Below are 91,419 nucleotides of genomic sequence, written 5' to 3' on the forward strand. Positions count from 1 at the left end.
TTGTCAACGACAACAAAAGTAGTAATAACAGCCGGGTCTTCCCTCACCGGGCAGGCTTTAAAAGTGCCTGAGCCGTGTGCCGGGAAACTGGCACGCACGGTTCTTAGGGGGCGTAAGCTACCCGGTTAGGCAACCCAACAAAAACACATAACCCAAACAGATTTATAAGACAAAAAAATAGCATAATACACAAATCAGAAAAAACGGACTATAAAACGGTATGATTGAAAAAAGCCAACGGGCAAATTCAACAAACAGATAAAATGTACTGATTTCAAAACAAATACCGACCTAAAGGTCAATTTTAAAGGTGTATCTTAATGATTACCTTTGCATAAAAAATGCAGACTATTCAAAACACCTCTTTATCAAAGCACCTTGCTTATGAATACACAAGCTTCGATAGAGTAGTTTTGCGAGGATACATCCAGGGGTTGTTTGTTGAGGGATCTGTCATAAACCTGTTACGCAATCTTGGATTTAAAGAGCATAGTAATGGTATAATGCGTATACTTACCGATAAATTCAACTCTCATATTATATTACGAATCCAATATTTCTCGGATTAAACATTGATATTCATCGCCAGAGAATGGTGATACAGATAGATGATTATATTGGCTTTGGATGAGTAAAAAACACAATGGATTTTCCAGATAATTCAGAATGGTCTAAGAATAAGGCAGCACTACATTTTATGTTAGGAGGTAATTTGGGCTATACTTTGATTAACTACAAGTCTTTCAAATTTGTTCCTATAGGAGGTGTTGGATTTGACTTGTTATCATCAAAGTTCATGGGCTCTTCAGAAAACAAAAAGAATGAGCCTTTTATACCATAAGGCTGATATTTTTTTGTTTTAGCTGAATTCTTGGGGTAAATTAACGGTATTTTTGGATTTTTTTTTAAATTTGAATTAATTAAAATGTGTGTTATGACAAAAAAAACGACGCTACTAACGCTACTTTCTTTATGCACATTTCTTTTAACATTTGCCCAGCAAATGCCTATAGATTTCCAGGATTCTTCACAATCCTTTACAACTTTTAATGGAAGTTCATTTTCGACAGTGGCTAACCCAGAAGATAATTTAGATCAGGTTGGTGAAATTACAAATGATGGTAATAATCCTTGGCAGGGTATTTTGTTAAACCTGCAAAGATCAATAGATCTAAGTGAAAATAAACAAATCGTGCTAGACTTTTATAGTCTTGATGCGAATGCACATACCCTAATGATAAAACTTGAAGATGGAACAAATTCCGATGTAGAAGTTTGGATTGATGTGAATGCTGGCTCTGGAGATCAGTGGATTAATGATTTGACTTTTGATTTTTCAAACGCATTGATCAGTGGCACTGGAAATACTATTAATGCTTCAGGAACATACAATCGAATCGTTGTTTTTGTAGATGGTGGAGCGAATGTATCGGGTACTTACTTAGTAGATGATATTGATGATGGTTCAGAACCCATAGATTTTCATCCTTTAGATGTTGAATATACAGAATTGGTATGGTCAGATGAATTTGATGAAGCTACTTTAAATACTGATAAATGGTATCATGAAATTAAGTCACCTAGTGAAGGTATGTGGAATGGCTTGGAAGAACAACATTATACGGACAGTCCTTCAAATTCTTATGTAGAAGATGGGTATTTACATATCGTAGCAAAAAAAGAAACGATTACTCAATATGGGCTTACTTTAGAATACTCTTCGGCTCGATTGAATTCCAAATATGCTTTTACCTATGGGCGTGTTGATATTCGAGCCAAACTACCTGAAGGGGAAGGTACTTTTCCAGCATTATGGATGTTAGGCGATCATAGAATCAACACGATTGATGGTGTGAATTGGGAAAATCAAGGTTATGGGAGTGTTGGTACAATTCCTTGGCCTAACTGTGGTGAAATAGATATTATGGAGCATGGTTTACGTGACTTAGACGAAGTAACAAGTGCACTACATTCTAGATCTAGTTATGGTAATACTGTAAATTTAGAATCAAAGCATTTGTCAGATGTATCTGAGAATTTTCATATCTATTCAGTAAACTGGTCTCCAGATCAAATTACTTTTTTAATTGATGGTGAAGGCTATTATACTTATAGGAAACCAGATACTGCACTGGATGAAAATAATGACGGTATAGATGATGCTTGGCCATTCGATGAAGATCAGTACTTGTTATTAAATGTAGCCATGGGAGGGTATGCAGGTACTGTAGATCCAAACTTTACCGAAAGTGCAATGGTCATTGATTATGTTCGTGTTTTTCAAACGGCGAGTTTAAGTACAGAGGATTTATTTTCATCAAAATTTAGTGTTTATCCAGTTCCAACTAAAGGTATTCTTTACATACAAACCTATCAAGAAATAGAAAAGATACAATTATTATCTACCGTTGGTCAATTGGTTAAAGAACAAATGAATCAGAAAAAATCTATTGATGTGAAAGATTTGGCATCAGGCATTTATTTATTAAGAATATATGCCAATAATAAAATGACTACAAAGAAAGTGATCATTCAAAAATAATCTAATAATGAATGTGAAATTTTAAAACCCACTGCCCTGTCACGGCTATTGGAAAAAAACTAACACATTTAAAACAGCAAACTACATAGATAAAAGCCTACATGATAAGTATGATTTTTATTCTGATAAGGCTTTGAAGCAAAAAGATTATATAGGACCTACTTAATTTAGCCCCCTAATAGTTCGGAGTGATATTTTAAATGAGTTATTTTCAAAAACAAAGAAGGTGCATAAGTAATGATCATTTAGCATAAAATTTAACGAATAGAAACAGTTCGCCAAACACCTCCCCAAATTTAGTTTAAAGAATACCGACCTAAAGGTCAATTTTAAAGGTGTATCGCAATGATTACCTTTGCATAAAAATGCAGACTACTCAAAACACCTCTTTATCAAAGCACCTTGCTTATGAATACACAAGCTTCGATAGAGTAGTTTTGCGAGGATACATCCAGGGGTTGTTTGTTGAGGGATCTGTCATAAACCTGTTACGCAATCTTGGATTTAAAGAGCATAGTAATGGTGTAATGCGTATACTTACCGATAAATTCAACTCTCATATTAAAAAGACCTCTGAAAAACTGGAAATTCCTATCCATTGGTGGGGCGAGAAAGAAAAGAAAACATATCATTCAAAAATTGACTTCATTCAAGCGCAATATCGAACCAGCCTTTTGAAGCTAAATAAGAAAAGCAAAGTTATTGCCATTATTAGAGCCACTGAAAACGTAAGAACCTTTGCCAATAAAGAGATTAAAACGAAAGAAGGTAAACCTTTTACCAAAATGTATTCAGTCAATAAGTTTGTAAGTCAATATTACATTTACATTGATGATGAAAAACTTGGTCTTTGTTATTTAAAACTCTCCTCTTACCTGCCTTTTGTGAGTGAATTCTATTTCAATGGCCATAATTATCTGAAAAAGCAGTTTGATTTAATGGGCTTAGAATACACTATGAAGGAAAATTCATTTACCAAAATATCCGACATCAACGAATTAAACTCCTTGGTATCAGACTTTAAACCAAGCATTGCCATTGATAGGATCAATCATTGGATGGATATCTTTTTCAGGTTTAACCAGGGAAGAAAGTCCACACGTTCCAAATTACTTCATCATAAGTGGTTTAGTTATCAAACCGAGATTTGTACAAATCTTATTTTGAAATCCCCTAAATTTGCCAATGCTTATTTTGAAAAGATTCTTGCTAAACACCAAACTATCGGATTGCCCGATAAGTTGACAGAAATATTTAGTCTTTCCCGACAAAAGGCCAACAGCAAGAGCACTCAGAATAAGTTTAAAACAAAAGCAGTCATTAAACATTGGCTTGAAGGCAACTCAATCAAATGTCACAATAAAAGCGGCTGTTTACTAAGGGTTGAAACCATTATTAATAAACCGGACTTGCCCGGTTTGAAGCTCAAGAAGCCAGCCATTAATCTGATGGCATATTTATGGTACGGACTCGGATGTAACAGCCGCTATATTGAAACCATTCAGGATATAGACCTGAGTGTATTGAATAAAGAGGCCTACTTAAAATATCAAGTACCTGTTTTAAATAAGAATGGAGTTAAAATAGCAGCTCCTGATTTAAGAAAAGAGCATCAAGTTGAATTTCTGGAGGTATTATTGTCATCCAGTCATCGATCGTTAGGCTTTAGAAACAAGGATTTAAGGCAAGTTTTAGGAAAAAACTGGAAAACTGCAAAAATAGCCTTTGAATTGAGAAAATTAAGAGAGCGTGGAGCCGTAAAAAAACTTCAATCATCTCATTATTATAAACTTACAAAAGAAAGCTATATTTGGATTTTTTACTCATTTTTCCAAACGAAGCATTTGTCAAAACCCTTATTATCTGCTAGTTATCGCAAGGTTGATTTTATAAACTCAAACAAAGCATCCATTATTAAAGGGGCCTATTCCGATATAAATCGGGCTGTAGCTTTGATTAAATCTGAGTTTAAGCTAGTTTCGTAGAAGAAAAAAACGTGAATTTTATTTACGTTTTTGAAGAGTCAAAACGATAAAACAATATGGAGATCACATTTACACAAATAGAGACAGAAGACAAACAGACTGTCCTAAAACTATTCAAAGAAGCGGCTGAAAGAATTTCAAAAAAGGGAATCGACCATTGGCAATACTGGAGAAATCCCCCTTTAGAAAAAGTAAAATGGGTCCAGGATGGCATTCGGAACAATGAGTTCTTTTATGTTAAAGATGGCAAGGATGGGCTTATTGGAATGGTCAGAATTCTTGAAGAAGACTTATTATATTGGGGCAAAAAGAATGATTAAGCCAGATATATTCACTCCTTGGTAGTGGTGGAGGAATACTCAGGAAAAGGAATCGGCCAGAAAATACTTAGAACCATTGAACAAGACGCACTAAAAAAAGGCTATCAGTACGTGCGTCTGGATTCAGATTCCAAGAACCCAAAACTTTGCCATTATTACGAAAAGTAAGGTTTTGAAAAAGTGGGAACAAAGGCCTTACCGCTTTCCACTTATAACCTTTATCAGAAGGAATTAGTAGATAGATCTTCTTAAGAACCCGAAAGCCTCCGGATAACAAAAACCGGAGGCTTTGCAAGGTTCTTCAGCATTTAAAAACTCATTTGTATTTTGATGACCTCTTTTTGACTTCCTCCACCATCCGGGCAATTGATTTTCCTCGTTTTCTTTTTTCCTGAACTGAGGCCGTAAAATGCCATACTTCTTTCCGTAGCTTAAGATAACTCTCGTAAACTCCCGGATCAATTTCGCCCCGTTCCAAAGCCTCAATAATTGCGCAACCATCTTCATGGATGTGCTGACAATCTTTAAATCGGCACTTCCCTTCAAATTGGGAAAAATCCATTACGTCATTCAAGGAATCGGCGTCGTTATTAGTAACTCCAAAAACTTTTATGCCGGGTGTATCAATAAGGATTCCACCCCCTTCCATAATAACAAGTTCACGACGAGTTGAGGTATGCCTCCCCTTTCCTGTTGAAGTACTTATATTGGCAGTTTTGAAAACATCTTTCCTGCATAAAGCATTAATCAGAGTACTTTTCCCAACTCCGCTGGAACCAGTAAAAACAACCGTTTCTCCGGATTGAATAAACTCACGTAAGGCTACAATACTGTCGGAATCATGAATACTGGTGTAATACACAGGAATTTCTCCTGTAATATGTCTCAAAGCAGTTTCTACCTCAGTCCGGTTAAATTCCAAATCTGATTTGGTTAAAACCACGACAGGTAGAATCTCCTCTTCTCTCAGCTGGAGTATGAACCGCTCAAGTCGTCTGGCGTTAAAATTATCATCCAGACTCTGGACAATGAAAGCTTTATCAACATGAGCGGCAATAACCTGTCGTTCTGAAATGGTTCCGCTTTTTAACCGAAAAAGCGTCTTTTGTCGTGGCAAAACATCCATAATCAATCCCTCTTCTGTATCAATAGGCTGGAATATCACCCAATCACCTGTAGACGGGTATTCAGACGGATCTCTGCCATAAAGCATATTTCCGGTTAACTCGCATGAGAAATATCCCTCTTCTGCCACCACCTCATAACGAGTTTTGTGGGTAACAGAAATTCGTCCGTGCGGTAAGTCTTTGAAAATGGACTTTGCCTTTTGTCTGAGCAAAGTTTCAGTCCATCCATAATATGATAGATTATTCATGATGCTTAAATCTAAAATTCCACCCTCTGCATAGTTAAAACCAGGAAGGAAAATTTGGTTTGTAAAAGTATAGACATGAAAATAACTCCGACAATGAAATGCCTGAGTATTACGACGGGATAACCTTGAGCATAACGCTAAAGGTTATTTACTTTACCAAAGCCTTATCAGATTCAAACATAAAAAGTTTTTAGACTATACAAATATACAGAAATCATTACAAAAAAACAGCACATCAGGCATTGCAATTTAAATATTGCAGCACCTGTAGACCAATCCGATTCCGAAAACTGAGAACTGCATTATTCAACCAAAATAAGTCCGGGATTATTACCTGTTATGCATCGGCCACCGTCCGGAGTTACCACAAAGGTATTTTCTGTCCCCACCATTCCAACACCTTCTATACCTTTCTTGGGTTCTACCGCAAACACCATATTTTCTTCCAGAGGGTCGGTGAACTTTTGTGCCAATACCGGCAGCTCATCAACAGTAAGACCTATTCCATGTCCCAGAAATTTCACCTGGCGATCGCCATAACCCATAAAGTTCTTTTGAAACTCAGGACTTAATCCGTCCATTATTGTTTCATAAATATTTTCCGGGATATTGCCGGGCTTCAGCATCTCTGCCACCTGATCCTGGATATCTACACACTGTTTATGAATATTCTGAACCCCCTGGGGCAGTGGCTCTCCGAACATATAAGTCATGGTTTTATCGGAATGATAACCATTCACTCCCATTCCCATATCCACAAATACCAGATCTCCTTTTCTAAGTTTACGGTCGCGGTTGCCCAGACTGGGAACTGCAGCATTCAAACCCCGGTTACCTCCCGGTCCGTCGAAATTGGTTGGATATAAAGAGCTCTCGCCAAACCCCAGCTGAGCAACAGCAATTTCAGTATCAAACATTCCAAAACGGGCGACCCCCTGATGCCCTTCTTCTACCATAACCTGAAAAAGTTCGCCGGCAAAATCAGCCTCTGTCATCCCTTCGCGTAACATTCCCGGCACACGTTCCTCCAATACCCGCTGATGGATGGCACCTGCCTGTTCCATAAAACTTATTTCAAGAGGACTCTTTACCGCACGTGTTATGGCAACTTTAAAATCTACAGACTTATATGATTTAAATGGAAAATGTTTCTGAAAGCGCTTAAACATCGCCAACGGAACAAATTCGGTTTCCAGATATACCTCAGAGGGAAGCTGATTAAAAGAGGCAGCAGCATCCCGGTAACTTCCCATCGGTTTAATAACAGGAAATTCCGATTCCTCCTTTGTACGTTCATAACTGCGTCTTACCCATAAGGAAGCCTCACTGTTTCTTTCAATAATCAGCATCCCGTCGGGCATAGAGCCTGTAAAGTACAATAGATTAAGTTTACTGAATATCACAGCCATCTCCCATTCCTGATTGTGAGCATCCATTATACGGCGGAAACGTGTCATTCGGCGATCCAGTTCTGAAGCTGGTATTTGATTTTTCATATTTATCTGTTTTGAACCCCAAAATTAAGATTTTGAAGTGAAACCAGGATAAGAATAAAGGGGATAGTTAAAGCAAACAGTTGTGTTCGGACCTTAAACACCTTTTATGAAGAATTGGCACTTAACCCATTCAAAACTTAGCAGAGTTTTTAAGAATACTCCTCCCTTTCATATACCAAAAAGCATTATTTTAGTTAATTTTGAGACACAAACCCCACAAAAGCAAAGCCATGCCATTAAAAATACATTGTTTCCAGCAAGCACCCTTTGAAGATCCGGGATATATTAAAGACTGGATTGACAAAAAAGGTCATTCACTTTCCTACACACGCTTTTATAAAGATTTCGAATTGCCATCCATTTATGATTATGACTGTCTGGTGATAATGGGAGGTCCCATGGGCGTAAGCGATGAAGATAAATATCCATGGCTGGCCGATGAGAAAAAAGCCATAAAAGAAGCCATCGAAAACAATAAAAAAGTATTGGGTATCTGTTTAGGTTCACAACTCATTGCCTCTGTCTTGGGAGCTCGCGTATACAAAAACCCGGAAACCGAAATAGGTTGGTTTGATGTTTCCCTCACAGAAGAAGGTCACAAGGAGGATCTCCTCGACTCGTTTCCCTCCACATTCAAAGTTTTTCAATGGCATGGAGATACCTTTGAATTACCTGAAGGTGCAAGACATCTTGCCTCATCAGAAGTATGCAAAAACCAGGCATTCATTTATAAAGAAAATGTGGTAGGTCTCCAGTTTCATTTTGAAGTCACCCATGACAGCCTTGAACAAATGTTGGACGGAGCCGATGACGAACTGAGGGACGCCCCGTTTATCCAAAGCAAAGATGACATTCAGAAAAATTCTCATTATATTAATGAAACCAATCAGAAAATGCATCTGATATTGGATCGAATAATCAAATAAAAAACAGAGAATTATGAAAACCTCTATTCATGGAATAAATATTGAATGTTACCGGGGAGATATTGCCTCTCAGCACGATATGACTGCCATTGTGAACGCAGCAAATGCCCAGCTACGCATTGGAGGGGGCGTTGCCGGCGCTATTCACAGGGCTGCAGGATACGGTTTGGAAAAAGAATGCCGCCCAATGGCGCCCATTAACCCCGGAGAGGCAGTTATTTCAGGTGGACACAATCTCCCCAATAAATATGTGATCCACTGTCTGGGCCCTGTGTACGGAAAAGATAAACCTGAAGATAAGCTTCTGGCCAACTGTTACCGCAATGCTCTGCTTCTGGCTGAAGAAAACAATATCGATTCAATTGCTTTTCCTGCTATCTCAACCGGAGCCTTTGGTTATCCCATAAAAGAGGCCACGGATGTGGCTGTAAAAACAATTAAAGAGGTGGTGCCCAAACTTAAAAATATCAAAACCATCCGCTTTGTACTTTTCAGCCAGGAAGATTATGATATTTGGAGCAATGCGCTCAGCTAATGAGTCATTATCGAAGAAAAGCCCCCGGCAAGTTCTCAGGTTTTGAAGAAGGGGGCTCTTTTTATTGTAATATGGTTATTTCGGAAGCCAATGAAATTCTTCAGGAAAAGATAATTCCTGTTTCAGTGATGAATGTTTCCCGGGAAGGCAAACATATCCTTTTTCTTTTTGGAGGAATGATTGATAACTGCTACGGAATTGCCTTTGCTCCTGACGGGAAAAAATCTTCAGAAAACGACTGTGGGCAATTTACCACCTGGCAGAAAAAGGAAGAAAACTGGTACATTTGGACCACTCAATAAGCGAATATTTAAATGAATTACAGAGATGAAGTTTTTCTTCAGGTAGCCGAGCTACTGAACATTTCCAAAGCTGCTGAGCGACTATTCATTAGTCAGCCCGCCGTGACCAAACATATACAGGAAATGGAGAACAAACTTGACATGCCGCTTTTTGAACGCAAAGGCAACCGGATATATCTCACCCGGGCCGGAAAAATTACTTTCAACCATCTTAAATCAATAAAACAGCAATATCAGGAACTGGAGTTTGAACTCAACCAAATAAACAATACGTACAAAGGGAATTTGAGAATAGGCGCCAGTTCTACCATCACACAATACGTTATCCCTCCGGTAATAGCAGCTTTTCATGCCCGTTATCCTGATATCAAGCTCAGTTTGCTCAACGGTAATTCGGAGGATATGACCCACAAACTCCTCAACAACGAGATAGATTTAGTACTGGTTGAAAACCAAGGCACCCACCAAAACATTCATTACATTGATTTTATGGATGATGAAATCTTTGCCGTCACAAATCCTGAAAGCCTTTACGCCCGGCGACGGCAGGTTACCAATGAAGAACTGCCCCAAACCCCAATGGTATTGCGTGAAACAGGATCGGGGACACTTGAAGTGATCAAAAAAGCTTTTTCGACCAATAATATGCGGTTTGATGAAATGAATATCATTCTTCAATTAGGAAGTACCGAAGCTATCAAAAACTTCCTGTCTGATTTCGAAGGCATCTCTTTTATTTCAGAAAAAGCTGTAAAAAAGGAGATTAACCGCAAAGAACTTGTAAAAATCAAAACACCTTCACTTTCTATCACTCGCCGGTTCAGGATAGGCCTTCGCCAGGGACCGGAAATGAAACTTACCAGACTGTTTACCGATTACCTCATAAACTATAACTTCTAGTTATCGCCAATAATATTTTAGTATTTGATATAACTATGCTTCAAACTTACTTTTGTTCTGTAATAAAAACAGACAAAATGGTTTTAACACAAAGAAAGAAACGGCTAATCCTCATAATTCCTCTGATAATGTGCCTGACACATTTATTTCCTCCAAGCCTGGCGTTGTTGTCAGGCATTGCACTTTCAATGGCAGGCATTACCGATAAATCCCTTACCCAGCACACCAATCTCATTTTAAAAATTGCCATTATTCTGATGGGCTTTGGCATGAATGCAAAACAGATTCTGGAAGCATCCGGGCAGGGATTTTTGAACACAGCCCTCTCTGTGATATTTGTAATTATTACAGGCTTGATTCTCGGCAAAATATTAAAACTGGAAAAGAACACCACAATTCTTATAGCCAGTGGCACTGCCATATGCGGAGGAAGTGCCATCGCAGCTGTTTCACCCGTAATAAAAGCTAAAAGCCACCAAACATCTTTCGCTCTGGCGGTCGTTTTTATTCTCAATGCCATAGCTCTATTTCTCTTTCCCTTTCTTGGTCATTATCTGGGAATGAGCCAGGAAACTTTCGGTTACTGGGCAGCCATTGCCATCCATGATACAAGCTCGGTGGTGGGCGCTGGAGCAGTTTATGGCTCTAAAGCACTGGAAATTGCCACCACAGTAAAGCTGATCAGAGCCCTCTGGATCATCCCTCTTTCTATAGCTATTGCCCTGTTCCAAAAAGGGGACAAAAAAGGAAAGATCCAATGGCCCTGGTTTATTATGCTGTTTGCTGCGGCCATCATGATGAGCCATTTCCTTCCGGGCTGGTCAGAGACCTTCGATCATCTCACCTGGTTTGGACGTAAAGGCATGGTCATTGCTTTATTCCTGATAGGTTCCGGCATTTCGTTCAAAGAGGCGAAAGAAGCCGGATGGAAAAGTTTTGTGGTGGGTATTTCACTTTGGGTACTTACAGGCGGCCTGTCACTCTTTTTACTGATGAATTTGTGATTAAGAGATGAGCGCCTTCATGCTGATATGCAAAGAATCACAGATGGAGGCTTCAACACCATCCGCACCTGGGCAGCCTTTTCCAGAGAAGAACTGGAGGTGATTGCGCAATACGATATTAAAATAATCATGGGCATCTGGATTGATCCTGAGGGGGACTTCTCAGATCCTTTTTTCATAACATCCGCCTCTGATATTGTAAACAATGTGCTTAGCTACTCCAAAGATTTCGACAATATTATCGGGTACCTCATCATGAACGAGCCTCTGCCTCACACCATTTTTTCAGCAGGCTTTGATGAAACGATTGATTTTTGGGCCACCATTAAAGACCTTATCCAAAACCAGCATCCCGGTCGCCCTGTGAGAAATCCGCTCTTCCCGGGGCATTTTCTAAATCTGAAATTTTTCAGACTCGTTTCAAGCCGCTAATTGGGAATCTGAAATTTTTCAGACACTTTTTGAGAGTCTGAAATTTTTTAGATTCGTTTCAGGCCAAAAAAAAGCGACTTAAAAAATTTCAGATCAATTTTTGATAAAAAAAATCACCAAACACTGTGACATTTTTGTTTTACTTACGAATATTGGGGTAAACAAAACCATTTAAGTCTTGAATAAAGCAAAAGAACAGGAAAAAGAATTCTTAGCGTTTCTTGAGAATTATAAGAAACTCATCACAAAGGTGTCAGGCATTTATTGTCACGTCCCGGAGGAACGCAAAGATTTGATTCAGGAGATCATCATCCAGCTCTGGAAATCATTCCCCAAGTACGACCACAAGTACCCTCTTTCCACCTGGACGTACCGAATAGCCATCAATGTAAGCATCTCATTCCTTAGAAAAAACACCACCCAAAAGAGAGCAAAGGAAGGTTACCGTGCAGAGACCCAGTGGATGGAGTTTGATCCGCCCCCCCGGGATGAACGATTGGATATGCTGTACCGGTTTATTGACCTGTTAAAGCCTATCGACAAAGCCATCATAATGCTATATCTGGAAGAGCATTCAAATAAAGAAATAGCGGAGATCATGGGGCTGAGTGTAAGTAATGTCTCAACCCGAAAACTTAGAATTAAGGATACTTTAAAACATCATTTTGAAATCAATAAAAAAGGGTGACATGGAATTCAAAGAATTAACCGAAATATGGAAGCAGTCAGAAATGCACCAGGATGAAGCGATCAAAGTCAATCATCAACTCATCAAAGAAGTTGGATTGAATAAAATCAAAACCAATCTAAGAGCAATACAATGGTCATCCATATTTGAGATCGTCTTAGAAATCCTCTTTTCCGGTTTTCTGATCAACTTCATGGAAAACCAACGGGGACAACCGGCCTTTTCCATCCCGGCAGCTTTAATCTTGGGCCTAATAGCCTTTAATGTGCTATTCGAAGTTTACAGATTAGCTCTGTTTTACAGTATAAAAACTGATTGCCCGGTGTTGAAAGCTCAGAAGAAGTTGTCCCGGTTAAAAAAACTGGAAATTTTTGACACTTATAGTTTACTGGTAATCATCCCTGTTTTCGCATTGCCATTTCTGATTGTATTAGCAAAAGCTTTGTTAAACTGGGATCTCTATGAGCTCGGAACCGGATGGATGATCCAGACCATCATTGGGAGCTTTGTTGTTGCTGCCATTCTGGTGGTCATAATAAGAAAGCATCCCAACAAGAAGTTAAGAAAAGCCATTCAGTTTATTGAGGAACTCGATGAAGAGTAGTTTCGACAAAAAACAGCCCGCAACATTAAGCAGTGGGCTGTTTTTTCCTTTTTTTCAAGAGAGAATGGTTACTCAAAGAATGATTCAATCTCTTTCTGAACCTTTTTAAATTCCTCTTCTATTTTTTGTCTGGCTTTTTTCCATTCCTCTTCCGATTTATCATCCAACTCCTTAAGCTGCTTCTCAAGCTTATCAGCTTCCTGCTCAAGATCGTGAAGTCTCGCCTTCAGGTTTTCATTATCTTTCACACCGGAAATTCTTTGCTTAATTTCTTCAGTTTTACGGTCGATGTCATCAATTACCTCATCGGCTTTTGATTGAAAATTAGCTTTTTCTGATTCAAACAAATCAGAAATGGCTGTACCTACCTCATTGAGTTCTTCTTTCAGCTCCTGGTAGTTTTCTTTAACAGCCTCTGTAGTTTCTTCTTCTTTGCTTTGCTTTTTCTGCGAAGAGTTGCAGGCGATGAACCCAAGGCTCAAAGCAGCCACTACTGCAATCAATAACAAATTACGATTCATAATCATTGGTTTTTATTGTTTTTAAAATGTTAATTATCAACAAAATCAATCCGGGCCAGATAAATTCTCTAAAGAATAAGAACAAATCCCACTGTTTGTTCAAAAAATTGAAATATTTAATTTCTTTTAAAATTACTCCTCAAACGAGAACTGTAGTTTAAAACCTTATTAAATTTGGGTTGTTTTAATCTGAAAACTGATATTTACCCTCATGAGATATACTGCATTAACTCTTATAACTGCCTGGTTTGTTCTGATGTCGTCAGAAGCACAGACCAACGTAACCCAACTAAGTATAATAAACCCTACTGCCCGTAACATTGAAAAATTGGTATTCTTTAAAGAAAACGGATTTTTCAATTTTGACAGTCTGCTTGTTACAGGTATTTTTCATGCCGGTAATACTGATGAAATTGAAAAATCAAAACAATACCTGGCTGATCAGCAAATTAATTTTGTCAAAATTAATACCATTAAAGGAGAGATGCCAACAGACAGTTTGTTTTCGATCAATAAGTGGAGTCCTCAGTTTAAGGATCTCTTTAAAGCCTCTGATGGTTTAATATTTTTTGGAGGGAATGATGTGCCACCGGCCATTTACGGAGAGAAAACCTTCATCACTACCGACATCATTGACCGCACCCGCAACTGGGAACTTTCCCTTATGTTTCACTTGATCGGAGGCGATCAAAACCCTGATGTAAAGCCCTTGCTTGAAGAGAACCCTGACTTCACCATAATGGGAATTTGCCTGGGGATGCAAATAATGAATGTAGCTGCCGGAGGATCATTGTATCAGGATATCCCCGCACAAGTTTACGGGCTGGATTATTGTGAAGACGTGGCTCAACTGCCGGTTCACCAACAGCACAAAAACTATTTATACGGGATTAATAATACCGATGACAAAACTTCTTACATCTCTTTTCATCCTATATCCATAAAGCCCAACAGTTTTTTGAGTCAGATTGGAACTTCTGCCGGTATGTGTGTGCCCAGTGTGCATCATCAGGCCGTAAAAAAGGTTGGTCAGAATTTGATACCCGCAGCCACTTCAAAAGACGGGAAAGTCATAGAAGCTCTTGAGCACAAAAGATACAATAATGTTTACGGCATTCAGTTTCATATTGATTTCCCGGAACTCTATAGAGAAGATGCCGTCTTTAAAATTTCCTCTGAGAAGGATTTCAGGCCTTCAAAGGCAGAAAAGAACTTCTATAAGCTTTTATGGAAGGGCTTTTCCGAACGAATAAAAAACAACCACATGAATTAAGAAGAAACCGTTGCCTCCTCCGAAGTAAACGTATCGGTAAAAGTGAAATTATGATCCTCCTCAAGCTGTCGGGCAATATCGGGCATGGAAGACGGATCAATATAACCATTCATCAGTGCATGACGGGCAGCTTCTTCAGTATTCTCAATCAGCAACATCGGAACATCAAGCTTTTCCATCTCTGATGCAACCTCAAGAGTTTGCCTGTTTTTATGTGCTTTTCCGATGCACCGAATATAGACCGCTTTTACCCTATGCGGATATTCGCGAGCGGCCTGTAAATAAATCTCGGGGTCTCGCTGTCCGCTATCTCCTATCAGCACAAACTCAAGGTGTGGAAAAAAGGAAAAAAGGAATCGGATTTTCTCAAGTTTATGCTCATGATTGCCACCGCCCGATTTCCAGAACTGGAAAATACTGTGTTCCAATTCCTGCAAAAGCAAAGGTCCTGCAGGTATTTCGCGGTATTCAAAGAAGTCGACCAGCAAATCGTAAAGATTCCACTCACTACTCGAAACAAAAAACACAGGATTGGGCCCTTTTTGCCCCAGGTTTCCTTTGCGGAGAGCCCTGTAAAATGCAGCCACACCTTCAAATGGAACCCTCGTACGGGCATTTTTAAACAACATCAGTTTCAACTTCTTCAATGTATTGGTGGAATGCGAAACCATAACAGTATCATCAATATCTGAAACAACCCCTAAAGGAGCTTCGCCTGAGACCACCAGGATATCTCCTTCAACCTTTATTTCCCCCTGGTTTTCAACAACCTCATCCAACAACTCGTAATAAGCCGTTTCGAAGTGAGGTTCTGAGGGCAAATCCGAATCAAACTCAAAAAAACAGTGAAATATTCCCAGCTCATCAGTCTCCACAACTTCCGACTGATCGTGGAAACTCACTCTTACCCTCACTCCGCTTATTTCATCACTTACATAACGTTTGAACATAGCCAGCATATTGGTCCGAAGCCTCTGACCGGGCTTCGGTTTGTCCAGTCCCTTATCTTCCATGACATTACCGGTAATATATACATCGCGCCCGTTACTAAATCCCATGTATGGTTCGATGGTAGGAACTCCAAGCCAGCCAAGTCTCTTCTTGAGCCAGAGGCGGGCACGCCTAAAGGGACTTTTAGCTTTGCGCAGAATGTAACGGAAAGTTTTGTTAATTATGGCCATGTCCAGATTACTTTTTTTTATCTTTAAAGAATTGAAAAAGACAATTGTTTAGTCAAAATTAACGATTCTTCAAGAGATCAGAAATATGGCCGATTCGGAAAAGCGGAAAGTATTATTCATTGTCAACCCGATTTCGGGTAGTAACCAAAAATATCGCCTTACCGATGAAATAACCCGTATCTGTGAAAAACATCACCTTATTGCGGAATTCTTTAAAACCACCGGAGAAAACGATAAACAAAAGATATCGAAAGCCATTGAAAAACATGCTCCGGATGTAGTGACAGCAGTGGGGGGCGATGGCACGGTAAACATGGTGGCCGGCCTGCTTAAAAACACCGGAATCAAACTGGCCATTCTTCCCACTGGATCAGCTAACGGCATGGCTTATGAATTGAACATCCCAACTAACATGGATAGCGCTATAGGCATCATAGCACGAAACGTTTCCAAAAGAATTGATTTGCTGATGATCAACAACCAACATCTGGCAGTGCATCTGAGTGACCTGGGAATGAACGCCAGAATCATCAAGCGTTTTGACAGGGAAAAAATCAGGGGTATTTACGGGTATTCGAGACAGTTTTTTAAAGAACTAAAATCGCCGTCTAAATTCAAATGCATTGTACAGTATAAAGACAGGCACCCCCGTAAATACAAAGCCGTGATGGTGGTGATGCTGAACACACACTATTTTGGCACCGGGGCTATGGTCAATCCTGTCGGAAAGATTGATGATGGTAAATTTGAAATTGTTGTCATCAAACCTTACCCCTGGTATTACATTTTCCGCATGTTCCTTGCCTTTTTCTCCGGCCGCATTCACCGGCTCCGACATATCCGTATTATTTCATGCAGCTATGCAAAAATAACTGTTACTCCGCCACAGGATCTGCAAATTGATGGAGAACCAACCGGAGAAATCAGAAATATTGAGATAGAGAATATTCCTAAAGCTGTGGATGTTATCTATAATGACCGGCAGGAACACCTGTTATTTAAACCATCCAGAATACTAAAATAACAGCTGCCATTCAGGTTTTATACCCTTGAAATTTTGCACAACTCTTTTTTTCTGATTATCCTAAACCAAAACCGTAGATTGTTGCCAATGGAATTAAATTCAGCCATTATATTTTTCATAATTGCCACTGTCACCATAGGCATAGCAGGTACAATGCTGGCCCGGGAAGCCGACAGACTGGCCGACATTACCGGGATCGGAGAAGCGCTTTTCGGGGCTTTGTTTCTGGGCGGTGTAACGTCACTCCCGGGCATCATAACCTCTGTGGTGTCCGCTTACAATAACCACCCCGAACTGGCCATCAGCAATGCCATCGGGGGCATAGCCGCCCAAACATTGTTTTTGTCTATTGCCGACCTCTCTTATCCAAGGGCCAATCTGGAACATGCTGCCGCCTCTTTCGCCAATCTAATGCAGGGTGTTTTGCTAATTGGTTTGATGGCTTTTATTTTGCTGGGTATGTCGGGCCCCGAAACTACCGTTTTTACTTTCCACCCGGCATCTGTATTGCTGATCGTCATTTATCTCCTGGGCAACAAACTGATAAGCAAAGCCAAAGATCAACCCATGTGGGTTCCCCGAATGACTCGTCAGACAGTGAAAGATGTACCTGACACCAAAAACCTGCAATCCCGCTATCCCAGACTAGTATATATAAAGTTTATTCTTTTGGCTGCCATTGTGGCTGTTGCAGGATACACAGTGGCCCGCAGCGGCATGGTCATTGCTGACAAAACCGTATTATCGGAAGGCGTTGTAGGCATGCTCTTCACTGCAGTTGCTACTTCATTACCCGAACTGGTGGTATCCATAGCTGCAGTGCGGCAAAAAGCACTAACACTTGCCGTCAGCAATATCATTGGGGGTAATAGCTTTGACATCCTTTTTGTGGCGTTCGCCGATTTTGCTTACAACAAAGGCAGTATATTGCATGCTATAACCAACAGCCAGGTTTTTTTTATCACTCTGACCATGCTGATGACCAGCATATTAATCCTTGGACTTCTTCATCGCGAAAAGCGGGGAGTTGGTAAAATAGGCTGGGAAAGTCTGCTTATTATCATTGTTTACATTGGAGGGAACGCCTGGCTTATGTTGGGATAATTTTTTTATATTTGAGTATGTGACAAAAAAACATTGCAAATTTGAATAAACACAAAAACCCAATAACTAAAAAATGATGACAGAATCTAATCCAAAGCCTGTTTTTGGCGAAAATTCAGACTTTTTTGATTTACTGGAAGATAAAAAACCAGCTCTTTTTCTGGATTATGACGGAACACTCACTCCTATTGTGAGTCGCCCCGAGCAGGCCATCATCAGCCAGGAGATGAAAAACTTACTGGCTGAACTTGCAGAAAAATACACAGTAGCCGTAGTCACTGGTCGTGACATGGATGATGTAAAAAAACTCGTAGGTCTCGACAACCTGGTTTATGCAGGCAGTCACGGTTTCCGGATTTCCGGTCCCAACGGACTTTATCAGGAGCATGAAAAAACTGCTGTCCTTCTGCCCGAACTAGCCATTATTGAAAAAGAGTTGATGGATTTGCAGAAAAAGTACAAGGGGGTGCAGATCGATCGCAAACGTTACGCCATCGGTGTTCACTATCGCAATGCCAAAGACGAGGAAATTAATGATATCCTGGCCGATTTTGAAGAAGTACTCGACCGCAATCCCGGCTATAAGAAAGGTACAGGTAAAAAAATCGTTGAAATCAAACCTGATCTTGACTGGCACAAAGGAAAAGCCGTAATGTGGATACTTGAGAAACTGGAGCTGAACAATGACGAATCCATACTCCCCATATACATTGGCGATGACGACACCGATGAAGATGCTTTTGAAGCCTTTCAGGAAAGTGGAACAGGGATCGGCATTATGGTTGAACACAACGGAAAACCGACCAGGGCATCCTACACACTTGAAAATGTAGATGAAGTTGCGGAGTTATTTAAGAAACTTTTGTAATCAATAGATCGATAGATTTTAAGATGTAAGATACAAGATGATTAATATTTCATTGATGATCTGAATTTCAAAACAATAGGCCATTTGAATTAAAAACCTAATCTGGAGGCTGTTGCAATAATTCAACGAACTATCATATAATAGATTAATCGCCTAGTGTCATGTCAAGTGTAGAATGTCGGTTAAGCCGCTGCTATTTTTCACCTTATGCAAATCAATAAAAAAATAAGCATAGTCGTAGCTACGTGAGTCTTTTTTTTGAGAAGCCCAAGGTGGAAAGAGCAAGGCTTGGGCCGTCAGGTTATGCTTGACTTGACACTAGACACCGTGGCGCATAGTTTTTTTGCTGAACCAATCTCTTTTAGAACAGAAAAAATATTGAAATGCAAAAACTCCGTTATTCATTGCTAATTTTCGGGATAATTATTCTGATTGCCGATGTAGCTTCAATCAATTTCAAAGACCTTAGCTGGTCCGAAAACTGGCACAATTATCTTATTTTTATAGCTATGGCCGGCACCCTCATTTCTATTATTAATTCGATTCGGGCAGCAAGGAAATCAGAAAACCAGGATTCCCGAAAATCCTAATAGAACAAGATAAAAAAGAAGCCCCGGAGCAACAATGCTCCGGGGTTTCTTTTTTGTTTTGTAACGCATTTTAGTAGATTGGCTCTCTGGAATTCCGGGCTTATCCACCATAATAAATAGGTCCTTCAATCCCCAACGGAATGCCCAGCCATATCCAGATAACAAACATGACAATCCGGATTACCGCAAATGCCACTGCAAAAGGCAACATGGTCGAAATTATGGTTCCCAAACCAATGTTCTTCACATATTTCTGAGCAAAAGTGATTACCAATGGGAAATAAGGTAACAAAGGTGTTAGAATATTGGAATAGGAATCCCCAATACGGTAGGCTGCCTGTGTGGTTTCAGGGCTAAAGCCCATCAACATAAGCATAGGCACAAAAATGGGTGCCAGAATAGCCCACTTAGCCGAAGCACTTCCAATCATCAGGTTTACCAGGGATGATACAAGAATAAAAGCCACCAGCAGGGGCGTTCCTGTAAAGCCTATATTCTGAAGTCCATCGGCACCCGTGATGGCCACTATCAAACCAAGATTTGACCAGTTAAAGAATGCCACGAACTGGGCCGCCACAAAGGCCAAAACAATGTATCCCCCCATAGTTGCCATTGATTCACCTGTCATGTTGGCCACATCTTTATCACCTTTAATACTTTTGGTGATCAATCCGTACACCAGGCCTGCAACAAAGAAGAGAATAAACATCAATGGAACGATGGAATTATAGAAGGGTTCCAGTCCGCCATCATCGGCACGAAACAGGGCATTTTCTGGAATAATTCCCCAGGCCAGCAAACCAAGAAAGACAACGATGGTAAACAATGTCCACTTCAGGCCTTTTTTCTCTAATGGCAGAATTTCGTTGGAAACTTCTTCTTCCGTATCTTCCGTATAGGGGCCTAATCTTGGAATGATAATTTTCTCTGTCACCCAGGTTCCAACTATCCCCACAAAAGGCACTGAAGCGGCCATGAGATAATAATTGGAAAGGGGGTTCACCGTGTAGCCCGACTCAATAATCTGAGCGGCAGGCTGCGTAAAGGAGGCAATCAACGGATCAAGACCAGTAGGCAGAAAGTTGGCCCCAAATCCTCCGGATACTCCGGCAAAAGCAGCTGCCAGACCGGCAATTGGGTGGCGCCCCATGCTATGAAAAATGGCTGCTCCCAAAGGAATCAATACCACATAACCTGCATCGGCAGCAATGGAACTGATCATACCCGCTACCACAATGGAGAAGGTAATCAGTGACCGTGGTACTTTACTTACAAACATTCGAAGCCCAACTGAAATCAAACCGCTGCGCTCGGCAACACCAATACCCAGCATTACCACCAAAACCAATCCGAGTGGTGGAAATTCGGCAAACACATCCACCATGGAAGTCATGATGCGCCGGACGCCATCGGCACTCAGCAGGTTTACCGCTTTCACTTCCTCCCCGCTGGCGGGATGGGTGGCACTCACGCCTAATGAGCCAAAAATCCAGGATAATAACAATACAATCCCCATGAGCATGGCGAAAAGGGTAACTGGCTGTGGCAATTTATTACCGGCAACTTCAACTTTATCGAGTAGCCTTTTGAAGAAACCTTCTTTTTTCTTTTCTGACATAGACGTTAGATGGTTATATGATTTGACAAAAATTTGTGAACCACACAAGGCACATTGGCAAACATAAAAAGTAAAACGTGAGTATTTCCAATTCTATTGCCCAACAGACTATAGATGATTCGCATTACAAAACACCTCATAATCATGAACTTTGGAAATCCGAGGTGAGCTTATGTGCTTTTAGTGATTCCAATCATTAAATAAATATTTTAAGGGAACTTAGGGAACTGTTTAAAGTCCGGGTCCCGCTTTTCCAAAAATGCCTTGCGGCCTTCCTGAGCTTCTTCCATGAGGTAGAACATCAGGGTGGCATCGCCGGCCATTTCCATAATTCCTGACTGTCCGTCCAGCTCGGCATTCAAGCCCCGCTTGATCATACGCAATGCCATAGGACTCCGTTGCAGCATAATTTGGCACCACTCCATGGTTTCTTCTTCCAGCGAATCGAAAGGCACAATGCGATTGACAAGTCCCATATCTTCGGCTTCTTTAGCTGAGTATTGCTTGCAAAGGAACCAGATTTCCCGCGCTTTCTTTTGTCCTACGTGACGAGCCAGGTAAGACGACCCAAAACCGGCATCGAAACTCCCCACTTTTGGTCCGCTTTGTCCGAAGATGGCATTTTCACTGGCCACTGTCAAATCACAAACCACGTGCAGCACGTGACCGCCTCCAATGGCATAACCATTGACCATTGCCACCACCGGCTTGGGTAAAGAACGAATACGCTTATGAAGATCCAGAACATTCAATCTTGGTACCCCCTCCTCATCCACATAGCCGCCATGTCCTTTTACGTTTTGGTCACCACCCGAACAAAAGGCTTTGTCGCCTTCTCCGGTAAGCACTACCACGCCGATATCCTGACGCTCCCGGCAAATATCGAAAGCATCAATCATCTCCTTCACCGTCTGCGGGCGAAAAGCATTGTAAACACGGGGACGGTTAATGGTTACCTTTCCCACTCCATCGCAAAACTCAAACTTTATGTCTTCGTATTCTTTAATGGTTGTCCAGTTATACTTCATGGTATTATTAGATTTTTAGATGTTAGATATTTAGATTTAAGTTTTGGTTGACCCCTAATGACAATTCAGGTGGCGGATCGGAATCCACCAGACCTCTATAACCATCTGAATCCACCAACCTTAGTTTTCATATTTATCAAACAAAAGTTCGATACCAAAGAAAAAAATCCCCTGTGGCCACCTTTTTGTTATTTGTACCTTCTAACTAGCTCACTTACCCCCTCAAATAGCTGAAATAATCTCTCAATATTTCACCGTTTTCTTCCCCGGGTGTAAAAACCTCCAGCAAAGCCGGCTCGCCCTTTTCGCTCCAGAAATGTTCGAGTATCTGATCCAGTTCACGACTGTTGCCGGCAGCATAATACTGTAACCCGAAAGTCTCTGCTATGCCTCGACACTGATGATTGCCCCGTGATTCAAAAAAAGGTTCCAGTTCTACTGTTTTCGTTGGACCGGGAATAAAACGAAAAATACCCCCACCACCATTGTTGATAACAATTACTCTGAAGGATGAAGGTAAATACTGATGCCATAAACCATTGGAATCGTACATAAAGCCAAGATCGCCTGAAATAAGCGTCACAGCCTGTTCGCCGCCATAGGCAGCACCTGCAGCAGTACTAACACAACCATCAATTCCACTTGTCCCCCGGTTGCTAAAAAAGGTGCAGCTCTTTTCCCAATCAAATAGCTGTCCGTAACGCACCGGGGTACTGTTGGACAAATGTATCTGTTGATTGTCCGGCATCTTCTGTGAAATCTGTTCAAATACCCTCAAGTCGCACCATGCCAATTTCTCTATATATTCAAAATGCTTTTCCCTCATATTTTGCTCCGCGTCTTTGAAAAAGCGAATGTAATCTGATGGTAGTGGTTTCATTCTGCTGACAACCTGACCAAGGATTTCAGCAGAATCACCAGTAATTTGCCGGGTCAGGCATTGATAAGTATCGATTAAAATTTCCTGGTTGGAAAGGTGCCAGTGTGCGCTGGGAGAATGCTTTCTCAGGCGTTGCTTCAGTTTTTTTGAAAGAACCGGAAAATCCAGTGTAATCAATAAATCGGGCGTAAAAGCCGGATTGTCCGGATCAAAACCTTCCAGAAGGCGATCGGTGTTTTCAAACGTCCCTTCAACTGGCACATTGGAAAGGCTTTCGGTAATAACCACGACGCCTTTAGCAACCATTTCTGAAACAAGTTTCTGAAGATAAGAATCAGGAGCAGTAGCTCCCACCAATAACATTATTTTCCGGTATTGGTCCAACTCATTTTCCAGATCATCCAGCAGTGCTTCACTCACCCCCAGGCCTTCAGTAACAGGAACAATGGATGGTTGAGGCAATTCTATAACGTCGATGGTTTCATAAAGTGGCTCACGAAAAGGTACATTAATGTGCACAGGACCTTTTACGCTACCAAGCGCATTCCTGAAAGCTTCATTAAGTCGGCGATCCACCAGCCAGACATCATCCGCAGACAAATCGCCCACCGGCATTTGGCATTCATAACGAACAAAGTTGCTAAAAATACCCTGCTGACGAATGGTTTGACCATCGGCCTGATCGACATACTCCGGTGGCCTGTCCGCTGTAATAGCAACGAGCGGAATTTGTTGATAATAGGCTTCTGAAATGGCCGGGGTATAATTGAGAGCTGCCGTACCACTGGTGCAAATCAAAGCAACCGGCTGATTGGTTTCACGGGCCAGCCCCAGTGCAAAATAAGCGGCCGAGCGCTCGTCAACAATGGTAAGACAGGTAAATTTTTTACTGGAAGGAAATGAAATAATAAGCGGAGCATTGCGCGAACCCGGAGAAATTATGACATGCCGGACGCCATGACTGTAACAATGCTCGATAATATGATGAACCACCGTTTTATCGGAGATGGATTGACTCATTACAATAGTTTTGTTTGACTGAATGTAGTACCGACAGAAGGGTTCGGGCTTTTAATCTGGTTTCTTCCCATTCATTGGATTCCTTCGAATCCCTTGTAATTCCACCTCCAAGATACAAAACAGCTTTGTCATCGCCCAATTCCATGGAACGTATGTTTACAAAAAACCTGAATTCTCCTTGATTAACAGGGCCCAGAAACCCACTGTAAAAGCCGCGATCAAACTTTTCGGCCTCCTCAATCAGCTGAATGGCTATATCTTTGGGGTATCCGCCAACCGCCGGGGTAGGATGCAACGATTGCATAAACCGGCCGACAGAATTCGCAAAATTAACTGCTCCGAACTCATAGGATGTCTTAAGGTGTATCATCGAACCGGCCCTTACCGGCTCGGGCCCGTTTTTCTGGTATTTGGAAATGCCATATTCTTTCAGCACCTCATCCACAAAAGTCGAAACGAGCCCCTGCTCTTCCAACTCCTTCATATTCCAATCCTCACTGTGTTGATCACTTTTGCGGGTGGCAGCCAATGCCACCGTTTTCAAAGTATGGTTCTCCTTCTCCAGAAACGACTCGGGACTGGCGCCCATCCATCGCCCCACTTTGGGATGATCGAAGAAGTACACAAAAGCGTTGGGATATGCGCGGCACAGTTGACAGAATACCCGGGGTAATATATGGTCGGGAACATCTGTGACTTCCAGGCGACGCGCCAGAACTACTTTATCAGCCACCTGATGGTCCAAAGCGTCCTTAATGACAGAAAATGACTTTGTGTAAGACTGACGAACCTCATCCCGCTCCTGAGGCAAACGAAAAGACTGATTCCCGCTGATTATTTCATCAGAGGTATCAATTTCCACCAATGATTTTCCTGATACCGGCCAAAGCGCAAAAGCATTTTCTGACATCCGGAAAGGAGCAATGATAAAAGCCTTTTCAAATCCGGAGGGTGTAAATTCTGAAACATTGAAAGGCTCCGTTTTTCCTACCGGGAAACTATATGCCGTAGATTCTCCGGGTAACCTGTAAGCCACAAAGGATTGCTTAGAGGTCAGAAAATCAGCCAACATCTTCTTTGCACTTTTTATGTTATCAGTTTCTCTCAATGCTTGCTTTTTGGAAAGAAACGCAAAGATAGCCAAAAAGGTTGATTTTTATTGGTGAGTTTTGGTGGTTTTAAGGTTGCTTTTGAACCACAGCAGGCACAAAAGAAAAGTTTAGTTTTTTGAATCATATCTTGTCCCGTCCTTTTTGGGATGGGGCATATTAGAATTTTGCAATAAAAACAAACCTGAAATACACGATTAATCACACCCTACTTTTAACAATAGACCTTAGATTTTTAGATACCTGCCTGACGGCAGTCAGGAAAGATGTAAGATAATTCGTACATTATTGATATTCTAAATTCCAACAAACATCTTTTTATGCAATCAGCTTATTTTCGGCTCATTACAATAGTTTAACAGAGTATTGTTTTAAGAGACAATACCAAATGTAAAGTTCCTGCTTCTAAAATAGATAAGGCAAGTACATAACAAACTGCCAACGACGTTGTTTTAATAAAAAACAACAATATGAAAACACTTATCATCCTGGCGGCATTACTTCTTTCTATAGCCTCCTGCACCACTATAAAAATTAAGGAAAGTGACGTATTTGATGTCAAACGTACCATTGATGTTGAACATTTTAAACAAATGCTATACGAGGTAGAAGAAAAACGGTTAAACACATCCGACAGCATAGCCCTGGAAGCCTGGTTTATTGACAATCCAAACACCAACAAAACCGTTTTGTACTTTGGAGGAAATGGTTTTGTGATAGAGACCAGTTACCATATTATTACCTCCATCCTAAAACAGAACGTGAATTTGCTGGTGTTCAACTACAGAGGTTATGGAACAAATAAAGGCGTCCCAAGTATAGAAGGCTTTAAAAATGATGCCCTGGCCGCTTATGATTTCCTGGTTGATGAGAAAAACATCGATCCTGAAAACATACTGTTGCACGGACATTCCATGGGGACTTTTTTTGCCACCTATACGGCCAATAAAAGGAAAAGTAATGCACTTGTTCTGGAAAGCCCGATTACCGATCTGGAGGATTGGTCTGAAACCGTTTTGCCATGGTTTCTCAAACCTTTTCTGAAATTTGAAGCGGACAGTGCGCTTCTGAAAAACAGTAATCTGCAACAAATCAAAAAACTGGACATTCCCGTGTTTCTGATAACCGGGAAGGATGATAACATCACGCCGCCCCGGATGGCAGAAAAACTATTTCATACTTCTGCAAGTCAAAAGAAATACCTTCTTATCATTGAGAAGGGGGGACATAACGACCTGCCTGAAAAGGCGATATACCGGCAGGCTATTAATCGTTTTTATCATTCACGGGAAGATATGAGCACTTTAAAAGGTCCTCTTATAGATCCTTCCTCACTTCTTCAATTATCCCGGAAATGAAACGAAACGGAGTTTGCGCACTGAACATGTTCACCACCCAAAGAGGAATAGACCCGCCGGGATCAACCCAGCCGATGACAATGATCCGGCTTTCATCCGGACTGACTCCCTCTTTTATGGTCCACTTTTCCTGAAAATCTTCTATGAGGACTATTTCGCTGTTCCTTGAAAGATATTCCGGCAGGTCATTCGATTCCAGATAAATACCTTTTTGATCTTTTGTCACCTGCATATCCATCACCATCTCCCGGTTTTTGACCGGCCATGGCATGTTAAAGTGCATGTAATTGGTGTAACGTTTATCCTTTTGATGATCCAGAAACCTGAGAGAATCGACCAGTTCCATGTGTTTCAAATTCTCGTTGAAATCCACCACCTGCCGGTAAACGGTTTCCGGTTTTACAGAAATATGGGTGACAACCTTGTACATGTATATTCCTGCATCTGCTTTTTTGCGGGTATAGACTTTTATGCCGTTCTCATTTTTCCTGAGCTGCCAATCATCTTCTTCGGCAGCAACATCGAAGGATGGAATCACAGAAAACAAAATCAATAACAGACCGACGGTTTTGCTCATAGCTTACATATTTGTTTTTAGAACAGGTGGAGGCATGAGGAAGTTCATTTTATCAAATGAGATTTACAGTAAATACAAATTATGGATTGGTAAGACGTGGAGGTAATCTAAGCCGGGCAGAGTTTGATAATCTACTTTTTATTCTTCTTTTCTCCAATCCTCAATAATTTCCTGATCATCTTCTATATAGGTGAATTTCAAAAGGTCATTAAATATTTGATATTCATATGACATACGGGTATCGTTATAATCAAAATGGATGGTATGCTCAATTGTATTTAATTCAAATACTCCCGTAGTTTCATATCCGGATCCAAAAACTATGAACTCCCCTTTAAAGTCATCTGGTTCATTATCCGCCTCAAACTCAATGTAATCGCAGCATTCCACCGCCAAACCTGAAATTCCATTTATGGATCGGGAATCAAGCTTCCATTGCCCAAAGATTCCGATTGGTTGCAAATTATCCTGTTTTTCATTTTCGTCCTTTTCGCAGCCATTTAATACTATCAAAGAAAAAACGAGCCCCAAAATTACACTTCCTAAACTTTTCATAGCCCCAATTTTATTGGTCAAACAATTTAAAGCATAGCTACTGACTATTTATTGAAGTCCTTGTCTCTGATTCATTATCTTTTGGTTAAGTATTTGGAATATTCGAAACAAGAATCATCACGCACTAAACAGCAATCCAACTAAAAATTGGAAATTAAGACCTATAACAATGTAAAACAAAGAGCCTGCCCCCCCTCCCGCATCCTTAAACAAACCTGTAAAACCAAAATTACATCACAAGCCATCCTGTTTTTAGTCGTCAAAAAAAATGATACCCCCGTGCAGGAAACATAAAGTCGAAGATCGATTTTTATTGGGTTATGCAGGCGGCATGGCCCTTTCGCAGAGAATAGGTTCATCCCCCATTTACTCTCCGGTTTTTCGTTTCTCCGTCAGATGCTTCCAGAAACGTTTGGGCATAAATTGCCGCTGAAGACGTGGATTGGTGCGTTCCTTTATAGCGATGTGTTTAAAGTAGCTGCGCCACATCTCCTGCCATTCCTTTTCGTCATTGCTTTGGGTCTCGGGGGAAAGTTCTCCTGTGTCGTTATCAAAAGATGGATTATCAATGGAGACTTCCTCTATATTGTCTTTATCGTAATAGTAGCCATATTTTCGTTCTGTATCATAAATAAGCCAGGGCTGATCGGCAAAACGGGACTTGAAATGATTCAGGGTCATGGGCAGAACATCATACCTGGGCGACACGGGCGCAAACCATGTGCCGTCCGCCGTCTGCTCAAACCGGAGAAACATATACAACCGATGCACTTCTTTTAAAACCTTGCGCTCCAACTGGGTGAACCGAAGCACTTCTTCAACAGAGAGGTCGTTGGCTACGTTCTTATTGGCGTCAAACAATTGTTTCAAAATAAACAGCATGAGATCTTCAACCCCCGGTTCTCTCGACAAGAACACATGCATAAACCGCTGCCCCAAACGTTTCCCTCCTGCTTTCTGAATACCTTTCCAGACACGGTCGGCCCGGTCGTCGACAGTCTCCACCTCAATGGTTTCTTCAAACAATCCTGGCGATGCTTCGGGAGGAATAATTCTGGCAGGAAACCGTCCCCTGTCCCACACCCCAAAAACGGCGGAGAGAAAACCGGGAAAGGTTCCGTCGTATTGGTAATTAACGATATTTTGAAAATCAGGCGTGTTCATGGTATTCCTGGCAAGTAAATTGGGATTCTCTAAATGTCTATTGTTGCTCCTGCAAAAATAACGTATTCCATTATTATGGGATCATTTCGCATTAAAAACCTCAAATCCTTAATCTCAGAGCAGGAGGGCATATTAACTCAATATGATCTTTACAAACAGTTAACCATTGTGTAAACCAAGGTTGAAGTTGACCTAATTCCCCCGAAACACTGACATTCTACATTGCAACTGAAACAAAACTTTCAGCTATGCAGACTCTATTAAAACTTAAGGCCAAAAGGATATCTTCCATCAATGAATTCATTTTGGGCACCGGCATCTTTGCTGTTTTAGGAGCCGTTATCCTCTTTATAATAAACAAGGGAGACATTCTATTGTATATAAACACTCATCTCGCTCCTTTTGCAGATAATTTTTTCAAGACTTATACGCACCTTGGGTTGGGATCACTTCTGGCCCTCTTTGCATTGGTATTTCTTTTTATCCGTTATTATTATTCCATTATGTTCGCTGCCTCACTTATCAGTGCAGGTGTCATTGTTTTTATCAGCAAGAAGTTACTATTCACTCATCTTTACCGACCAGCCAAAAACATCGATTTAGCAAGCCTGCCTAACGTTATTGAAGGAATGAACTATCACCATTACGGTTCCTTCCCTTCAGGCCATACCCTTACGGCATTCGCCGGAGCAACAATTCTGGCCCTTGCCGCCCGCCAAAAAGGGCTGGGCTACCTGCTAATTGCAATGGCTGTTGGGGTCGCCATTTCGAGAGTTTACCTGCTACAGCATTATTTCATGGACGTTTATGCAGGTGGATTAATTGGTGTAGCTGTAACCCTGGGACTTCATTTCTGGCTCAACCGCTACTATCCCCGTCTGAAGAGCAATCTGGCTAAAGATTACCTCATATTTCGCAGAAGGCGCATCAGAGCCAAAGCCCAGCTTTCAGCCAATTAATTATCAGATATTCCCTTTATGACACGGGTTTTCCGGTTATCAAAGAGATCGGTGGTTTCGAACAGGATTTCATAATCGACTTGGTCTCCAATTCCCCGGAGTCCTTTTTTTGTGGTCAGCAACAGGTTGCCGGGCTCAGCCATAAAGGCAGCCACCTCCTCCGTAGTTTCCAATTCAGGGATCAATCCGTGCTTAAAGACAAACGCAGGATTCAAACTTTGATGCCAGGCTACGGAATCGGCGTTCGTTACGATTTCCTTCGTCAGAAAAACAGGATTCCGTTTATCCAATTGTGGCATAAGACCACCCATTAAGGTCAGTGCTCCCACACAAAACGAAATGCCCAAAGTCAGAAAAGCCGCCCGGTTTCTGTACCTGAATGCCAACAAAGTGGCCACCAAAGAACCTAAAACAAGTGGTAACAGGTAAAACAATAATTGATGCATACCTTCCAGGTTGGGGGCTGTTTCGACAGCAATCCATACACCTGCCGGCAACAACAATGAAAAGATTAAAGTTGCCAGAAAATTCCAGCGGAATCTTCGGGAATATTCTCGCGCACCTTCCCGGCTCAGAAAAAAACCAACCAAAATAGCTGTAAAAGGATAGGCAGGCATGGCATAATTCGGCAACTGGGTGCTGCTGATGGAGAAGAAGACCACGAACACCAGCGTTACAATACTGCCGAGAGCAATGATTTGATCTTGTCTGTTTTGCCAGGCAGATTTAATGACAGGCCAAATAAAAAACACAAAAGGCAGAAACCCCATCAGGTAATACCCTGATGTAATAAGAAATAATCCCCCATGCCCTTCCTTGGTATCCGAGAACCGGTTGATATTATGATCGAACAAAAAACCCTCAACCCATGCTCCATCAGTGGCTTGCCACACCAAATAATACCAGGGCACCACAATAATCAAAAAACAAAGAATGCCCGAAACAGAAATCAGCTTCCGTAACACCACCATCGTAAACTGACGGGTAATGAGGAGAAATGTCAGCATCGACAACCCGGGCAATGCCAATGCCACCGGCCCTTTGGCCAGTACACCCAAACCGAGGGAAGCATAGAGGCCATAAAGAGCCCATTTTTGCTGGGTCTGCATCCAATGGTAAAAGGCCATCAGGCTTATCCCGATAAAGGTTATCAAATAAGGATCGGGAACCGCCAAATGAAATTCAAGGACGAAATGAATGCTGGCCCATAAAACGAAAACGCTCCACCAGGCATGTGATCTGGTACTGTGCCGTGTCAAAAACAAGAAGAACACAAGCATCAGGATACTTCCGGTTAAACCGGAAAAGAAGCGGGCAGCAAAGGGTGTTTTTCCGAAAATGGAATAGGCCCCCATCATAAAGTAATAATGCAGAGGTGGTTTATCAGTCCTCAGCTCGCCATTAAACAAGGGAGTAATGCCGTCTCCCGTTGACATCATCTCATAAGCACATTGCGCATTTTTACTTTCGTCAAGGATGTAGATACTTGAACTACCGGAACCAAAAAGAAATAAAAACAGAGAAATAGAAAGGACGATTAACCCCGACGGTACTATTGAAAGTGACTTCATTTTTTTTTACAAATGTTCTTCATCGCTTCCAATCCTGCAAACAGCATCCACAGACTTAATCAAAAATTAACCCGTTCATTCTCTTAACCTTTCTTATACATTATCATAAAGAAGCCATAAAATCCGGAAAACATTCTCCTAACACGCATTACCTTAATTTACATGATAACACAAAGGAATGAAAAGAACTTAATGACAAACCAGAAATTACACTCATGGATATTAAGCCCAAACTATCAGTCGTCATATGCGTCTATAACGAGGAAGCCAATATAGCGCCCCTTTATGAGCAAATTCAGATGGCCATGACAGGCATCGAAAGCGAAATAATTTTTGTAGACGACGGGTCTACCGATCAAACTGTATCAGAGGTATTAAAGCTCAAAGGGGATGGCATTGTGCTGGTGAGACTCAAACGAAACTATGGACAAAGTTCGGCCCTGGCGGCAGGCATTGAAAAAGCCAACGGGCATTATATAGCCACCATTGACGGTGACCTTCAAAATGATCCGGCGGATATTCCTGCTATGCTAAATAAAGCCATTCGCGAGGACTGGGACCTGGTTGCCGGTATCAGGGCCAATCGCAAAGACGGATTCATCTGGCGAAAGCTGCCAAGTAAGCTGGCTAATATGTTCATTCGCTACACCACTCAGGTAAAGATGAAGGATTACGGGTGTACCCTTAAGGTATTTAAAGCAGATCTGGCCAAAAGTCTCGGTCTTTATGGTGAATTGCATCGTTTCATTCCAGTTTTGGCAAGCAACGAAGGGGCGGCCATCACCCAGATGAATGTCAACCACCGGGCCCGTGAGCATGGAAAGTCGAAATACGGCATTGGCCGCACACTTAAGGTAGTCAGTGACCTTATACTGATGCTCTTTTTAAAAAAATACATGCAGAAGCCCATTCATCTGTTTGGAACCTCAGGTATTTTCCTTTTCATGATTGGGGGATTGATCAATGTATACCTTTTGATACTGAAAATAATGGGGCACGACATTTGGGGAAAGCCCATCATGATACTGGGAATTTTATTAATCCTGGCAGGCATCCAATTGGTTACTTTCGGTTTACTTTCCGAAGTAAACATCAGAACCTATTACGAGTCTCAGAATAAAAAACCTTACAAAATCAGAAATACACAGAATGTTGGCAATAAAAAACTACGGACGGCATCTTAAACTGATCACTAAAATATTGGTTTCGGGAGTAGCCATTTACTTCATTGCCTCAAAGATGGACCTTTCCATAGTGCTGAAGGAGCTGACTGCCATTCACCCCTTCTTTCTCATCACAGCGGTTACGCTGTATATGCTTTCGCAGATAATCAGTTCGCACAGGCTGAACACCCTGTTTAAAGCATTGCCATTGCAAATACCATTTTTGAGTAATGTCAAACTATATTGGGTTGGCATGTTCTATAATTTCTTTTTGCCAGGGGGTGTTGGTGGAGATGGGTACAAAGTTGTTTTTCTCAGAAGACATTTTAGCAATCCTGTAAAAAACATACTAAGTGCCATCATCTCTGACCGGGTGAGTGGTCTGATGATTATAGGGTGTTTTGTTCTCGGATTGTCCTATTTCGTTCCTCAGCATCTCCCCTTACAGGAGTGGTTTTTTCTTCTTATTCCACTTAGTTTGTTGGGTTTTTATTTTTTTCTGAAAATTATAAATCATCAACTTAACCAGGCATTTTGGCAGGTTTCCGGTCTCTCGCTTTTGATCCAGGGCATTCAAGTCGTGGCTGTAATTTGCCTTCTGTTTGCCATCGATGTTGATATTGCACAATATGGAACGGAATACCTTCTTCTGTTTTTCCTGTCAACCATTGCATCAGCAGTTCCAATAACGCTTGGCGGAATAGGTGCCCGCGAGATGGTTTTTTTCAGCGGCTCCCTTTACATGGGCACAGATCCGGGGCAGGCCCTGGCGCTGAGTATATTATTTTACCTCACAACATTAATCAGTAGCTTACCGGGTCTTTATTTTGTGGTGAAACCCAATGCCATTCAAATAAAAGACCAATCATTTATCTCTGAAACAGCTTCAATTGAACGGCATCGGGCGTAATTTTCCGGGCCGATTTATCCAGAAACATCATCCGCATATGTTCGGGGTTCATATCAGAAACCTTTTTCCCCTGGAGCTCGCGACAGGTAATAAAAAACTGAGCCCGTTTCATAACAACCCCCATTTTCTTGAGCAGATAGGAAGATACATGCCCGTATCGCCGGGCCGAAAGAATCAGCCGGGCACTTTTGGGGCCAATACCCGGCACCCTCAGCAGCATATGCAAATCGGCCTTTTGAATATCAACGGGAAAGATCTCAGGATGACGCAAGGCATAAGCCAGCTTGGGATCCAGTTCCAAATCAAGATCGGGATGGGCATTGTCAACAATTTCCTCCACATTAAACTCATAAAAACGCATGAGCCAGTCGGCCTGATAGAGCCTGTTTTCGCGCTTCAAGGGAGGTGTAGCAATCGCCGGTAACCGGCTATCAGAAGTATTAGTATGAATATAACCTGAGTAGTACACCCGCTTCAACTGATTTTCGTTGTAAAGAGAGTTTGCCAGTCGCAGCACCTGGTTGTCCGTATCTGGCGTTGCGCCTATGATGAGCTGCGTACTTTGTCCGGCCGGCACAAACTCAGGGGCTTTACGTGTTTGTCTTTTAGCAGGCAGATACTCAGCCTTGGTCTCTTTAATGAAATTCATGGGTTTCAGCACACTGCCAAAATCCTTTTCCGGTGCCAGGTACTGAAGACTTTTTTCTGAGGGAATCTCAATATTGACACTCATACGATCGGCATACATTCCTGCCTCACGAATCAAGGCATTGTCGGCTCCCGGAATGGCTTTGAGGTGAATATAACCGTTGAAGCGGTGCACCTCCCTCAAGTCGCGCACTACTTTGGTAAGCCGCCCCATGGTATAATCAGGATTCTTCATCACGCCACTGCTCAGAAACAGTCCTTCGATGTAGTTACGCCGGTAAAAGTTGATGGTAATGTCCACCAACTCCTCAGTCGTAAATGCGGCCCTGGGGATATCGTTGTTTCGCCGATTGGCGCAATAGGCACAGTCGTAGATGCAGTGATTTGTCATCAATACTTTGAGCAGCGAAATGCAGCGGCCATCGTCGGCAAAGCTGTGGCAAATGCCGGCAGCCAAGGACGATCCCAATCCACTGGAGTTGCCCGTTCGGGTACTTCCGCTGGTGGCACACGACACATCGTATTTGGCGGCAGAAGCAAGTATTTTGAGTTTTTCGAATTTATCCATGATTAAAGGGTGATATGGTGGAAGGGTTGAATGGGCAGAGGGCAAGGCGCAGAGAGCATGGGGCACAGTGCCTGGTACGTGGAGCGAAGGGCACAAGACAGAGGGGGTGGAGTATATAGAGATGCAGGCAGTGAACCTGCTTCCGTGGGTAAAGACGCACGGCCGTGCGTCTCTAAATTCTCAACACCCAATATGATACACTTTGCCCCATGCCCAGTGCGTCTCTACATTCTCAACATCCTATATGATACGCTTTGCTCCATGCCCAGTGCTCCGTCACTCCATGCTCCCTGCCCTATGCCCCATGCGCTCCGCCCTTCAGCAAATGCTCCTTCAGCTCCCCCACATCACTCTGAATGGTATTGATCGACCTCATCAGGTGCTCCACCTCTATCTTGCCCTGGGGCAACTCGGGACTGATAAAATGCACAAACCTCCAGATTTCCCGGATTTCTTCCACAGGCAAATCGTAAGGATCATAAACGGGATTCAGACTAATGCACTTCAGGCTGCTCTTCTCTTTTATTTCATTTTGAATAATCTTAAAGGAGATACCATCATCACGGGTTAGTATTACGCAGGCATCGCCGTCTTTTATGGTGTTCCAGTCGAGAATAAACTCCCCTGTAATCCATGCACCGCTGGGTACAGGCAACATGGAATCTCCACTAATTTGAAATGTCCGGTACTTCTTTTCTTTGTCCAGAAACGGCAGCCGGAAAACCGGCAACGAACTAATATATTCAGGATCGGAAAATCCGGTAAGGTAGCCTGCCTTTGCTTTCTCGGGAACCAACTCAATATTTTCCTCATTGTCAGGCCCCACGGTTGAAGTGAGAATCCGCAGACGGGAGCCACGAACGTAAACGTCATTCCCCCCTTCCAGATCTTTCAGTTGAAAGTTGGTCAGCTTGCCTAAATCCACCCGAACCAATGTGTCCATCGAGAGCCCAAAATAATCAGAAAGTGCGGTAAGCAAATCCAATGGTGGTCCTGAAACTTTATTCTCATAGTTATTGAGTGTTGGACGCTTAATATTCAGAGCGGCAGCCAGGTCTCCCTGAGTAAGCCCCTTGCGTTTGCGCAACAGCCGGAGATTAGATGCAAAATACATGTTTATATTTTAATCTTTAGTTAGATTACTTTATAAGCAAATATATGCAACCATTTTGATTTATGCAATAATCTCAATTCACCTTTGCACAATAGATCGTTAGATTTTTAGAAATAAGATATAAGATGAATCGTATGATATTGAAAATCTGCATCTTAGCATAAATAATCGTTTAAATATAAATAACTGACTACAAGTGCCTTATAAAAGTTTAACGGAGTATTGCTTTGCAGTATAATAACCGGAAAGCCCTCTAAAGCTGAACAACTGTTAGTACGTTCGCTAAATAATATTTTGTGATCCCACTACTAATCTGCAACTCTTTGACTGATTTCAGAATTGGAATTTATCTTCATCAGATAAATCTCTTTTAAAGCCATATGGCGCGTATTGGGATTAAGGAATTTCCAGTTCATTTTTGAAATTTTTTTATGCGAAAACAATTCCTCATATACCAGATTTTTACGGTAGCGCTCCTTTACAAAATCCCGACCTTCACGTGTGGTAATCAACCATCCACCCAGTTGATTGAAAACGCTATCAGCTTCTACCTGATTACGTAATTTCTTTGCTACCGTTTTGGGATAGTAATAATTCTCAAACTGAGTGGTGAGAAAACTATAAACCCTGTCATTGTCCTTCGCCATTTCATTGTACCGGTAACTGGCCTGAATAACTCCTTGATATTTATAGATTTCAGGAAAGAAATGAAGGTTAATGATCATATTCAATGAAATGGCAGCAACCACCATTGGAATCACTAAATTCATTACAGGTAATCCACGAAACATTCTAAAGGAAAAAATGAAAAGACCAAAACAAAGGGCAATTATCCCCCATAAAAGCAGGTTATTAGACGGAAAAATAAAGACAACAATCAAAAATAAAAACATCCACATGAGTGCTACTGTTAAAGTGCGCATGGACAGAAAGCTTCTTTTCCATTTATCCAATGCAGGATCAGTGGATACTGTAATCACGAAATCAGCTACAATGATCGACAGCAAAGGAATCATCGGGAAAAAATAATGAGGCGCCTTTTGTCTGGCAAACGATAATATGAGCGAATAAATGAGTAATGCGCCATAAGTAAAATATTCGGGCCGCTCCTTAAAAGGATACTTTCTGAATTTTAAGTAACGCGTTTGCCACCAAATTGCCCCCAGTGCGAACAACGACCAAGGCAAAAAAATGTACAACATGGTATGCAGATAAAAAAAATAATCGGAATTACTTCCGACATAATCTCCAGTGATACGACCAGCATTATTGGTCCAGAAAAAGAATTCTATGCCCTCCCGGCCAAAAACATCAATATTACCTTTCAGCACGGGAAACAGAATCACCCCAAGAATGGGAAGGCCTGCCAGCCAAACGGGGGAGAATAACTGACGCCAGTTACGGGTGGCCACCAAATGACTGCCCACAGCAAATACCGGGATAGCCAGGCCAATTGGGCCTTTGGTAATCATGGCCAATCCTGCACCGGTAAATGCCAGGATAAAACTCAGCAACTTTCCGGATTTAAGAAAAGCACTAAACTGCCAGATGCTGAACATGACATTGGCAGTCAGTAACGCATCTGTATGCAAGTCATTGGAGTACAAAAACAGCATTTGGGAAGTGGCGTAAATAATCATTGCCAGAAATGCCACTTTGGGAGAGTAATAGTTTTTTGCCAACCGGTAAGTACTATAGACACCCAATACCGAAAAAAGGAGGGTTGGAAACTTAAAGGCAAACATAGACATGCCAAAAAGATGAAATGACGCTGCAGACAACCAAAACAGCAAATGCGGTTTCTGCATGTAAGGATCTCCATGGATTTTTAAATGCAGCCAATCACCACTTTCATAAATATGCCGGCTAACAGCGGCGTATTTGCCGGCATCAATACTAACCTCCGGAAACAGCCCGGCAATATAAGCGGTAACACCTGCTAATACAAGCAGGAAAAGGAACAACTTTTCGGTTGGTTTGGCGTCCATCTTCTTTCAATATAATATTCAACAACATTTAAAATAAATGTTCAGAATTGTACTAAATGCTACCTCTGCTTTAAGAATAGGTTAACTCTTGAAGATATTCCAGAACCACTTTTCTACGGCTTATTAAAAAGCCTCTTTGGCCACAAAATAGAAAAAATTAAGAATCAATTATATATCTTTACAGAGTTAATCAAAAACCTTTGCCAGTTTATGAAAAACTCAAAAGCTTTCCTTTCCGATTTAGTTTATCAATTTAACGAATCTGTAATCTAGAAGCTTAAAGCAATTAGGCTCGGATTACTTAAAAGTGTTTACCATAAGTGCATGATAGAAGAATGAACTCAGCGAAGAATCAATTTTCAATCTGAGCTACAGGTTCCGGTAAAATTCAAAGGGAAACTTATTGAGACACCGTTAAGATGTGACCTAATTATTGAAAACATCTTACCTGAGGAACTCAAAGCTGTTGAAGCTGTATTACCGATGCATGAAGCACAAATTTTGACTTACATGAAGCTTTTAAATGCTCCGGAAGGTTTATTGAATTATTTCAATTCAACCAATATTTTCAAGTACGGACAGAAAACCTTTGTCAATGATTTGTTCAGAGACCTAAACTAAAACTCCTTTGGCTTCTTATGTGCCTTATGTGTTTCAAAACAAAAAAAATGGAAAATAACACACGCCCCGAGGGCTTCGAACAGATCTTCTTTGCCGATGGTAATAATCTCGCCAAGGCCCATCCGGTAAAGCAGGATATTTCAAAGCTGAAAATTGCCCTGCGCCAGCTTCATCATAATTCTGACCTGCTGATTGATGCTTTTATTCAACGATGTGAAAGCGAGAAGGTGCCGGTCGATTGTCACATGGGGTGTCAGTGGTGCTGCAACCAGGCGGTTTTTGCCTCCACGCATGAGATGGTGGTTTTGGCAGATTATCTGGAAAGAAGATTTTCTCCGGATACGGTTGCTGAAATAAAAGAAAAAGCCCGTGAAAAAGAGGAAAAACTCTCAGGGTTAACTCCCAAAGAAGTATTGAATACCAATCTCCCCTGCCCTCTTCTAAGAAAAGGAAGCTGCATGATTTATCCGGTTCGTCCCATGGGATGTCGGATTTATCTTTCGTCAAGCGAAAAAAGTTGTCAGGCCAAATACCATAGTCCTGGTGATCCCCAAGCCATTCCGCAACTTTTCGACTTCACGCTGAAAGCCGGAAGGCAACTCAATGAAGGTTTTGCCGCATCACTTAGAGAGGAAGGTCTGGATATCAAAGAACATCGCATCGAACATATACTTCTGAATCTTCTGGAATCGCCCGACAAAAAAAATGAATGGCTGCAGGGCGCAACCATTCATAATAATTTTCCTTTCGATGAAATATCAATACTCCGTTAAACTTTTATAAGGCACTTGTAGTCAGTTATTTATATTTAAACAATTGTTTGTACTAAGGTGCAGATTTTCAATATTATACGATTCATCTTATATCTTATGTCTAAAAATCTAACGATCTATTGAAATATAATACTAACCTACATTATTCACAAATAATCTATTCCGATGTCCAACTATCGGCAAAATACAACCGTCCTCAATAAAATGGATTTGAAAATAATTAATACGGTTATTATTATTTTTATGGTCGTATTGAACTCGCAAACTTGCTCGTTTCATTATTTCCTACATCCACTTTATCTGCGGTTGATTGTATTTCTTGATATTTGAACATCTCATAACGATAATTCATGAATAAAGCAGGCTAAAGATGAATTCCAGCTCCCGGACCTAAAGGTAAGCCAAACACAAGCCATATGATTAAAAGGATGCTCCACCCTATCAGGAAGGCAATGGAGTAGGGAATCATTGTTGCCATTACGGTACCCAATCCTGCTTTATTATCGTATTTATTAAAATAAGCGATGATCAGTGCAAAGAAACTCATCATGGGCGAAATCAGGTTGGTTACTGAGTCTCCGATGCGGTAAACAGCTTGGGACAACTCGGGGGAATACCCCAGAATCATAAACATAGGCACAAAGATGGGCGCCATAATGGCCCACTTGGCGGAAGCACTTCCCATCAACATATTTATCGATGCAGAAAGTATTACAAACAGCAGCATCAATGGAATAACGCCCAGATCGGCGGCCATTAAAGCCTCGGCTCCATTTACAGCCAGAATTACTCCCAGATTACTCCATTTAAAATAGGCCACAAACTGAGCAGCAAAGAATACCAACACAAAATAGGTCGTGAGCGTCTGCATACTCTGAGCCATGCTCTTGGCCACATCCGAATCGTTCTTATATTTACCCATTATGGCACCGTAAACAACACCCATGGTTCCGGCAATAAGAAACAAAAAGGCAATCACTCCCCTAATCACAGGAGAAGACAAAATATTCCCATCTTCACCTCTGAGAATGCCGTCTTCGGGGATAAGTCCGACCAATATCACAGCCAACCAAAAAACAAGCACTACCAGACTCCACTTCAGCCCCTTCTTTTCTTTAGAAGATAATCGCTCAATTTTATCATGATGGACCTCCCCTTCATAGGTACCGAAACGGGGAGAAACAATCTTTTCGGTCACCCATGTACCTATGGCAGCAATCAAAAATGTGGATACAATCATGAAATAATAATTGGCTGTCGGGTTCACTTCATAAGAAGGATCTATGATGCGTGCAGCCTCCTGGGATAGTCCGGCCAATAACGGATCTACAGTTCCCAAAATCAGGTTGGCACTAAACCCTCCCGAAACGCCGGCAAATGCAGCCGCCATTCCCACAATGGGATGTCGCCCCACGGATTGAAAAATGATTCCGCCCAACGGAATCAAAAGCACATAACCAATGTCGCTGGCAAAATTGGAAAGAATTCCGGAGAAAACGAGTACAAAGGTCAAAAGCCTTTTGGGCGAAGATAATACCAACAAGCGAATAACAGCAGCAATCAATCCGCTCGATTCGGCAATCCCAATTCCCAACATAGCTACCATTACAATGCCCAGAGGTGCAAATCCGGTATAGTTCTCTACCATACGATCCAGAATCATGGCTATTCCTTCTTTGCTAAAAAGGTTGACTACCGATATCATTTCTCCGGTTCCGGGATGTTCAACGGTCCATCCCAACCAAGCCCCTAAAGCCGAAAGCAGCAGAGCTGCCAACGCAAAAATTCCAAATAATGTTGCCGGATGCGGTAATGCATTCCCCCCCTTCTCCAGAATATTTAAGAATCTGTCGAAGAAACTCTTCTTCTTTACTTTTTCACTCATATTATTAGATCATTAGATTTTCAAAAGATAGATTGATAAATTTTAAGACAAATCATAAATATCAGGATTATGAACTCTCCTAAAAACATTGTTTTTATCACACACAGAATTTCGGTTGTCTTAAATAAAAAGACTCTTCACATCATTCAACCCTGACGCTTACACCATTTATAAACGCAATAAAATCAAAGCCCCGAAAATAAAAAAAATCAGTTTACTACAAACTGATTTAAATCGTCTCTGCCGGAAATGGTATTTTAAGAATCCATTAACATTACAACAAAATGCAGGTAAAAGTTGCAAATTCTTCCACGAACAAAGGATTTTTCCTGACTAACGAAACCTTTTTCTTGATTTTTAGTACAAATCAGAACACATAAACGTAAAAAGACATGGGGCCACTTTACAAGCACTTGAGACACAAGGCCGGGCATCGCATTTTTACACCGGCACTATTATTCTTCTGGATCTTCATCTTTTCAGGCAACATCCAGGCAGATGCAGCCAAAGACAAAGATTGTGTCAATTGTTTCTCCACATCGGTTGAGACGGTTGAAACAGAAGGGGAATGTATAACTTATGAAATTCTGGTTGAGGCTGGTGATTCATGCAAGCATGCTTTGTCGCATTTCACAGTAACAGTTCTCTGCGGAAACATCAGCGATGCCTCCAATTCCCGAAACTGGAAAATGGAGTACCCCGTAACCGACCCCACCACCGGACTTACCGGCCTTAAAGTGGACGACATTCAGGAGTTTGGCGAAAACGGACAGGAATCATTCACGCTCACCTATACAGTTTGTGCTGATAACGAAGAATGCCTGAATGAACTCACCTCTCAGTCATTTGAAGTAGCATACAAAGCTGCCACCTGCGTATTTTTTGAAGAAATTGAACCTCCGGTGCGCTATGTTCCCCTTGAGGCATCACTTGAACCAACGCATATCACATGCACTAATTCTCAAAGCGGAGCTATTCAAACCACTGTTTCAGGAGGCGTGTCCCCTTATTCTTTTGAATGGTCAAACGGAGCAAACACCCAAAACCTTTCTAATCTTGAAGCAGGCCTATACTCACTTACTGTTACCGATGCGGCAGACAGCTCCATTGTACTATCTACTGAAATCACAGCACCTGCGTCCATCACGCCAAGGGCTGCCATCACTCCCGCTGCTTGTGGCCAAAACACTGGAGCTATCGACCTAACCGTTTCAGGCGGTTCAGGAGAGTACAACTTTCAATGGGATAATGGTTCTACCGAAGAGGACCTGGAAAACCTGGGAACAGGAATGTACACAGTGGTCATTTCTGATTCAGCAGGATGTACCAGAGAAGCCACCTTTTATGTTTCCGAAGAGAGCCCCATTTCTATCTCTGAGACACATAACAAGCTTAAATGTTATGAGGACAGCACCGGAACCATCGAAATTGAGGCAACAGGAGGAACTGAACCTTACAGCTTTAAATGGTCTTCCGGAGATACCACCCAAAACCTCAGCGGCCTTAATGCCGGTCTCTACACCGTCATTGTGACCGATTCTCTGGGATGCACCAAAACCAAAAACATCAATCTCTCCAAAGAGTTGTTCTATGCCTCCATTGCAACTACTGATGCCGGTTGTTCCGGTAAAGGCGGCAGTGCTTCCATTACATTACGAAACGGAACGGAACCTTATTCCATAGAGTGGAGCACAGGCGACAGCACCCTAACAGTTGAAGACCTTGAAGCCGGATATTATACAGTAAGAATTATCGATGTCAACGGCTGTGAGATATACCAGGCAGTTAACATCAATCAAAGCGAAGCACCCAAGATCTCAGTATCGTCCTCTTGGACCGGTTGTTCACCTGACGATTCTATAAGGGTAGACTTATCAGCCAATGGAGGCGCTGCCCCTCATGAATGGATTGTAAACGGGGAAAATTCCTCCTCTACGTTCTACCTGGATGACGCGGCTAATCTGGAGGTCACCGTAATTGATGCAACCGGCTGTACTTCTACTCAAAATACTGAAATTACCCCTAAAACAGGAGGTCCCGAAGTGCAAATCAACCTGACTGATGCCAGTTGTAATAATCCATTAGGATCAGCATCACTTTCCATTAATGGTGAAAGTCCTTTCTCTGTACATTGGAATGGTGAATCAGGAGAACTATCAACCGATTCACTGACTGCAGGAACTTATACAGTGCAGGTAACTGATGCCGATGGATGTGAAACATCAAAAAGCTTCACGGTAAGCAACATTGAGAAACCAACTGCTGAAATCATTAGTCCTGACATGATGCCTGATTGTTCCAGCTCTGACAATATTCTGGAAGGCATCACGACCAATGCCACAACCATTGGATGGGAATTGATAAGCTCCGACAGCAATTGGGTGTTAACTTCCAACGGTAGTCAAACAGCTACCTACAATGCCGGGACCGGCTCAGCCACGGCCATTCTGTCAGCTGAAAGCACTGATGGATGTTTCGCTTCAGACACCATTGACCTTAATTGTATTGACAATTCAACGCCAACTGATTCCATTGACGATGGAGATAGCAATGGTGGCAATAATGGAGGAGGAAGTAATGACGATCCAACATACAAAGACTGCAGCGCAGGCTGTTACGAAATTACATCTGAAACGATTACTTCCACCGGAGCCGATTGCTATCATTATGAATTCACGATCAAGTCTGACGGGACCTGCTTCTACGACCTTTCGCACTTGGTAATAGAATTAGAAGAAGGCGTAGCTGCAAATGTTGAAAACTCGTTGGGCTATCCTATGGAGATTAATTTCACAGATCCGCAATCAGAGATGTTCGGAATTAAGATCGACGAAATTTCAGGTTTAGAAGAGTCAAGGGATTCTCTTGTCGTTACCTTTGACCTTTGTGGAACTGAATCAGCAGTCACAGACTTCCGCTTTGGCTTTAAGGCAGGCCGGTGTCTCGATATCATTAAAATTGAAACACCCAAAGTTTCGGATCTCAAAACGGCAACTGAAACAGGCAACATTGACCTGATGGTTTACCCCAACCCTGCTACTTCATTTGTCACCTTTGATTTTGCAGTAAGCAAAAGCATGAGTGTGACCATTGAATTATATGATTCAGCAGGAAATAAAGTCGACCAGGTCTTCAACCAGGCAGCAGAAAAGAATATAGACTACAAAATTTCAAGCTCACTCAACAAATCCGCTGATCGCATGTTTTTCTATAGGATAAAAGCCGGCAATAGAATCCTTGAAGGGAAAATCATGAAGATTGATTAAACGTTTTTCCGTAGATTTTTTTCATAACTAAACTCCCGGTGTCTTTTTACATCGGGAGTTTCTTTTTTGCCATATTTTTTTTGCTACAGGCATTCTTTTTGCATGATGCCTTCCATCAAAACCGACATATATAACAGAATGAATTAGTTTTCTTAGTAAATTATGTATTTTTAAACATTCAAATATATTCAGGCATTGTTTTAAAGCATCAGGTAACAACTTTTATATCATCCCCCTTTCCCCCAATCAAACAGATTACAAAACAATATATCCCTATGAGTGAAGACATTGAAAAAGTAGAGCTACGAAGATTAAACATAGACGATTACCAGGAGTTACGTACCACTGAAGAAGAGGCTTACCGAAATTGGGAAGGCCCGGCCTGGGACGAGCAAAACATTCGTACCCTGCTTGATATTTTTCCTGAAGGACAACTTGCAGTTTTGGTTAACGACAAAGTTGTGGGGTGTGCTCTCTCGCTAATTGTCAATTATGAACGTTTTGGAGATGAACACACCTACAATGAGATCACGGGAAACATGACCTTCAGCACCCACAATCCAAGGGGAGATATTTTATACGGGATTGATGTTTTCATTCGCCCCGAATATCGTGGCCTTCGGCTTGGAAGACGATTGTACGACGCCCGAAAAGAGTTGTGTGAGCACCTGAATCTGAAAGGAATTGTATTTGGTGGTCGGATTCCGCATTACCATAAAGTTTCTGACGAGCTGAACCCAAAAGAATACATTCAGAAAGTCAAGTTTAAAGAACTTTACGATCCCACCCTTACGTTTCAGCTGGCCAATGACTTTCACGTCAAAAAGGTACTCAGAGGCTACCTTCCTGACGATTATGAATCTCAGGAATTTGCTGTACTTATGGGTTGGGATAATATTTATTTCTCCAAGCGAGGAAAGCAAATATCTCAAACCAAATCCATTGTAAGGCTGGGATTGGTGCAATGGCAAATGCGTCACTACCCCACTGTAGATGATGTTTTTGAACAGGTGGAATTCTTTGTAGATGCAGTTTCCGCCTATCAAAGTGACTTTATTCTATTTCCGGAGTTTTTTAATGCTCCGATGATGGCACGCTACAACCAAATGTCTGAACCGGAAGCAATTCGTCAACTTGCACAATATACTGAGGAATGTCGCGAACGGTTTGTTCAGTTAGCCATCAGCTATAATGTAAACATCATCACAGGCAGTATGCCTCTTATCCGTGATGACAAATTATACAATGTGGGTCATGTTTGCCGCAGAAATGGCACATACGAAACATACGAGAAAATTCACGTAACTCCGGATGAAGTAAAATCATGGGGACTATCAGGAAGCGACAAACTCAAAGTTATCGAGACCGATTGTGGGAAAGTGGGCGTTCTGATTTGTTACGATGTGGAATTTCCTGAACTTTCCAGACTCCTGGCTGAACAGGACATGAAGATTCTTTTTGTTCCTTTTCTTACCGACACCCAAAACGGATATAGCCGGGTTCGATATTGTGCCAGATCGCGCGCCATTGAAAACGAGTGCTTTGTTGCCATGGCAGGCTCAGTTGGGAACCTCCCCAAAGTCTCCAACATGAATATCCAGTATGCCCAAAGTGCGGTATTTACCCCCTGCGATTTCGCATTCCCCACCAATGGCATAAAAACCGAGGCTACCCCCAACACGGAAATGATACTGGTGGCCGACGTGGACCTGGATCTTTTATCTGAACTCCATGCTTACGGAAGTGTCAGAAACCTGAGAGACCGCCGTACAGATGTATTCGACCTGAGATTGAAATCGGGACTTATTGAGTAAAAGTCTAAAATCGCGGACGAACTTAATGCCAGGATTTTTCTGAACATTTTAAGTCATCACGGGTTAGTTCATTGTAAAAACCGTAAAAAAATAGTTACAATAATTATGTATCAAACAAACATTTTCAATCCGGAAAAATTACCTTCCGAAAAAGAAAAAAACGAGATCATTGATTTTCTTTATACCCACCTCGACCAGTTCGGAGATCCCCGCGAGGATATTTCCAAAGCCATCGATTACTCTTTAAAAATATCTGATTCCTTTGGCGGATTTGTTCTCCAGCTTAAGGACGATAACCAGACAGTGGGAGCAGTCGTTATCAACAAAACAGGCATGGACGGCTACATTCCGGGCAACATACTGGTATACATAGCCATTCATAGTGATTACCGTGGCAAAGGCCTGGGAAAAGAGTTGATGGAAAAATCTCTATCCGAGGCAGCAGGCGATGTGGCTTTACACGTAGAGCCTGACAATCCGGCTAAACTGCTTTACGAAAAGTTTGGCTTCACCAATAAGTACCTGGAGATGCGTTACAAACCACAATAACAAATTATGGCATTTATAACTTTAGACAGAAAAAAGCTCAAAGACAACTATAATTATCTAAATAACCTGTTCAATGACCATGAAATCGAGTGGTCCATTGTGACAAAAATGCTTTGTGGAAACAAAGCTTATCTGAAAGAGATATTTGATTTGGGGATCAAGCAAGTTTGCGACTCGCGTGTTTCAAACCTTAAAGCCATCAAATCGGTGAATCCTGATATTGAAACCATTTATATTAAACCTCCGCCGAAAAGGTCTATCCCAAGTATCGTAAGATATGCTGACGTTAGTGTCAACACCACTTTTGAAACTGTAAAACTGCTTTCTGAAGAAGCACAACGTCAAGGCAAAGTCCATAAGATCCTCATCATGGTGGAAATGGGCGAACTCCGGGAAGGGGTGTTGAGAGAAGAGGTTGTTGACTTTTATTCCCGCGTTTTCGAGATGCCAAACATCGAAATCTTTGGCATTGGCACGAACCTGAGTTGTTTGTACGGTGTTCTGCCTAATCAGGATAAACTGATCCAGCTAAGTCTTTACAAGCAACTGATTGAAAACAAATTCAACAAAAAAATCCCCTTCGTTTCAGGAGGAAGTTCGGTAACCATCCCCCTCATTCATCAAGGACTTCTACCCGAAGGTATCAATCATTTCCGTGTAGGAGAAACCCTTTTTCTGGGCACCAATGTTTACGATGGGTCTGAATTTGATTTCATGCACAATGATGTAATTAAAATTTATGCTGAAATCATTGAACTTTTCGAGAAACCGACCATTCCTCAGGGAGAAATGGGGCACAATGTGGAAGGTGAAGCATTTGAATTTGATCAGGATAAGTCACATGAAACCACATGTAGAGCCCTGATAGACTTGGGGTTATTGGACATCGAAGAGAAACGTTTGGAACCTGCCAACGACCTTTGTGAACTGGCTGGAGCCAGCTCAGACATGATAGTGGTAGATCTCAACGAGAACAAACACAACCTCAAGGTAGGTGATCTTCTGGAGTTTAAAACCGACTACATGGGTGCTTTACGATTATTAAACTCCAGATACATCGATAAACGCGTAATTTAAATACTCGAAATCCTCAATAATAACAGGGAGTGTCGGATTTTTCCGATGCTCCCTTTTTTCAATCTTTTGTTTCGGGGAGCCTTCGCAAAAGCTGGTGCGAATTTCACACAGCTGATGCAGATTTGAAATCTGCTTCTTTTAACCGTGGATTTATAATCCACCTAATGGCAGGCATCTCATTTTATTCTATAAAACCATCGACCAACACATTGATTTTTTGCAGAATTGCAAATTCCCGTTAGCGGCGCGAACTAAAAGCCCCCATATTGCCGATGGGCTTTGCCACTTTTGGAAGAAGGCAATCAACCTTAAGGGAACTCAGAATCCAGGCCTCTGTCCTATTCCACTAATGCCTACAACTATCAACTAAATTTATCCCGATTTAATTATCTTTGTTTTTAAACCAAAACGTTTGATAAACCAACCGAAACATGACCTTGCTGATACTTTATTTATTACTGGCTCTGGGCGTTTCTTTTCTTTGTTCAATACTGGAAGCTGTACTTCTGTCAACCACTGCCTCTTATATTGAAATCAAGAAAATGCAAAACGTGGCCGGGGCTCAACTTTTTTCAAGCCTAAAGGAGAACATTGACCGCCCCATTTCTGCCATACTTTCTGTAAACACCATTGCACACACCATAGGGGCAGCCGGAGTTGGCGCGCAGGCAACCTCTATATTCGGTGAAGTCTGGTTTGGCCTCATTTCAGCCATTCTCACACTATTAATCCTGGTGCTATCCGAAATCATTCCCAAAACCATTGGTGCCACTTTTTGGAAAAGATTAGCCATCCCCTCCGGTTATGTCATCCGTACCATGATGTTCATTGCTTACCCGTTGGTTCTGTTTTCTGAGCTCATTACCCGGTTAATGCCAAAAAACAAAGATGACGGCTCCATCAGTCGCGAAGAAATTGAGGCCATGTCATCCATTGGCGCTAAAGAAGGCATTTTGTATCAGGATGAAGGAAAAATTATTCTAAACGCGATGCAGCTCAACGTAAAAAGGGTAAAAGAGATCATGACCCCCCGAACGGTGATGGTGGCAAGCCCCAGGGACATGACTGCAAATGAATTCATTGAGCATCATGAATATTTGGAGTACAGCCGCATTCCTGTCTTCAAAAGAAACATTGACGACACGGAGGCCTATGTTTTAAAATCTGATGTTCTGGAAAAAGTAGCAAGAGAGCAGGCTGACGACCCCTTGTATTTAATAGAAAGGAAAATAAAGATGGTTCCTGAAGCAATGAACCTGCGACAGCTTTTTGAGGAGATGATTTCTGAAAACGAACACATCTCTCTGGTTGTCAACGAATATGGATCACTGGAAGGACTGGTTACTTTAGAAGACATTATTGAAACACTCATCGGACGCGAAATCATTGATGAAACTGACACATACCCGGACATGCAGGAAGTTGCCCGCGAAAAATGGCAAAGAAAAATGAAAAAGATCTATCCACGTTTTTGGCGGAGGTGAAATTCTAAATTTGTTTTGCTAATTTTACAAGAGCGTTAAGCATTCAGTATAACCTGGATTATTCATAAATTATCTATTACAATGTTCAATTACCTGCCAAATACCGGTGTCCTCAATAAAACTGACTTGAAAATTGTTCACTATTTCCTTCATCAATTTTCTTTGTGGTTGCCAGTATTTATTGGCAATTGAACATTTCATAACAAAAACTCATGAATCGAAGATCGACGAGGTCAATAAACCAGGTTAAAACACTTTTCCTTATTAAACTTTTTTTTTTAAACCCGGCACTTAGCACACCAATCAAACACTATGCAAAAAATATCTATTCTAATCATTCTGGCCTGCTTGCTCTTTTCTGCAGCCAAAGCTCAAGATGAGAAAGAGACAACGAACCAAATCTACCGTCTTCGCATATTTAGTGAAATCAACAGCACCAGTTGGATTCATACCCAAAAAGCTTTTGCTGAAGCCGAGGCCATGAATGCAGATGCCATCCTGGTGCATCTCAACACCTATGGCGGGCAGGTTATTTTTGCCGACTCCATTCGCACTAAGATTCTCAACAGCAACATCCCTGTCCATGTTTTTATCGACAACAATGCCGCCAGCGCCGGAGCTCTAATTTCAATTGCCTGTGACAGCATTTACATGCGTCCCGGAGCCAACATCGGGGCTGCTACAGTTGTAAACCAGGGTGGCGAGCAAATGCCCGATAAGTATCAGTCATACATGCGTTCAACCATTCGGGCTACAGCTGAATCGCATGGAAAAGACACCATCATCACCCCTACCGATACCATTATAAAATGGGTGCGTGATCCCAGAATCGCAGAAGCCATGGTCGATGACCGAATCAGAATACCGGGTGTGATAGACTCAGGAAAAGTGCTCACATTTACGGCCCTGGAAGCCATTGAAAATGGATTTTGTGAAGGCACTGCTGAAACCGTAGACGAAGTGGTTGGCAAACTCAAACTAAAACCTTATGAGATGGCCACCTTTGAACCCACGTTTTACGACAGCATTAAAGGATTCGTAACCAGTCCGGTATTGCAGGGACTTCTGGTTTTACTCATTATAGGAGGCCTGTATTTTGAGCTTCAATCACCGGGAATTGGTTTTCCTCTGGCTGTTTCAGTGGCTGCAGCCATTCTTTACTTTGCCCCACTTTACATTGATGGTTTGGCGGCCAACTGGGAAATCTTAATTTTCATTATAGGGGTTGTTTTAATCGGTGTTGAAATCTTTGCCATTCCCGGCTTCGGAATTGCAGGAATATCAGGAATCATACTTGCACTTACCGGCCTCACATTAAGCTTATTGGAGAATACAGCATTCGATTTCTCACCTGTTGACATGTCTGCATTCCTCACGGCCATGTTAACAGTATTCTCGGGCATATTCGGGGGATTCATCGTTAGTATCTGGCTTAGTCAAAAAATATTAACCACCACCAAGGGGCCTTTTTCCAAGCTGGCACTTCAAACGTCTCAGCCACTTGATCAAGGCTACGTCAGCGTAGATCAGGGCCTCAGGCAATTAATCGGAAAGACTGGAAGTGCATTTACTGTGTTGCGCCCCTCCGGCCGGGTTGAAATTGATGGTAAAGTTTATGACGCCCGGGCTTCAGAAGGATTTATTGAAAAGGATGAAAAAATAGAAGTTACAGCTTTTGGGTCAGGTCAACTGGTTGTGAGACAAATTGAGGGTTAAAGATTGTCATCTTTAAATAGCAAATTTCACAATTTTCTGCCTGTTTCATTTGCAAAAAAGAGACAACCAGCAACACTAAGCACTGATAATCGGGATATTAAAAAACAACCAAAAAACTTGAATTTTTGCCTGTTTTTTTTGGTGCAACTGTTTTCGCAAACCAAAAATCACTATTTTGGTTGATGAAATCGGGTACAAAAAATCATCTAAACTCCGATTTTAACGTTCTCACAGCGACCAATAAATGAGGTCACTAATGATTGAATTTTTTCACTTATTAATTATTTTAATGCTGAATTGAATCATGAAATCCAAGAAGCTGCAAAAGTCAAAAGCTGATTTCGATGCTTTCGAGAAACCAAAAAAATCGGGAGCTAAATTAAAACAAGACAAACGTCCAAAAAAAAGGTTGTCAATTTATGACGATCTTGATGAAATGGATGAATTTGTCCTGGATGAGAATGAGTTCAGAGGATTCGACGACATTTACAGTGATGACGACGATGACCTGTACTAGATGAAACTATGTTGAACCTTTAAATATGGAAGGCTGCCCGAGAAGGCAGCCTTTTTTGTTTTAGGACTTTTTTATCCTTTTTATTGTATTAATCACCGGATCATTCTATATTTGCGGTAATGATGAGTCAAAAACATATCATTGCCACATGGATAATTCTGTTATCTGTATTTCCCGGACTTTTAGGCCAGGGTACCATCATTCATTATTGCAATACCTGTAATAGCAGCCCCAAAAAGGAGACGCTTCACCTGTCATACAACATTAATGAGATCCATTTTTGCGGTTGTTTCACTACTGAGTGTTCTTTAAAATCAGAGATTTTCGCCTCTCCTTCTGAAAAAAAACCATGTCAGTCTGAACTGGCCAATGTAAAACCGGTTCTAACTCATGTTCAAACCGAAGAGTTACTTCCTTTTCTTATTGAAATTGACTTATTATTCAACTTTTATGTATTTTCTTACCTTCATATAGAAGATACCTACAACCATTTTTCAAGTTCAGGAACCCAATTGCACTCAAGCTTCTCTTCCAGTCAGGGCGCATTAAAGCAAAGCGTTTTTGGCACTTTCCTTTTATGATCGCTTTCTTTCAACACCAACTCTTCGTATAATAAGGAGATTTTTACCTGAACTTCTCAAAACCTCTGTCCATCCTAAACTCAGATTAAATCTTATCAATTAAGAGTTATCTGCCTGTTTATTGAATTGAGAAGTTTAACGCAATTCAGAAAAATTCACAGACCACATTATATCCGTATTATGATGCTAAGATTTTTATTGATTGTTTTCTTATCAATCAACATACTTTCAGGTTCTACTCAATCCATTGAAGGAACCGTTTACGAACAAAACACAAAAGTACTTCCCGGTGCAAACATCCATTGGGAAGGAACCTCAACAGGTACAGTCACAGATAAAAATGGCCATTTCTCATTACCAAAAACAAACGAGACTCACACTCTTATTGTTAGCTTTACAGGTCTTCAATCTGACACCATTCATGTACTTGATAATCAAAACAATTTAAAGATCACTCTTGACAAAAACCAGGAACTGGATGAAGTCACTATTACAGGACGTGCATCAGGGGCCCACATATCAAGAACAGAGCCCGTTACCACCGTTAAAATCACAGAAGAGGAACTATGCCGGGCAGCCTGTTGCAGTCTTTCTGAAAGCTTTGAAACCAATGCTTCGGTAGATGTTTCTTATTCCGATGCAGCCACCGGAGCCAAACAAATAAAGCTCTTGGGACTTTCAGGAAAATACCTGCAAATGCTGACCGAAACAATGCCCAACTTTCGTGGCCTTGGAGCCACCTTCGGGTTTGAGTATGTTCCGGGAACCTGGATGGAATCTATTAAAATATCTAAAGGAGCTGCAACTGTAGTCAATGGTTATGAAGGATTGACCGGTCAAATTAATGTGGAATACAAAAAGCCAACGCATGAAGACAAACTGTTTTTAAACGGTTTTGCCAACTCCAAAGGGCGTTATGAGACCAATGCCAATACCCGTATTCACCTTGGAAACCATTGGAAAACCGCCATCCTGGCCCATGCATCTGCCATTGCCGTTGAAAATGATGAGAATAACGATGGCTTTCTGGATGACCCCATGACGCAAAAATACAGTCTCATGAATCGATGGGAATACCAAAATCCTGTAGCCCTCAACCTCCAACTTGGATTAAAAGTGGTTCAGGAAGAACGAACCGGTGGTCAGAAACGATTTGACCGGAATCTGCCCCACTCCTCTCAAGCTGCTTATGGAATTATAATCGACACCAAGCGCGTGGAAAGCTTTTTAAAAGCAGCCCGATATTTTGCAGATGATGAATCCACAAACTTATCAATGGTCAATAACATTTCTTACCACGAACAAGAATCTCTGTTTGGAAACAGAGTTTACAATGCAAAGCAGACCCATTTTCGATCGACTTTGATGTTCCAGTCCCAACTCATGCAAAACACCAGGCATAGTTACACAACCGGGCTGACCTATAAAATGGACATGCTCACTGAAAACTACTCCGGCAACAATATTATTGTTAAAAACCCGGGAATGGAAGAACATGTCAAAGGCCTGTTTTTCCAATATACCTGGAACATACCGGAAACATTTACCCTTATTGCAGGGATGAGAGCAGATCATAGTAACCTTTTTGATTTCTTTTTCACTCCACGGTTACACCTAAAATTTGAGATTGACGAATCGACAACTGTTAGAGGCTCTGCCGGTGCCGGTTACAGAACACCAAAAGTATTGGCTGAAAACAATTCGTTGCTTGCCTCTTCAAGAAGTTTTGTTGTGGATGAAACCATTGAACAGGAAAAAGGCTGGAATTACGGAGTCAATGTGGCCAAATATTTCTATCCCGGGGATAAAGAAGTGGCTTTTAATGTGGAGTTCTACCGGACCGATTTCCAAAACCGGTTAGTCATTGATTTTGATAAGTCGGCCCGGGAGTTGCATTTTTACAATTTAAAGGGCAGGTCATATGCCAACACATTCCAGGCCAGTCTATCATCAGAAATACTAAAAGGGTTGGATGTTTTACTGGCCTACCGTTTAAATGACACCCGTATAACCACTAATAATGACCTGCGGAAAAAAGCGCTTCAGAGCCGGAATAAGGGATTGGCCAACATTTCCTACGCCTCATCCAGAGGTAAATGGCAAATTGATTTCACAAGCCAGTTTAACGGCTCTGGTCGCTTGCCTTCAACAGCAGAAAATCCCATAGAACTGCAAAGAAACATTGAGTTTGACAGTTATACCATTCTCAACAGTCAGCTCACCCACAACCTTAAAAACTGGAGTTTTTACGGAGGTATTGAAAATCTCACTGACTTTGTACAGAAAAATCCGATTATTGATGCAGAATCACCTTTCAGTGACTATTTCGATTCTTCCATGGTTTGGGGCCCTATTATGGGAAGGCGGTTTTATTTGGGTTTCAGGTTTAGTATCTGAGAAAAATAAATGTTTTAATAATATTTAAACGGGTAGGGCTGTATTTTTAAAGCCAACCCGTTTTTTTGTTTTACCGCCCCCTAAGCCACTGTTTCTTTATCGCATTCCGGTTTTTTATTCTAAATTAGTGTTCTAATCAAATGCTGTTTTGAAATGACGCAAACCAATATCTCTTCAGTAGTGCTTTTCGGAACCGGGAATGTAGGCACTCATTTTGCAAAAGCCCTGATAGAATCAGGCATTGAACTCAAACAAATTTACAGCAGAAACCCCGACCATGCAAGGGAACTGGGCAGCAAAAAGAATGTCGTTGCCATATCTGACCTCAAAAAGGCAGATACCACAGCTGATTTGTGGATCATTTCGGTAACCGATGATGCCATCCCCGAAATACTAGACCAACTACCTGATTTCAATGGCATTGTAGCTCACACTGCCGGAAGTATTCCAATTGATATATTGTCTCGTTTTGAAAAAAGAGGCGTTTTCTATCCTTTTCAGACATTAAGCAAAGACCGTGCTGTAGATTACAATGAGGTGCCATTCCTGATTGAGGGCAGTGACCCGGAAACTACCCGCAAATTATTGAAGCTGGCCGGGATACTTTCGGAACGTGTCAGCGAAGCCGATTCATCTTTAAGAGCAACGTTGCATATTGCGGCGGTGCTGTCGTGTAACTTCGTCAACCATCTGTACACCCTTTCTGCAGATTTGCTTGAGGAAGGCGGACTCTCATTTAAATACTTAACACCTTTAATAAAAGAAACTACTCAAAAAGTCCTTTACATGCTTCCACAAAATGCCCAAACGGGCCCGGCAATTCGCAACGACAAGGCGGTAATAGACAAACATATCGAGAGATTGAGGGACAATCCATCTCTACAGGACATTTACCGTTTGCTCAGCCATGACATTTTGCAATACCACAAACGGGAATAAAGTGTTATTTTCGCCGAACAGACCCAACTATTTACAATCAATAGATCGTTAAACATGAGATATGAGACTATTCTTATAATATTGAGCTAATGCATATTAACACGAAAGATTATTCCTATGATCAATTGATTACGATTCTATTGTAAAAGTTTAACGAAGTATTCTACAAAATACGAATTCAAAAAACAGAAAAACAAATCAAAAATATGACCAATTTCAAAGAAGACCTGATGAAGGTAAAAGCTTTTGCTTTTGATGTTGATGGCGTATTATCGTGGCAGGTTATTCCGCTTCACCCTTCGGGAGAACCCATGAGGACAGCCAATATTAAGGACGGTTATGCCATTCAACTGGCTGTTAAGCTTGGTTACCCTGTGGCCATTATTACCGGTGGCAATACCGGTTCGGTAAAGACCAGATATTCAAATTTAGGAGTGCCGGATGTTTATATGGCTTCATCCAATAAAATGGTTGATTTCGAAGAATGGACTTCCAGGCATAACTTAAGTCCGGAAAATGTCCTGTACATGGGCGATGACCTGCCCGACTATCCGGTAATGAAAAAGGTTGGCGTTCCTGTTTGTCCGGCAGATGCTGTTGAAGAGATTAAATCGCTTTGTAAATACATCAGTCATGCTAAGGGTGGTGAAGGCTGCGTAAGAGACGTTATGGAGCAGGTGCTGCGTGCCCAGGGCAAATGGGGAACTGATTTTACCTGGTAGCTATTGGAGGCTGGAAGTCAGAGGTTAGAAATTAGAGACTGGAAGTTAGAGGTTGGAAGTCAGAATAAAAAAGTGTAGACGCTGGCTCTGCACTCACGTATCGAAATAATACCGTGAACAAGAAGCTCTTCACTCACAACATGAAAACCAAAAGTAAAAGAAACATGATGGCATTATTGAACCTGGTTCGTTACAAAAACCTGATCATTATTGTGTTGATGCAATGCTTACTGCGTTATGGATTATTAATTCCTGTGTTGCATTATTATGGTGTTTCTCCCGAACTAAGTCATATCAAATTCGGACTGCTGGTATTGGCTACCGTTTTACTGGCTGCATCTGGTTATGTTATCAACAATTATTTTGACGTCAGTATCGATCGCATCAACCGGCCATACAATGTTGTTGTAGGCCGGCAAATCCCCAGAAGGACAGCATTATTATTGCACGTAATCCTTACCATTACCGGAGTATTTATCGGACTGTTTCTGGCCTACATAACACGTAAGGAAAACTATGCCCTGATGTTTATTGTCATTCCCGGATTACTCTGGTATTATTCAACTACCCTGAAAAAGCAGGTTTTGGTAGGCAACCTTACAATAGCTCTTCTTACCGCCCTTGTTCCTTTTGTGGTAGTATCCATTGAATTTGCCACACTGGCCCGGGTTCATGGAGAAGCTATTTTACATTCCGAAGCTTGTTCCACCGCCTGGTTCTGGACCACAGGATTTGCCTTTTTTGCCTTCATTAGCACCATAATGCGTGAACTCATTAAAGACATGGAGGATATTGAAGGAGATAAAGAAGCGGGATGCCATACATTGCCTGTTGAAATGGGCATTGATTATTCGAGAACAGTTGTGATTATTCTGACCATTGCCTCTGTAACAGCTTTGTGGATCATTCTTTTTATGGTACCCCGCCTTTATGACAGTTATTTAACCTGGGGCTACTTCTTTGTTTTCTTAACCATACCCTACATATTATTGGCCTATAAAATATTTAAAGCCCGGACCAGAAGACAATTCCATCTCGCCAGTAATCTCAGTAAAATCATTATGTTGATGGGCATTTTATTCATTCTTGTTGCCCGAACTTTTTTTGTGTAAAGCAGTTTGAAATACAAAGCCCGTTTTTAAATCCGCAAAAGGTGTAATTTTAATGTTCCTTAAAAATCTTGATAAATACACAATCACATTGGCATCGGGCTCACCCCGTCGCCATGATTTATTAAAAAAAGCCGGCATTCATTTTAACATAGGCACAGGCAAAGATGTACCCGAAATAATACCGGAAAAAATACATGTGGATGATGTGCCATTGTACCTGGCAAGATTGAAATCTAATGCATGGCAAGATCTCTGGGAGCAAAAGAGTCAATTGGTCATTACTGCTGATACCATTGTCGCCCTTGATAATCAGGTAATCGGAAAGCCTGAAGACCGGGATGATGCCATTGAAATGCTGGAGAACCTTTCCGGACGATCGCACCGCGTTATAACCGGAGTCATTGCCCGGACTTCTGCTGAAGAAAAAGCATTTACAGATATCACCACTGTTCACTTTAAGCCTCTCAGCCGCGAACAAATCGAATATTACGTTGACCACTTCGAACCATTTGATAAAGCCGGCTCATACGGCATTCAGGAATGGATAGGCATAACCGGCATCAACCGCATTGAAGGAAGTTATTTCAATGTTATGGGTTTGCCCGTTTCAAGATTGGTTGATGAATTAGCAACGATAGACCGATAGAGATTACTGGATATTTAGAACTCTAAGAAAGAGATACATCATTGTTCAGAATTGGCTAAAAAAATTAGTCCATTTTTAGCAAAGCAAATCTATATCACAAACCAATAAAATCATTAAAAACACCTAAAATACATAGTTGTTGACCGTAAAAAACAATCAAAAATGAAGAAATTATTATTAGTACTAATCTCTCTTCATCTGGCATTTGCCTCATTTGCCAAGGAAGGGATGTGGATTCCGTTACTACTAGAAAAGTACAACATTGAAGAAATGCAGGAGATGGGCTTTCGGCTTACTGCAGAAGACATTTACAGCATCAATCAGGCAAGTATGAAAGATGCAGTAATGATTTTTGGCGGCGGGTGTACCGGAGAATTAATTTCCGACCAGGGCCTGATAATTACCAATCACCATTGTGGTTATTCTGCCATTCAATCACACAGTACCATAGAGAATGATTATCTGACCAATGGTTTTTGGGCAATGTCAAAAGAAGAGGAATTGCCCAACCCTGGACTGTCAGTTACTTTTTTGAAATACATGGAAGATGTTACAGACAGTGTTCTTGTGGGGGTTGAAGAATCCATGTCCATGAAGAAACGTGAAAAAGTAATTGATGAGAACATCAGCAAAATCAAAGAACGAGCTACCAAAGACAACCATTATACCGCCACAATAAAGCCTTTCTTCCATGGCAATCAATACTTCCTGTTTGTCAATGAAGTTTATAAAGACGTACGCCTGGTAGGAGCTCCTCCCTCAGCCATCGGTAAATTCGGAGGAGATACCGACAACTGGATGTGGCCCCGTCATACCGGTGATTTTTCAGTTTTCAGAATTTATGCCGATGAAAACAACGAACCTGCAGAGTACAGTGAAGAAAACAAACCTTTCATACCCAAAAAACATTTTCCTGTATCATTAAAGGGGATTGAGGAAGGCGACTTTACTATGGTATTCGGTTATCCGGGAAGCACCGATCAGTATGTACCTTCTTATCATCTAAAAATGCTCACAGAAAAAGTTTATCCTGAGCTAATTGAGATCCGTACCCACAAGCTTAATATTATGGATAAATATATGGAACAGGATCCCGGAGTACGTATTAAATATGCTGCAAAAAATGCAAGAGTATCCAATTCATGGAAAAGATGGCGTGGTGAAATAAGAGGTTTGGACATCCTTAACGCCCGGGAAAAGAAAAAAGCATATCAGGAGAAACTCATGCAATGGGTCAATAAAAACAGTGACCGGAAAGCCCATTATGGTCAAATTCTTAATGAATACAAGGATCTCTACGAAGAATTTGGCGATGTAAAACTGGCCCGGGATCTGCTACTTGAAGTAATTTACCGCAATGGTGTTGAAGTAGCTGAGGTTGCCTCTATGTTCCGGCCGCTTTTAAAGCTCTATGAAACAGAAGAGGATCCTGGAGAAGAAAAGATCAGTCAGGCAAAGGAGGAAGTTAAAAAGAAAATCAATGACTTTTTTAAAGACTATTACCAACCCATTGACAAAGAAGTGACAGCAGATATCCTATCCTTGTATTCGCAGAGTGTTAATCCGGAATTTCTACCTGATGTCTATCGCCGTATCAATGAAAAATTCAACAATGATTTCCAGGCCTATACTGAAAAGTTATTCCGCAAAACACTATTTGCTGACAAAACTTCAGCCCTTGCCCTTTTGGAAGGATTTTCGGAGAGAAGCATCAAAAAAGTAAGAAAAGATCCGGCCTGGAAGCTCTATAAAACATTTATGGAAACCTATCGGGATCAGCTTTACCCCCTTTACAACTCTCTGCGACAGAAAAATGACAGTCTGAACCGCATTTACATGAAGGCACAAATGGAATTTGAATCAGATAAAGTTTTTTATCCTGATGCCAATTTCACCCTTCGTGTAGGATATGGTAAAGTAAAAGGTTATGAAGCACGTGATGCCATTGAATATGAGCATCTAACCACTATCGAAGGCATTATGGAAAAAGACAACCCGGAAATTTATGACTACCGTGTGCCTGAGAAACTGAAAACGCTTTACCGACAAAAAGACTATGGCCGGTATGAAGTAGATGGCACCGTTCCTGTTTGCTTCCTTGCCACCAACCATACCACCGGAGGTAATTCAGGCAGTCCGGTTGTAAATGCCGAAGGCCATCTGATTGGTGTAAACTTCGACCGTGCCTGGGAAGGTGTTATGAGTGATTTGATGTTCAACCCTGAACAATGCCGGAATATTTCACTCGATATCCGCTATGCATTATTTATCATAGATAAGTTTGCGGGTGCAGGTTATCTTCTGGACGAAATGACGATCATTGAATAGATGAAATGAACGGCAAGAAAAGGCCCGGGAGTCAAACTAAAAAATAAATCCCGGGCTTTTTTTGCCAATACAAAAAGGTTAATTCAAATCAGGCAAAAGCCTGCTTTTCAAGCCAATTAGAACAATAGATCATTAGATTTTTAGATACCTGCCTGACGGCAGTCAGGTTAGATGCAAGACAATTCGTATAACGCTGAAAAACTGCACATTAACAAAAAGAAAAAATTCATATAATCAATTAATTACAAATCTATTGTAATCCCGATCCATCGGGATAACGGAGTATTGTTATACGAAATCCACATTAATAAAAGATAGTTCTCTGCAAGTATCAGATACGCCAAATATTTTAAACCCGGCCTCGTTAAGTAATTTAATCAGCTTTTTAGTTTTCTGCCTTCCATCCGGAAAAAGATCAGGATGAATTTCCAGCTGCAGCTGTTTTATTCGAATCTTATCTTTAACAATATCCGGGATCACATCATATTCGCCACCTTCAATATCCAACTTCAACAAGTCTATCTCCCCAATATCCTTTTCCTCCAGGATTGACACCAGCCTTTTCATCTGAACCTTGTAAGCGCTTTCCCTTGTTTGTTTATTTGGTACCACCGAACAGCTTACATGAACGGCGTCTTCCGGAGGATAAAAAAGCACTTCCCCATTCTGTGCGGCAAGTCCATAATTGGAAAAGGAAAGATTTTCGTTTTTCAGGAGATGTGGTTGAATAAATTCATTAACCCTTGGCGTTGGATCGAAAGTTTGTACTGAAACTTCTTTTTCCTCAATCAATGCCTGATCAAAACTGATATCCTCACCTACGCCAAACGAGAAAACTGTACTGCTGGCATCAAGAATCGGGAGATGCACATAAAAGCCTCCATAATTCGATCCAAGCCATGACTTTTCAATTTTCACCTGAGCATTTATGAATAGTTTTCTTGGACTGAGCCAGATTAAAAACTTTGTTATACCAGACATAGAACTTGATTTTGATAAAAACTAATATAATCAATCTTTACTAAAAGCCCAGAGGTAAATTATTAGATTTTGGATATATGCACCTGAGTTGAGATTAACAGTTCGAGGTAAAATTCGGCCCCTCCTGTATTCGATGCATCACAAAAACAAAGAAAAATAACAGAGCCAGAAACAAAGGTATAACTTCATCTCCGGCTCAAATCCCATTAAATTTCGCAGGCAAAAATATTATCATCGATTACAAAGAGCTAAAAATAATATTTATCAAACCTGTCCAAACTCATGCTTCATAACTCCCTGAAACAACAGCCCCATTTTAACCCAGTTGCTGACTCTGATTCTTCTGTGCATAATTGTTTTAGGAGGAGTCTCTTTAATTTTTCTGAATAGTTTGAGATAATAAATATAAGCGATGTAAACTCCGAGACGAGCTTCTTTTTTAAGCTTAACAATCCCTTTATAGGCTTCTTTAAAGTCTTGCTCAATTTCTTTTTCAATTTTCTCCTTCTGAACCAACGAGAAGTTAAACAAATCCACACCTGGAAAATAAGTTCTGCCACGTTCTTCGAGGTCTGATTGTACATCCCTCAGAAAGTTAACCTTCTGAAAAGCCTCACCCAACTTCCGTGCCGGATGTTTTAGTGCTTCATAGCCATCAGGATCATTTTTATAAAAAACCCTCAGGCACATAAGACCAACCACTTCGGCCGAGCCATAGATATAGGATATAAAATTTTGACGATCGTACTTTTTGTAGTCCAGATCCATGGCCATACTTTCAAAAAAGGCCTCTATCAATTCATTATCAATGCTGTATTTATTAACAGCCATCTGAAAACTATGCAAGATGGGATTGGTTGATATACCCTCATCGATAGCCATATAAGTCTCTTTTCTAAACCGTTGAAGCAATTCAGCTTTGTTATGATTGTGAAAAGTATCCACAATCTCATCGGCAAACCTTACAAATCCGTAGATAGCATAAACAGCTTCTCTCACCTCCGGTGCCAACAATTTTATTCCCAGCGAAAAACTGGTACTGTAACGCTTGGTAGTGCTTTTGCTGCACGCCAACGCATTCATGTTGTAAAGATCAATAGTGCTCATAAATTCATCTGTTCTACGGTTAATTTTGATCCGATCACTACCATCGGCAGTCCGGTACCAGGGGTTGTTGAAGCCCCGGTATAATAGAGATTACTGAATTTCTCATCCTTGTTAGATGGGCGCAGATATCCCATCTGTCCCATATTATGCCCCAATCCAAGACCGCTTCCACGGTGCAGGTCAAACATTTTCTCCCATTCCTTAGGTGTATAGATGGTTTGTGACAATCGATTTCCAATTAAATCATAATCAATCCTCTCCGAAAGATCTTTCAATATACCTTCAGTTATCTCCTCCCCATCACTCCAATCGGGTCGGAATCGAAGATCCGGAACCGGAACCAGAATGAATAAAGATTCACATCCTTCAGGGGCACTTTCGGGATTATGCCGCGACAATACATTGACATAGTAATAGGGTTTCTCCAGAGAAACCTCATTCTTAAACAGCTTATTGGCATAATCCTTAAAATTGGGCCCCAGGAAATAGTTGTGATGATGAACATGCGGTATTTTCCCCTTAATCCCTAAATAAATGGTTAACGGGGCCATTGTCCAACGCATTTGATCCAACTTTTCGGGCCTGAAGGCAGGTCGTCTCAGAATCTTTCCCCGAAAAAGAGCTGCATCAGCATTAACCACAAAATGATCGGCTTCCCACCGATTTCCATTTTTGTCAATTAAAGCTCTTAAGTGGCCGTTAATCGAGTCAAAATCAACAATAGTGGTATTGAAATGAAATTCAACACCCCTGCGCTTAAGTTCATCCATCAGGCCTTCTACGATCTTATACATTCCCCCCTTAACATTGTAATAGCCATCATGCTTCAGTTCAGTATACGACAACATCGTAAACACAGCCGGGGTATCAAAAGGTGTTCCTCCAAGAAAAAATGCCACAAGTGACAGAATCTCCTTCACTTCACGTGATTCAAAATGGTGTTCAACTTCACTCCAGAAAGACCTCATCAACTTCGGTGCATGTTTAAGAGGAACCTGAACCAAAGCCTGCAGGTATTCCCACCAATGATTAAAATTTCTTCTGATAATCAAATTTTCCGTATCATGGAAAAGAGCTCCTGTTGTTTGGAGGTATTTATTGAGTTTTTCTTCAAGATTGGGTTCTATGCCGTCAAACTCAGCAGCCAGTTTCTTTGGATCCTTATAAATTTTAAAAGTTTTGCCTGTATCAGCAAAATTAACGGCATACAATGGATCCAATTCATGAAATTCGAATGGTAATTCCCAGTCGCAGGAACGAGCCAGCTCATGAAATTCATAGCTCATACTGAAGAAGGAGGGCCCCATATCAAAAGTAAAACCATCCTTAGAGAGCTTATTGAGGCGACCGCCGGGCTGATGGAATTTTTCAACCACCTTAACCTGATGCCCTTTACTGGTAAGTCGCAAAGCAGTTGATAAACCACCAAGCCCTGCTCCTGTAATTAGAATTTTACTCATTCAAATCTATATTATATCGGTTGCTACTTAAATTTCTATTATTTTTTCAGTATTTTCAAGTATAAAATGGATTAAATCTAAATACCGTCTATATGTTTTAAAAACAAACCATTAAATTGCACAATAAAAAATAAGAACAATTGACGTTTATCATTAAAATAAGAATAAACACAAAACTTTAACTAAACATCCTGAAAGCATTTTTTGTTTAGAGTTTAAACATTTTTATGAAACAGAAAAAATGTATAATAATAGGTGCCGGAATAGGTGGTATGGCTACAGCCGTGAGACTGGCAAACAAAGGGTACCATGTTGTTGTGCTTGAAAAGAACTTTCGCCCGGGCGGAAAAATAGGAGAAATCAAGAAAGATGGGTTTCGCTTCGACACAGGTCCCTCATTGTTCACCCTTCCCTCCCTGGTAGATGAATTGTTAAATATCGGCAGCACAGGTGATGTCCCTTCTTTTTCATACCATCAACTGGATAACGTTTGCCGTTATTTTTATGAGGACGGCACTCAGATTAATGCATTTGAAGACCCAGCAGAATTTGCAGACGAAATAAATCTTCAAACCGGAGAACCCCGGAAAAAAATACTTGATTATCTGAAAATTGCCCAAAAACGTTATGAAGCCGCATCCGATATATTCATTTTCAATCCCCTAAACAAAGCATTGGAGGTATCAAAAAAACTGAATCCCCAGAAACTAAAACCTTTAATGAAGGTCAATCCCTTAAGGACAATGCATGGTGAAAACAAACAGCATTTCCGCAGTCCGCAAGTTGTTCAGCTTTTCGATCGCTATGCCACTTACAATGGATCCTCACCTTATCTGGCTTCGTCTATGTTGAATATGATTTCCCACCTGGAACATAACTCCGGCGCCTTTTTCCCCGACAAAGGCATGTATAGCATTGTAGAAGCGATCCGCAAAAAGGCTGAAAACTCAGGTATTGACTTCCTCTTTAACACCGAGGTAAAGGAACTAAAAATCAGCGACACTAAGGTTTTGTCAGTTCGCACTAATCAGGGAGACTTTGAAGCTGATCTTTTTATTTCTGATGTGGATGTTAATGCATTTTACAGAAAACCGGCAGCCTCTCTTAAAGCCCCCAAATCTGTAAAAAACCCATCGTTGTCCTCATCTGCATTAATTTTCTATTGGGGAATGGATCGCTCTTTTCCTGATTTAGAAGTCCACAACATCCTGTTTTCTGCGGATTATCGCGAAGAATTCAAATCACTTTTTAAAACCCGTGAACTATTCCACGATCCTACAGTATACCTGTTCATCAGTTCTAAAACAATAAAATCGGATGCCCCCCCGGGAAAAGAAAACTGGTTTGTAATGATCAATGTTCCACCTTTGGGAGACCGGAATTGGGAAGAATTGAAACAAGTTGCCAGAAAAAACATCATCGAAAAGATAAAAAGGGTTCTGAAAACAGATCCCACGCCTTATATTCTTTTTGAGGAAGTGGCTACCCCTCATTCTATTCAGGAATTTACAGGATCACATAAAGGAGCGCTTTACGGCAATAATTCCAACTCCATCTGGTCAGCTTTTCTAAGACACAAAAACCAATCGACCAAATATAAAAATCTTTTTTTTACCGGTGGCAGTGTTCACCCGGGAGGAGGAATACCGCTTTGTCTGGCTTCAGCATCCATCGTTGAAAAGGTAATTGAAAAAATATGAGAGATCAAATATCCAACTTTACAAAAAAGCACATCAACTCGTCCAAAATTAACCGTTTTTGGATTATCTACTATGCGGTAGGTGTGGCTGGCTTTGCCATCCCCTACTCTCGTGAGTTGTTCACCAACCTTATCGGATTATCTATTTTCATGTCAATAGTGCTTTTATTCCTGTTTCACAAAAAGTGGGATGCGGGTTTTATCATCTCCTCTCTTTTTGTCTTTCTGGGAGGTTTTTTCATAGAAGCCATCGGAGTAAGTTCCGGAATTATTTTTGGTGAATATCAATATGGGGAAGCTCTTGGCCCAAAGATATTTCATACCCCTGTCTTAATAGGTCTCAACTGGTGGATGCTTATTTATATTATTTGGCAAATTGTTCAAAAGGCGGTGACCGATACACCCACCCAACTTTTACTGGGAGCTACTATAATGACTGGTTATGATGTTTTTCTCGAGCCTATAGCCATGGCCACTAACATGTGGGGCTGGAAAGGGCAAATTGTTCCTGTTCAAAACTATTTGGCCTGGTTTATTATCTCTTTCATCTTTTTTAGCATTTTCAAAGTATCCAAAAACAGTTATAACAATCCGGTGGCCGAGAGATTAATCGTTTCACAGATTGCCTTTTTTGTTTTACTTAACCTGATCAATCAAACAACAGGTCTATGATTGAAGCATCTCATAATCCTTTTTTTGTATGGTTCTTTAAACACTACTCCGGCATAATGATAAAAACCCATTTCAGAAAGGTTTTTATAGAAGGAGATACTCAAAGAAGTAAAGATCCTATTCTGGTTGTGAGTAATCATTTCTCATGGTGGGATGGATTCTTCATCAATTACCTGAACCACAGATTATGGAAAAAGAAATTTCATGTAATGATGCTTGAAGAGCAATTAAGATCAAGGAAATTTCTTTCCCGTGCAGGTGCTTTTTCAATCCAAAAAAACCTGCCTTCATCCATTAAAACTTTACGATACGCCCGGAAACTGTTAAAAGATCCCGACAATTTACTTTTAATGTATCCACAGGGAAAAATAAGGTCCCAGGCTGATTATCCGGTGAAATTTGAAGACGGTGCCCAATTTTTATTAAACAGTGAGAAAAACTTACTAAAAATGGTGGTTGTCCTCACTGATTATTTTTCTCATAAAAAACCCACCCTTTCGATGTACATAAAAGACTTAAGATCTGAGGAATTAAAAAAACAAAGCATTGAAGATCATTTCAACATATTCTTTTCTGAATGTATAAAAAAACAAAACCAGAAAGCAGATCTTAATGTTTAAGCAAATGAACTACATTTGATAAAGAAAATGACATAAGATCGTTGAACCGGAAAATGTAGTAAAACCGAGACTATGAACATCATAAAAATCCTGGCCATACTCTCCCTGTTGATCATCATCACCCGCTGGTCAATAGCTCTATTCAACCTAATTACCAAACACCCCAAAAAAGGCAATCTCAACAAAAAGGAAGGGGAAATATCCGTTTTAGTTCCTGCCAGAAATGAGGCTCACAACCTACCAATATTATTGAATGGTCTGATAAAGTGCGATAACACCATTGGGGAAATTTTGATATACGACGATCAATCAGAAGACGAAACTGCTTCAGAAGTCAAAATCTGGGCCCGCTACGACAAACGAATCCGCTTGATTGAAGGAAACGTACTTCCTTCGGGTTGGCTGGGCAAGAACCATGCATGTCATCAATTAGCTGATCAGGCAAAAGGCAAGTACCTTCTATATCTGGATGCAGATGTGAAAGTAAATCAAGAAGCTATTGACCTGGCACTTTCACGAATGAAAAAAGACCAACTTTCACTGTTTTCGTTTTTCCCTATTCAGGAAATGAGAACACCAGGTGAATGGATGCTCGTAGCCCAAGTCAATATCATTTTAGTTTCACTTTTACCTATGGCAATAGCCAGTTTTATTCCCATCTCCATGATGGTTGCTGCCAATGGACAGTTTATGATGTTTGATTCTGAAATATACCGGAAATACCTGTTTCACAAAGAGCTTCGTCAGACAGCTGTAGAAGATGTGGCCATTGCTCAGCATATAAAAAAGAAACGGTTAAAACTACATACAGCACTCGCTCCCGAAGGATTGCACTGCCGCATGTATTCCAGTTATCGCGAAGCCCTGTCCGGCCTTTCCAGAAGTGCACGGTTCTTCTTTGGAGGAAGCATGGCCATGGGCTGGGTTTATGTATTCTTCTCAGTTCTTGGATGGTGGCCTGTAATGCTAAGCTATCCTGATTGGGGACTACCTTTTTATTTAAGTTTATTAGTAACAATGCGTATTTTCGTCTCCCTGGCCAGCCATCAGCCAATCATAAAGAATTTAATATATCTGCCTTTGCAACAAATTGGGTTGGTGCACCTTTTTATACAGGCCACGCTTCAACACATTAACAGAAAAACCACATGGAAAGGAAGAACCATTTAATAATTTTTGCTGTCATACTGTTGCTCTTTTTAAGCGTGAACAGCGTTATCAGTCAAAATCGTGACAGTCTTTTCTTTAAGTGCTATACAACCACCCGGATGGAAGCTTGGAAGCAAACCATGGAGCAGATGGACAGAGAAAGGGAGAAAGGAAATTACGAAGAGTTGTTTGATGTAACGCTTGCCTGGTATGGCTACATTGGCTATTGCCTGGGCAATGACAAAGAAGACGAAGCAGAAGACTATCTGGATAGTGGGTGGGACCATCTGGAAGAATTGCTTGAATTGCCAGAATCCGGGGCCGCCCCTTATGCAATAAAAAGCGGTTTTTATGGTTTTGAGATGGCACTCGCCCGTTACAAAACATTGATTCTTGGTCCTAAAAGTGTTTCCGCCCTCAAAACAGCAGCGGAAATCGATTCAACCAATGTTCATTACCTGGTTGAGAAAGGCAACCAGATGTATTACATGCCCTCCTTACTTGGGGGAGATAAAGCCGTGGCACTACATCATTACAAGCATGCAATTGATAAAATGGAAAACGCCAAGACACCCTACCACCAGCACCACTGGTTTTACATTAATACTTTGATTACCCTAGGATTGAGCTATGAGAAAACCGGCCAAATTGAAATGGCCCGAAATACTTATCAAAAGATCCGACGCATAGCACCACATTTTAAATGGCTCAATGAGGATGTTTGGCCAAAGTTTGTTGAAAAATATGGGAAATGAAGTTGTCACCACCTTTAGGTATCCTCACATCAAATGCCTATTTTTGCTATTCATTTTTTTCCAAACACCTGATTTAAGACGTAATTAAAAATTCATGCAGTTAAACCTAAAAAACGCGATCGTTTTTTTCGATCTTGAAACCACCGGCATTAACATTGCCGCAGACCGTATTGTTGAGATTTCCATTTTAAAAATTAATACCGACGGCACCGAAGAGACTAAAACTCTTCGCATAAATCCCGAGATGCCGATTCCGAAAAGATCTTCCGACATCCATGGCATTCTGGATGCAGACGTTGCCGATGCTCCTACATTTAAGGAAGTAGCCCGTGAGCTGGCGACTTTTATGGAAGGATGTGACATTGCAGGATACAATTCCAATAAATTCGATGTACCTCTGTTAGCTGAGGAATTTATTCGTGCTGAAGTTGACTTCGACATGACTAAAAGGAAGTTCATTGACGTACAAACCATCTTTCATAAGATGGAAAAACGTACGCTGGAAGCGGCCTATAAATTCTATTGCGACAAGAATCTGGATGACGCTCATAGTGCTGAGGCTGATACCCGGGCCACTTACGAGGTTTTAAAATCCCAGCTTGATCGCTACTCTGATTTAAAGAACGACGTTGAATGGTTGTCAAAGTTCTCAGCACATAACCGCAACGCCGACTTTGCAGGACGAATTATATTCAACGACAAAGGAGAAGAACTTTTCAACTTTGGCAAATACAAGGGTAAAAAGGTGGTGGATGTTCTGGAAACCGACCCCGGTTACTACGGGTGGATGATGAACGGAGATTTTCCTCTTTTCACCAAAAAGGTATTAACCAATATTAAGTTAAGAAACGCTTTCAATCAGGGGTAATTATGAAATTACTTTGTATCGGCCGTAATTACGAAGAGCACGCCAAAGAACTTAAAAACCCTTTACCTTCAGAACCGGTGATTTTCTCAAAACCAGACACTGCATTACTGAGGAATAACGATCCTTTTTTTATTCCTGATTTTGCAGAGTCCTTCCACTATGAAGTTGAGATTGTTGTTCGTATCAACCGTCTGGGGAAAAACATTGAGGAACAGTTTGCCCATCGTTATTATGATGAGATAGGCCTGGGCATTGACTTTACGGCACGCGATTTACAGGACAAACTAAAGCAGAAAGGGCTTCCATGGGAAAAATGCAAAGCATTTGACCATTCAGCCGTTATTTCGAATTTTGTCAGAAAAGAAGAATACCAGGATCTCAACAACTTAAAATTCCACCTGGACATCAATGGCGAAACGCGCCAGAAAGGAAACACACATGATATGATCTTCAATATCGATCAAATCATTTCTCATGTCTCAAAATATTTCACTCTTAAGATTGGTGACTTCATTTACACCGGAACGCCTTCAGGTGTTGGTCCGGTTAAAATTGGTGACCGGATGCAGGGATATATCGAAGATGAGAATTTCTTTGATTTTCAGGTAAAATAGACAGGTGCAGATAGCCCCCTGCGGTGCCCTGTGTCTGTGGATTAAAAAAATAACCACCAATGCCGGTTATTATTTAAGTTTAACCACAGAGAACACTGGGAAACGCAGAGGTTTGCCATCATTTTGTTTTAATGGTTATGCCCTGAATGCCCTCCGGCTCCGCCTTTTTTCATCTCAGACAATAATGCCTGAGCATTTTCAACGGCGAACCCAGATTCGTAGTAATGATTATCTGGCAATTCGATTTCTACAAAACCTCCTTCATTAAGGCCGGTAGTTACCTCAATCCTCTCAAATATCATAAACTCCTCATGATTGCCCTCTTCCTCATTTGCATGCCCTCCTTCAGAATGGTCATGATTATGCCCCTCTGCATGAGCCTCATGATCATGTTCCTCTGAGTGATCCTCATGACTATTTTCTTCTGAATGGGCCTCGTGATCATGCTCCTCACCTTCGATGAGCCTGAATACATAACTTTTCCCCTGCTCCTGCACAACGGCTTCTTCAGGCAATGCCCAAACAGCCTTACCCCCGGTTTGAATCCAGGCAGTAACAGCCATCCCGGGCAGAACCCCCTCATGCATCTCCTCAATATCGGCATGAACCAGTGCTGTGCGAGACTCAGTGTCGAAACGGGATGATTTCATTCGGATAACTCCACGCAATGGAGTGGCGAGGGAGTTATTGGCTAAGTTAAAAGTCAGATTCTGACCGCTCTTGATGGCGGCAATATCTTTCTCAAAAACCATTAAATCCAGGTGGGCGTTTTCATTATCAGCAATGTGAAAAATCTCCTTTTGTCCGGGGACATGAATGCCGGTATTGACCATTACAGATGCCACATAACCTGAAATTGGTGCCAAAATAGGATAACCGGCACTCAAATTCTCCGGCCGGATATCAGATGGAGTAATGTTTACCAACTCCAATTCGCGTTTTAAGCTTTGCAACCGAGCCAGATTATTTTGATACTCCGACTCTGCTTTTTGAACCGTCCTGGCCGCGTTAACACTGTCTTTCAGCAACCTGCTCTGACGTTCATATTCATTTTTGAGGTATTTATCCAGGTTACGAGCTTCAAGATAGTTGCGCTGTAACTCCAGGATATCGGGATGCTCAATGAAAGCCAGCACCTGACCTTTTCTTACATAATCCCCTTCTATTACACCAATATCCGTCACCTCACCTCCAACAAAGGGGCTTACCGAAGCTTCGTAAGAAGGTGGTAAAGTCACATTTCCGAAAGCTTTTACCAAATTAGACAGATGCTCTTTTGTAGGATGACCTGTCTGAATACCTACATTTTCCATCTGAAGATGCGTCACCAGCACCTGATTCTCTTCCAGTTCCTCCTTCTCAGCTGCAAGGCTTCCAGCCTCATGATTATGCCCACTGTGAAGATCTTCTTCATTCCCCGCTTCCAAATGTTCGGGAGCATTATGACCATCATGTTCCTGATGGGTTGATCCACCGCAGGAATACATCATTGAGATAAAACCTGCAAAAACTATGCATCCACTTATCTTTGACAGACTTTGTATATTCATCATTTTGTTTTTTTCTTGTTTAAGCCATACCAGGCATATTAAAAAAGATCATCATTAAATCGCTGATAATCTACCATTAAACCATAAGACCTTATAAAATTAAAGTTTTAAAACCTTTTCAATCCCACCTCACAAGGTATCGTGCGTTTTTACAAAAACTCTTCTTTTTAACCTTTGTACCATTATACCTTTACACATTATCTCCCAACCATATATTCCAACTCAATGGCTGCATCGTTATATTTTTTCAATACCTGAAGGTAGTCCAATTGAATACCCGTTGACTGATCGAAGTATTGTACATACTGCAAATAATCGATATTTCCTGCTTTGTACTGAAAGAATGCGTTCCTGGATATCAGGCGCGCTTCTTTTAAGCGGCTCTCATTGTAGAAATCCAGTTGGTCCTGGTAGTTTTCCAAATCATTCACAAGGTTCAGAAACTCCGTTTCGATGTCTTTATGAAAACTCATCTCCTCCTGCACAACAATTTGAGCCTGTATTTTTGCACTTTGGTTTCGTCCGTTCTCTCCCCAAAAATCGATAGGAAACTTCACTCCTACTTCGAATGCATTAAAACTGTCACCTCCGTTAATCTCCGTTTTGCTGAAACGGACAAAAGGATCGGGCCATGAAACTGCTCTTCTGGCTTTGCTTTCTGCCCTGGCCGTTTCGATAATTCCCTCTGAAATGAGCAAATCCGGATTGTTGCCGGGAACTTGCCCAAGGGTGTCAATATTTACAGAATACTCAGCAAGGGCGGTATCTTTAGTCCGAACAGGCACATTAGTAAAAACAGCCTTTTGAAGTTGATTTCTGGCATTCTTGAGTTCGGCTTCAGCTTCCTTTTTCTGTAGCTTAATGGCCTTGAATTTAGATTGAGCAGACACTTTTTCAAGATAGGAGATATCTCCTGTTTGGTACTTCAACTCTCCTGCTTCATTCAGCTCAGAAAAATAATGCTCCAACTCATCCATCAGTTTCAACTTCTCACCGGCAAACAAAACCGCATTGAAGGCTTTTTTCACATCCCTTACCACCAATTGCTTCAACTGGCGCATTCTATTTTGAGAAAGCTCAATACGTCGATTGGCCAACTTGCCTCGTTTGGCGTATTCGATGGGATTGTCAAATTCCTGCTCAACCGACCAGGTATGACGACCGCTTCCTTCATTCTCGCTTTCATAAGCCACCTTTGTATCAGGTAAGTCAAAAGCCGCAGTTTTTTCTTTTCGCTGTCTTTCCACCCCCATCTGCCCTGATTTTATATCAGGATGGTTAGTGATGGCCATTTCAATGGCTTCTTCCAGAGAAACCTTTTGAGGAGAGTTCGCATTTGTTTGTCCCTTCACTGAATGAGGAAAAATCATCAGAGCGATAATTAAAACAGATAACGTAGCCTTCATATTATGACTTTTAGATCGATTATTCTTACCCAACACCTGATTAAGAGAAGGAATCCTGACTCGTCCACCTTTAAAGGTGTAGATGATGGGTAGTAGAAACAGCGTCAGAAGTGTAGCAGTAATAAGGCCACCAACAACCACTGTGGCCAACGGCCGCTGAACCTCAGCACCTGATGAGGCCGAAACAGCCATCGGGAGGAACCCGAGTGCATCGGTAAGCGCGGTAAGGATGACCGGACGCAATCGCATATCGGTGCCATGATAAACCCTACGAAATACATTGGAAACTCCTTCAGCTTTTAGCTCATTGAAGAAACTCATCAAAACTACCCCGTTAAGTACGGCAATACCAAATAGGGCGATAAAGCCTACTCCCGCCGAGATGCTGAATGGCATATCGCGTATCCATAAAGAGAACACACCTCCTATAGCAGCCAGGGGAACAGCAGAAAATACCAACAGGGCCTGACGGGAGGATCCGAAAGTGAAATACAAAAGGATAAAAATGAATGCCAACACAAGTGGCACCACCCATGAAAGTCGTTGTTTGGCACTTTTCAAACTTTGGAAGTCCCCGGCGTAAGAAATGTTGTATCCTTTGGGCAGGTTCAGCCTGGCATTCAGCTCCCTCTGAACCTCTTCCACAAATGATTCTGTATCCCGGTCACCAATATTGACACCCACTTCCAACTTACGTTTTACGCTTTCTCGTGAAATAGCGGCAGGTCCGGCCTGCATCTTTATATCAGCCACTTCATCTAATCGTACCTGATCTCCATTGGGGCGTTTCAGATACAGATCGCCAATAGCAGCGGGATCATTCCGGTGTTGATCATCCAGGCGCACTACCTGAGAAAATTGTCTTTCACCTTCATAAATAATCCCGGCCCGAGCACCTGAATAGGCCGTCTGTATCGTCCGGTTAACGGTTTCAATATCCAGTCCGTACCGGGCCAGTTTATCACGATCGTAACTCACAACCAGCTGAGGTAAACCAATCACTTTCTGAACATTGAGATCACCAACACCGGGAACATCTTCAATTATTGCACGTGCTTTCATTCCGTAATGATAAAGCGTATCCAGATCTTCACCATAAATATTCAACAACACATCAGCTGAAGAACCTGTAAGCAAATGGTTAAAAAGCATTTCAACCGGTTGCGCAAAAAAGAAACTCACACCGGGCACTGCAGCTGACATCTCGTTCTTCATTGCAGCTTCCAGTTCATCTTTGGTCTCCGCTTTCACCCATTCATCTTTAGGTGTAAGATTAATAATCATTTTAGCCATCTCAAGAGACATAGGATCGGTGGGTATTTCCCCTGTTCCTATTTTGGTGGCAACCTGCTCAACCTCATCAGGAAAATGTTCCAGCAAAATTCTCTCGAGTTTGGTATTAATCTCGACAGTCTCAGTCAATGAAGTACCAGGTTGCAAAATAGGGTGAATGGCAAAATCACCTTCATCCAGCTGGGGAATGAAGACTGCGCCCAATCGGGTAAAAGCAACCAAGGCAAGCACGAATAGCAGGACAATACCTCCTGTGACTGCATATCGGTAACGTAAAGCCAGACCCAACATTTTTTGATAACCTCTGCGGATACGACCGATAATTTTATCCGCCAAATTTGGTTTATTGGACTTCTCAGGCCTTAGAATCCAGGCTGCCATCATAGGTACATAAGTCAGACACAATATGATTGCCCCGATCAATGCCATTCCAAATGTAATGGCCATCGGTCGAAACATCTTACCTTCCTGTCCGGTGAGCGTCAGAATCGGGACAAAAACGATCAGAATGATCAGCTGCCCGAAGATGGCTGTCCGCATCATTCGACCCGAGGACCAATAGGTTATTTCATTGATTTTATTCCTGAGAGGTTTTCCCTCAAGCTTTCGAAGAGTATTTACCCTTTGACTTATCTGAAAGACCACAAACTCAATAATAATAACGGCTCCGTCGATGATGATTCCAAAATCGACAGCTCCCAGACTAATCAGGTTTGCCGACAAATCAAACGTATACATTATACCCAGGGCAAAAAGCAACGAAAGGGGAATAACAGAGGCTGTAATAAGCCCGGAACGGAGATTCCCCATCAGCAAAACCAACACAAAAATCACAATAAGGGCACCAAGGGCCAGGTTTTCGACAACCGTGCCCGTGGTTTCACTGATAAGCGTTGAACGATCCAGGAATGGTTCAATCTGAACCCCTTCCGGCAAAGCATCCTTAACTCTTGGAAGGCGCTCTTTTACATTGGCAATGACCTCAGCAGGATTTTCGCCCCGAAGCATCATGACTTTTCCACCAACTGCTTCACCTTTTCCATTGTAGGTAAATGCTCCGAACCGCGGGGCATGGCCGTATTTAACAGTGGCCACATCACCAATACGCAACGGTGTTCCGTTTTGCAACCTGATAACAGTAGAGCGAATATCCTCGAGGGATGTAGTCAATCCCTCTCCCCTTATGAAATAGGCACGACGATTTTTTTCGATATAACTGCCCCCTGTATTGGCATTATTTTTCTTAAGGGCATCAAAAATATCTGTGATGGTTAGGTTGTAACTACGAAGACGGTCGGGTTGAACAGCCACTTCGTACTGTTTAAGATATCCGCCCATGGTATTGACACCCACCACTCCGGGAATATTGATCAATTCCTTTTTTACAATCCAATCCTGAATTTCACGTAAATCAGTAGCCGGGAATTGATTTCCATAACCATCCTTTGCACTGATAACGTATTGATAAATTTCACCAAGTCCGCTGGTCAAGGGGCCCATTGAAGGTTCACCAACACCGGCAGGCAGCTTTTGGGCAGCACTCTTCAATTTTTCCGAAACCAACTGCCGGGGTTTATACATCCCCATATCGTCCTTAAAAACTAAAGTTATATCGGACAAACCAAATTTTGATTTTGAACGAATTTCGGTAAGCCCCGGTAAATTTCCCATTTCCAATTCAATGGGATAAGTGATGAGTCTTTCGATCTCCTCCGTGGCCAGATCGGGGGCATAAGTGGTTACTTTTACCTGGTTATTAGTCAGATCGGGAACCGTATTCAAAGGCAAATTGAACATGGCATATGTCCCCCACCCTATCCAGGCAAGAATAAAAAGCCCCACAATGAATTTATTTTTTATTGAAAAGGCAATTATTTTATTAATCATATGAATTAGATTAACAGATGATAGATAATAGAGGTTAGATAATAGATTAAGTACTCTTAATCACACACTTATAAACCTACAACACCTCATTAAAGCATCATAATTTGATAATAGATTCCAGAAGTTAGACGATGCAATAAATCGCAAATAAATTCACTCAAGAACTAACATTCCGGTAATTACATTCTCAGATAGTAAACCAGTTACCCACAATGCTTCAAAAGCCTGTGAGCTTAAAGGTTTGAAAAAATGAAGAAAATTATGCCATGGGAGGCCCTCGATGGGGAGAGACAAATAATAGAAATTGATCAGAAACAGACTCTGGATCGTAATAGAGCCTGTAGAAAGAAACATCTTCCTCCACATATTCAGAAACAAGAAATAGCGATAGAAAAAGATCAAAGTCAAAATCGATTACCGGCTGGGGTATTTTCACCAAATTCTGACGCTCAACGGTGATATCGTTGAAAGCATGGCAATGGTTGGATGCGTCATCAAACGGATCCCCACTCTTATGGGAATGGTCACAGTCGTCGCCATGAGTGGTGTGTGTATGAGTATAAACGGAATGAAAATGATGATGATGGGGAATTATTTCATGGGAGAAAATGACCAGACCTGCCAGCCACAAAAAAAACAAGGCTATATTTTTCCCATTTTTTGTCATTCACACAGTTGTTAATCCGTTTTTTTTATTCCGGTAGGATAAAAAATGGTTGCAAATATATAATATATCCTTTAATTACAAGATGATAGAATTCAATAGATTTTTAGATTGAACATACAAAATGAAAATTATTGCACTCACATCCAAACCCTTAACATAACCCCCGCAAAGCACGAACATCTGATATTTATTTTTTGAGCCCCATAGGCTTCAGAAATAGGACAAATGCTTTAACTTAATAGATCGTTATATTTTCAGATACCTGCCTGATGGCAGTCAGGAAAGATTTAAAACCCCATACAACACTAATAACCAGGGCTTTAAAGCAGCCATGTATGTAATTACAAAAAGTTGATTGATAGCCTTTTACAAAAATCTTAGGGAGTATTGTTAACTTATCCCTATTAAAAAAACCCGAAACGCTTTAGCAATCCGGGTTTCCAAAAACAAAAATCCAAGTCCACGCCATTTTAATCCCCAAAATTAAATCACCCTTTCCACTCCCCTTTATGTGCTTTTTCCCACCGTTTACTAACAGTTTTCCAGTTTAGTACATTCCAAAAATCATCAACATAATCACGACGTAAATTCTGATATTTGAGATAATAAGCATGCTCCCAAACATCCAAAGCAAGCAATGGAATTCCTTTCTCAGGGTTAACATCCATAAGGGTATTGTCCTGATTAGGTGTAGAGGTCACGCTCAAATTTTTATCGGAATCCATGTACAACCAGGCCCATCCACTACCAAAATGAGAATTGGCTGCACTACTGAACTCAGCTTTGAACTCACCAAATGACCCGAAATTCTTAACCAGCGCATTTAATAATCTGGCAGAGGGTTTACCTCCATCTGGTGATATATTTTCCCAAAACAACGCGTGATTATAATATCCACCTCCATTGTTTCGAATCGAATCATCATATTGGGATATATGAGCAAAAATACGGTGCATCGGCATTTTTTCCAATTCAGATCCTTTTATTGCGGCCATAAACCTCCTATAGTAACCCCGATGATGCTTATCGTAGTGCAGCTGCATAGTTTTAGTATCGATATAAGGCTCCAGCGCGTCATACGCAAAACCTAATTCAGGAAATTTATGTCCGCTGATGGAACCGGCAAGGGCTGCTTCAGATCCTTTATTATCCTTTGATCCTGATGGTGCACAAGCCGAAACTGCAGCCACACCCATAAGTGAAAGGAAATGACGTCGTTTCATATCTCTTAGCTTTTTTCCGAATAACCTATGTTTCTTTTTTAGTTCAAACAGGAGAGGCGGTTATTTGTTCGGGTTAACAACTTATAATAGGAGCTGCTGAAAAAGTCAAAAGGGCAGAATTTACAAGCCGCCCAATCGAAGGAGTATTGAGATACTTCGAGATTGTGGCGGTGAAGTAAATTTTGTTCTTTTGATTAGCCATTTTCATATAATCAAGTGCAAAGAAATTCGAGTTTATTGTGAAATAACCTTGCACTTAAGTGTTTATTGAGATGTATCAAGGTTTTAATAGCTAATAATATATGCGTTTTCCAGCGCTCCCTATAATAAACCTACAGGTTTTCAATAATATAGGGCAATTTCTAATCAAAAGTTTTAAACCCTCAATAGATCGTTAGATTTTCAGATACCTACCTGACGACAGTCAGGTAAATTTTAAGACGAACCATATAATACTAATAAACAGAGCTTTAAAGCGACCTGTGTATAATTACAAAAATTTGATTTATAGCCTTTTACAAAAGTTTAACGGAGTATTGAAACCCCATCAGGCGATTAAAACATTCGGCAACTGCTAGTCCGGGTGGGGTCAAAGGCACAACTCTGTCAACAACTCTTAAATATTGAATCAATCAAACCATTTCTCGCAACCCTAAAAAATCTAAACACTTCATTCTATTTCCCTGGCTTTCTTTAAAGCAATCTTAGAAATCACAGGGCCAAAAAGCTCATGGATAATTAAATTAAGACTATCTGTGTGAAACGTCTTTCAACATCAAAAAAAATGACCCGGCTGATAACAAACCAGGTCATTTTTATATCAAAAGAACTTTACCGTACTTTATTTCAGTTCCCAATTCTCATCTCAAAAGATGATTTTATAGCTAAGGTTGGGGACCACAATTCCAGTAAACCGGGTATCCAAAGTGCCGGTATTTAAATCGTAATAATCGGTATCAAACTCCTCTGTACCCAAAACATTCAATACTTTTAGTGACCATTCAGAGGAGTGTCGGGGCTTATTTCTTCGGTAGGAGATAGTGAATGAAACAACAGGCTGATCATCGAATTTTTCATCATAAGCTCTGTTGCCGTCTGTTTCACCATAAACAATCTTCTTTTGTTTCAGAGAGACGTTCTTATTCACAGGTTCTTTCCTGATTCCGCCCATATAATTTAAGCGAATGTTAGTGCTTAACAAATTATTATCATTTCTTCCCACGCTCCATTCTTTTCCGGCAAGAGCATTCACTACATAGTTTCGATTGTAACGTGTATTACGTTTGATACCATCAGCAGCAGTATATTTTGAGTCAAATAAAGATGTGGTAAGTAAGTAATAAAACCCATTCTCTATAAAGCGCTCCAACGTCAGATCCATGCCAACATTAAAACCTGTTCCGGCATTTATCAAAGCCTCTTCAAAAAACAGTTCCTGCTCAAAGTTTAAAGATGTAACATAACCATCCGGCGAGACTGGCACATTTTTTAGAAACTGATAATAGGGCTCTGCTCTGAATCGAAGATAATCGTTAATTTTCCAATTATATGCCAAAACATAATGGAATGATTGCAGTAAATCTAATTTTTTATTAGGTTCCTGACCTTCAATTTCCACAAAATAAACCGGCAATTGCTCAATTCTGCTGTGTTTCCCAAAAGCAAATGCCAAATTATGGCTGGCATTGAGATGGTATTTCAGCCCAAAACGAGGCTCGGGCAAAACCTGATTGTTTAGTAAAAAATATTGGGCATTTATCCCCATATTCAAAGTTAACCTGGATGCCAAGGCTATTTTAGATTGAACATATGCCTGTATAAATCCGGTTTGTCCTTCTCCCTCCGAAAGCATTTGCAGTTGATCCTCTTCTCCTTTTGACTGAGCAATTTTTACATGGTACCCAAGTCTGCTATACTTAAAGCCTGTTCGCAAACTACTACCATCTACAAAATGATGATCCAGGTCAGATTGCAATGTAGCCCTCCATAAATTATTATCTACATCTGATTGAGGGAATTTATCAAGACCATACCCCACTCGATCTTCTGTGTGAGACAAACCATTTCCGGTTGCAGAGAGCGTTGTTTTCAAAAATGTTTTTTCTCCAAGGCGTAATTGATGCGAAAGTCCTGAGGCAAACATATACAGGCGTGTATCTGAATAATCGCGATCAGCATCCATCTTCCATTCGGAACTATCGGCAGCTTCCATCTCCTGCCCATCCAACGCGCCAATTCCCCAAAAAGAGAATTTACCGGCGTTGGACGTGTGTAAAGTGGTCTTAAAAGCCAAATCCTGATATTTCAAAATTCCCGTATTGTCCGGAAGGATGGGTTCCAGCAGGGCCATCGTGGAATTGCGATAATTCATCAGATAGGTACTTCTCCCCCCTCTTTTTAAAGGCCCTTCAGCCGATAAATCAACCCCTATGATTCCGGCCTGAAAGGTATATTGAGAAGCTTCAGAGTTGCCATCTCTCAGTTTAATATCAAACACCCCCGAACTTGCATTCCCATATTGTGCAGGGAAAGCTCCGGTGTAGAAATCACTGTTGGCCATCACCTGATTACTTAGGGCCGTGAGCAAACCGCCACCAGCGACGGTGAGATTGGCAAAATGATTTGGATTAGGTACCTCCACACCTTCAACCTGCCACAATAAACCATCGGGATTGTTACCTCTTACAGAGATACCATTGCTGCTGACCGACGGAGCTGCCACCCCTGCAAAAGATGTGGCCAGACGAGCAGGATCGTCCATTCCTCCTGCATAGCGCTGAGTTTCTTCAACTGTAAACTGGCGGCTGCTTAGGGTGGTCATAGAATTTAAGGGCTGATCTTTCCGGGTTTTCACCACCACTCCTTTCAGCTGGGTTGTTTTTGGACTGAGTTTTATATCCAATGGTTTTTCATGGCCTGATGTCACCAATACTTCATTGATCTGATAGATATAGTACCCCACCATGCTTACTTGAATATTGTGGCGTCCCACCGGAACATCCTTCAAGGTAAAAGTACCGTCCTCGCCGGTTATTGTGCCAATAAGTGGATCGGTCCCTGGCACAACAATATTTACAAAAGGCAGTGGCTCACGGGTTACTTCATCTTTTACCGTACCGTTAACATTCTGTGTTATGGTCTGTGCCCATAAAATCTCTGTAAAAAACAGGATTAATAATGAAATTATAATAACTCGTTTCATGATTCAGATACTTTTAAAGGTTTGTGAAGGAATGGGAAGACGCTGAAAAAACATGGTCTTGTTGTGGAGCAAAAGAAAAACAGAAAAGACCAGTAGCAAACCGGTTTGTATGACCTTACTAATGGGGTGTGTGGCAAAAATTTCATTAAAAAAACCGGCAGTGATGTGAAATATCACCGGCAGCAAAATATTTCTTTCAGTTTTATAATACAACCAATTTAGGATTATAACAAAAGGGATAAGACTGACTACAAAATTGAGAGAGTACAAAAGTCCTTCTTCCACCAGATTGCTATGGTAATAATCTTTTATGAAAGACAAAGGAAAATGCCAGAAAGCCCAGAAAACAGCAAAAATAACAGAGGCCGTAAACAAATTGTACCGTGAACGCAAACAGTCAGTTCCGTAAGAGTGCCAGGCCAATTCCTCAAGAAGTGGTGCCGCCAGCAACATAAACCAAACAGGAAATACCCCGGAACTAAAAGTATATCCGCCCCTGAATTGGAATTGATCTGCACTGTATCCAAAAAACAAAGAGATGGCCTGTGCCAGTAAAATACTTACCAGCATCAGAAAAACAGTCACCAGAAGGTAGTGAGGTTTTATCCGGTTGAAATTAAAAATTCGCCCCAAAAGGTCATTTCGCAAGCGCTGATCTGGCATGATAAAACTTATAGCTATCAAAACAGGGGCTACCAGACCCGCAAAACTAAAAATCCCAACCAGCCATTGCAAATAACTTGCAGATGGAGTAAGGTGACTGATGTACCCACTCAAAAACCAAAAGCCCCATGGGATAAAAAGGGACAAAGCATAAAAGGTCAGCGGACTCCTATAAGCCTTGATGATGTTCGGAGAAATACCATGTGATTTCATTTGCCAATGTTTTAAGTTTGTTTTTTCAGCAAATGAAACGCAAAAGGAAAGATCAATCGCCCAGTCCTTTAATTTTGGACTTTTAAGGAGTACAGACCTACACACCGGGACATACAACACCCACGATATCTAACTCTTACAACAAAAAAAAGAAAAACAGTTTTTTTTGAAGCAATCAACAATCCAGTGGGGAATTTATTATTTTCCTGTGCGATTGGCCCGGTTTCTAATTTCTATATCGAAATCGGGTACAGCCATTCGAGCCGCTAATGGCCCATTTTCTCTTCATTCTCTGACATAATCCCGGATTTTAAAAACTGAGAAGGAGTCACCCCTTTGTGCTTTTTAAAAATGCTGTTGAACGAAGATTTGGAATTAAAGCCAGAATCCAGGGCATGAGCCAACAAACTGAAGCTATCATTTTGCGTAGCTCTTCGGATAAATTCATCAACACGAAAGCGATTTACAAAATCATGAAAATTTACTGCTTCCCGCTGATTTATAATTTGCGATAGTTGATTAGCCGACATATCAAGATTACCGGCAAGATCTCCAAGTGTTAGTTTAGGATCAAGATAGGGCTTTTGATTGTTCATAAATGATAAAAGTTTATGGTGCCCGGTCTGAAGGGCCTCATCTGTAAGGCCCGATTTTCTATATTTCTGCTGCAATGAAACGTCACCTTTTACCACCTTTGCATCAGTATTATGGGTAAACATATCCTGATGACGAATGCCAAAGTAACCAATATAAAAGATAAAGAGAATTATCAGGGTGTAGAAAATAAAATCGGCGTTGAAAGAGAACTCAACACCCAAGCCTTCCCGAAGAATGATGATGATGGTTGCCGTGAAAAAAATAATCCCAATTCCATATATACAGTAACGTAACCAGTCAAGATTTATGCCTTCTTCAAAAGAAAAATTATCGTCGACTTTGCGTTTGTGCCTCCAGGTAAGACGGTAAGCCAAAATGGAATAACTTAAACCTGAGACTATAAAACCTATCAGCATAATGGTGGTTGACAGGGCAAAATCGTCTACCTCCCCATGATCCACCATTCTTTTCTCTGCAGCCGAATAGAAAAAAAAGAATTCGAACATACTTAGATACCCAAGCATAAAAGGCGCAAAATGCCAATAATCAACCAGCCTCAAACTTGAGTCATTGCGCAAAGAATACAGGGTATAAAGATAAAGCATAGGCCCGTGAATCAAGGGAAAAGGAGCTGTAATGCCAACCATATGCGGATACTTTTCCCAAAAACCCAGGTGGTATAAATAATAACTAAGTAAATGAATTCCGATTAAAACGATCCAAACAGCCAGGATACGATCGGTTAATGCTTTGTTCTTCTTGGTAAACAACAACAAAGCAATAAAAAAAGACATAAAAATTCCCGATGTAAAAATGGCATCCATGAGCTTAATTTTAAACCGTAAATTTATCTAAAAAATAGATAAGTTACGAGCTCAAGGGGACGTTAAATCAGGGAAAACATAAGAGCCCAAAGTTAGCTTTAATCCGTCTTCTGCATCTTGTGCACCATTTTTAGCAACAACTTTTTAGGCAAAAATGGCATCAAGCCCATGCTTGCTTTCATCGCAAATGGCAATCCGGAAATAACATTGAGCTTTCCTTTTTCCATTCCATGATAACCATCTTCAGCCACTCTGCGGGCATCAGCGGTGTTTTTAAACATGTCGGTTTTATCCATTCCCGATATCCGCCCAAATTCTGTTTCAGTAGCTCCTGGAAGCAACGCTGTTACGGTAACCTTTGTTCCGGATAACTCTTCTGAAACGGCATTACTGAAAGAAGTAACATAGGCTTTTGTTGCAAAATACACAGCCTGTAGCGGGCCGGGCATCATACCGGCAGTGGAAGAGACATTCAGTACCCTGCCGCTGTTACGCTTTACAAAATCAGGTAAAAACAACCGGGTTAAATGTGTCAATGCCATTACATTCAAATGAATCATTGCAGAATCATCGGCCCAGTCGCGTTCATGAAATTTGCCTATGCCGCCAAACCCGGCGTTATTGATCAGATATTCCACTTCAATTCCCGCCTGTTTAACCTCATCGTAAATGGCCGGCGGTGCATCAGGCTGAATAAGGTCTTTGTCAATGACATGAACCTGAATGCTATACTCTGACTCCAATTCTATCTTCAGTTCTTCGAGTTTATCTTTTCGCCGGGCCACAACAACCAAATCTCTGCCTTTTTGGGCATGTATTTTGGCAAGTTCCTTTCCGATACCTGATGAAGCGCCGGTAATTAATGCTACTTTTTCCATGTTTTATTATTTATTGCTAAAAAGAAGAAACAAAACAATATAAGATAGAGTTCAAAAAATAGAACCATAAACACCCCCCCTTTTGTAAACTAAAGCCAGGCTTAACAAAGCATTGAAAAAAGAAGGGGCTTCACTCAAATTTAACCTGCTCCCATCCTGTCCGGTAAATATTCCCCATACCATTGAGCACGCCTTCGGCAAATACCTCTAAATCCCCTACATTTTGCAAATGCTTTGGGCCAGATTGATGTCTGTTACTGGTGAAATAGAAGTTACCCCGAGGATAATCAATAAAAGGACAAAAATCCAGGCTGCCAGTATTTATCGCAGGTCCCATATTCCTTGCAGGCAACCAATTTCCCTGCTCATCTTTGCGACTGATGTAAAGGTCACCACCACCCATGTCATCTTCTCTTCCGTAAGACCCAAAAACAAGGACATTTTCATCGGGGCTTACATAAGCGTTGTATTCATAGGTAGCACTGTTTATAGCTGTATCCAACGGCTCCGGATCCAGGTAATCTCCATTGGAATACCTGCTGAGAAAAATATCTTCGGTTCCAATGCCATTTTCGAGGGTAGCCGTAAAGTAAAGATTATTGTTTTTACTGAGTGAGGGATAGAATTCATCACTGAGCGTATTAATATTGGTCGGAAGTGCCTCAGGATCTGCCCATCCCTCCCCCTCTTTTTCGGACACCCAGATGTTATAGTCACTCCGGGTTGAATCTCCGAAAATTGGTCGGTTGGAGGCAAAATACAGTTTTCCTCCATCCACTGAGAAAAAAGGTTCTATGTCATGATAACGCCCCGAAAAACTCAAAACCTCCTTCTCTCCCCAGCCATCTTTGGTTTTTCGAATGCTTACAAGGCAACGATGAATTTGCTGATAATCGTTGAGTGTGAAAATAATCTCATTGCCATCAGGCGAAATGGCAATATCTCGCTCGTAAAGATGAGTTGAAATGGTTCCCTCAGCAAAGAGTTCCACTTTTTCAGGAACTTGATTAAGATCAATAGGGTCTGGATTAATTTTTTCTAAATGGCATCCTGCAAAAAGGACAGACAGAAAAAGGGCGAACAGAGATCTCATTTTAATTAATTAAAGAAAGTTCAAATAAGTATTTCAGAAGAAAGATCTAACCTGAATATTCATGAATTAATCAGGCTAAAAGGCTTCTTCTATGTCTATTTCCAAATATTATACGGGGCTTCTTCTCTTTGTTCGTGTGATTCCAACCTGTAGATGGATTGCCACAACAATCTTGACTCATCCACCTCAATAATAACTTTGTAAAACCCCTTTTCCAAATCCGACAAATCAAACATAAGCATATTCGCTTCTCTCATATCAATTTTTTTTCGTACACTAATAACTCCTAAACCTATCGTATCCAAAGCATTGCTTTCAAAGTGTTCGTCAAAATCAAATGTTTGATAATTCGTAGAAGGTTTTCCGGGAACAATCCAGGCAGAGGTAATTTCTGATGATGAATAAACAGTAAGGTAATCAATTGTTGGATTGGGATACATTTCAAAATTCACATCATGGCCAATAGTCCCGTCATTGCGGTGCTCAACTTCTTTTCCTGAATCGCTGGGATTACCAACAATACTAAATATACCTTCAAACTCATCAACAATTCTCAAACCTGTTACTAATTGCAAATCATCGGGATATAAAGGAAAATGATCATTCTCTTTGTCACACCCAGACGACAATAAATACGAGAAGAAGAACAATAATAGAATCTCTTTTTTCATAAATGTTTCATTTTTCAATATTATAAATGATCGTAATTTCTGAGGTTTCGAAAACGCATTAAAATCTATGTTATAAATCTTATTGGAAGCCTTTTTTATGGAATCCTCTTCCCTTTAACCGCCAGCAATAAAAAGTTTCCCTTCTTAACAATGTAGCTCCGGAAGGTTACAAGCTGAAAAAATCAGCAGCAAGATGAATGTAAGTTTCATTTTTTCAGGGTGAAGTTGTGAATCAATTTATGAGTAAAAATAGTTGAAGGGGGCCCTCAATAATTATTTGTCCTTTCAAATTTAATAATTTTCCGGTGTAATATTTGACATTATCGGTCGAAAACAGATAACGCCGAACCCTCCAAATCGTAAATTTCACTCTTCAATCACCTCAGGTATTGAGGATTTAGAAATAGAAGGGTTAAGTAATGACTGTATTTGAAGCGCCCCGGAATTGACTAAAACCCAAATTCAACCTTCCTTAACCAATATAAAACACACTGTCTTTCAGATAACTTCATCATTCTATAATACTTTTGTGATAAACAGAAACAATCTTTCACCTGTTTGAATATAAAAAAGCCACCATGGACAAAGCCTTAATTATTGAAGATGACAAAGATATTTCGGATTTATTGTTGATCCATCTATCGGATATGGACCTGGAAGTCCAAAAACTCTCTCATGACAGGCAGCTCTTCCCTATCGAGCTCCACAAAACCAATCAAACCTCCGTCACGACAGAAACCGCAGAACAAACATTAAAAGATTCACTCATCAATAGATGGTTAGATTTTTAGATAAAAGATTTAAGACAAATCCTATAACGTTGATAATCTGTTTATTGATGCAACCACCACGAAATTTACAAGCAATTAAACATTAGGCAAATACAAGAGTTCAACGGATTATTGCTCATGACTTCTGAATTTTATAAGCTTTTCCCCTTCTCACTATTTTCACAATACGCCTATACATTATTTCCGCTAAATTCCAGTCATATCCATCAAAGTTAGTTGTATTATTAAACTGAATCACAACGGTATCAATATCTTTATGGTATTTGGCAATGCTTTGATAGCCGGGCATCAGACCCGTATGGTTGTACACGTAGATGGAAGAATAGATTTCCTGTTCGCTTTCTTCAAACAGTGAACCATCGTTTAATGCCCTCAGGAATATGCCTACGTCTTCGGCGGTGGCAATCATTGAGGTAAGTTTTGAGCCATATTCAGAATCCTTTATGTCCTCCTCAATGCCAACGTAATAGCCACTCATTACATCGTCGATATTCACTTCATGAGCCGAGCCAAAAGTGTTTTTGAGTCCGAGAGGGGTCAAAATTTCCTCCCTGATAAATTCGAATTTTCTCATTCCCGTCACTTTTTCAATGAGTTCGGAAATCAACAAATAATTGGTGTTAGAATACCTGTACTTTTTACCTGGTTCAAAGTCAGCCGGTAAATCGAGTACCAATTCAAGCGCATCATTACTGTTTTCTGGTGGGTTTGACCAAAAGTTGGGGGTATCAGTTAAATTAGGAATCCCACTCCTGTGCTGCACCATCATTCTCAGGGTGATTGTTTCGGCATTTTCAATTCTTCCCACCAGTTCGGGAAAGTAATCGGCGAGCGCTTTATCCAACGACAAACGCTCGTCATGCACCAGCCTGGTGATGGCAACAGCATCGTATAACTTGCTGATGCTTGCAATCTTGAATAAGGCTTGTGGGTGGGCAGGAATTTTATTTTTTCGGTCATGCCAGCCTGCGGCATAAAAGGCAGGTTCTTTTCCTCCCTGGTCCACATAAACAACTATTCCATCAAATCCATATTTAATACCTTTATCAAGTTGTTCCTGAACAGTATCGGGGAGTGGAGCTAATAACGCTCTTACCAAAATCCATGGTACGAAAAACAAAGAGCTTATACTTGCAATAATAAACATGATTCTGAGTATTCGTTTTGTTTGTTTCTTTTTCATTTTAATAAATATTATCAGGAGGGTTTAGGTCTTATAACACACTATAAAACGGTCACTTTTCAATTTTGTTGAATTTATATTTTAGTCCAAACAGAGGCCTCAGGAAACCAATTCTTCTTATCATGAATTCATAAATGATAAAGCAAATGGCAAAGGTAAAAGCTGTTATACTTACGAATTTCACAAAAGCCGGCATTTCCATCGGCAAAATGATTACAGCACCAGCGTATAAGGCAAACATGTGAACAATATACACAGGATAGGCGGCCTGGCTTAAGTAATTCAGCACTTTACCCGAAATGCCCGACATGAGGATAATAGCTTAATGGCAAATTGTAATATTTCTGAAAAATCAGAAAGTGAAGTGGTGCTATGGCGACGATCCCGAAAATTAAGGGAATCAGAATTCGCTTCGTACGCTCAGAAATTAACTGTCGGAAGTTTCGTTTTTTCATGGCAAAAAATAACCCCATGCCCGAAACATAGAATAAAAATGGAATCCGCCATATGTTTAGCATAGTCATGAGTTTCCATAAATTTTCTATGGGTTCATCGCTTCTAATGAAGCCAATGAACATGGCCCACGGTTGAAAAATAATGGCGATGTGATAGATCAGTAAGAGCCCAATAGCAACCACCCGCAACCAATCGATATCGTGTCTTCTTTCTTTTGTCATTTTAGTAGTTAATTTAATTACTGCAACATCATTGCAATGACCGGGCGGGTTATTTCCAGGTCGTTCAAATCAAGTTTGAGACCAAGTGGCTCTAATTGTTGCTGGATCATCTCATAGACAGGCTTCATTTCAGCAAATGGCCCTGTAACAGATTCTCTGGCAGTTGCTCTACGGTTATTTTCTATGGTTTTGTCGGCCCCGCCATCAATGAGCATCTGCACAATTTCAATACGACAAAAGAATGCGGCAGCATGTAAGGCTGTTGATCCTTCATTATTTTTCAGGTCCAACTCTGCATTCGCATCAATTAATGCTTTAACAATATCTGTTTTGCCGAAGGTTGCAGCAGTAATTAAAGGCGTTGAACCACTCATTTGATCTTTCATATTGATATCGGTTCCTGCTTCAATATGTTGTTTTACGATTTCGAGGTTGTCGGATATGATTGCTGTTAGAATGTCAATTTTTGGCGTCTCTGTTATGGACTTGACTTTTGCATTTTTTTCCGACTTAGTACTATCGCTTCCACCTGATGGAGCGCATGCATTTGTTAGTAAAAGGATAATGAACGAAAAGTTTACCAACATTTTTAAAGGATTAATTTTTAATGATTTCATGATTTTAAATTTTAATATTTGACATTAGAAAATTGTTTTACAAAGATGGAGCATTCGTAAATGCAAAGCCTAAAAGGGATGCAGCCAAAAGTGTCAAGTTTGAGCAAGGCATAAAAAATATGACGCACAAATAACACATTTGAAGCAAAAGGCCTTTTTTAATCTTTCTGAGAATTGCCAGTTTGTATGCATTTGCATAAATTTATTCTCTTTGGTTTTAATAAGAATCAGGATGTCGAAATCATCAATTTTTGGATCAGGCTTTATTGAAAAGGCAGAAGCGGTTATTCTGGAAAACATTTCGAAAGAACAATTCGGAGTTTCTGAAATGGCTGAACTTATGAATATGAGCCGTTCCAGTTTGCTTCGAAAAATAAAAACGCAAACTAAGCTTTCTGCGAATCAATTTATTCGTCAGGTTCGCCTTAACAAAGGTATGGAGCTGCTTAAACAGGACACATTGACAGTTGCTGAGATTTCATATCAGGTAGGCTTTGGGAACACTTCCTATTTCATCAAATGTTTTCGGGAACAATATGGGTATTCACCCGGTGAGGTAAGAAAAGGGAAATTGCCGGATGAAGATGTAGCTGTTCAGGTCAGGTTTTTAAGTAAATACAGATGGCCCCTTTTTGCAGCCGTGTCTCTAATCGTAATCGTCCTGTCCGTCTTGCTTCTTCCTAAAAAAAGCACAGTTCCTGCTGATATTGACAAATCGATTGCTGTATTACCTTTCAAAAATGAAAGCAGCGATTCTTCAAACCTGTATTTTGTTAACGGGCTCATGGAAACCACCCTGAACAACCTGCAGAAAATTGGAGACCTGCGTGTCGTTAGCAGAACCTCGGTTGCGAAGTATGGAAATACGAACAAAGCCATTCCTGAAATTGCTGAAGAACTCAATGTAAATTACATTGTAGAGGGTAGCGGACAACGGGTTGAAAATCAGATTCTACTCAATATCCAGTTGATTGAGGCTTCAACTGACCGCCCTGTTTGGGGTGAGCAATACAGTCGTGAATTGGGTGACGTATTTACGCTTCAGAATGAAGTAGCCAGGAAAATCACAGATGCCATTGAAGCCGTTGTGACACCTGCTGAAATGAGTCAAATTGAGAAAATACCCACTGAGAATTTAGAAGCTTACGATTATTACCTCAAAGCGCTTGAACCTTATTACAGCCGAACCAGGGAAGGTTTGGAACAGGCGATTTCCTTATTTAAGAAAGCGATTGAAAATGATGAACAGTTTGCACTGGCCTATGCCAATATTGCCATATCATATTACTTTCTCGATATAAACCAGAAAAAAAACAACATACCGAAAGCATCAACAATTATGCTGATAAGGCCCTGCTTTACGATTCCAGATCTGCTGAAAGCCTCATTGCCAAAGCGCTTTACTATTTACAAATAGAGGAGTACCAATTGGTCTTACCACATCTTGAGAAAGCCCTGGAGTACAATCCAAACTCAGCAGCGGTGGTTCAGATGCTTGCCGATTTATATGCCCGTGCCATTCCAAATACACGCAAATACCTGGAGTACGCGTTAAAAGGCATTCAACTCAATGTGGCAGCCAATGATTCCATCACCCAGATTTACATCGTAAGCCTTCGGCCTCCCACGTAATGTAAAAGTAAGAATTTTTCCCAGCCCGGGGGTGCCGGTCTGGGAATTAGATTTTTCCAAGTTCTACTGGAATCTCTTAGAATTTATTGGAATCAGTTGG

The 91,419-nt window shown here is 41.0% G+C and carries 80 protein-coding genes; 48 read left to right on the top strand and 32 right to left on the bottom strand.

Annotated features, from left to right (window positions below; translation table 11 throughout):
- Positions 1-341: 341 nt before the first annotated feature.
- From DDZ16_RS20640 to DDZ16_RS21145, 5 genes are all read left to right on the top strand, one after another.
- Entirely contained in the window at positions 342-569 is a 228-nt protein-coding gene (locus DDZ16_RS20640; RefSeq protein WP_146192250.1) for a hypothetical protein, read from the top strand.
- Positions 570-934: 365 nt separating this feature from the next.
- The gene (locus tag DDZ16_RS16710) at positions 935-2,542 is read left to right on the top strand and encodes a family 16 glycosylhydrolase (RefSeq protein WP_198416751.1); all 1,608 of its coding nucleotides are present in this window, start codon (positions 935-937) and stop codon (positions 2,540-2,542) included.
- Positions 2,543-2,907: 365 nt separating this feature from the next.
- Positions 2,908-4,527, top strand: a complete 1,620-nt coding sequence (locus DDZ16_RS16715; RefSeq protein WP_109265636.1) for a hypothetical protein — start codon at positions 2,908-2,910, stop codon at positions 4,525-4,527.
- Between the two features lie 56 nt (positions 4,528-4,583).
- Positions 4,584-4,847, top strand: a complete 264-nt coding sequence (locus tag DDZ16_RS20905) for a hypothetical protein (RefSeq protein WP_198416752.1) — start codon at positions 4,584-4,586, stop codon at positions 4,845-4,847.
- A gap of 18 nt (positions 4,848-4,865) precedes the next feature.
- Positions 4,866-5,015 (top strand): GNAT family N-acetyltransferase, encoded by a 150-nt coding sequence (locus tag DDZ16_RS21145; RefSeq protein ID WP_198416753.1) that lies wholly within the window; start codon positions 4,866-4,868, stop codon positions 5,013-5,015.
- 148 nt (positions 5,016-5,163) lie between these two features.
- Here DDZ16_RS21145 and rsgA read toward each other — a convergent pair whose 3' ends face one another.
- Together rsgA and DDZ16_RS16730 are read right to left on the bottom strand one after the other, a co-directional pair.
- Positions 5,164-6,222 carry a ribosome small subunit-dependent GTPase A gene (rsgA, locus tag DDZ16_RS16725; protein ID WP_109265637.1) on the bottom strand — a complete coding sequence of 353 codons (1,059 nt, stop codon included), beginning with the start codon at positions 6,220-6,222 and terminating at the stop codon, positions 5,164-5,166.
- A 302-nt stretch (positions 6,223-6,524) separates the two neighbouring features.
- Positions 6,525-7,718, bottom strand: coding sequence for a M24 family metallopeptidase (locus DDZ16_RS16730; protein ID WP_109265638.1), 1,194 nt, complete (start codon positions 7,716-7,718; stop codon positions 6,525-6,527).
- Between the two features lie 230 nt (positions 7,719-7,948).
- On the opposite strand from DDZ16_RS16730, the gene DDZ16_RS16735 reads away from it, so the two are divergent.
- From DDZ16_RS16735 to DDZ16_RS16770, 8 genes are all read left to right on the top strand, one after another.
- The gene (locus DDZ16_RS16735) at positions 7,949-8,644 is read left to right on the top strand and encodes a type 1 glutamine amidotransferase (RefSeq protein ID WP_109265639.1); all 696 of its coding nucleotides are present in this window, start codon (positions 7,949-7,951) and stop codon (positions 8,642-8,644) included.
- A gap of 13 nt (positions 8,645-8,657) precedes the next feature.
- On the top strand, positions 8,658-9,179 hold the full coding sequence (locus tag DDZ16_RS16740; RefSeq protein ID WP_109265640.1) for a macro domain-containing protein: 522 nt from the start codon (positions 8,658-8,660) through the stop codon (positions 9,177-9,179).
- Complete coding sequence (locus tag DDZ16_RS16745) at positions 9,179-9,481, top strand: hypothetical protein (RefSeq protein WP_109265641.1); 303 nt, start codon at positions 9,179-9,181, stop codon at positions 9,479-9,481. The genes DDZ16_RS16740 and DDZ16_RS16745 overlap by 1 nt, the downstream gene beginning before the upstream one ends.
- A gap of 12 nt (positions 9,482-9,493) precedes the next feature.
- Complete coding sequence (locus DDZ16_RS16750) at positions 9,494-10,381, top strand: LysR family transcriptional regulator (protein ID WP_109265642.1); 888 nt, start codon at positions 9,494-9,496, stop codon at positions 10,379-10,381.
- 77 nt (positions 10,382-10,458) lie between these two features.
- Positions 10,459-11,385 carry a YeiH family protein gene (locus tag DDZ16_RS16755; RefSeq protein WP_158275696.1) on the top strand — a complete coding sequence of 309 codons (927 nt, stop codon included), beginning with the start codon at positions 10,459-10,461 and terminating at the stop codon, positions 11,383-11,385.
- Positions 11,386-11,412: 27 nt separating this feature from the next.
- Positions 11,413-11,817, top strand: a complete 405-nt coding sequence (locus DDZ16_RS16760) for a hypothetical protein (protein ID WP_109265644.1) — start codon at positions 11,413-11,415, stop codon at positions 11,815-11,817.
- A 178-nt stretch (positions 11,818-11,995) separates the two neighbouring features.
- Positions 11,996-12,505: an RNA polymerase sigma factor gene (locus tag DDZ16_RS16765; protein ID WP_109265645.1), complete on the top strand. Its 510-nt coding sequence runs from the start codon at positions 11,996-11,998 to the stop codon at positions 12,503-12,505.
- A 1-nt stretch (position 12,506) separates the two neighbouring features.
- A complete protein-coding gene (locus DDZ16_RS16770) occupies positions 12,507-13,109 on the top strand; it encodes a hypothetical protein (protein WP_109265646.1) in 603 nt (200 codons plus the stop codon).
- 68 nt (positions 13,110-13,177) lie between these two features.
- Here the strand turns inward: DDZ16_RS16770 and DDZ16_RS16775 are convergent, their stop codons facing one another.
- Positions 13,178-13,630, bottom strand: coding sequence for a hypothetical protein (locus DDZ16_RS16775; RefSeq protein ID WP_158275697.1), 453 nt, complete (start codon positions 13,628-13,630; stop codon positions 13,178-13,180).
- 211 nt (positions 13,631-13,841) lie between these two features.
- Here DDZ16_RS16775 and DDZ16_RS16780 point away from each other — a divergent pair, with 211 nt between their 5' ends.
- Positions 13,842-14,903 carry a gamma-glutamyl-gamma-aminobutyrate hydrolase family protein gene (locus DDZ16_RS16780; RefSeq protein ID WP_109265648.1) on the top strand — a complete coding sequence of 354 codons (1,062 nt, stop codon included), beginning with the start codon at positions 13,842-13,844 and terminating at the stop codon, positions 14,901-14,903.
- Here DDZ16_RS16780 and DDZ16_RS16785 read toward each other — a convergent pair.
- On the bottom strand, positions 14,900-16,084 hold the full coding sequence (locus DDZ16_RS16785) for an App1 family protein (protein ID WP_109265649.1): 1,185 nt from the start codon (positions 16,082-16,084) through the stop codon (positions 14,900-14,902). The two genes, DDZ16_RS16780 and DDZ16_RS16785, sit on opposite strands and share 4 nt — an antisense overlap.
- Before the next feature lie 85 nt (positions 16,085-16,169).
- On the opposite strand from DDZ16_RS16785, the gene DDZ16_RS16790 reads away from it, so the two are divergent.
- From DDZ16_RS16790 to DDZ16_RS16805, 4 genes are all read left to right on the top strand, one after another.
- Positions 16,170-17,108, top strand: coding sequence for a diacylglycerol/lipid kinase family protein (locus tag DDZ16_RS16790; RefSeq protein WP_109265650.1), 939 nt, complete (start codon positions 16,170-16,172; stop codon positions 17,106-17,108).
- Positions 17,109-17,195: 87 nt separating this feature from the next.
- Positions 17,196-18,212, top strand: coding sequence for a sodium:calcium antiporter (locus DDZ16_RS16795; protein WP_109265651.1), 1,017 nt, complete (start codon positions 17,196-17,198; stop codon positions 18,210-18,212).
- A gap of 73 nt (positions 18,213-18,285) precedes the next feature.
- Complete coding sequence (gene otsB, locus DDZ16_RS16800; protein ID WP_232526793.1) at positions 18,286-19,080, top strand: trehalose-phosphatase; 795 nt, start codon at positions 18,286-18,288, stop codon at positions 19,078-19,080.
- Between the two features lie 383 nt (positions 19,081-19,463).
- Positions 19,464-19,670 (top strand): hypothetical protein, encoded by a 207-nt coding sequence (locus tag DDZ16_RS16805; RefSeq protein WP_109265652.1) that lies wholly within the window; start codon positions 19,464-19,466, stop codon positions 19,668-19,670.
- 100 nt (positions 19,671-19,770) lie between these two features.
- Here DDZ16_RS16805 and DDZ16_RS16810 read toward each other — a convergent pair whose 3' ends face one another.
- The 4 genes from DDZ16_RS16810 to DDZ16_RS16825 all read right to left on the bottom strand — a co-directional run bounded on the left by DDZ16_RS16810 (position 19,771) and on the right by DDZ16_RS16825 (position 25,360).
- Positions 19,771-21,288, bottom strand: coding sequence for an AbgT family transporter (locus tag DDZ16_RS16810; RefSeq protein ID WP_109265653.1), 1,518 nt, complete (start codon positions 21,286-21,288; stop codon positions 19,771-19,773).
- A 209-nt stretch (positions 21,289-21,497) separates the two neighbouring features.
- Positions 21,498-22,316 carry a 1,4-dihydroxy-2-naphthoyl-CoA synthase gene (gene menB / locus DDZ16_RS16815; protein ID WP_109265654.1) on the bottom strand — a complete coding sequence of 273 codons (819 nt, stop codon included), beginning with the start codon at positions 22,314-22,316 and terminating at the stop codon, positions 21,498-21,500.
- 214 nt (positions 22,317-22,530) lie between these two features.
- A complete protein-coding gene (gene menD / locus DDZ16_RS16820) occupies positions 22,531-24,216 on the bottom strand; it encodes a 2-succinyl-5-enolpyruvyl-6-hydroxy-3-cyclohexene-1-carboxylic-acid synthase (protein WP_109265655.1) in 1,686 nt (561 codons plus the stop codon).
- Complete coding sequence (locus tag DDZ16_RS16825; protein ID WP_109265656.1) at positions 24,194-25,360, bottom strand: chorismate-binding protein; 1,167 nt, start codon at positions 25,358-25,360, stop codon at positions 24,194-24,196. The genes menD and DDZ16_RS16825 overlap by 23 nt, the downstream gene beginning before the upstream one ends.
- A gap of 435 nt (positions 25,361-25,795) precedes the next feature.
- On the opposite strand from DDZ16_RS16825, the gene DDZ16_RS16830 reads away from it, so the two are divergent.
- Positions 25,796-26,683, top strand: coding sequence for an alpha/beta hydrolase (locus DDZ16_RS16830; protein WP_109265657.1), 888 nt, complete (start codon positions 25,796-25,798; stop codon positions 26,681-26,683).
- Here DDZ16_RS16830 and DDZ16_RS16835 read toward each other — a convergent pair.
- The 3 genes from DDZ16_RS16835 to DDZ16_RS16845 form a co-directional block, all read right to left on the bottom strand.
- On the bottom strand, positions 26,643-27,260 hold the full coding sequence (locus tag DDZ16_RS16835; RefSeq protein ID WP_109265658.1) for an START domain-containing protein: 618 nt from the start codon (positions 27,258-27,260) through the stop codon (positions 26,643-26,645). The two genes, DDZ16_RS16830 and DDZ16_RS16835, sit on opposite strands and share 41 nt — an antisense overlap.
- Before the next feature lie 138 nt (positions 27,261-27,398).
- On the bottom strand, positions 27,399-27,815 hold the full coding sequence (locus tag DDZ16_RS16840; protein ID WP_109265659.1) for a hypothetical protein: 417 nt from the start codon (positions 27,813-27,815) through the stop codon (positions 27,399-27,401).
- 366 nt (positions 27,816-28,181) lie between these two features.
- On the bottom strand, positions 28,182-28,979 hold the full coding sequence (locus DDZ16_RS16845; RefSeq protein WP_109265660.1) for a TIGR03915 family putative DNA repair protein: 798 nt from the start codon (positions 28,977-28,979) through the stop codon (positions 28,182-28,184).
- 248 nt (positions 28,980-29,227) lie between these two features.
- On the opposite strand from DDZ16_RS16845, the gene DDZ16_RS16850 reads away from it, so the two are divergent.
- The gene (locus DDZ16_RS16850; RefSeq protein WP_109265661.1) at positions 29,228-29,938 is read left to right on the top strand and encodes a phosphatase PAP2 family protein; all 711 of its coding nucleotides are present in this window, start codon (positions 29,228-29,230) and stop codon (positions 29,936-29,938) included.
- Here the strand turns inward: DDZ16_RS16850 and DDZ16_RS16855 are convergent.
- Positions 29,935-31,509, bottom strand: coding sequence for an ArnT family glycosyltransferase (locus DDZ16_RS16855; protein WP_109265662.1), 1,575 nt, complete (start codon positions 31,507-31,509; stop codon positions 29,935-29,937). The genes DDZ16_RS16850 and DDZ16_RS16855 overlap by 4 nt on opposite strands.
- A gap of 215 nt (positions 31,510-31,724) precedes the next feature.
- Here DDZ16_RS16855 and DDZ16_RS16860 point away from each other — a divergent pair, with 215 nt between their 5' ends.
- Entirely contained in the window at positions 31,725-32,693 is a 969-nt protein-coding gene (locus tag DDZ16_RS16860) for a glycosyltransferase family 2 protein (RefSeq protein WP_109265663.1), read from the top strand.
- On the top strand, positions 32,659-33,582 hold the full coding sequence (locus DDZ16_RS16865; protein ID WP_109265664.1) for a lysylphosphatidylglycerol synthase transmembrane domain-containing protein: 924 nt from the start codon (positions 32,659-32,661) through the stop codon (positions 33,580-33,582). Before DDZ16_RS16860 ends, DDZ16_RS16865 begins: the two co-directional genes overlap by 35 nt.
- Here DDZ16_RS16865 and DDZ16_RS16870 read toward each other — a convergent pair.
- The 3 genes from DDZ16_RS16870 to DDZ16_RS16880 all read right to left on the bottom strand — a co-directional run bounded on the left by DDZ16_RS16870 (position 33,542) and on the right by DDZ16_RS16880 (position 37,900).
- Positions 33,542-34,798, bottom strand: coding sequence for a putative DNA modification/repair radical SAM protein (locus tag DDZ16_RS16870; protein ID WP_109265665.1), 1,257 nt, complete (start codon positions 34,796-34,798; stop codon positions 33,542-33,544). The two genes, DDZ16_RS16865 and DDZ16_RS16870, sit on opposite strands and share 41 nt — an antisense overlap.
- Positions 34,799-35,093: 295 nt before the next feature.
- Positions 35,094-35,912 (bottom strand): XRE family transcriptional regulator, encoded by an 819-nt coding sequence (locus DDZ16_RS16875; RefSeq protein ID WP_109265666.1) that lies wholly within the window; start codon positions 35,910-35,912, stop codon positions 35,094-35,096.
- Positions 35,913-36,220: 308 nt separating this feature from the next.
- On the bottom strand, positions 36,221-37,900 hold the full coding sequence (locus DDZ16_RS16880; RefSeq protein WP_109265667.1) for an ArnT family glycosyltransferase: 1,680 nt from the start codon (positions 37,898-37,900) through the stop codon (positions 36,221-36,223).
- Positions 37,901-38,251: 351 nt separating this feature from the next.
- On the opposite strand from DDZ16_RS16880, the gene DDZ16_RS21065 reads away from it, so the two are divergent.
- Both DDZ16_RS21065 and DDZ16_RS16890 read left to right on the top strand, forming a co-directional pair.
- A complete protein-coding gene (locus tag DDZ16_RS21065) occupies positions 38,252-38,521 on the top strand; it encodes a GxxExxY protein (RefSeq protein ID WP_198416759.1) in 270 nt (89 codons plus the stop codon).
- Positions 38,522-38,568: 47 nt separating this feature from the next.
- Positions 38,569-39,294: a YkgJ family cysteine cluster protein gene (locus DDZ16_RS16890; RefSeq protein ID WP_109265668.1), complete on the top strand. Its 726-nt coding sequence runs from the start codon at positions 38,569-38,571 to the stop codon at positions 39,292-39,294.
- Between the two features lie 364 nt (positions 39,295-39,658).
- On the opposite strand, the gene DDZ16_RS16895 is transcribed toward DDZ16_RS16890, so the two are convergent.
- On the bottom strand, positions 39,659-41,179 hold the full coding sequence (locus DDZ16_RS16895; RefSeq protein ID WP_109265669.1) for an AbgT family transporter: 1,521 nt from the start codon (positions 41,177-41,179) through the stop codon (positions 39,659-39,661).
- Positions 41,180-41,571: 392 nt separating this feature from the next.
- Between DDZ16_RS16895 and DDZ16_RS16900 the strand changes: the two genes are divergently transcribed.
- The 14 genes from DDZ16_RS16900 to DDZ16_RS16970 all read left to right on the top strand — a co-directional run bounded on the left by DDZ16_RS16900 (position 41,572) and on the right by DDZ16_RS16970 (position 60,327).
- On the top strand, positions 41,572-44,445 hold the full coding sequence (locus tag DDZ16_RS16900; protein WP_109265670.1) for a T9SS type A sorting domain-containing protein: 2,874 nt from the start codon (positions 41,572-41,574) through the stop codon (positions 44,443-44,445).
- Positions 44,446-44,720: 275 nt separating this feature from the next.
- Positions 44,721-46,259: a bifunctional GNAT family N-acetyltransferase/carbon-nitrogen hydrolase family protein gene (locus DDZ16_RS16905; RefSeq protein WP_109265671.1), complete on the top strand. Its 1,539-nt coding sequence runs from the start codon at positions 44,721-44,723 to the stop codon at positions 46,257-46,259.
- A 105-nt stretch (positions 46,260-46,364) separates the two neighbouring features.
- Positions 46,365-46,808 (top strand): GNAT family N-acetyltransferase, encoded by a 444-nt coding sequence (locus tag DDZ16_RS16910; protein ID WP_109265672.1) that lies wholly within the window; start codon positions 46,365-46,367, stop codon positions 46,806-46,808.
- 6 nt (positions 46,809-46,814) lie between these two features.
- On the top strand, positions 46,815-47,885 hold the full coding sequence (locus DDZ16_RS16915) for an alanine racemase (RefSeq protein WP_109265673.1): 1,071 nt from the start codon (positions 46,815-46,817) through the stop codon (positions 47,883-47,885).
- 431 nt (positions 47,886-48,316) lie between these two features.
- Positions 48,317-49,369: a CNNM domain-containing protein gene (locus tag DDZ16_RS16925; RefSeq protein WP_109265675.1), complete on the top strand. Its 1,053-nt coding sequence runs from the start codon at positions 48,317-48,319 to the stop codon at positions 49,367-49,369.
- Between the two features lie 312 nt (positions 49,370-49,681).
- Positions 49,682-51,085 carry an NfeD family protein gene (locus DDZ16_RS16930; protein WP_109265676.1) on the top strand — a complete coding sequence of 468 codons (1,404 nt, stop codon included), beginning with the start codon at positions 49,682-49,684 and terminating at the stop codon, positions 51,083-51,085.
- 304 nt (positions 51,086-51,389) lie between these two features.
- Positions 51,390-51,602, top strand: a complete 213-nt coding sequence (locus tag DDZ16_RS16935) for a hypothetical protein (RefSeq protein WP_109265677.1) — start codon at positions 51,390-51,392, stop codon at positions 51,600-51,602.
- A gap of 119 nt (positions 51,603-51,721) precedes the next feature.
- Positions 51,722-52,183 carry a hypothetical protein gene (locus DDZ16_RS16940; protein WP_146192251.1) on the top strand — a complete coding sequence of 154 codons (462 nt, stop codon included), beginning with the start codon at positions 51,722-51,724 and terminating at the stop codon, positions 52,181-52,183.
- Positions 52,184-52,363: 180 nt separating this feature from the next.
- Positions 52,364-54,580, top strand: coding sequence for a TonB-dependent receptor (locus DDZ16_RS16945; RefSeq protein ID WP_109265679.1), 2,217 nt, complete (start codon positions 52,364-52,366; stop codon positions 54,578-54,580).
- A 153-nt stretch (positions 54,581-54,733) separates the two neighbouring features.
- Positions 54,734-55,519: a Rossmann-like and DUF2520 domain-containing protein gene (locus DDZ16_RS16950; RefSeq protein ID WP_109265680.1), complete on the top strand. Its 786-nt coding sequence runs from the start codon at positions 54,734-54,736 to the stop codon at positions 55,517-55,519.
- A 206-nt stretch (positions 55,520-55,725) separates the two neighbouring features.
- Positions 55,726-56,241, top strand: coding sequence for a KdsC family phosphatase (locus DDZ16_RS16955; RefSeq protein ID WP_109265681.1), 516 nt, complete (start codon positions 55,726-55,728; stop codon positions 56,239-56,241).
- Between the two features lie 164 nt (positions 56,242-56,405).
- Positions 56,406-57,353 (top strand): geranylgeranylglycerol-phosphate geranylgeranyltransferase, encoded by a 948-nt coding sequence (locus DDZ16_RS16960; RefSeq protein ID WP_232526799.1) that lies wholly within the window; start codon positions 56,406-56,408, stop codon positions 57,351-57,353.
- A 52-nt stretch (positions 57,354-57,405) separates the two neighbouring features.
- Positions 57,406-57,999, top strand: a complete 594-nt coding sequence (locus tag DDZ16_RS16965) for a Maf family protein (RefSeq protein WP_109265682.1) — start codon at positions 57,406-57,408, stop codon at positions 57,997-57,999.
- Between the two features lie 162 nt (positions 58,000-58,161).
- Positions 58,162-60,327 (top strand): S46 family peptidase, encoded by a 2,166-nt coding sequence (locus DDZ16_RS16970; RefSeq protein WP_109265683.1) that lies wholly within the window; start codon positions 58,162-58,164, stop codon positions 60,325-60,327.
- A gap of 288 nt (positions 60,328-60,615) precedes the next feature.
- Here the strand turns inward: DDZ16_RS16970 and DDZ16_RS16975 are convergent, their stop codons facing one another.
- The 3 genes from DDZ16_RS16975 to DDZ16_RS16985 form a co-directional block, all read right to left on the bottom strand.
- Positions 60,616-61,308, bottom strand: coding sequence for an FkbM family methyltransferase (locus tag DDZ16_RS16975; protein WP_109265684.1), 693 nt, complete (start codon positions 61,306-61,308; stop codon positions 60,616-60,618).
- Between the two features lie 264 nt (positions 61,309-61,572).
- Positions 61,573-62,415 (bottom strand): phytoene/squalene synthase family protein, encoded by an 843-nt coding sequence (locus DDZ16_RS16980; protein ID WP_109265685.1) that lies wholly within the window; start codon positions 62,413-62,415, stop codon positions 61,573-61,575.
- On the bottom strand, positions 62,412-63,875 hold the full coding sequence (locus tag DDZ16_RS16985; protein WP_109265686.1) for a phytoene desaturase family protein: 1,464 nt from the start codon (positions 63,873-63,875) through the stop codon (positions 62,412-62,414). The genes DDZ16_RS16980 and DDZ16_RS16985 overlap by 4 nt, the downstream gene beginning before the upstream one ends.
- Before the next feature lie 227 nt (positions 63,876-64,102).
- Here DDZ16_RS16985 and crtD point away from each other — a divergent pair, with 227 nt between their 5' ends.
- The 7 genes from crtD to DDZ16_RS17020 all read left to right on the top strand — a co-directional run bounded on the left by crtD (position 64,103) and on the right by DDZ16_RS17020 (position 70,252).
- Positions 64,103-65,575, top strand: coding sequence for a 1-hydroxycarotenoid 3,4-desaturase CrtD (crtD, locus tag DDZ16_RS16990; RefSeq protein WP_109265687.1), 1,473 nt, complete (start codon positions 64,103-64,105; stop codon positions 65,573-65,575).
- Entirely contained in the window at positions 65,572-66,246 is a 675-nt protein-coding gene (locus tag DDZ16_RS16995) for a carotenoid biosynthesis protein (RefSeq protein ID WP_109265688.1), read from the top strand. Before crtD ends, DDZ16_RS16995 begins: the two co-directional genes overlap by 4 nt.
- Positions 66,243-66,866 (top strand): lysophospholipid acyltransferase family protein, encoded by a 624-nt coding sequence (locus DDZ16_RS17000; RefSeq protein ID WP_109265689.1) that lies wholly within the window; start codon positions 66,243-66,245, stop codon positions 66,864-66,866. Before DDZ16_RS16995 ends, DDZ16_RS17000 begins: the two co-directional genes overlap by 4 nt.
- Positions 66,867-66,938: 72 nt before the next feature.
- Positions 66,939-68,036 (top strand): glycosyltransferase, encoded by a 1,098-nt coding sequence (locus tag DDZ16_RS17005; protein ID WP_109265690.1) that lies wholly within the window; start codon positions 66,939-66,941, stop codon positions 68,034-68,036.
- Positions 68,015-68,770, top strand: a complete 756-nt coding sequence (locus DDZ16_RS17010) for a tetratricopeptide repeat protein (protein ID WP_109265691.1) — start codon at positions 68,015-68,017, stop codon at positions 68,768-68,770. The genes DDZ16_RS17005 and DDZ16_RS17010 overlap by 22 nt, the downstream gene beginning before the upstream one ends.
- A gap of 94 nt (positions 68,771-68,864) precedes the next feature.
- Complete coding sequence (locus DDZ16_RS17015) at positions 68,865-69,638, top strand: 3'-5' exonuclease (RefSeq protein ID WP_109265692.1); 774 nt, start codon at positions 68,865-68,867, stop codon at positions 69,636-69,638.
- A gap of 2 nt (positions 69,639-69,640) precedes the next feature.
- The gene (locus tag DDZ16_RS17020) at positions 69,641-70,252 is read left to right on the top strand and encodes a fumarylacetoacetate hydrolase family protein (protein WP_109265693.1); all 612 of its coding nucleotides are present in this window, start codon (positions 69,641-69,643) and stop codon (positions 70,250-70,252) included.
- 128 nt (positions 70,253-70,380) lie between these two features.
- Here DDZ16_RS17020 and DDZ16_RS17025 read toward each other — a convergent pair whose 3' ends face one another.
- The 10 genes from DDZ16_RS17025 to DDZ16_RS17070 all read right to left on the bottom strand — a co-directional run bounded on the left by DDZ16_RS17025 (position 70,381) and on the right by DDZ16_RS17070 (position 86,419).
- A complete protein-coding gene (locus DDZ16_RS17025) occupies positions 70,381-71,805 on the bottom strand; it encodes an efflux RND transporter periplasmic adaptor subunit (RefSeq protein ID WP_109265694.1) in 1,425 nt (474 codons plus the stop codon).
- Positions 71,806-71,999: 194 nt separating this feature from the next.
- On the bottom strand, positions 72,000-76,388 hold the full coding sequence (locus DDZ16_RS17030; protein WP_109265695.1) for a CusA/CzcA family heavy metal efflux RND transporter: 4,389 nt from the start codon (positions 76,386-76,388) through the stop codon (positions 72,000-72,002).
- Between the two features lie 259 nt (positions 76,389-76,647).
- The gene (locus tag DDZ16_RS20915; protein WP_198416754.1) at positions 76,648-77,055 is read right to left on the bottom strand and encodes a hypothetical protein; all 408 of its coding nucleotides are present in this window, start codon (positions 77,053-77,055) and stop codon (positions 76,648-76,650) included.
- 488 nt (positions 77,056-77,543) lie between these two features.
- Complete coding sequence (locus DDZ16_RS17040) at positions 77,544-78,278, bottom strand: superoxide dismutase (RefSeq protein WP_109265696.1); 735 nt, start codon at positions 78,276-78,278, stop codon at positions 77,544-77,546.
- A gap of 865 nt (positions 78,279-79,143) precedes the next feature.
- Positions 79,144-81,480: a TonB-dependent receptor gene (locus tag DDZ16_RS17045; RefSeq protein WP_109265697.1), complete on the bottom strand. Its 2,337-nt coding sequence runs from the start codon at positions 81,478-81,480 to the stop codon at positions 79,144-79,146.
- Positions 81,481-81,483: 3 nt separating this feature from the next.
- Positions 81,484-82,356: a CPBP family glutamic-type intramembrane protease gene (locus DDZ16_RS17050; RefSeq protein ID WP_198416755.1), complete on the bottom strand. Its 873-nt coding sequence runs from the start codon at positions 82,354-82,356 to the stop codon at positions 81,484-81,486.
- A 266-nt stretch (positions 82,357-82,622) separates the two neighbouring features.
- Complete coding sequence (locus DDZ16_RS17055; protein ID WP_109265698.1) at positions 82,623-83,777, bottom strand: AraC family transcriptional regulator; 1,155 nt, start codon at positions 83,775-83,777, stop codon at positions 82,623-82,625.
- A 98-nt stretch (positions 83,778-83,875) separates the two neighbouring features.
- The gene (locus DDZ16_RS17060; RefSeq protein ID WP_109265699.1) at positions 83,876-84,655 is read right to left on the bottom strand and encodes an SDR family NAD(P)-dependent oxidoreductase; all 780 of its coding nucleotides are present in this window, start codon (positions 84,653-84,655) and stop codon (positions 83,876-83,878) included.
- 130 nt (positions 84,656-84,785) lie between these two features.
- Complete coding sequence (locus tag DDZ16_RS17065; RefSeq protein WP_109265700.1) at positions 84,786-85,748, bottom strand: TolB family protein; 963 nt, start codon at positions 85,746-85,748, stop codon at positions 84,786-84,788.
- A gap of 95 nt (positions 85,749-85,843) precedes the next feature.
- Positions 85,844-86,419: a hypothetical protein gene (locus DDZ16_RS17070; protein WP_109265701.1), complete on the bottom strand. Its 576-nt coding sequence runs from the start codon at positions 86,417-86,419 to the stop codon at positions 85,844-85,846.
- A 578-nt stretch (positions 86,420-86,997) separates the two neighbouring features.
- Between DDZ16_RS17070 and DDZ16_RS17075 the strand changes: the two genes are divergently transcribed.
- The gene (locus DDZ16_RS17075; protein WP_109265702.1) at positions 86,998-87,210 is read left to right on the top strand and encodes a hypothetical protein; all 213 of its coding nucleotides are present in this window, start codon (positions 86,998-87,000) and stop codon (positions 87,208-87,210) included.
- A gap of 115 nt (positions 87,211-87,325) precedes the next feature.
- Here the strand turns inward: DDZ16_RS17075 and DDZ16_RS17080 are convergent, their stop codons facing one another.
- The 3 genes from DDZ16_RS17080 to DDZ16_RS17090 form a co-directional block, all read right to left on the bottom strand.
- On the bottom strand, positions 87,326-88,393 hold the full coding sequence (locus DDZ16_RS17080; protein WP_109265703.1) for a serine hydrolase domain-containing protein: 1,068 nt from the start codon (positions 88,391-88,393) through the stop codon (positions 87,326-87,328).
- Between the two features lie 290 nt (positions 88,394-88,683).
- Positions 88,684-89,070, bottom strand: coding sequence for an acyltransferase family protein (locus DDZ16_RS20920; RefSeq protein ID WP_198416756.1), 387 nt, complete (start codon positions 89,068-89,070; stop codon positions 88,684-88,686).
- A gap of 17 nt (positions 89,071-89,087) precedes the next feature.
- A complete protein-coding gene (locus DDZ16_RS17090; RefSeq protein WP_109265704.1) occupies positions 89,088-89,687 on the bottom strand; it encodes an ankyrin repeat domain-containing protein in 600 nt (199 codons plus the stop codon).
- A 232-nt stretch (positions 89,688-89,919) separates the two neighbouring features.
- Between DDZ16_RS17090 and DDZ16_RS17095 the strand changes: the two genes are divergently transcribed.
- Both DDZ16_RS17095 and DDZ16_RS20925 read left to right on the top strand, forming a co-directional pair.
- Entirely contained in the window at positions 89,920-91,104 is a 1,185-nt protein-coding gene (locus tag DDZ16_RS17095) for a helix-turn-helix domain-containing protein (RefSeq protein WP_198416757.1), read from the top strand.
- Positions 91,105-91,115: 11 nt separating this feature from the next.
- Positions 91,116-91,319, top strand: a complete 204-nt coding sequence (locus DDZ16_RS20925) for a hypothetical protein (RefSeq protein WP_198416758.1) — start codon at positions 91,116-91,118, stop codon at positions 91,317-91,319.
- Positions 91,320-91,419 lie beyond the last annotated feature (100 nt).

The organism is Marinilabilia rubra (assembly GCF_003121985.1).
Classification (GTDB): Bacteria; Bacteroidota; Bacteroidia; order Bacteroidales; family Marinilabiliaceae; genus Marinilabilia; species Marinilabilia rubra.

Coding starts and splice junctions, on each gene's coding strand:
- DDZ16_RS20640 (WP_146192250.1), top strand. CDS start 342: ATGCAGACTATTCAAAACACCTCTTTATCAAAGCACCTTGCTTATGAA.
- DDZ16_RS16710 (WP_198416751.1), top strand. CDS start 935: ATGACAAAAAAAACGACGCTACTAACGCTACTTTCTTTATGCACATTT.
- DDZ16_RS16715 (WP_109265636.1), top strand. CDS start 2,908: ATGCAGACTACTCAAAACACCTCTTTATCAAAGCACCTTGCTTATGAA.
- DDZ16_RS20905 (WP_198416752.1), top strand. CDS start 4,584: ATGGAGATCACATTTACACAAATAGAGACAGAAGACAAACAGACTGTC.
- rsgA (WP_109265637.1), bottom strand. CDS start 6,222: ATGAATAATCTATCATATTATGGATGGACTGAAACTTTGCTCAGACAA.
- DDZ16_RS16730 (WP_109265638.1), bottom strand. CDS start 7,718: ATGAAAAATCAAATACCAGCTTCAGAACTGGATCGCCGAATGACACGT.
- DDZ16_RS16735 (WP_109265639.1), top strand. CDS start 7,949: ATGCCATTAAAAATACATTGTTTCCAGCAAGCACCCTTTGAAGATCCG.
- DDZ16_RS16740 (WP_109265640.1), top strand. CDS start 8,658: ATGAAAACCTCTATTCATGGAATAAATATTGAATGTTACCGGGGAGAT.
- DDZ16_RS16745 (WP_109265641.1), top strand. CDS start 9,179: ATGAGTCATTATCGAAGAAAAGCCCCCGGCAAGTTCTCAGGTTTTGAA.
- DDZ16_RS16750 (WP_109265642.1), top strand. CDS start 9,494: ATGAATTACAGAGATGAAGTTTTTCTTCAGGTAGCCGAGCTACTGAAC.
- DDZ16_RS16755 (WP_158275696.1), top strand. CDS start 10,459: ATGGTTTTAACACAAAGAAAGAAACGGCTAATCCTCATAATTCCTCTG.
- DDZ16_RS16760 (WP_109265644.1), top strand. CDS start 11,413: ATGCAAAGAATCACAGATGGAGGCTTCAACACCATCCGCACCTGGGCA.
- DDZ16_RS16770 (WP_109265646.1), top strand. CDS start 12,507: ATGGAATTCAAAGAATTAACCGAAATATGGAAGCAGTCAGAAATGCAC.
- DDZ16_RS16775 (WP_158275697.1), bottom strand. CDS start 13,630: ATGAATCGTAATTTGTTATTGATTGCAGTAGTGGCTGCTTTGAGCCTT.
- DDZ16_RS16780 (WP_109265648.1), top strand. CDS start 13,842: ATGAGATATACTGCATTAACTCTTATAACTGCCTGGTTTGTTCTGATG.
- DDZ16_RS16785 (WP_109265649.1), bottom strand. CDS start 16,084: ATGGCCATAATTAACAAAACTTTCCGTTACATTCTGCGCAAAGCTAAA.
- DDZ16_RS16790 (WP_109265650.1), top strand. CDS start 16,170: ATGGCCGATTCGGAAAAGCGGAAAGTATTATTCATTGTCAACCCGATT.
- DDZ16_RS16795 (WP_109265651.1), top strand. CDS start 17,196: ATGGAATTAAATTCAGCCATTATATTTTTCATAATTGCCACTGTCACC.
- otsB (WP_232526793.1), top strand. CDS start 18,286: ATGATGACAGAATCTAATCCAAAGCCTGTTTTTGGCGAAAATTCAGAC.
- DDZ16_RS16805 (WP_109265652.1), top strand. CDS start 19,464: ATGCAAAAACTCCGTTATTCATTGCTAATTTTCGGGATAATTATTCTG.
- DDZ16_RS16810 (WP_109265653.1), bottom strand. CDS start 21,288: ATGTCAGAAAAGAAAAAAGAAGGTTTCTTCAAAAGGCTACTCGATAAA.
- menB (WP_109265654.1), bottom strand. CDS start 22,316: ATGAAGTATAACTGGACAACCATTAAAGAATACGAAGACATAAAGTTT.
- menD (WP_109265655.1), bottom strand. CDS start 24,216: ATGAGTCAATCCATCTCCGATAAAACGGTGGTTCATCATATTATCGAG.
- DDZ16_RS16830 (WP_109265657.1), top strand. CDS start 25,796: ATGAAAACACTTATCATCCTGGCGGCATTACTTCTTTCTATAGCCTCC.
- DDZ16_RS16835 (WP_109265658.1), bottom strand. CDS start 27,260: ATGAGCAAAACCGTCGGTCTGTTATTGATTTTGTTTTCTGTGATTCCA.
- DDZ16_RS16840 (WP_109265659.1), bottom strand. CDS start 27,815: ATGAAAAGTTTAGGAAGTGTAATTTTGGGGCTCGTTTTTTCTTTGATA.
- DDZ16_RS16845 (WP_109265660.1), bottom strand. CDS start 28,979: ATGAACACGCCTGATTTTCAAAATATCGTTAATTACCAATACGACGGA.
- DDZ16_RS16850 (WP_109265661.1), top strand. CDS start 29,228: ATGCAGACTCTATTAAAACTTAAGGCCAAAAGGATATCTTCCATCAAT.
- DDZ16_RS16855 (WP_109265662.1), bottom strand. CDS start 31,509: ATGAAGTCACTTTCAATAGTACCGTCGGGGTTAATCGTCCTTTCTATT.
- DDZ16_RS16860 (WP_109265663.1), top strand. CDS start 31,725: ATGGATATTAAGCCCAAACTATCAGTCGTCATATGCGTCTATAACGAG.
- DDZ16_RS16865 (WP_109265664.1), top strand. CDS start 32,659: ATGTTGGCAATAAAAAACTACGGACGGCATCTTAAACTGATCACTAAA.
- DDZ16_RS16870 (WP_109265665.1), bottom strand. CDS start 34,798: ATGGATAAATTCGAAAAACTCAAAATACTTGCTTCTGCCGCCAAATAC.
- DDZ16_RS16875 (WP_109265666.1), bottom strand. CDS start 35,912: ATGTATTTTGCATCTAATCTCCGGCTGTTGCGCAAACGCAAGGGGCTT.
- DDZ16_RS16880 (WP_109265667.1), bottom strand. CDS start 37,900: ATGGACGCCAAACCAACCGAAAAGTTGTTCCTTTTCCTGCTTGTATTA.
- DDZ16_RS16890 (WP_109265668.1), top strand. CDS start 38,569: ATGGAAAATAACACACGCCCCGAGGGCTTCGAACAGATCTTCTTTGCC.
- DDZ16_RS16895 (WP_109265669.1), bottom strand. CDS start 41,179: ATGAGTGAAAAAGTAAAGAAGAAGAGTTTCTTCGACAGATTCTTAAAT.
- DDZ16_RS16900 (WP_109265670.1), top strand. CDS start 41,572: ATGGGGCCACTTTACAAGCACTTGAGACACAAGGCCGGGCATCGCATT.
- DDZ16_RS16905 (WP_109265671.1), top strand. CDS start 44,721: ATGAGTGAAGACATTGAAAAAGTAGAGCTACGAAGATTAAACATAGAC.
- DDZ16_RS16910 (WP_109265672.1), top strand. CDS start 46,365: ATGTATCAAACAAACATTTTCAATCCGGAAAAATTACCTTCCGAAAAA.
- DDZ16_RS16915 (WP_109265673.1), top strand. CDS start 46,815: ATGGCATTTATAACTTTAGACAGAAAAAAGCTCAAAGACAACTATAAT.
- DDZ16_RS16925 (WP_109265675.1), top strand. CDS start 48,317: ATGACCTTGCTGATACTTTATTTATTACTGGCTCTGGGCGTTTCTTTT.
- DDZ16_RS16930 (WP_109265676.1), top strand. CDS start 49,682: ATGCAAAAAATATCTATTCTAATCATTCTGGCCTGCTTGCTCTTTTCT.
- DDZ16_RS16935 (WP_109265677.1), top strand. CDS start 51,390: ATGAAATCCAAGAAGCTGCAAAAGTCAAAAGCTGATTTCGATGCTTTC.
- DDZ16_RS16940 (WP_146192251.1), top strand. CDS start 51,722: ATGATGAGTCAAAAACATATCATTGCCACATGGATAATTCTGTTATCT.
- DDZ16_RS16945 (WP_109265679.1), top strand. CDS start 52,364: ATGATGCTAAGATTTTTATTGATTGTTTTCTTATCAATCAACATACTT.
- DDZ16_RS16950 (WP_109265680.1), top strand. CDS start 54,734: ATGACGCAAACCAATATCTCTTCAGTAGTGCTTTTCGGAACCGGGAAT.
- DDZ16_RS16955 (WP_109265681.1), top strand. CDS start 55,726: ATGACCAATTTCAAAGAAGACCTGATGAAGGTAAAAGCTTTTGCTTTT.
- DDZ16_RS16960 (WP_232526799.1), top strand. CDS start 56,406: ATGATGGCATTATTGAACCTGGTTCGTTACAAAAACCTGATCATTATT.
- DDZ16_RS16965 (WP_109265682.1), top strand. CDS start 57,406: ATGTTCCTTAAAAATCTTGATAAATACACAATCACATTGGCATCGGGC.
- DDZ16_RS16970 (WP_109265683.1), top strand. CDS start 58,162: ATGAAGAAATTATTATTAGTACTAATCTCTCTTCATCTGGCATTTGCC.
- DDZ16_RS16975 (WP_109265684.1), bottom strand. CDS start 61,308: ATGTCTGGTATAACAAAGTTTTTAATCTGGCTCAGTCCAAGAAAACTA.
- DDZ16_RS16980 (WP_109265685.1), bottom strand. CDS start 62,415: ATGAGCACTATTGATCTTTACAACATGAATGCGTTGGCGTGCAGCAAA.
- DDZ16_RS16985 (WP_109265686.1), bottom strand. CDS start 63,875: ATGAGTAAAATTCTAATTACAGGAGCAGGGCTTGGTGGTTTATCAACT.
- crtD (WP_109265687.1), top strand. CDS start 64,103: ATGAAACAGAAAAAATGTATAATAATAGGTGCCGGAATAGGTGGTATG.
- DDZ16_RS16995 (WP_109265688.1), top strand. CDS start 65,572: ATGAGAGATCAAATATCCAACTTTACAAAAAAGCACATCAACTCGTCC.
- DDZ16_RS17000 (WP_109265689.1), top strand. CDS start 66,243: ATGATTGAAGCATCTCATAATCCTTTTTTTGTATGGTTCTTTAAACAC.
- DDZ16_RS17005 (WP_109265690.1), top strand. CDS start 66,939: ATGAACATCATAAAAATCCTGGCCATACTCTCCCTGTTGATCATCATC.
- DDZ16_RS17010 (WP_109265691.1), top strand. CDS start 68,015: ATGGAAAGGAAGAACCATTTAATAATTTTTGCTGTCATACTGTTGCTC.
- DDZ16_RS17015 (WP_109265692.1), top strand. CDS start 68,865: ATGCAGTTAAACCTAAAAAACGCGATCGTTTTTTTCGATCTTGAAACC.
- DDZ16_RS17020 (WP_109265693.1), top strand. CDS start 69,641: ATGAAATTACTTTGTATCGGCCGTAATTACGAAGAGCACGCCAAAGAA.
- DDZ16_RS17025 (WP_109265694.1), bottom strand. CDS start 71,805: ATGATGAATATACAAAGTCTGTCAAAGATAAGTGGATGCATAGTTTTT.
- DDZ16_RS17030 (WP_109265695.1), bottom strand. CDS start 76,388: ATGATTAATAAAATAATTGCCTTTTCAATAAAAAATAAATTCATTGTG.
- DDZ16_RS20915 (WP_198416754.1), bottom strand. CDS start 77,055: ATGACAAAAAATGGGAAAAATATAGCCTTGTTTTTTTTGTGGCTGGCA.
- DDZ16_RS17040 (WP_109265696.1), bottom strand. CDS start 78,278: ATGAAACGACGTCATTTCCTTTCACTTATGGGTGTGGCTGCAGTTTCG.
- DDZ16_RS17045 (WP_109265697.1), bottom strand. CDS start 81,480: ATGAAACGAGTTATTATAATTTCATTATTAATCCTGTTTTTTACAGAG.
- DDZ16_RS17050 (WP_198416755.1), bottom strand. CDS start 82,356: ATGAAATCACATGGTATTTCTCCGAACATCATCAAGGCTTATAGGAGT.
- DDZ16_RS17055 (WP_109265698.1), bottom strand. CDS start 83,777: ATGGATGCCATTTTTACATCGGGAATTTTTATGTCTTTTTTTATTGCT.
- DDZ16_RS17060 (WP_109265699.1), bottom strand. CDS start 84,655: ATGGAAAAAGTAGCATTAATTACCGGCGCTTCATCAGGTATCGGAAAG.
- DDZ16_RS17065 (WP_109265700.1), bottom strand. CDS start 85,748: ATGAGATCTCTGTTCGCCCTTTTTCTGTCTGTCCTTTTTGCAGGATGC.
- DDZ16_RS17070 (WP_109265701.1), bottom strand. CDS start 86,419: ATGAAAAAAGAGATTCTATTATTGTTCTTCTTCTCGTATTTATTGTCG.
- DDZ16_RS17075 (WP_109265702.1), top strand. CDS start 86,998: ATGGACAAAGCCTTAATTATTGAAGATGACAAAGATATTTCGGATTTA.
- DDZ16_RS17080 (WP_109265703.1), bottom strand. CDS start 88,393: ATGAAAAAGAAACAAACAAAACGAATACTCAGAATCATGTTTATTATT.
- DDZ16_RS20920 (WP_198416756.1), bottom strand. CDS start 89,070: ATGACAAAAGAAAGAAGACACGATATCGATTGGTTGCGGGTGGTTGCT.
- DDZ16_RS17090 (WP_109265704.1), bottom strand. CDS start 89,687: ATGAAATCATTAAAAATTAATCCTTTAAAAATGTTGGTAAACTTTTCG.
- DDZ16_RS17095 (WP_198416757.1), top strand. CDS start 89,920: ATGTCGAAATCATCAATTTTTGGATCAGGCTTTATTGAAAAGGCAGAA.